This window comes from Arachnia sp. (genome assembly GCF_057238465.1).
The window spans coordinates 1-114,309 of the sequence record NZ_DBHHFZ010000002.1; the positions used below are offsets into that span (position 1 = coordinate 1).

General features: G+C 66.3%; 99 protein-coding genes, 6 tRNA genes, 1 other RNA gene and 2 pseudogenes (1 of these 108 only partly in view). 62 read left to right on the forward strand and 46 right to left on the reverse strand.

What is annotated here, in order from left to right; all coding sequences use genetic code 11:
* Positions 1-135: 135 nt before the first annotated feature.
* Both ACO6D6_RS02220 and dnaG read left to right on the forward strand, forming a co-directional pair.
* Entirely contained in the window at positions 136-744 is a 609-nt protein-coding gene (locus ACO6D6_RS02220) for a response regulator (RefSeq protein ID WP_484782911.1), read from the forward strand.
* 21 nt (positions 745-765) lie between these two features.
* Positions 766-2,601, forward strand: coding sequence for a DNA primase (dnaG, locus tag ACO6D6_RS02225; RefSeq protein WP_484782912.1), 1,836 nt, complete (start codon positions 766-768; stop codon positions 2,599-2,601).
* Here the strand turns inward: dnaG and ACO6D6_RS02230 are convergent.
* Positions 2,510-3,313, reverse strand: a complete 804-nt coding sequence (locus ACO6D6_RS02230; RefSeq protein ID WP_484782913.1) for a sigma factor — start codon at positions 3,311-3,313, stop codon at positions 2,510-2,512. The two genes, dnaG and ACO6D6_RS02230, sit on opposite strands and share 92 nt — an antisense overlap.
* Positions 3,314-3,444: 131 nt before the next feature.
* Between ACO6D6_RS02230 and ACO6D6_RS02235 the strand changes: the two genes are divergently transcribed.
* From ACO6D6_RS02235 to ACO6D6_RS02270, 8 genes are all read left to right on the forward strand, one after another.
* Positions 3,445-3,930 carry a hypothetical protein gene (locus tag ACO6D6_RS02235; protein ID WP_484782914.1) on the forward strand — a complete coding sequence of 162 codons (486 nt, stop codon included), beginning with the start codon at positions 3,445-3,447 and terminating at the stop codon, positions 3,928-3,930.
* 18 nt (positions 3,931-3,948) lie between these two features.
* The gene (locus ACO6D6_RS02240; RefSeq protein ID WP_484782915.1) at positions 3,949-4,674 is read left to right on the forward strand and encodes a histidine phosphatase family protein; all 726 of its coding nucleotides are present in this window, start codon (positions 3,949-3,951) and stop codon (positions 4,672-4,674) included.
* 59 nt (positions 4,675-4,733) lie between these two features.
* Positions 4,734-4,806, forward strand: a tRNA-Asn gene (locus ACO6D6_RS02245).
* A gap of 205 nt (positions 4,807-5,011) precedes the next feature.
* Positions 5,012-6,313: an extracellular solute-binding protein gene (locus ACO6D6_RS02250; RefSeq protein ID WP_484782916.1), complete on the forward strand. Its 1,302-nt coding sequence runs from the start codon at positions 5,012-5,014 to the stop codon at positions 6,311-6,313.
* A complete protein-coding gene (locus ACO6D6_RS02255) occupies positions 6,310-7,236 on the forward strand; it encodes a carbohydrate ABC transporter permease (protein ID WP_484782918.1) in 927 nt (308 codons plus the stop codon). Before ACO6D6_RS02250 ends, ACO6D6_RS02255 begins: the two co-directional genes overlap by 4 nt.
* 6 nt (positions 7,237-7,242) lie before the next feature.
* A complete protein-coding gene (locus tag ACO6D6_RS02260) occupies positions 7,243-8,085 on the forward strand; it encodes a carbohydrate ABC transporter permease (RefSeq protein ID WP_484782921.1) in 843 nt (280 codons plus the stop codon).
* Between the two features lie 22 nt (positions 8,086-8,107).
* Entirely contained in the window at positions 8,108-9,382 is a 1,275-nt protein-coding gene (locus ACO6D6_RS02265) for an ABC transporter ATP-binding protein (protein WP_484782923.1), read from the forward strand.
* 514 nt (positions 9,383-9,896) lie between these two features.
* The gene (locus ACO6D6_RS02270) at positions 9,897-14,753 is read left to right on the forward strand and encodes an SdrD B-like domain-containing protein (RefSeq protein WP_484782925.1); all 4,857 of its coding nucleotides are present in this window, start codon (positions 9,897-9,899) and stop codon (positions 14,751-14,753) included.
* A 56-nt stretch (positions 14,754-14,809) separates the two neighbouring features.
* On the opposite strand, the gene ACO6D6_RS02275 is transcribed toward ACO6D6_RS02270, so the two are convergent.
* A tRNA-Ile gene (locus tag ACO6D6_RS02275) sits at positions 14,810-14,883 on the reverse strand.
* A 91-nt stretch (positions 14,884-14,974) separates the two neighbouring features.
* Here ACO6D6_RS02275 and ACO6D6_RS02280 point away from each other — a divergent pair.
* Genes ACO6D6_RS02280 through ACO6D6_RS02295 form a run of 4 tightly spaced genes read left to right on the forward strand, consistent with a single transcriptional unit; the run spans position 14,975 to position 21,710 of the window.
* Positions 14,975-15,946, forward strand: coding sequence for a phosphodiester glycosidase family protein (locus ACO6D6_RS02280; RefSeq protein WP_484782927.1), 972 nt, complete (start codon positions 14,975-14,977; stop codon positions 15,944-15,946).
* 4 nt (positions 15,947-15,950) lie between these two features.
* A complete protein-coding gene (locus ACO6D6_RS02285; RefSeq protein WP_484782929.1) occupies positions 15,951-16,991 on the forward strand; it encodes a GtrA family protein in 1,041 nt (346 codons plus the stop codon).
* A gap of 9 nt (positions 16,992-17,000) precedes the next feature.
* On the forward strand, positions 17,001-18,653 hold the full coding sequence (locus ACO6D6_RS02290; RefSeq protein ID WP_484782931.1) for a DUF885 domain-containing protein: 1,653 nt from the start codon (positions 17,001-17,003) through the stop codon (positions 18,651-18,653).
* 18 nt (positions 18,654-18,671) lie between these two features.
* The gene (locus tag ACO6D6_RS02295; RefSeq protein WP_484783399.1) at positions 18,672-21,710 is read left to right on the forward strand and encodes a glycine--tRNA ligase; all 3,039 of its coding nucleotides are present in this window, start codon (positions 18,672-18,674) and stop codon (positions 21,708-21,710) included.
* A 78-nt stretch (positions 21,711-21,788) separates the two neighbouring features.
* Here the strand turns inward: ACO6D6_RS02295 and ACO6D6_RS02300 are convergent, their stop codons facing one another.
* The 6 genes and pseudogenes from ACO6D6_RS02300 to ACO6D6_RS02325 all read right to left on the reverse strand — a co-directional run bounded on the left by ACO6D6_RS02300 (position 21,789) and on the right by ACO6D6_RS02325 (position 25,665).
* A complete protein-coding gene (locus ACO6D6_RS02300) occupies positions 21,789-22,583 on the reverse strand; it encodes an HAD family hydrolase (RefSeq protein WP_484782932.1) in 795 nt (264 codons plus the stop codon).
* Positions 22,580-22,978 carry a hypothetical protein gene (locus ACO6D6_RS02305; RefSeq protein ID WP_484782933.1) on the reverse strand — a complete coding sequence of 133 codons (399 nt, stop codon included), beginning with the start codon at positions 22,976-22,978 and terminating at the stop codon, positions 22,580-22,582. The genes ACO6D6_RS02300 and ACO6D6_RS02305 overlap by 4 nt, the downstream gene beginning before the upstream one ends.
* Before the next feature lie 100 nt (positions 22,979-23,078).
* Positions 23,079-23,414, reverse strand: a pseudogene (locus ACO6D6_RS02310) (carbohydrate-binding domain-containing protein); the annotation flags it as partial.
* Positions 23,407-24,144 carry a polyphosphate polymerase domain-containing protein gene (locus ACO6D6_RS02315; protein ID WP_484782935.1) on the reverse strand — a complete coding sequence of 246 codons (738 nt, stop codon included), beginning with the start codon at positions 24,142-24,144 and terminating at the stop codon, positions 23,407-23,409. The pseudogene ACO6D6_RS02310 and the gene ACO6D6_RS02315, both read right to left, overlap by 8 nt.
* Positions 24,141-24,713 carry a DUF4956 domain-containing protein gene (locus ACO6D6_RS02320; protein WP_484782936.1) on the reverse strand — a complete coding sequence of 191 codons (573 nt, stop codon included), beginning with the start codon at positions 24,711-24,713 and terminating at the stop codon, positions 24,141-24,143. The genes ACO6D6_RS02315 and ACO6D6_RS02320 overlap by 4 nt, the downstream gene beginning before the upstream one ends.
* A 115-nt stretch (positions 24,714-24,828) precedes the next feature.
* Entirely contained in the window at positions 24,829-25,665 is an 837-nt protein-coding gene (locus ACO6D6_RS02325; RefSeq protein WP_484782937.1) for a hypothetical protein, read from the reverse strand.
* Between the two features lie 111 nt (positions 25,666-25,776).
* Between ACO6D6_RS02325 and ACO6D6_RS02330 the strand changes: the two genes are divergently transcribed.
* The 4 genes from ACO6D6_RS02330 to ACO6D6_RS02345 are packed head-to-tail and all read left to right on the forward strand — an operon-like array spanning position 25,777 to position 29,819.
* Positions 25,777-26,838, forward strand: coding sequence for an AAA family ATPase (locus tag ACO6D6_RS02330; RefSeq protein WP_484782938.1), 1,062 nt, complete (start codon positions 25,777-25,779; stop codon positions 26,836-26,838).
* Positions 26,831-27,901, forward strand: a complete 1,071-nt coding sequence (locus ACO6D6_RS02335; RefSeq protein ID WP_484782940.1) for a DUF58 domain-containing protein — start codon at positions 26,831-26,833, stop codon at positions 27,899-27,901. Before ACO6D6_RS02330 ends, ACO6D6_RS02335 begins: the two co-directional genes overlap by 8 nt.
* Entirely contained in the window at positions 27,898-28,863 is a 966-nt protein-coding gene (locus ACO6D6_RS02340) for a VWA domain-containing protein (protein WP_484782942.1), read from the forward strand. The genes ACO6D6_RS02335 and ACO6D6_RS02340 overlap by 4 nt, the downstream gene beginning before the upstream one ends.
* Positions 28,851-29,819 (forward strand): VWA domain-containing protein, encoded by a 969-nt coding sequence (locus tag ACO6D6_RS02345; protein ID WP_484782943.1) that lies wholly within the window; start codon positions 28,851-28,853, stop codon positions 29,817-29,819. The genes ACO6D6_RS02340 and ACO6D6_RS02345 overlap by 13 nt, the downstream gene beginning before the upstream one ends.
* Positions 29,820-29,829: 10 nt before the next feature.
* Here ACO6D6_RS02345 and ACO6D6_RS02350 read toward each other — a convergent pair whose 3' ends face one another.
* Positions 29,830-31,674: an alpha/beta hydrolase family protein gene (locus ACO6D6_RS02350; RefSeq protein WP_484782945.1), complete on the reverse strand. Its 1,845-nt coding sequence runs from the start codon at positions 31,672-31,674 to the stop codon at positions 29,830-29,832.
* A 131-nt stretch (positions 31,675-31,805) separates the two neighbouring features.
* Here ACO6D6_RS02350 and ACO6D6_RS02355 point away from each other — a divergent pair, with 131 nt between their 5' ends.
* Positions 31,806-32,330, forward strand: coding sequence for a DUF3145 domain-containing protein (locus ACO6D6_RS02355; protein WP_484782947.1), 525 nt, complete (start codon positions 31,806-31,808; stop codon positions 32,328-32,330).
* A gap of 44 nt (positions 32,331-32,374) precedes the next feature.
* Here ACO6D6_RS02355 and ACO6D6_RS02360 read toward each other — a convergent pair whose 3' ends face one another.
* The 6 genes from ACO6D6_RS02360 to ACO6D6_RS02385 all read right to left on the reverse strand — a co-directional run bounded on the left by ACO6D6_RS02360 (position 32,375) and on the right by ACO6D6_RS02385 (position 38,687).
* Positions 32,375-33,631 (reverse strand): beta-ketoacyl-[acyl-carrier-protein] synthase family protein, encoded by a 1,257-nt coding sequence (locus tag ACO6D6_RS02360; protein WP_484782949.1) that lies wholly within the window; start codon positions 33,629-33,631, stop codon positions 32,375-32,377.
* Between the two features lie 82 nt (positions 33,632-33,713).
* Positions 33,714-33,959 (reverse strand): acyl carrier protein, encoded by a 246-nt coding sequence (locus ACO6D6_RS02365; RefSeq protein WP_484782951.1) that lies wholly within the window; start codon positions 33,957-33,959, stop codon positions 33,714-33,716.
* 33 nt (positions 33,960-33,992) lie between these two features.
* Positions 33,993-34,988 carry a beta-ketoacyl-ACP synthase III gene (locus ACO6D6_RS02370; protein ID WP_484782953.1) on the reverse strand — a complete coding sequence of 332 codons (996 nt, stop codon included), beginning with the start codon at positions 34,986-34,988 and terminating at the stop codon, positions 33,993-33,995.
* A gap of 44 nt (positions 34,989-35,032) precedes the next feature.
* Entirely contained in the window at positions 35,033-35,959 is a 927-nt protein-coding gene (locus ACO6D6_RS02375) for an ACP S-malonyltransferase (RefSeq protein ID WP_484782955.1), read from the reverse strand.
* 117 nt (positions 35,960-36,076) lie between these two features.
* Positions 36,077-37,165, reverse strand: coding sequence for a PucR family transcriptional regulator (locus ACO6D6_RS02380; RefSeq protein ID WP_484783401.1), 1,089 nt, complete (start codon positions 37,163-37,165; stop codon positions 36,077-36,079).
* 151 nt (positions 37,166-37,316) lie between these two features.
* On the reverse strand, positions 37,317-38,687 hold the full coding sequence (locus tag ACO6D6_RS02385; protein ID WP_484782957.1) for an ABC transporter substrate-binding protein: 1,371 nt from the start codon (positions 38,685-38,687) through the stop codon (positions 37,317-37,319).
* Positions 38,688-38,856: 169 nt separating this feature from the next.
* On the opposite strand from ACO6D6_RS02385, the gene aceE reads away from it, so the two are divergent.
* The 3 genes from aceE (at position 38,857) to ACO6D6_RS02400 (ending at position 44,364) form a co-directional block, all read left to right on the forward strand.
* A complete protein-coding gene (gene aceE / locus ACO6D6_RS02390; protein WP_484782959.1) occupies positions 38,857-41,619 on the forward strand; it encodes a pyruvate dehydrogenase (acetyl-transferring), homodimeric type in 2,763 nt (920 codons plus the stop codon).
* Positions 41,620-41,717: 98 nt separating this feature from the next.
* On the forward strand, positions 41,718-42,125 hold the full coding sequence (locus ACO6D6_RS02395) for a DUF3052 domain-containing protein (RefSeq protein WP_484782960.1): 408 nt from the start codon (positions 41,718-41,720) through the stop codon (positions 42,123-42,125).
* Positions 42,126-42,150: 25 nt separating this feature from the next.
* Complete coding sequence (locus tag ACO6D6_RS02400) at positions 42,151-44,364, forward strand: 6-phosphofructokinase (RefSeq protein WP_484782961.1); 2,214 nt, start codon at positions 42,151-42,153, stop codon at positions 44,362-44,364.
* Between the two features lie 18 nt (positions 44,365-44,382).
* Here the strand turns inward: ACO6D6_RS02400 and ACO6D6_RS02405 are convergent, their stop codons facing one another.
* From ACO6D6_RS02405 to ACO6D6_RS02415, 3 genes are all read right to left on the reverse strand, one after another.
* Positions 44,383-45,600 (reverse strand): hypothetical protein, encoded by a 1,218-nt coding sequence (locus tag ACO6D6_RS02405; protein WP_484782962.1) that lies wholly within the window; start codon positions 45,598-45,600, stop codon positions 44,383-44,385.
* Positions 45,601-45,859: 259 nt separating this feature from the next.
* Positions 45,860-45,933: transfer RNA gene (locus ACO6D6_RS02410), tRNA-Val, on the reverse strand.
* A 42-nt stretch (positions 45,934-45,975) separates the two neighbouring features.
* Positions 45,976-46,443: a GatB/YqeY domain-containing protein gene (locus ACO6D6_RS02415; RefSeq protein ID WP_484782963.1), complete on the reverse strand. Its 468-nt coding sequence runs from the start codon at positions 46,441-46,443 to the stop codon at positions 45,976-45,978.
* A gap of 72 nt (positions 46,444-46,515) precedes the next feature.
* Between ACO6D6_RS02415 and prfB the strand changes: the two genes are divergently transcribed.
* The 8 genes from prfB (at position 46,516) to ACO6D6_RS02455 (ending at position 52,903) form a co-directional block, all read left to right on the forward strand.
* Positions 46,516-47,631: a peptide chain release factor 2 gene (gene prfB / locus ACO6D6_RS02420; protein ID WP_484782964.1), complete on the forward strand. Its 1,116-nt coding sequence runs from the start codon at positions 46,516-46,518 to the stop codon at positions 47,629-47,631.
* Positions 47,632-47,883: 252 nt separating this feature from the next.
* On the forward strand, positions 47,884-48,570 hold the full coding sequence (gene ftsE / locus ACO6D6_RS02425; protein WP_484782966.1) for a cell division ATP-binding protein FtsE: 687 nt from the start codon (positions 47,884-47,886) through the stop codon (positions 48,568-48,570).
* A gap of 17 nt (positions 48,571-48,587) precedes the next feature.
* On the forward strand, positions 48,588-49,490 hold the full coding sequence (ftsX, locus tag ACO6D6_RS02430; RefSeq protein ID WP_484782967.1) for a permease-like cell division protein FtsX: 903 nt from the start codon (positions 48,588-48,590) through the stop codon (positions 49,488-49,490).
* A 17-nt stretch (positions 49,491-49,507) separates the two neighbouring features.
* Entirely contained in the window at positions 49,508-50,851 is a 1,344-nt protein-coding gene (locus ACO6D6_RS02435) for a peptidoglycan DD-metalloendopeptidase family protein (RefSeq protein ID WP_484782969.1), read from the forward strand.
* 24 nt (positions 50,852-50,875) lie between these two features.
* Positions 50,876-51,361, forward strand: coding sequence for an SsrA-binding protein SmpB (gene smpB, locus ACO6D6_RS02440; RefSeq protein ID WP_484782971.1), 486 nt, complete (start codon positions 50,876-50,878; stop codon positions 51,359-51,361).
* 76 nt (positions 51,362-51,437) lie between these two features.
* Entirely contained in the window at positions 51,438-52,007 is a 570-nt protein-coding gene (locus ACO6D6_RS02445; protein ID WP_484782973.1) for a DUF1707 domain-containing protein, read from the forward strand.
* Between the two features lie 38 nt (positions 52,008-52,045).
* Positions 52,046-52,414, forward strand: a transfer-messenger RNA (tmRNA) gene (gene ssrA / locus ACO6D6_RS02450).
* 96 nt (positions 52,415-52,510) lie between these two features.
* Positions 52,511-52,903, forward strand: coding sequence for a hypothetical protein (locus ACO6D6_RS02455; RefSeq protein WP_484782975.1), 393 nt, complete (start codon positions 52,511-52,513; stop codon positions 52,901-52,903).
* Positions 52,904-53,020: 117 nt separating this feature from the next.
* Here ACO6D6_RS02455 and ACO6D6_RS02460 read toward each other — a convergent pair whose 3' ends face one another.
* Positions 53,021-53,968: a recombinase family protein gene (locus tag ACO6D6_RS02460; RefSeq protein ID WP_484783403.1), complete on the reverse strand. Its 948-nt coding sequence runs from the start codon at positions 53,966-53,968 to the stop codon at positions 53,021-53,023.
* Between the two features lie 192 nt (positions 53,969-54,160).
* On the opposite strand from ACO6D6_RS02460, the gene ACO6D6_RS02465 reads away from it, so the two are divergent.
* Positions 54,161-54,370, forward strand: coding sequence for a hypothetical protein (locus ACO6D6_RS02465; protein WP_484783422.1), 210 nt, complete (start codon positions 54,161-54,163; stop codon positions 54,368-54,370).
* 24 nt (positions 54,371-54,394) lie between these two features.
* Here the strand turns inward: ACO6D6_RS02465 and ACO6D6_RS02470 are convergent.
* Positions 54,395-54,571: pseudogene (locus ACO6D6_RS02470) on the reverse strand (helix-turn-helix domain-containing protein); the annotation flags it as partial.
* 429 nt (positions 54,572-55,000) lie between these two features.
* Between ACO6D6_RS02470 and ACO6D6_RS02475 the strand changes: the two are divergent.
* Entirely contained in the window at positions 55,001-55,285 is a 285-nt protein-coding gene (locus tag ACO6D6_RS02475; RefSeq protein ID WP_484782976.1) for a hypothetical protein, read from the forward strand.
* Between the two features lie 228 nt (positions 55,286-55,513).
* Here the strand turns inward: ACO6D6_RS02475 and ACO6D6_RS02480 are convergent, their stop codons facing one another.
* The 5 genes from ACO6D6_RS02480 to ACO6D6_RS02500 form a co-directional block, all read right to left on the reverse strand.
* Positions 55,514-56,011 (reverse strand): toll/interleukin-1 receptor domain-containing protein, encoded by a 498-nt coding sequence (locus ACO6D6_RS02480; RefSeq protein WP_484782978.1) that lies wholly within the window; start codon positions 56,009-56,011, stop codon positions 55,514-55,516.
* 409 nt (positions 56,012-56,420) lie between these two features.
* Positions 56,421-56,654, reverse strand: a complete 234-nt coding sequence (locus tag ACO6D6_RS02485; RefSeq protein ID WP_484782979.1) for a hypothetical protein — start codon at positions 56,652-56,654, stop codon at positions 56,421-56,423.
* A 460-nt stretch (positions 56,655-57,114) separates the two neighbouring features.
* Positions 57,115-57,399: a hypothetical protein gene (locus ACO6D6_RS02490; protein ID WP_484782981.1), complete on the reverse strand. Its 285-nt coding sequence runs from the start codon at positions 57,397-57,399 to the stop codon at positions 57,115-57,117.
* Positions 57,400-57,412: 13 nt separating this feature from the next.
* A complete protein-coding gene (locus ACO6D6_RS02495) occupies positions 57,413-57,901 on the reverse strand; it encodes a primase-like DNA-binding domain-containing protein (RefSeq protein ID WP_484782983.1) in 489 nt (162 codons plus the stop codon).
* A gap of 948 nt (positions 57,902-58,849) precedes the next feature.
* A complete protein-coding gene (locus tag ACO6D6_RS02500) occupies positions 58,850-60,094 on the reverse strand; it encodes an alpha-amylase family protein (RefSeq protein ID WP_484782984.1) in 1,245 nt (414 codons plus the stop codon).
* Positions 60,095-60,128: 34 nt separating this feature from the next.
* Here ACO6D6_RS02500 and ACO6D6_RS02505 point away from each other — a divergent pair, with 34 nt between their 5' ends.
* The 7 genes from ACO6D6_RS02505 to secA all read left to right on the forward strand — a co-directional run bounded on the left by ACO6D6_RS02505 (position 60,129) and on the right by secA (position 69,331).
* A complete protein-coding gene (locus ACO6D6_RS02505) occupies positions 60,129-60,689 on the forward strand; it encodes a YqgE/AlgH family protein (RefSeq protein ID WP_484782986.1) in 561 nt (186 codons plus the stop codon).
* A gap of 205 nt (positions 60,690-60,894) precedes the next feature.
* Positions 60,895-61,629, forward strand: coding sequence for an MtrAB system response regulator MtrA (mtrA, locus tag ACO6D6_RS02510; RefSeq protein ID WP_484782988.1), 735 nt, complete (start codon positions 60,895-60,897; stop codon positions 61,627-61,629).
* Positions 61,610-63,172 (forward strand): MtrAB system histidine kinase MtrB, encoded by a 1,563-nt coding sequence (gene mtrB, locus ACO6D6_RS02515; RefSeq protein WP_484782989.1) that lies wholly within the window; start codon positions 61,610-61,612, stop codon positions 63,170-63,172. The genes mtrA and mtrB overlap by 20 nt, the downstream gene beginning before the upstream one ends.
* Positions 63,169-64,869 carry an LpqB family beta-propeller domain-containing protein gene (locus ACO6D6_RS02520; RefSeq protein ID WP_484782990.1) on the forward strand — a complete coding sequence of 567 codons (1,701 nt, stop codon included), beginning with the start codon at positions 63,169-63,171 and terminating at the stop codon, positions 64,867-64,869. Before mtrB ends, ACO6D6_RS02520 begins: the two co-directional genes overlap by 4 nt.
* A 47-nt stretch (positions 64,870-64,916) precedes the next feature.
* Positions 64,917-65,561 carry a ComF family protein gene (locus tag ACO6D6_RS02525; RefSeq protein WP_484782992.1) on the forward strand — a complete coding sequence of 215 codons (645 nt, stop codon included), beginning with the start codon at positions 64,917-64,919 and terminating at the stop codon, positions 65,559-65,561.
* Between the two features lie 115 nt (positions 65,562-65,676).
* Positions 65,677-66,288 (forward strand): ribosome hibernation-promoting factor, HPF/YfiA family, encoded by a 612-nt coding sequence (gene hpf, locus ACO6D6_RS02530; RefSeq protein ID WP_484782993.1) that lies wholly within the window; start codon positions 65,677-65,679, stop codon positions 66,286-66,288.
* A gap of 280 nt (positions 66,289-66,568) precedes the next feature.
* The gene (gene secA, locus ACO6D6_RS02535; protein WP_484782995.1) at positions 66,569-69,331 is read left to right on the forward strand and encodes a preprotein translocase subunit SecA; all 2,763 of its coding nucleotides are present in this window, start codon (positions 66,569-66,571) and stop codon (positions 69,329-69,331) included.
* 143 nt (positions 69,332-69,474) lie between these two features.
* On the opposite strand, the gene ACO6D6_RS02540 is transcribed toward secA, so the two are convergent.
* Positions 69,475-69,783: an Rv3235 family protein gene (locus ACO6D6_RS02540; protein WP_484782996.1), complete on the reverse strand. Its 309-nt coding sequence runs from the start codon at positions 69,781-69,783 to the stop codon at positions 69,475-69,477.
* Positions 69,784-69,957: 174 nt separating this feature from the next.
* On the opposite strand from ACO6D6_RS02540, the gene ACO6D6_RS02545 reads away from it, so the two are divergent.
* Positions 69,958-70,434 carry a DUF6912 family protein gene (locus ACO6D6_RS02545; protein ID WP_484782998.1) on the forward strand — a complete coding sequence of 159 codons (477 nt, stop codon included), beginning with the start codon at positions 69,958-69,960 and terminating at the stop codon, positions 70,432-70,434.
* 7 nt (positions 70,435-70,441) lie between these two features.
* Here the strand turns inward: ACO6D6_RS02545 and ACO6D6_RS02550 are convergent, their stop codons facing one another.
* Positions 70,442-70,918, reverse strand: a complete 477-nt coding sequence (locus ACO6D6_RS02550; RefSeq protein WP_484783000.1) for a DUF2505 domain-containing protein — start codon at positions 70,916-70,918, stop codon at positions 70,442-70,444.
* A gap of 72 nt (positions 70,919-70,990) precedes the next feature.
* Here ACO6D6_RS02550 and ACO6D6_RS02555 point away from each other — a divergent pair, with 72 nt between their 5' ends.
* Together ACO6D6_RS02555 and trpS are read left to right on the forward strand one after the other, a co-directional pair.
* On the forward strand, positions 70,991-71,842 hold the full coding sequence (locus tag ACO6D6_RS02555; RefSeq protein WP_484783001.1) for a PHP domain-containing protein: 852 nt from the start codon (positions 70,991-70,993) through the stop codon (positions 71,840-71,842).
* A gap of 33 nt (positions 71,843-71,875) precedes the next feature.
* Positions 71,876-72,961 (forward strand): tryptophan--tRNA ligase, encoded by a 1,086-nt coding sequence (trpS, locus tag ACO6D6_RS02560; protein ID WP_484783002.1) that lies wholly within the window; start codon positions 71,876-71,878, stop codon positions 72,959-72,961.
* Between the two features lie 214 nt (positions 72,962-73,175).
* Here trpS and ACO6D6_RS02565 read toward each other — a convergent pair whose 3' ends face one another.
* The 4 genes from ACO6D6_RS02565 to ACO6D6_RS02580 form a co-directional block, all read right to left on the reverse strand.
* A complete protein-coding gene (locus tag ACO6D6_RS02565) occupies positions 73,176-74,675 on the reverse strand; it encodes a DEAD/DEAH box helicase (protein ID WP_484783405.1) in 1,500 nt (499 codons plus the stop codon).
* Positions 74,672-74,896 (reverse strand): DUF3107 domain-containing protein, encoded by a 225-nt coding sequence (locus tag ACO6D6_RS02570; RefSeq protein WP_484783004.1) that lies wholly within the window; start codon positions 74,894-74,896, stop codon positions 74,672-74,674. The genes ACO6D6_RS02565 and ACO6D6_RS02570 overlap by 4 nt, the downstream gene beginning before the upstream one ends.
* 20 nt (positions 74,897-74,916) lie before the next feature.
* A complete protein-coding gene (locus tag ACO6D6_RS02575) occupies positions 74,917-75,720 on the reverse strand; it encodes a PP2C family protein-serine/threonine phosphatase (protein ID WP_484783406.1) in 804 nt (267 codons plus the stop codon).
* Between the two features lie 68 nt (positions 75,721-75,788).
* Entirely contained in the window at positions 75,789-75,995 is a 207-nt protein-coding gene (locus ACO6D6_RS02580) for a cold-shock protein (protein ID WP_484783005.1), read from the reverse strand.
* A gap of 98 nt (positions 75,996-76,093) precedes the next feature.
* On the opposite strand from ACO6D6_RS02580, the gene ACO6D6_RS02585 reads away from it, so the two are divergent.
* Entirely contained in the window at positions 76,094-79,153 is a 3,060-nt protein-coding gene (locus tag ACO6D6_RS02585) for a PD-(D/E)XK nuclease family protein (protein ID WP_484783007.1), read from the forward strand.
* Positions 79,150-82,281, forward strand: a complete 3,132-nt coding sequence (locus ACO6D6_RS02590; protein WP_484783009.1) for an ATP-dependent DNA helicase — start codon at positions 79,150-79,152, stop codon at positions 82,279-82,281. The genes ACO6D6_RS02585 and ACO6D6_RS02590 overlap by 4 nt, the downstream gene beginning before the upstream one ends.
* Here the strand turns inward: ACO6D6_RS02590 and ACO6D6_RS02595 are convergent.
* Positions 82,271-82,477 carry a DUF7455 domain-containing protein gene (locus ACO6D6_RS02595; RefSeq protein WP_484783011.1) on the reverse strand — a complete coding sequence of 69 codons (207 nt, stop codon included), beginning with the start codon at positions 82,475-82,477 and terminating at the stop codon, positions 82,271-82,273. The genes ACO6D6_RS02590 and ACO6D6_RS02595 overlap by 11 nt on opposite strands.
* A gap of 133 nt (positions 82,478-82,610) precedes the next feature.
* Between ACO6D6_RS02595 and ACO6D6_RS02600 the strand changes: the two genes are divergently transcribed.
* Positions 82,611-84,686 (forward strand): DNA gyrase/topoisomerase IV subunit B, encoded by a 2,076-nt coding sequence (locus ACO6D6_RS02600; protein WP_484783012.1) that lies wholly within the window; start codon positions 82,611-82,613, stop codon positions 84,684-84,686.
* A 106-nt stretch (positions 84,687-84,792) separates the two neighbouring features.
* Here the strand turns inward: ACO6D6_RS02600 and ACO6D6_RS02605 are convergent, their stop codons facing one another.
* From ACO6D6_RS02605 to ACO6D6_RS02620, 4 genes are read right to left on the reverse strand one after another with little or no spacing between them, the layout of a single operon-like run.
* The gene (locus tag ACO6D6_RS02605; protein ID WP_484783013.1) at positions 84,793-85,344 is read right to left on the reverse strand and encodes a ClbS/DfsB family four-helix bundle protein; all 552 of its coding nucleotides are present in this window, start codon (positions 85,342-85,344) and stop codon (positions 84,793-84,795) included.
* Between the two features lie 55 nt (positions 85,345-85,399).
* Positions 85,400-85,888 carry a beta-class carbonic anhydrase gene (locus tag ACO6D6_RS02610; protein WP_484783015.1) on the reverse strand — a complete coding sequence of 163 codons (489 nt, stop codon included), beginning with the start codon at positions 85,886-85,888 and terminating at the stop codon, positions 85,400-85,402.
* Entirely contained in the window at positions 85,885-88,320 is a 2,436-nt protein-coding gene (locus tag ACO6D6_RS02615) for a DNA gyrase/topoisomerase IV subunit A (RefSeq protein WP_484783017.1), read from the reverse strand. The genes ACO6D6_RS02610 and ACO6D6_RS02615 overlap by 4 nt, the downstream gene beginning before the upstream one ends.
* Positions 88,321-88,328: 8 nt before the next feature.
* Positions 88,329-89,369, reverse strand: a complete 1,041-nt coding sequence (locus ACO6D6_RS02620; RefSeq protein ID WP_484783020.1) for an App1 family protein phosphatidate phosphatase — start codon at positions 89,367-89,369, stop codon at positions 88,329-88,331.
* A gap of 30 nt (positions 89,370-89,399) precedes the next feature.
* On the opposite strand from ACO6D6_RS02620, the gene ACO6D6_RS02625 reads away from it, so the two are divergent.
* The 4 genes from ACO6D6_RS02625 to ACO6D6_RS02640 are packed head-to-tail and all read left to right on the forward strand — an operon-like array spanning position 89,400 to position 92,947.
* The gene (locus ACO6D6_RS02625; RefSeq protein WP_484783022.1) at positions 89,400-89,978 is read left to right on the forward strand and encodes a DUF5998 family protein; all 579 of its coding nucleotides are present in this window, start codon (positions 89,400-89,402) and stop codon (positions 89,976-89,978) included.
* Entirely contained in the window at positions 89,975-91,087 is a 1,113-nt protein-coding gene (locus tag ACO6D6_RS02630; protein ID WP_484783024.1) for an alkaline phosphatase family protein, read from the forward strand. Before ACO6D6_RS02625 ends, ACO6D6_RS02630 begins: the two co-directional genes overlap by 4 nt.
* The gene (locus ACO6D6_RS02635) at positions 91,084-92,316 is read left to right on the forward strand and encodes a glycosyltransferase family 4 protein (protein ID WP_484783026.1); all 1,233 of its coding nucleotides are present in this window, start codon (positions 91,084-91,086) and stop codon (positions 92,314-92,316) included. Before ACO6D6_RS02630 ends, ACO6D6_RS02635 begins: the two co-directional genes overlap by 4 nt.
* Positions 92,309-92,947, forward strand: coding sequence for a thymidine kinase (locus tag ACO6D6_RS02640; protein WP_484783027.1), 639 nt, complete (start codon positions 92,309-92,311; stop codon positions 92,945-92,947). Before ACO6D6_RS02635 ends, ACO6D6_RS02640 begins: the two co-directional genes overlap by 8 nt.
* 6 nt (positions 92,948-92,953) lie before the next feature.
* On the opposite strand, the gene sepH is transcribed toward ACO6D6_RS02640, so the two are convergent.
* Complete coding sequence (gene sepH / locus ACO6D6_RS02645) at positions 92,954-93,850, reverse strand: septation protein SepH (RefSeq protein ID WP_484783029.1); 897 nt, start codon at positions 93,848-93,850, stop codon at positions 92,954-92,956.
* A gap of 143 nt (positions 93,851-93,993) precedes the next feature.
* Here sepH and ACO6D6_RS02650 point away from each other — a divergent pair, with 143 nt between their 5' ends.
* The gene (locus ACO6D6_RS02650) at positions 93,994-94,290 is read left to right on the forward strand and encodes a DUF4193 domain-containing protein (protein ID WP_014846564.1); all 297 of its coding nucleotides are present in this window, start codon (positions 93,994-93,996) and stop codon (positions 94,288-94,290) included.
* Positions 94,291-94,296: 6 nt separating this feature from the next.
* Here the strand turns inward: ACO6D6_RS02650 and ACO6D6_RS02655 are convergent, their stop codons facing one another.
* The gene (locus ACO6D6_RS02655; protein ID WP_484783030.1) at positions 94,297-94,590 is read right to left on the reverse strand and encodes a DUF4235 domain-containing protein; all 294 of its coding nucleotides are present in this window, start codon (positions 94,588-94,590) and stop codon (positions 94,297-94,299) included.
* 81 nt (positions 94,591-94,671) lie between these two features.
* Here ACO6D6_RS02655 and dut point away from each other — a divergent pair, with 81 nt between their 5' ends.
* Genes dut through ACO6D6_RS02670 form a run of 3 tightly spaced genes read left to right on the forward strand, consistent with a single transcriptional unit; the run spans position 94,672 to position 96,175 of the window.
* Positions 94,672-95,106: a dUTP diphosphatase gene (gene dut, locus ACO6D6_RS02660; protein WP_484783031.1), complete on the forward strand. Its 435-nt coding sequence runs from the start codon at positions 94,672-94,674 to the stop codon at positions 95,104-95,106.
* A 17-nt stretch (positions 95,107-95,123) separates the two neighbouring features.
* Entirely contained in the window at positions 95,124-95,816 is a 693-nt protein-coding gene (locus ACO6D6_RS02665) for a DUF3710 domain-containing protein (RefSeq protein WP_484783033.1), read from the forward strand.
* On the forward strand, positions 95,813-96,175 hold the full coding sequence (locus tag ACO6D6_RS02670; RefSeq protein WP_484783035.1) for an OB-fold nucleic acid binding domain-containing protein: 363 nt from the start codon (positions 95,813-95,815) through the stop codon (positions 96,173-96,175). The genes ACO6D6_RS02665 and ACO6D6_RS02670 overlap by 4 nt, the downstream gene beginning before the upstream one ends.
* Before the next feature lie 7 nt (positions 96,176-96,182).
* Here ACO6D6_RS02670 and ACO6D6_RS02675 read toward each other — a convergent pair whose 3' ends face one another.
* Together ACO6D6_RS02675 and ACO6D6_RS02680 are read right to left on the reverse strand one after the other, a co-directional pair.
* The gene (locus tag ACO6D6_RS02675; protein ID WP_484783037.1) at positions 96,183-96,845 is read right to left on the reverse strand and encodes a potassium channel family protein; all 663 of its coding nucleotides are present in this window, start codon (positions 96,843-96,845) and stop codon (positions 96,183-96,185) included.
* Between the two features lie 9 nt (positions 96,846-96,854).
* Positions 96,855-97,526 (reverse strand): potassium channel family protein, encoded by a 672-nt coding sequence (locus tag ACO6D6_RS02680; protein WP_484783038.1) that lies wholly within the window; start codon positions 97,524-97,526, stop codon positions 96,855-96,857.
* An 86-nt stretch (positions 97,527-97,612) separates the two neighbouring features.
* Between ACO6D6_RS02680 and ACO6D6_RS02685 the strand changes: the two genes are divergently transcribed.
* The 5 genes from ACO6D6_RS02685 to ACO6D6_RS02705 all read left to right on the forward strand — a co-directional run bounded on the left by ACO6D6_RS02685 (position 97,613) and on the right by ACO6D6_RS02705 (position 106,217).
* Positions 97,613-99,586, forward strand: a complete 1,974-nt coding sequence (locus ACO6D6_RS02685; RefSeq protein WP_484783040.1) for an APC family permease — start codon at positions 97,613-97,615, stop codon at positions 99,584-99,586.
* Positions 99,583-100,713: a class I SAM-dependent RNA methyltransferase gene (locus ACO6D6_RS02690; protein WP_484783041.1), complete on the forward strand. Its 1,131-nt coding sequence runs from the start codon at positions 99,583-99,585 to the stop codon at positions 100,711-100,713. The genes ACO6D6_RS02685 and ACO6D6_RS02690 overlap by 4 nt, the downstream gene beginning before the upstream one ends.
* 85 nt (positions 100,714-100,798) lie before the next feature.
* On the forward strand, positions 100,799-103,474 hold the full coding sequence (gene acnA, locus ACO6D6_RS02695; protein WP_484783043.1) for an aconitate hydratase AcnA: 2,676 nt from the start codon (positions 100,799-100,801) through the stop codon (positions 103,472-103,474).
* Positions 103,475-103,681: 207 nt separating this feature from the next.
* Positions 103,682-104,806 (forward strand): alanine dehydrogenase, encoded by a 1,125-nt coding sequence (gene ald, locus ACO6D6_RS02700; RefSeq protein WP_484783045.1) that lies wholly within the window; start codon positions 103,682-103,684, stop codon positions 104,804-104,806.
* Positions 104,796-106,217, forward strand: a complete 1,422-nt coding sequence (locus tag ACO6D6_RS02705; RefSeq protein WP_484783046.1) for an amino acid permease — start codon at positions 104,796-104,798, stop codon at positions 106,215-106,217. The genes ald and ACO6D6_RS02705 overlap by 11 nt, the downstream gene beginning before the upstream one ends.
* Positions 106,218-106,434: 217 nt before the next feature.
* On the opposite strand, the gene ACO6D6_RS02710 is transcribed toward ACO6D6_RS02705, so the two are convergent.
* Positions 106,435-106,794, reverse strand: a complete 360-nt coding sequence (locus ACO6D6_RS02710) for a hypothetical protein (protein ID WP_484783047.1) — start codon at positions 106,792-106,794, stop codon at positions 106,435-106,437.
* Positions 106,795-107,233: 439 nt separating this feature from the next.
* Here ACO6D6_RS02710 and dxs point away from each other — a divergent pair, with 439 nt between their 5' ends.
* Positions 107,234-109,141, forward strand: coding sequence for a 1-deoxy-D-xylulose-5-phosphate synthase (gene dxs, locus ACO6D6_RS02715; RefSeq protein ID WP_484783049.1), 1,908 nt, complete (start codon positions 107,234-107,236; stop codon positions 109,139-109,141).
* A 46-nt stretch (positions 109,142-109,187) separates the two neighbouring features.
* On the opposite strand, the gene ACO6D6_RS02720 is transcribed toward dxs, so the two are convergent.
* The 5 genes from ACO6D6_RS02720 to ACO6D6_RS02740 form a co-directional block, all read right to left on the reverse strand.
* Positions 109,188-110,399 (reverse strand): HRDC domain-containing protein, encoded by a 1,212-nt coding sequence (locus tag ACO6D6_RS02720; RefSeq protein ID WP_484783051.1) that lies wholly within the window; start codon positions 110,397-110,399, stop codon positions 109,188-109,190.
* Entirely contained in the window at positions 110,396-110,968 is a 573-nt protein-coding gene (locus ACO6D6_RS02725; RefSeq protein ID WP_484783053.1) for a DUF3000 domain-containing protein, read from the reverse strand. The genes ACO6D6_RS02720 and ACO6D6_RS02725 overlap by 4 nt, the downstream gene beginning before the upstream one ends.
* Before the next feature lie 10 nt (positions 110,969-110,978).
* Positions 110,979-111,419: a peptide-methionine (R)-S-oxide reductase MsrB gene (gene msrB / locus ACO6D6_RS02730; RefSeq protein ID WP_484783054.1), complete on the reverse strand. Its 441-nt coding sequence runs from the start codon at positions 111,417-111,419 to the stop codon at positions 110,979-110,981.
* Positions 111,416-112,180: a sirohydrochlorin chelatase gene (locus ACO6D6_RS02735; protein WP_484783055.1), complete on the reverse strand. Its 765-nt coding sequence runs from the start codon at positions 112,178-112,180 to the stop codon at positions 111,416-111,418. Before ACO6D6_RS02735 ends, msrB begins: the two co-directional genes overlap by 4 nt.
* A 44-nt stretch (positions 112,181-112,224) precedes the next feature.
* Positions 112,225-112,296: transfer RNA gene (locus ACO6D6_RS02740), tRNA-Val, on the reverse strand.
* 249 nt (positions 112,297-112,545) lie between these two features.
* Here ACO6D6_RS02740 and ACO6D6_RS02745 point away from each other — a divergent pair.
* From ACO6D6_RS02745 to ACO6D6_RS02755, 3 genes are all read left to right on the forward strand, one after another.
* The gene (locus tag ACO6D6_RS02745) at positions 112,546-114,024 is read left to right on the forward strand and encodes an NAD-dependent succinate-semialdehyde dehydrogenase (protein WP_484783057.1); all 1,479 of its coding nucleotides are present in this window, start codon (positions 112,546-112,548) and stop codon (positions 114,022-114,024) included.
* 140 nt (positions 114,025-114,164) lie between these two features.
* Positions 114,165-114,237 (forward strand) — tRNA-Gly (locus ACO6D6_RS02750).
* A gap of 18 nt (positions 114,238-114,255) precedes the next feature.
* Positions 114,256-114,309: transfer RNA gene (locus ACO6D6_RS02755), tRNA-Cys, on the forward strand (it continues 17 nt past the right edge of the window).

A 114,309-nucleotide genomic window follows, 5' to 3' on the forward strand; every position in this document is an offset into this window, starting at 1 on the left:
GGTGGTCGACGACGGTGACGGATACGCGGGGGGAGAGGGCAACGGTCTTACCGGGATGCGGGAACGGGTGGCCGCGGCCGGCGGTGAGTTCCGCTGCGGCACATCCCCGCTCGGGGGTTTCGAGGTGGTGGCGATGTGGTGATCAGGGTGCTGCTCGCCGACGACCAGGCTCTCGTCCGCGGGGCCATGGGGGCGCTGCTCGACCTCGAACCCGACATCGAGGTGGTTGCCCAGACCGGGCGGGGCGACGAGGTGGTGGCCGCGGCCCGGGAATCCGGGGCCGATGTGTGTCTGTTGGACATCCAGATGCCCGGTATCGACGGCGTGGAAGCGGCCCGGCAGGTCCGGGACCAGCTTCCCGGGGTGCGGGTGGTGATGGTGACCACCTTCGACCGCCCCGGCTACCTGAGACGCGCACTGGATGCGGGGGCCGTCGGTTTCGTGGTGAAAACCACCCCGGCGGCGCGGCTCGCCGAGGCGGTGCGGCGCGCCCACGCGGGTCTTCGTACCGTGGATCCGCAGCTCGCCAACGATCTGCTGTTCAGTGGCCCCAACCCCCTGACCGCCAGGGAACAGGAGGTGTTGCGTCTGGCCCGGGACGGGGAACCCGTCGCGAGGCTGGCCCGGAAACTGTTCCTGTCCCCGGGCACGGTGCGCAATCACCTGTCCAGCGCGATCGGCAAGACGGGCGCGGCCAACCGGGTTGAGGCGGCGCGGATCGCCACCGAACGCGGCTGGTTGTGAACCCGCACTACACTTCCCGCCATGGCAGGGCGGATCAACGACGAGGACATCGCACTGGTTCGGGAGCGCTGCCGGATAGATGACGTGGTCCGCGACTACGTCGCCCTGCGCTCCGCGGGCGGTGGGTCATGGAAGGGGCTGTGCCCGTTCCACGACGAGAAGACCCCGAGTTTCACCGTCACCCCGTCGCGTGGTTTCTTCTACTGCTTCGGGTGCGGTGAGGGCGGTGACGTCATCACCTTCCTGCAACGCCAGCAGAACCTCAGCTTCACCGAGGCCGTGCAGACCCTGGCGGACCGCGCCGGGATCACCCTGAGGATCACCGACGACGGTCAGGGACCCGGCCAGCCGCCGGGACAGCGCAAACGCATCCTCGAGGCGAACGCCGCCGCCCAGGAGTTCTTCGCCACCCAGCTGGCCTCCCCGGAGGCCGTGACGGCGCGCCAGTTCCTCGACCAGCGGGGTTTCGACCGGGCCGTCGCGGAACAGTTCGTGCTCGGCTACGCCCCCCGTGGCGGGCACGCGCTGAGGCAGGCGCTCACCTCGAGGGGTTTCGACGAGGCCACGCTGAGGGCGGCGGGACTCGTGCGCGACGGTGGCCGTGACTTCTTCTCCGGAAGGCTGCTGTGGCCGATCCGCGACTCGGCCAGCTCGGTGCTGGGTTTCGGCGGTCGCCGGATCTTTGACGACGACCGGTTGCCGGCCAAGTACATCAACACCCCCGAAACCCCCGTCTACAAGAAATCCCACGTGCTCTACGGCCTGGACCTGGCCCGTAGGGCCATCGGGAAACGCGCGCAGGCGGTGGTGGTCGAGGGCTACACCGATGTGATGGCCGCCCACCTGTCCGGGGTCGACACCGCCGTGGCCAGCTGCGGAACCGCCTTCGGTGACGATCACGCCCGTATGCTCCAGCGTCTCCTCGGCACCCATGACGGGCTGCACGGTGAGGTGGTCTTCACCTTCGACGGCGACGCGGCGGGACAGAAGGCAGCGTTGAAGGTTTTCCAGGGGGACCACCACTTCATGGTCCAGACCTATGTCGCGGTCGAACCGTCGGGGCTCGATCCCTGCGACCTCTGGCAGCGCGACGGGGAGGCCGCGGTCCGGGAGCTCGTCGGCAGGCGGATCCCGCTGTACCGGTTCGTGATGTCCAACGTCCTGAAGGGCTACGACCTGGAACGCGCCGACGGGCGCCTGGGTGCGCTCCGCGAGGCCGCCGGATTGCTGGGTGCGATCCGTGACCGATCCCTGGTGAACCAGTACCTGAGGGAACTGGCCGACATGCTCGGCATGGACCTGGAGGACGTGCGCCGGGAGGCCGCGAACCGGTCCCGCCGCGCCCCGGGCGGCAGCGCCGAGCGGTACTCGAACCCGAGGCCCGGCAGGACCGACGCGGACTGGCCCGATCCGAACGACCCTGCGCTGCGGTTGGAACGCGACACCCTGAAGCTGATGCTCCAGTACCCGTTCACCTTCGACCAGGCCTGGAACTCGGTTCGGCCCGAGCAGTTCACCCACCCCGGCTATGCCGCGGTGTTCCGGGTGATCTCCGCAACCGAACCGGGGGACGGCTGGACGGAGGAGCTGCGACGACGCTGCCCCAACGAGCTGGTGCTCCAACTGCTCGTGATGCTGCTCGTCGAACCCCTCCTGCGACAGGCGGACGAGAACTATTCCCTGGCCCACACGAACCGGCTCCAGCTGGCCGATCTGTCCCGGCGGATAACCGGACTGAAATCCAGGCTCCAGCGAACCGATCCCGTCAAGGAACCGGAACCGCACAAGGCGATGTTCGAGGAGCTGACCGGGCTCGAGCTGCGCCGCAAGCGGCTCCTGGAACAGAACCTTTCCTGAGGACCTCGATCCGGCAGCGTTCCGCGTCCAACAGTTGACGCGCCTCCCCAAGGGCGCGTTCCTCGATGCGTTTGACGCTCGTCGCCGACATCCCGAGCGCGACCCCCACCTGGTCGCGGGTGTGGCAGGCGGTCCCGATCCCGAAACGCAGCCTCAGAACCAACCCGCCAACCCCCAACAGGTCGAGGAAATCCATGGAGGAGGACTCGACCACCTCGAAACCGCCGTCGCAGGTCAGGAGACGGGACGGCGCCTGGTCCAGGTCCGTGAACTGCACCGGGCGGCGGCTGCCGTCGGCGGGTCTCACCAGGTCCAGACTCCCGCACCGGGTGCGCACGGCACGCCCCAGGGCCCGTGAGACGTATTCGTGGGCGAGGGTGCTGAAACGCATGCCGCGCCCGTGATCGAAGTGCCGGATGGCCTCACCCAGTGCCAGGCACCCCTCCTGGAACAGGTCGTCGAGGGGCAGGCCCGTGCGATTCGCGGCCCGGCCCGCCAGTTTCATGACGAGCCGGAGGTTCCTCCGGAAGAGGGTCTCGCAGGCCCGGGAACCATCCTCGACCACCCGTCTCAGCGCGCTGTGGGGGTGGCGGTGGTCGCCGGTGGCGATCAGGTGCTCGGCGTAGAGCCCCGCCTCGATCCTCCTGGCCAGGTTCTTCTCCTCCTCGGCGCACGGCAGCGGGGCCGGGAAAACGAGTTTCGTGGTGTCCATGACCGGAACGCTGCCACCGCGTGAGGACCGGGACCAGAGCACCGGGAAGGATCGCCAACACATCGGGGAGAAGTGACAACACCCGACCGCCCCGGGGAAACACCCAACCGTTTCGCGGGCACAATTGGTCCATGCCGAACAGAACACGCCACATGCCCCATCGCCCGGATGTGGAGGCGGTCACCGGAGCCCGGGGCCGCACGCTCGGGTGGGCCGAGGGGCCCGGGGGAGTGGTGGTGGCCACCACGGGCATGCTCGTTGCGCGACTCGACGGTCGGTGGCGGGGCTGGGGATGGGACGAGGTGCTTCGCGGGGGATGGCGGGAAGAGGGATCCGCGCTGTTCTGGGAAGCCGGTGGGGAACGCTTCGAATGTGTGCTCGACTCCCCGGGGGAGCTGTTGTCGATCTTCCGGGAACGGGTGCTCGCGTCGACGGTGATGACCTTCAACCACGACCTGCCACGCGGGGCCGTGCAGATCATCGCCCGCCGCAACCTCCTGGACGGGGACGTGACCTGGCTGGCCAGCGCCAGCGGTGGGGCCAGTCTGGAGGATCCCGGGACGGCGGCCTTCGTGGTGGCAGAGACCGATCGGCTGAGATCCGAGTACGGGTTCTGAACGGTAGGTTCTTCCCTCGTGGACATCATCTTCATCAGGCACGCCGAATCCATCAACAACAAGACCTGGGCGGAGAAACGCGACGAGACACTCAGGGTGCCCGACCCCGGGCTGACCGACCTCGGAGTGAGCCAGGCCGGGGCGCTGGCCGACTGGTTCCCGGGGTTCGTCCCGCACCCGACCCACTTGTTCTCCTCGCCGTTCATGCGGGCCCTGAAAACGGCGGCCCCCCTGGCCGAGGTCCTCGACATGGAGGTGACGGTCAGGAGTGATCTGATGGAACGCAGCGGACCGTTCGTCGGCCCGATCACGGATCACCGCCACCATCCGGGATCGCCCCGCTCGGTGCTCCAGGAGGTCTCGCCCCGGATCGTGCTACCGGAGGAGGTCACGGAGGAGGGTTGGTGGAAGGGACCGTTCGAGACCCTCGAGCAGGCCATCGAGCGCGCCAACGACCTGGTGACGTGGCTGCGCCGGGACTTCGACCCCGACGACTGCGTGGTGCTCGTCAGCCACGGGGCCATCGGTTCCCTGTTCGCAACCGCCCTGTTCTGCCCCTCCGAGCTGACCCGGCGTTCCGGCCAGATCGTGGGGGAGACCTCGAGCTGGTTCGCCCTCGACAACACCTCGGTCTCGTGGTTCCGGTTGTTCCCCGGGAATGACACGGAGCTGCGCTGCTTCAACCGCGTCGATCACCTCGTGCTGACGGGTGTGGAGAGCGCCACCATGCTCCAGCCGAGCTGATTGGCGTTCCCGGGGAGACCCTGCTAGAGTCTCTCCGCGTGGCCAGCAGGCCGTGATGATCCCTGGTAGCTCAATTGGCAGAGCATTCGACTGTTAATCGAAGGGTTACTGGTTCGAGTCCAGTCCGGGGAGCTGCATCTTCTGCGCCCCGACCGGGTGAAACCTCACCGGGCGGGGCGTTCGTCGTTTCCGGTGCCGCGCGCGGTCCTCCCGCCCGGGCACGCGAACACATGCCAAGATTTGGATTTTTTTCTCCCACACGGCCCGGATTTCCTCTAGGGTGACGAGAACACGCAGTTTCAACGCAGAGAGAACTTTGCAGTTCGTGAGGAGAACGATGAGGTTCAAAACCAGGGCAGTCGCGTTTCTGGCGACCGCCGCTCTGATTGCTCCGGGTTTGGCGGCGTGCTCGTCAGGATCGGGGGGAGGTACGACGCTGACATGGTTCATAAACCCTGACGGCGGTGGGGCCTCCGCGACCGGGGGCGGGCAGGCGCAGCTGGCGGCCGAGTGCAGTGCGGCTTCCGGCGGCGAATACACCATCAGGGTGGAGCAACTACCAAACGATGCCTCGGACCAGCGGCAACAGCTCATCCGGCGCCTGGCGGCCCACGACTCCGGGGTCGACATCATGAGCCTGGATCCTGTGGTCGTACCGGAATTCGCCGAGGCCAACTACTTGGTGGATGTCCCCGAACAGTACAAACAGGACTTCACCGCGGACCGGGTGAAGGGCTCGTTGGACGCATCCAACTGGAAGGGCAAGCTGGTGGCGGCACCATTCTGGGCCAACACCCAGCTGCTGTGGTACCGAAAGTCAGTGGCCCAACAGGCCGGACTCGACATGACCCGGCCCGTCACCTTCGACCAGCTGATGGAGGCCGCCAAGGCAACCGGCAAGGACATCGCGGTGCAGGGCAAGCGCTACGAGGGATACACCGTCCTCATCAACGCGCTGGTTTCGGGAGCCGGTGGGAAGATCGTCGAGAACGAGGGCGCCACCGCCGAGGACACCGAACTGGGACTCGACACCCCGGCCGGCCAGCGGGCCGCGGCCCTGATCTCGAAACTCTCCCACTCCGGGGTCGTCGGACCTGCGATGTCGTCGATGGACGAGACCATGTCGCTCAACATGTTCCAGGCCGAGGACAGCTCGGGATTCATGCTGAACTGGCCCTACGTATACGCTGCCATGAAGGCCAACGGGGTTTCCTTCATCGACGACGTCGCCTGGACCACCTATCCCCGGGTGGACGCGGACAAGGAATCCGCACCGCCGTTCGGTGGGATCGAGCTCGGGGTGAACTCGGCCTCCCAGAAGCAGGATCTCGCCTGGAAGGCGATCAAGTGCATCACCAGCGAGCAGCACCAGAAGGACTACATGCTGGGCACCGGTAACCCGGCCTCCAGGGCGGCGGTCTTCGATGATGCCGAGATCCGTGAGAAGTTCCCGATGGCCGACGCCATCAGGGAGTCGCTCGACGCCGCGGTCCAGCGGCCCCGAACCGCCTACTACGGGGATCTGTCGACGGCGATCCAGCGCACCTGGTCGCCGCCCGACTCGGTGGATCCGGCGACCACACCGAAACAGTCCACCGAACTGATCTTGAAGGTTCTCAAGGGGGAGGCGTTACTGTGAGCAAGTCCAGTTCCGGCAAGTCACGCATATCGGATCGCGCCAGGGAGGAACGCAGGCTCGGTTGGAAACTCGCCGGCCCGGCCTTCGTGATCATGGTCCTGGTGACCTTCTACCCGATCCTCCAGGCCGTCTACAGCTCCCTGTTCAAGTACCGGCTCACCGATCCCGGGGCGCAGAAATTCGTGTTCCTGGGGAACTATCTGATCATCCTGCGCGACCCGCTCTGGTGGCAGGCCTTCGGGACCACGGTGTTCATCACCGTCGTCACGGTGGTGGTCGAACTCGTCCTCGGGTTCCTGATCGCCCTGGCGATGGCCAAGATCATCCTCGGCCGCGGATTGCTGCGCACCATCGTGCTGATCCCGTACTCGATCATCACCGTGGTCTCGGCGTTCTCCTGGTTCTACGCTCTCGCCACCGACACCGGATTCGTCGATCCCCTGCTGCACAGCCTGAGCTTCGGGGTCTTCCCCAAGGACTTCAACTGGTTCGGCGGGTTCTGGACCTCCATGGTCCCGATCTGCGTTTCCGAGATCTGGAAGACCACACCCTTCATGTCGCTGCTGCTGCTGGCGGGCCTGACCCAGATCGACTCGGCCATGGAGGAGGCCGCGATCGTCGACGGCGCCACGTGGGGCGAACGGATGCGGCGCGTCGTGCTGCCCAACATGAAGTCGGCGATCATGGTTGCGCTGCTGTTCCGCACCCTCGATGCCTTCCGCATTTTCGACAACATCTTCATCATGACCGCGGGCAGCCACGACACGGCCTCACTGTCCCTGGTCGCCTACAACCAGACCATCTCGCGCACGGAGGTGGGCCTCGGCTCAGCTGTCTCGGTGTTGCTGTTCCTGTGCGTGGTCATCATCGCAGTGATCTTCGTCAAGGGCTTCCGCGTGGACCTCGCCAAGGGAAGGAGGTGAGCGGAGATGACTCGTGAACTCACCGCTGGCCAGAAGTTCTGGCAGCTCATCGCAACCATCGCGATCATCGTCTACACGATCATCCCGCTGATCTGGATCGTCAACCTGTCGCTCAAACCGAGCGCGGACCGCGCCGACGGCAATTTCTGGGCTGTGCACCCCACCTTCGAGAACTACGAGCTGATCTTCACCGGGGGTGCGAAGGACCTGTTCCTTCCCGCCCTGCTCAACTCGATTCTGGTGACTCTCGTGGCGACGCTCATCGCCGTGATCCTGGCCACCTTCTGCGCCTACGCCATCGCCAGGCTCGATTTCCCGGGCAAGCGGCTCATCCTCGGCACCGCGCTCACGGTTTCGTTCTTCCCCGTGATCTCGCTGGTCACCCCGCTGTTCGACCTGTGGCGTCAGATCCACCTGTTCGACACCATCCCGGGATTGATCCTGCCCTACCTGGTGTTGACGCTGCCGCTGTCGATCTGGACCCTTTCCGCTTTCTTCCAGCAGATTCCCTGGGAGATGGAACAGGCCGCCCAGGTTGACGGTGCGAGCAGCTGGGAGGCGTTCCGCAAGGTGATCGTGCCCCTGGCGGCACCCGGGGTGTTCACCACCGCGATCATCGTGTTCTTCACGGCCTGGAATGACTTCGTCTTCGCGATCTCGCTCACCAGCGACAAGGCACGCACCGTTCCGGCGGCGCTGGCCTTCTTCACCGGCGCCAGCCAGTTCGAGTCACCCACCGGCGCCATCTGCGCCGCGGGCGTCGTCGTGACGGTGCCCGTGGTCGTGCTCGTTCTCATCTTCCAGCGCCGGATCGTCTCCGGCCTCACCTCTGGCGCAGTCAAGGGCTGACCTCGACAAGGAGCAGAAAGTTATGGCCCAAATCACCCTCAAGAACATCGTCAAGGAGTACGGAGACGGTTTCAAGGCCGTCAACGACGTCAACCTGGACATTGCAGACGGCGAGTTCATGATCTTCGTCGGCCCGTCCGGCTGCGGCAAGTCGACGACCCTGCGCATGGTCGTCGGACTGGAGGACATCACCTCCGGGGAGCTTTTGATCGACGGGAAACCCGTGAACGATCTGGCCCCCAAGGACCGCAACCTGGCCATGGTCTTCCAGAACTACGCCCTGTACCCGCACCTGACGGTCCGGGAGAACATCGCCTTCCCGCTGCGCCTCAACCGCAACAAACTCCCGGAACAGGAGATCCGGAACCGGGTGGATCAAGCGGCCGAGATGCTGGAACTGACAGAACACCTGGAACGCAAACCCGCCAACCTGTCCGGTGGCCAGCGGCAGCGCGTCGCGATGGGACGTGCGATCGTCCGGGAGGCCGATGCGTTCCTCTTCGACGAGCCGTTGAGCAACCTCGACGCCAAGCTGCGTGGCCAGATGCGCACGGAGATCTCCCGCCTGCAGCGCCGGCTGGGCATCACCACCATCTACGTCACCCACGACCAGACCGAGGCCATGACCCTGGGGGACAGGGTCGCGGTGCTGAAACGCGGGGTGCTGCAGCAGTGCGCCTCCCCGAGGGAACTGTACGAGGAACCGGTGAACCTGTTCGTCGCGGGTTTCATCGGGTCGCCGCCGATGAACTTCCTGCCCGCCACGGTTCGGGAGGGTCACCTGGAACTTCCCATGGCCACCGTCCCCATCCCGGAGAGCGCCCGCGAGGACCTGGCCGGCAAGAAGGTCGTCATCGTCGGGTTGCGTCCCGAACACATCAAGGACGCCGACGTGGCAACTCCCCCCGCAGGGGCGGTGGTCTTCAGCTCGGTGGCCGACGTCACCGAATGGCTCGGCAATGAGCAGTACGCCTACATCCCGTTCCAGTCCGATCCCTCGGTGCAGAGCACACTGGAGGAACTGGACCGGGACCTCGACGGCGAGGGCATGCGCACCCAGTTCATCGTCAACCTCGACCCCAGGTCCCAGATCCTGGAGGGTGAGGAGGCCAGGCTCTACTTCATGCCGGAGAACATGATGGTCTTCGACCCCGAATCCGGCCGCAACCTGACCCGGAACGAGCAGAACGCCCAGCGCATCGCCGAGCGTTCCGAAACGGCCAGGAAACGCGCCTTGGAGCGGGCCAAGCTCCAGGAGAGCGAATCGGCCAAACCCCGGAGGGGCGAATCGCGGTAGAGCAGCAATCACCCGTCCGCAGGAACCTGCGGACGGGTGATTTTCATGCCCACGCCCGGGCCGAGGCGGCGGCGGATAGGCATCTGTGCTCCTCCGAACTGTGCTGGACAATCCTCGGTTCCACCACCTTGATCCTCGATAAACCGACCGGAACCATCGAACTCGCCCCGCCCCACGATTCGGCGGAGAAGACGTCCCCGGGGGAAACGCCGCGCCGAGCATTCAGGCCGCCCTCAAGATGGATGAGACCATCGACAGGACTCTTGAATAGGTCGACGGCGCCACCGAGATCCGGGAGGTCTTCCGGCTTTGGGGCTGACCTCGCAGGGAAGCGGTTCGTATTCCCCGGACGGATGGGATCGGGGAACGTCCCTGAACGCGATTCACCGCATGGAATCTGGTTTCCCCAACCTTTTGGTTAGTGTCGAACGATGTTTGCGGTTATGATGCAGCTGCCTGATTTTCGCCGGTTCCCGGCGACAGGTGTCTAGTCGATGCGCCCAAGGGGGAAGAAATGGCTCTGAAGACGGCTGGCAGGTGGAGAACACGTGCCCTCACCATTCTGGGGATTGGTGCCCTGCTCGGGGCGATGTCCCCCGTGACCGCACACGCCGCCCCACAACTGAGCATCGATGTCACGGTCAAGAGCGACGGCACCTCGTCATTCGATGCCGACGACTCGGCGGGAAACGACTCCAGCGCAACCAACGGAATTGTCCGGGTCAACGACAGCATCACCTACAGGGTCCAATACGGGGTGAACCTGGATGCCGGGGACAACACCACCGTCAAGATCGGTTTCCCCAAGGGAATCTACATGGAGGAGCTACCCGGATTCTGCACGGGTCCGGGATCGGCCCTGACCCCGGAGAAACTGCCCACGCCCCAGCTCCCGTTGTCGGCGAACTCCTTGGATTCCATGCCTGAGCAGAGCCTCGTCTGCAATCTCGGGAGCAAGCCTGCTGCCAGCTCTGATTTCTTCGATTTCACGGCCAAGGTGAGCAATCTCGTGCCCAACGGAACCGCCCTACCGCTGGCCTCGGCCGAGCTCGCCGCGGATGGCGCGACCACGGTCTCCAGTCCCACGGTGGCCACCGTTACCGCCTCCTCCCGGTTGAAGTGGGACATCTCCAAGAACAGCATTTCGCCCACGCGGAACCAGGGTTACGTGTATGGCCCCACCAACACCGCCTGTCCATGGGACAAGTCCGTGACCTGCAAGATGACCGCCTACACCGCGCTCATCGGCGCTCCTGCCGGTGGGAAGGGAGCCATGCCCGCGACAGGGGACATCACGTGGACCGACGACGTGACTCCCGAGGCGATGTATCCCGGGTTGGACGCAGGAAAGATCGCAGCCATCAAGGCGGACCTGGCGAAGTACGGCAGCCGCGTCTACCCGTACGACTACTTCTACAGCGCGCCCGGCCCGAAGATCGGTGTGAGCGGTGGAACCCCGTTGAATTCGGTGAGGGACTCGGGAAAGGTTGAAATCACCCAGGACGGCCCGGGACAACCCGCCAAGTTCACGGTCAAGAATGCCGACATGACCCTGTGGACCTACCCGAGACAGACACTCAGGCCAGCCGGGAACGCCATCCCATCGGACACGGCCTACGCGGTCTCCACATCGTTCATCGTCTACACGCCCGTGGCAACCATCAAGGATTTCGGTGTGGAGGCGGACAACACCTGGACCCTTGCCACCAAGAACTCCTACACCAACCTGAACATAACCGGCCTGACCCCCGCGGATGTTCAGACCAGCGCTGCGCCCGGTGACGACTCGCAGGACGAGAAGGACTGGAACAATCACCGCAGCACCACTCCCCAGGTCAGCCTTGGGACGGGTTTCTCCAAGTCCTTCGAAGGTGTTCCGGGAAGCCCGGGGAACATGAGCGCACAAAAATTCAGTCCATCGGATTCATCCCAGGGTGAAGGACCAGCGGGAGGCGCCACCCGGATGTCCGGGGGCATCACCGTTGCTCCCACCCAGGACATCCAGTCCCAGCTCGAGATAGTCGGGAGCAATCCCGGATTCCCCGGAAAGATCAGCGCCCTGATGTGCGATTCCTGGGACAGCTCACGTCTGCGACTCGAGGCCAGGAACGTCCCGGCCAGCACCGACCCCAACGCTCATTTCCAAAAGGTTGCCTCCGCAGGCGCACCTGTGTGGGTTTCCGGCTACAACAATGCCTTGGTGAACGGCAGCGCCACCTACGCGACGGAATCCTCCCAGGTACCCAGCATCCAGGTTCAGTACTCCGCGACGCCCGGGGGCAATGGTGAGGCCTCGGAATGTGGCGAGGCCCAAGGTCCTTGGTACGACGATCCGGCCGCTGTCCCGGGCAATGATCCGGATCTGCTGGCCCGGGGGGTTTATTCCGCGGTTTCCCGGGTGCGCATCTACACGGTGCTGCCCGAACCCGTCGCCAACAACGAGACGGTCGGCGTCGGGGTCCGGATGGTCGTGGCCATCAGCCACGAGGTGGTCGACTCCGGCCGCCCCACCGGCGACATCCTGCCGAACTGGGGTGGTGTGAAGCGGGTCAACATGGCGGAACTGACCAAGCAGGAACTCTTGGACCACAGTGCCGCGTGGGGGCGTTCCAGCTACGATCCGGCGAACCACTCCGGCCAGTACGGGGATCGTCTCATCCTGGCAGCCGCCCAGGTCCGGGTTGACAAACAGGTCCGCAAGGGAACCTCCGGCGATTTCAGCTCGGTTCCCCCGCAGGTGACCGGCGGCGACATCGCCCAGTTCCAGCTCGCTGCTTCCCTGACCTCGCCGGCCCAGGTTCCCGGCATCCTGAAGGACGTGTGGGTGGAGGACTGTCTCCCCACCGCCGCTTCTTTCACCTCCGCCTCGATCAGTCCGGCCGTGGTCTCCGAGGGTTCCACCCCTGCCGATGCCAAACGCCCGGCCTGTGACGCGGGGGAGACCTACCTGCGATGGGTGTTCCCCGGTCACGAGGTGAACAAGGCCATGGAACCCATCATCGTCACCACCGAGATCTCCCCGGCCGCGGTCAACGGAACGTACATCAACGATGTCGTGGTCTGGGCCGAGGACGACGCCTCCACCTTGGAACAGCGCACCGATCATGCGGAGATCGTCACCGCGAATCTGGCCGGGATCAAGCTGCAGAAAAAGGCCCTGACCCCCGTGACCCAGGTGAACCTCCCGGGCCAGACCACCAATGAGCCGAACAAGTGGCGGGTGCGCCTGACCAACACGCTGCCCAGCCCCGAGGCCGACAGCGTGAAGAACCCGGACGTCATCGATGTCCTGCCCCGCAACGGCGTCACCACCGGTTTGACGGGTGTGACCGAGACGAAGTACTCCGGAACCTTCGAGTTCCAGTCGGCTGCCATCACCAAGGGCACAGCGGCTGCGAAGGTTCTCTACACCTCGGCCGGTGATGTGAACCAGGACCCGGATGACGCCAGCAATTCCGCGACGGGAAGCACCACGTGGTGCGATTCCCCGGCGGGCGGGAATGCGGTCTACGGAACGGGCACCTGCCCGGCCGCGGCCTCCGAGGTCACTGCCCTGCGGGTGATCCAACCCGGTTCATTCGGTTCCGGTGAGGTTCTCGAGTTCGACATCACCATGGTCGGGATCGGGAACGCCGAGGGAGACATCTACACCAACAAGGCGTTCGCCCGGGCAACTGGTTTCCAGTTCCCCGTCGGTCCGATCGCCCGCACGGAGCAGGTCATCAGCAGCAGCATCGGCGACCGCACCTGGCTGGACATCAACCGCAACGGAATCCAGGATCAGTTCGACGGATCGGACGAACCGCCCGTGGCCGGGGTGGAGGTCAGCCTGAAGGGAACCGACGACCTGGGCAACGCGGTCCTGCTCAGCACGAGAACCGACGCCCAGGGCGCCTACGGCTTCCCGAACCTGCGGGCCTCCGACGCGGCCGGATACACCGTCACCTTCGGCAAGGCGGGAGACGGTTTCACCCAGCAGACAGCCGGATCCGACACCGCTCTCGACTCGAATGCCGATACCACCACCGGCCAGAGCGCTCCTGTGGTGCTGCCGGAAAACACCGATGATCCGACCATCGATGCGGGCTACGTTGCCAGTGGTGCTCTCACCGTGACCAAGCAACTCGAAGGACAGGGCGTGGCTCCCTTCGCGGGCGGGGACGAGTTCACCTTCTCCGTGGTCTGCACCCTGGACGGCAAGGAGGTGCTGAACAAAGCCGACGTCAAGGTGAAAGTCGGGGACGGCGCCACCTCGGCCGACAGCGACCCGATCACCGGGATCCCGGTCGGCAGCGTCTGCGTGGTCACGGAGACGGACGCCGCAGATGCCGATCCGCAAGCACAGCCCCCGTCCAGCACCGTGACCATCGGTTGGGATGCTGACGGATTGGTGGGCCAGAGCGTCAAGGCGTCACTCACCAACTACTACTCGGCCGGAAAGGTCAAGGTCACCAAGGAACTGGCCGGGGATGCGGCAGCGGTGGAGGCCGCCAAGGAAAAGGAATTCACCGTCACCGTCACCTGCCAGTTGCCTGATGCCAACGGTGCGGCCGGGACGACCGTGTTCAGTGGTCCCGTCAAGCTCAAGGGCGGGCAGAGCGTCACCGTCACCGACGCCACCGGGGCGGAGGCCAGGCTGCCGCTGGGTGCGCGCTGCTTCGGTGAGGAGACGGACACCGGAGGAGCCACTAGTCACGAGGTGACCCCGGGTGACTGGGCCAACGCCATCCCGGTTGAAACCGACGATCCGAACACGATCTCCGAGATCGGCATCAAGGTCGTCAACACCTTCCTCAACCCCCCGGAGGTGAAGGTGACCAAGGAGATCCAGGACACCCGGCAGGAAGGCCAGGACGCAACCACCACGTACAGGATCACGGTGACCAACACCGGAATCCGGGCGGGCTCCTACGACCTCAGCGACACCCCCGCGCCCGGGGAGGGGGTTTCCATCGAGAAGGTCTCGCTGGTTTCGGTCGAGGGTGGTCCGGTGGCCAATGCCGGTTTCGACGGCGTCACGGACAAGGTCCTTGCAACCAACCAGGCCATTGAGGCAGGTGCCTCTCACACCTTCGTCATCGAGGTTCGTGCAAAGGTGTCCGCGGCAATCACCAAGACGGCCGCTGACTGCACACTGGATGCGGGGGAGAACGGGACGGGAATGTTGAACCGGGCCACCCTCACCCACGGTGGGGAGCAGTCCTCGGCGCAGGCCTGCACCCCGGTGTCTCCTCCACCTCCCGTGGTGTCGCCGAGCCCCTCTCCGTCTCCTTCGGGACCGCCGTCTCCGAGCCCATCGGTGTCTCCGAGTCAGCCGGTCTCCCCGAGGCCGGTGCCCGTCAGGCCCGGATTGCCGAAGACCGGTGAGTGAAAAACACTGAAGACGGGGCCCGCAGGAATCCAGTTCCTGCGGGCCCCGTCTTTTCGTGGGGCGTGCGGGGCTCGAACCCGCGACCCAGGGATTATGAGTCCCTTGCTCTGACCGGCTGAGCTAACGCCCCGGCTCGATGGCACAGTCTAGCGTCGATGCTCATGCCGTGCGCGAAGCGTCACCACAGGTCCCGCACAGTGCGGTTCACGAAGGTGTTCGGCATGACGAACTCACGACCCACCTCGCGCATCTCCCGCCGAGCCGTCATCACCGGCGCCGCCGGGGCCATCGGGCTCGCAGCGGTGGGTGGCACGGCCTGGGCCCTCGACCGGTACCTGATAGAGCACACCGATGTCACCTCGGCGTCCGATTACCAGGGGCTGCCCGGCACCCAGACCAGCGCTACCGCCACCGCAACCGCCACCTCGGCGGGGGACGGGGTGCTCGAGGGCACGACCTACACCTCCAGCGACCGGCAGATCACCATCACCCCGCACTCCTCCGGTTCCGGGAACTCCGCCAAGGCCTGGTACGTGGCCGACGTGAAACTGAACGACGCCGCAGCCCTGCGCAACGCCTTCGCGAAGAACAGTTTCGGAACCAACATCATCGAGTACCCGACGGCGATCGCGGAGAACGTCGGGGCCCTGTTCGCCATCAACGGCGACTACTACGGTTTCCGCGACACCGGAATCATCATCCGCGACGGTGTCGCGTTCCGTGACGAACCGGCCCGCCAGGGTCTGGCGATCATGCGGGACGGCACCATGGTCAGCTATGACGAAACCAGCACCAACGCCGCGAAACTGATCTCCGACGGCGCCTGGCAGACCCTCTCCTTCGGTCCCACGCTCGTCGACGCCGGAACCGCCATTGAAGGCATCGACAAACTCGAGATCGACACCAACTTCGGCAACCACTCCATCCAGGGCACCCAGCCCAGGACGGGACTGGGAATGATCGCCGCAAATCATTTCGTCTTCGTCGTGGTGGATGGCCGTTCCGCCGGGTACAGCAACGGCATCACCATGACCGATTTCGCGCAGCTCTTCGTGGATCTGGGGGCGCGGGTCGCCTACAACCTGGACGGCGGCGGCTCCACCCAGATGGTTTTCAACGGTTCCCTCGTCAACAACCCCCTCGGCAAGAACAAGGAACGCGGCACCAGCGACATCCTGTGGATCGGAAGGTGAAACCATGCTCGTTCTCATTCCCGCCTACGAACCCGGCGACTCGCTCATCGCGCTGGTGCGTGAGCTACGGGCCCATCCCGCTTCTCCCAGCGTCCTGGTGGTGGACGACGGTTCCGGCCCCGACCACGACGAGATCTTCGCCCTGGCACGCATCCACGGCGCCACCGTGCACCGCTACCCGGAGAATCGTGGGAAGGGCCACGCACTCAAGACCGGGTTCGCCATCGCCGGGCGGCACCACCCCGGTGAAGTGGTCGTCTGCGCCGACTCCGACGGCCAGCACAGGGTGCCCGACATCATGCGGGTGGCCCGCGAGGTCGATGTCGGCTCCCGCGAGATGGTGCTCGGGGGGAGACGGTTCACCGGCCGGGTGCCGTTGCGCAGCGCCTTCGGGAACAAGGTGACCAGCTGGCTGTTCAAGACCCTGACCGCGATCCGGGTGGGTGACACCCAGACCGGGCTGCGTGCCTACCCGCCGAGCCTGCTCGAATGGCTCGGAACCATCCCGGGGGAGCGTTTCGAGTACGAGCTGTCCCTGCTGCTCCAGGCCAGGAAAGCAGGCATCAGCATCCGGGAGGCCGAGATCGAAACCGTCTACCTGCACGGCAACAAGAGCTCCCACTTCCGTCCCATCCGGGATTCGTGGCGGGTCTACCGGCCGTTGCTGGCCTTCGCAGGCTCGTCGCTGGTCGGGTTCGCCGTCGATTTCGTGGCCCTGCTGCTCCTGGTTGCCGCGACCCACAACCTGCTGTTCAGCGTGATCGCCGCCCGGGTGCTGTCCGCCACCGTCAACTACCTGCTCAACCGGCACGCGGTGTTCCGTGACGGCGACCGCAGCACCCCGCTGAGGTACGTGCTCCTCGCCTGCGGAATTCTCGCGGCCAACTACGTGCTGCTGCGGGCCCTGTCGATCGTCATGCCACTGGCGGTGGCGAAGCTGCTGACCGAGGTCGCGTTGTTCGCGATCAGTTTCGCCGCCCAACGCGCCCTGGTGTTCACCCACAAGGAGATGAGCACTCGGAAAGGGCAGCTCATCACCCGATAGGTTGGGTGCATGCGCAAATCCACTCCACTCGACGCCGTCGCCGAGGCCCATGTCGAAGCCTTGGCGGCCCACGACCCCCTCGAGGCAACGGGAATCGGTCTGCCGGGACATGACCACGAACTGCCCGACTACTCCCCGGAGGGCACCGGCCGCTGGGCAGATGAGCTGCGGCGCACGCTCCGGTTGGTCGAGGAGACCCCGAGAACGGATGCGGTCGACGAGGTCACCGCCGCGGCCATGACGGAACGGCTCGGCCTCGAACTGGAGAGCATTGAGGCAGGTGACCAGTTCGCCGCGGTCAACAACATCGACTCGCCCGTCCAGTGGCTGCGGGACATCTTCGACCTGATGCCCACCGGGACCGACGAGGACTGGAGCAACATCGCATCCCGGATGGCGGGCATGTCCCGCGCCGTCGGCGGCTACGTCGAGACCCTGCGCGAGGGCATCGCACGAGGAATCATCCCGGCCCGCCGCGCAGTGACCGACGTGGCGGCCCAGGCCACCGAACTGGCCGGGGAGAAGTCGAGATTCCGCCAGCTGGTGGCCGAATCCGGGCGGGAGGGAACACTCGGCGCCGAGCTGCAACGGGCCGCGGAGCTCGCCCGCGGCGCCTTCGGGGACCTGGCCCGGTTCCTCACCCAGGACCTGGCCCCCGTCGCCCGGGAAGCTGATGCGGTGGGGCGGGAACGCTACCAGCGGGCCTCCCGGGAGTTCCTGGGCGCCCGGATCGACCTCGATGAAACCTACGAGTGGGGAGTTGAATCGCTGGCCAGGATCACCGCCGAGCAGGAGGCCATCGCCCGCGAGGTCGCGGGGCCCGGGGCCACCACCGCCGACGCGATCGCCGTGCTGAACGCCGACCCCGCGAACCAGCTGCACGGCACCGGGGCACTGCGGGAGTGGATGCAACGCACCGCCGACGAGGCCATCGCGGCCCTGGACGGGAAGTACTTCACCCTGGACCCGAGGGTGCGCACCATCGAGGGCATGATCGCCCCCTCGGCGACCGGCGGCATCTATTACACCGGACCCTCCGCCGACTTCTCCCGCCCCGGCCGGATGTGGTGGTCCGTTCCCGAGGGGGTCACCGAGTTCACCACCTGGCAGGAGAAAACCACCGTCCATCACGAGGGTGTGCCCGGGCATCACCTGCAGATCGGGCAGGCCGTCGCCCAGGGGGAGAGCCTGAACCGTTGGCGGTCGCTGATCTGCTGGGTCTCCGGGCACGGCGAGGGCTGGGCGCTGTACGCGGAACGTCTCATGGACGAGTTCGGTTTCCTGAACCCGGGGGAGCGCCTCGGGATGCTCGACGGCCAACGGTTGCGCGCCACCCGGGTCGTTCTCGACCTGGGCCTCCATCTCGGGAAACCCGCCTTCGACCGCTACGGCGGCGGTATCTGGGACTACGACAAGTGCTGGCAGCTGCTGCGCGACAACGTCGCCATGGAGGAAAACCAGCTGCGTTTCGAGCTGCACCGCTACCTGGGCTGGGCGGGGCAGGCCCCCAGCTACCTCATCGGCCAGCGGATCTGGGAGCAGATCCGCGACGACGTGACCCGCCGGGCCGGGCAGGATTTCGACCTGCGCGACTTCCACGACCGTGCCCTGGCGGTCGGGTCGCTGCCGCTTGACGTGCTGCGCGAGGTGCTTGCCGGGTAGTCTGGCCCGGTGCTGACGATGCAAGACGCTCTCCGGATCCTGTCCGACTACTGGACCTCGCGCGGCTGCCTGACCTGGCAGCCCTACAACTCGGAGGTGGGGGCCGGCACCATGAACCCCGCCACCGTGCTGCGGGTCCTCGGACCGGAACCGTGGGACGTCGCATACGTCGAACCTTCCGTGCGTCCCGACGACTCCCGTTACGGCGAGAACCCGAACCGGCTGCAGACCCACACCCAGTTCCAGGTGATCCTGAAACCCGAACCCGGCGACCCGCAGGAGCTCTACCTCGGGTCGCTGGAGGCCCTCGGGATCGACCTCGACGCCCACGACGTGCGTTTCGTCGAGGACAACTGGGCGCAGCCCGCCATCGGTGCGTGGGGGCTCGGCTGGGAGGTGTGGCTCGACGGGATGGAGATCACGCAGTTCACCTACTTCCAGCAGGTCGGTGGGCAGGATCTCGACCCGATTCCCGTGGAACTGACCTACGGGATCGAACGCATCCTGATGGCACAGCAGCGCGTCACCCACTTCAAGGACATCGCCTACGCCCGCAAGGCCGACGGCGGTGTCGTGACCTACGGTGAGGCGTTCGGCCAGCAGGAGTACGAGATGAGTCGCTACTACCTGGACGACGCCGACATCGAGACGAACCGGCGGCTCTACGAGGCCTACGCATCGGAGGCCACCCGCATGGTCGAGGCACGGCTGCCGGTGCCCGCCCACTCCTACATCCTCAAATCCAGCCACGCTTTCAACGTGCTCGACGCCCGCGGCGCGATCTCCACCACGGAACGCGCCCAGGCGTTCAGAACCATGCGCCGTCTGATGCGCGACACCGCAGCGCTGTGGGTGGAACGGCGAGGCGAGCTGGGTTTCCCGCTGCTCAAGGAAACCGAGAAGAAAACCGGGACACCAGAGGAGGCCATTGAGGAACCCGCCACGGACCGGCCCCGGACCTTCGCCCTGGAGATCGGCCTGGAGGAGCTTCCCCCGCACGTCGTCGGCCCCACCGTCGAGGCGGTGAACAAGACCCTCACGAACGGGCTTGCGGCCTCACGCCTGGCGCACGGCGAGATCCGCGTCGACGGCACCCCCAGGCGCATCGTGGCAATCGTCGACGGGGTTGCGGCCCGGGAACCGGACGCCACGAACCTGCGGAAAGGCCCGAAATGGGCGGTTTCCTTCGATGCCGACGGCAACCCCACCAAACCGCTGCAAGGTTTCATGCGCGGCCAGGGGGTCACCCTGGAGCAGGTCGTCAAGGCCGAGGTGAACGGCGCCGAACACGCCTGCGTTGCCGTCGAATCGCCGGGCCGCAACGCCCTGGACGTGTTGAAGGGCATCGTCGAGGACTGCGTGTCCGGGCTGCGCGCCGAGAAGAACATGCGCTGGTGTGATCCGAAGCTGTCCTTCTCCCGGGCCGTGCGCTGGCTGGTGGCGCTCTGGGGGGAACAGGTCGTCCCCGCCCGCATCTCCGAGGTGGTTGCGGGACGCAGCACCTATCTGCAACGCACCACCGCGGCATCCGCCGAGAGCGGGAGACGCTTCGACGGTGTTCCTGTCGGATTCCACGAGGTCGCCTCCGCCGATGACCTGCCGGGCCTGCTCGCCGAGGGGCGGATCGCGCTCGGTTTCGCGGAGCGCCGGAAGGCGGTCGTGGATCAGGCGGAGAAACTGGCGGCCGGTGTGGGCGGCTTCATCGATTTCAAGGACAATGCCGCGCTGGTTGACGAGATCACCAACCTGGTGGAGGAACCCTTCGGGGTGCTGGGCGGTTTCGACGAGCGCTACCTGGAGCTCCCGGACCGGATCCTGGTCTCCGTCATGGCCAAGCATCAGCGCTACCTGCCGGTTCGCGACGCCGAGGGGCGTCTGTTGCCGTATTTCGTGACCATGGCAAACGGTGCCTGCGACAAGACCGTGGTGGCGGCGGGCAACGAGTCGGTGCTGCGGGCCCGCTACGAGGATGCGCTGTTCTTCTGGAACCAGGACCTCGAGGTTGAATCGGTCGACGTCTTCGTGCCGGGTCTCGAGAAACTGACCTTCGAGAACCGGCTCGGTTCGGTGGGGCAGCGCGCCCGCCGCATCGCCGCGGTGGCCGCCAGGCTGGGGGAGGGGCTGGGGCTCGCCCCGGAGCAGGCCGCGACCCTGGAACGCGCCGGGCAACTGGCGAAGTACGACCTGGCGACGAACCTCGTCACGGACATGACCGGCCTCGCCGGTTTCGTCGCCCGCGAGTACGCGCTCCGCAAGGGCGAGACCCCCGCGGTCGCGGAGGCCCTCCACGAGATGGAACAGCCCCACACCTCCGCCGACGCGGTCCCGGCCTCGCTCCCGGGCGCCCTGCTGGCCCTGGGGGACCGGTTCGACCTGCTGATGGCGATGTTCGCCCTCGGGGCGAAACCCTCCGGTTCCTCCGATCCCTATGGGCTGCGGCGGGCCGCACTGGGTGTGGTGCGCGTGCTGCGTGAGGTTCCCGGGCTGGCCGGCACTGGTGTGCGAGACGGCCTGGTGGCCGCGGCGGAGGCGTTGAGGGCCCAGGGCGTCGAGGTTTCCCGGGAAGCGATCGCGGCGGCCGAAGAGTTCGTCGTCGGCCGCTATGCCCAGCTGATGCGCGACGAGGGCCGCTCCGCCGACATGGTTGCCGCGGTCCTGCCGTCGGCCGCCCACCCGGCGGACGCGGAGACGAAGGCCAACGACCTGGAGGCCCTTCTCGGGGAACCCGGCTGGCGGGCCATCGTGGAGGCCATCGTGCGGATCCACCGCATCCTCCCCGCGGGCACCACCCCGGGGTTCGATCCGGCGGCCCTGGTCGACGACGCGGAGAAGGCCCTCGCCGAGGCCATTGCGGACAGGAAACCCTGCGAATCCGTCTCCGGTTTCGCAACCTCGGCGAAGGACCTGGTCGACCCCATCGCCCGGTTCTTCAACGACACCCTGGTGATGGCGAAGGAACCCGGGCTGAGGGCGGCACGCCTGGGTCTGCTGGCCGGCGTCGCGGCCCTCGCCCCGGCGGGCCTGGACTGGGCCGCCATCGACGCGGCGACGAAGTGAGAACACCGGGGACGGCTCCGGGAGCGGGCAGTCCCCGGTGTCATGACCACCCACCCCGGGGACGCTGGGTGATGCGGGTCACGCATCCAGCAGGCGCAGGATCTGTTCGCCGACGGCCCCCTCGTGGTTGGGGCCGATCTGGGTGAACCCCCGGCCGAGCAGGCACGGATCGGCGTTCGCCATGACGTAGCCCCGGCCCACCAGCTCCAGCATTCCCAGGTCGTTGTGCATGTCCCCGAACGCGACCGCGTCGGCCGCATCGATACCGACCTCCTCCAGCAGCCTCGCCAGGGCGGTGCCCTTGGTGACGCCCGGCGCCGACAGTTCGACGGTGCCGTACGCGTCCTGCCAGGAGAAGGTGGCCTGGAGAATCTCACCCGCGGCGGCGACGGCCACGGGGGAGAAGGTGTGGGTGTCGGCTCGGCGGGTGTGGGCGAGCACCTTGATGATCGGGGCGGCCACCAGCAGGTCCGTGAGGTCGGCCACATGGTCGGCCCCGGAGAAAAGCCCCGCCGGGTAGCCGGGTTCGCGACCCCATCCTTGTTCGTACTCCACCGCGAACGAAACCTCGAGTTCCGGCGGCAGCGCGGCCGCGAAGGTCAGGGCCCGCTCCGGTTCGATCGGGTGGATCAAGTCGGGACGGGGCCTCGCCAGCCGGCCGACGGCCGCCCCGTTGCTGGAGATCACCACGGGATCCAGGTCACGCAGCTCCGTCAGGACGTCGAGCCAGCGCCTGGGTCTGCCCGTGGCGATCACGAATACGACACCCTCCTCGATGGATCGTCGCGCCGCCGCCAGGTTTGACTGGAGGAGGACGGCGTTCGCACCCAGGAAGGTGCCGTCCAGGTCCGTGGCGATCAGGGCCGGTTTCATGCCATCAGGCTACCGGTGTTCACCGGGGTCAACTGCCGGGCCGGCTTCTTCGCTGATCCGCGCCGGGCTGCCCGCCGCCCGGGCCGGAACCCATGCCGGTCGCGTACTGGTTGGCGGGGACCGTGCCCGCCGATTTGCCGCCCAGCAGGATCTCGTAGGTGCCGTCCGCCGAGATGGCAGGGGCCGGAGTACAGCACCGAGGAGTACTGCTTGGAGGAGGCCTGGGTGGCTATCGCATTCCCGCTGGAATCCGCGATGGAGACCTCACCGGTGGAGCTGCCGTTCAGGTTCGTGAACACGAATGCCTGGGTGGAGCTCTCGGAGGGGGACTCGGCCATGCCGGAGGCCCCGATCGCCCAGAGCTCGCCGCCGGTGATGGTCAACCCCGACTGCACGTCGACCGAGCCGTTTCCCCCATGGTGGGTCCGAGAACCACGACGCTGCCCCCGAGATCACGAGGGTCTGGGTCTTGATGGCCTTCAGGGAGTCGGAGACGGTGACGGCACCTCCCGATATCGCGACATCGTTGAACCCCTTGATGCCGTCATCCCCGGATGTGATGTTGACGGTTCCGTTCTCGATCAGAACGTAGCCACGGTCGGCGTCGGTCTCGTTGTCGGATTTGATGCCGTCCCCGGTGGCCTCCACATTGACGGTTCCACCCGAGACGATGACGGGGCATCGCCGGAGGTGTCCGCGTAGGTGTTCGCGTCGGAAATCGTGTTCTCGGTGCAGCCGGCGAGGACGGCGACTGCCGCGAGCGAGGCGAGTCCGAGTTTGAGCTTTCGCATTTTCGTGTTCGTTCCTTCGGTGGTCTCGTTGGTCAGAAATGTCGGTTCAGTACCCGGTGCCAGCGGTTCGCGGGTAGTTCGGGATGCAGGGCGGCAAGACCGGTGGCGTACTTGGAGATCCGTTGCGGGCGGTATCCGTGGTGCCAGAGGGTCCGGTCCGCAGAACTGGGGGCCGACCCCGACTTGGTCTCGATGATCGCCAGCCGGGGAACCCGCAGGCTGTGGCCGTTGTCCACCCAGACGATCTCCCGGTCCAGGGTGAGCCGGGCCCGGCCGTCGGAGGTGAGCAGCGTGGCACGCAGGTAGCTGGTTTCCAGGCTCGGTCTCAGCCACTGCGGGCGGATCCCGTGAATCCCACCGGCGGTGAGGCGGTCGTTGATGAAGCCGTACTGTGTTGGCGCGATCTCGAACAGCGCCGCCGGATCGTGGGGGATGCGTTCCTTGACGGTGCTGCCGCCGCGCCGGGTCTTGACCTCCAGGAAGGCCTCGTCGGAGTCCCGGTAGTGGCGGACCCTCACCTTGAACCGGTGCGGGCGGCCCCGCGCGGCCATCAGATAGGAGTCGCGGGCCGTGGTGTCGAAATAGACGGAGGTGTATCCGAACTCCGTCCTTCCCCCGATGTCCAGGACCCTGGTGCCGGTCGGCAGGGAATCGAGTATCGCCTCGGCGGCGCGCTGGTGCAGCGGATACTTGCGGTCCACCCGGCTCATGAACTCCGCGACCGCGTTGAGTTCGTCGAGGTGAACCGAGGCGAGATCGCTCAGGCTCATCGCAGCACCTCCGTCCTCTCGGTGACCGGGAGACCGGCCCCCGGGGCGTAGCGAACTTCGACGAGGGTGGTGTCGGCGACGAAGTCGATTTGCTGGACGTTCACCCCGAGCATCCGGCCCCCGAGACGGGTCGCCAGCTCGTAGCGGAGTTCCTCGGGATCGGTGATCGCCCGGTCGAGGTTCACGACCTCGCGTTTGACCCCTGTCCGGAACCGGGAGGAGTCGGCAAAGGCCAGGACGATCACGATGAGGGCCATCGTCGCATAGGTGGTGGTGGAGCCCCCGATCCCACCCAGCAGGCCGAGCGCGAGCGAACTGAAGTAGTAGGCCACCTCGTGCTGGGCCAGTTCATCGGACCGAAGCCGGATGATTGACAGCACCCCGAACAGGCCCAAGCCGAGCCCTGCTGCCACGGCGCTGTTCAGCAGCCCGATGGAAACCGCCATGACGCCGATGTTGACACCCAGATAGGCAACCGCCAGATCACGACGGTGATGCCGTGGCAGGTAGATGGCGAAGACGAGAACGCAGATCGCGACGATATTGGCTAGGTAGGGCAGGAATTGCATGTGCTGGCCTTGTCGATCGGTGGAGAGGAGTTTTCCTCAGGGCGATCACCATTCAGCCGGGCCAACTTGTACGTTGCCTGTGTTCCGCGGATGCGACGGGTGTGAAGACGGCCGGTTACAACTTGCGTTCGGGACTCGGGCTGCCCGGGCCCGAGGAATCACCCGAGGGCTGCTCCATCGACGGGGTGTCGCTGCGGCTCTCCAATTCCGAGGGTTCCCCCGAGGAGGGCTCCCCGGAGGACGGGCTGGGGGACCCGCCCTCGGAAGTGGAAGTGGAACTCGGTACGGGGGCGGGCGGAGGTACCTTCTGCTGGTTCTGGAACACCAGGATCGCCAACAGCACCGCGACCGAGGCGATCAGCAACATCAGCAGGAAGGACGTGAACAGGCTGAGCCAGCCGGCCCGGTCCTTGCGGCCCGGCCAGGGAAGCGGCCACATCCGCCACGTTCCCGGGCGAATGTTCTGCCACCAGTGCATTTGGAAATCCGGTCCCGCGGGGGAACCGAGCTGGGGGGTGTGCACGAGATCGACTGCGGCGAGCACCCGTTGCGCCTCGGCCACGGCCCCGGGGGAACCGGAGAAGGCCAGGGCCACCCATGGGGCGAGGGGACGGTGGGAGGCGACGATCGGGTCGTCGTCCTCATCCCGGAAACGCACCGCCATGCGCCCTTCATCCTGGTCCTGACCGCCACGGGCCACGACGGTGTCGATGTGCATGGCGTTGATCTCACCGGAAAAACGTGCCCGCGCCGCGGGATCCGAGGCGGCCCCGTCGCGCAGGTGAATCAGCATCACCGGATCCGAGCCGTCCGCGTGCGCGCAGTAGACGACACCCGCCGGGCTCTCCGTGAGGCGTGAGTCGATCCAGAAATCACCAACACGCACCGGGTCCTCCGGGAGAAGAGGATGGTGCTCCGCGTATTCGGGTATGGGATCTGGTGGCTGAGTCATCAAGGACTATGACATCACATTGCAAGGTCCTCCCGCCCGCGGACATCACATCTCGGTCCTGCTCGACGGGCGCGGTATCGTGGTGCGCGATCGTTTCAAGGAGACTCCAAGTTGACTACCCCCAGCGCGCAGCCATCCCTGCCCACCACCGTTGCCGACGCCGCCCGCCTGCTGGGCGTGGCCATCAGCCAGGTGCAGCGGGTGATCGTCGGTCAGGAACACATGGTCCAGCAGTTGATGGTGGCTCTTCTGGCGAAGGGACACTGCCTTCTCGAAGGTGTGCCGGGCGTGGCGAAAACCTTGGCGGTACGTTCCTTCTCGACAGTCGTCGGAGGGGATTTCGCCCGGGTGCAGTTCACCCCGGATCTGGTTCCCTCCGACATCGTCGGAACCCGCATCTATTCCGCCAGTTCTGAATCCTTCGAGATCGAGCTCGGACCGGTTTTCGTGAACTTCGTGTTGGCCGACGAGATCAACCGGGCACCCGCGAAGGTGCAGTCCGCGATGCTTGAGTTGATGGCCGAGAAACAGGTCTCCATCGGCGGCAGGACCTACCCGGCGCCCGAACCGTTCATCGTGATCGCAACCCAGAACCCCATCGAGTCCGAGGGTGTCTATCCGCTTCCCGAGGCTCAGCGGGACCGTTTCCTCGTGAAGGTGGACGTGCCCTACCCGAAGGGCAACGAGGAATTCGAGATCCTCAGGCGGATGAGCATCAAACCTCCGCAGGCGGAGCAGGTGCTGAACCCCGAGTTGGTGCGCCACCTGCAGGACATGGCTTCCAAGGTTTTCGTCCACAACCTGGTCAGCGAGTACATCGTGCGCCTCGTACTGGCCACCCGGAACCCCGCAGATTTCGGGATGCCGGACCTGGAGCCGGTGATCCAGATCGGCTGTTCCCCCCGCGCCACGCTCGGCCTGGTGGCCGCGTCGCGTTCCCTGGCTCTTATCAACGGCCGTGACTACGTGCTCCCCACCGACGTGCAGGCGGTGGCCCGCGACGTCATGTCCCATCGCATCGTGCTCGGTTTCGACGCGGTGGCCGACAACGTCATGACCACCGACGTGGTGGACCGCATACTGGCCATGGTTCCGGCACCCACCCCGGTGTGGAACGACCAGTCACGCCAGCAGCGCCACCAGCAGCACGGCTACCAGCCCGGTCATGCCTGAGGGCATCTTGTCCTCCCCATCCTTCGCGCCGGCGGATCAGGCGCCCCACGATCCCGGGGCCGCCGTCTCCGTGCTGCACACACCGAGCGGCCCCACCATCCCGCTGGCCAAACTGGCCCCGGAAGCCGCCTTGCGGCGCCTGGAACTCGCGGTCGTGCGTCGCCTGGAGGGTTTCCTGCACGGAGACCATCTGGGTCTGCTCCCCGGACCGGGTTCCGACACCAATGACGCCCGCCCCTACCAGCCGGGCCAGGATGATGTCCGGATGATGGACTGGGCAGTCACCGCGCGCACCACGGTTCCCCACGTCCGCGACACCATTGCCGACCGTGAACTCGAGGTCTGGGGGCTGCTGGACGTGACCCCGTCGATGAACTGGGGGACCGATGGCATCACCAAACGGGACCTGGGCATCGCGGCCATCGCGACGATCGGTTTCCTCAGCCAGCGGATGGGGGACCGGTTCGGCGGGCTGATGATGCTTCCCGACCGCATCAAGAGACTGCCCGCCCGTTCGGGCCGGACAGCGCTGTACGGGATGCTGCGGCAGATGCTCACCGAACCCATCGTCCCCGACAACGCCCCCGGTGACCTGGAACTGGTGGACGGGATCGAACAGATGGCACGTTCCCAGCGCCGCCGCGGCATGCGGGTGGTGGTCTCGGATTTCCTGACCGCGGGCGAGGCCGAACTGGACCCGGACCGGCCACCGGCCTGGGAACGGGCGATCAGGAGGTTGGCGGTTCGCAACCAGGTGCTGTGCGTCGAGGTGGTTGACCGACACGAACTGGAGTTCCCCGATGTCGGGGAGATGCTGATCCGCGACCCGGAAACCCCCTTCCTGCGCTACATCAACACCTCCGATCCGGTCGCGCGCCAGCGGATGGACGACGCGTCCCGTGCGCAGCGTGAACGAATCAAGGTGGCGCTCAGGCGCGCGGGGGCGGGACACATCCAGCTGCGCACGGACCGTGACTGGGTAGCCGACATCGCGCGTTTCGTCCTCGGATACCGGCGGGTCGCCAGCGTCCTTCACGCACCGCCGCAGGGGGTGAGCCGATGATGGACTGGTTGGCGTTCAAGACCCCCGAACGATTGTGGGCGCTGCTGGTTCTGCCCGCGCTGATCATCGCCTACCTGGTGTTGATGCGTCTCAAGGGGCGGACCTCGCTGCGTTTCACCAACACCGGGGTGCTGGGCCGGGTGATCGGTTCCCAGCGCCGCTGGACACGGCACCTGGCGGTTTTCATGTCGCTGTGTTCCCTGGTGGCGCTGACCCTGGCGTGGGCCCAGCCGCTCGGAACGGAGAAGGTCCCGCGGGAACGGGCCACCGTGATCATGGTGATAGACACATCGCTTTCCATGCAGGCAACCGACGTCGACCCGAACCGGCTGGACGCGGCAAAGGCCGCGGCGAAACAGTTCGTTGACGCGCTACCCGACTCCTACAACGTCGCCCTGGTCTCGCTCAACGGTTCCCCTTCAATGATCATGCCCCCGTCAACGGACCGGGGCGCGCTGATCAGGGCCGTCGACACCCTGGAGCTCAAGGAGGGCACCGCAATCGGGGACGCGCTGGACCAGGCACTCAAGGCCATCAGCGAAGCCCCCGCCCCCGAGGACGGTTCCGACCCCGCCCCGGCCATGATCGTGATGCTGAGTGATGGCGGGAACACCTCGGGTACGGAACCCGCTGGAAGCGCGAGCCGTGCGCAGGAGGCCGGGGTGCCGGTGTTCACCATCGCCTATGGAACCGAGAACGGATACGTGGATCTGGAAGGGAAACGATACAACGTCGCCCCGGACAACGAGATTCTCCGGTCGATCTCCGCGACCACGGGCGGGGAATCGGTTTCCGCGGACAGCGCGGACAGCCTGAAGGACGCCTACAAGAAGATCGGTTCATCGGTGGGCACGGAAGAGGTGAAGAAACCGGTGACCGCGCAGTACGCGTTCGGGGCGCTCGGTTTTGCGGTGGTGGCCGCGCTGGGGGCAGTGATGATGGCTGCGAGGTGGCCCCGATGACGACACTGGTGCTCGAGTTCATGCAGCCCACCCGGTTGTGGGCGCTGTTGCTGATCCCCGCCATCGCGGGGGTCTACTGGTACCTGGCCAATCGGATTCCCCAGTCGCGGACCCCGAATTCGCGGCTGAGATTCGTCATCCCCAAGGACGCGGCCTGGAAACGTCACGGCGCCGTGCTGCTGGCGTTGCTCAGCCTCGCCTCGCTGGTGGTCGCTTGGGCGATGCCGAAGGACTACGGACGTCAGGCGAGGGACCGGGCCACCATCGTGGTCACGATAGACGTGTCCTGGTCCATGGAGGCCGAGGACGTGGCCCCCAACCGGCTCGAGGCCGCCAAGGAATCGGCCAAGAAGTTCATCGCAAGCCTCCCGGAGCGTTTCAACGTCGCACTGGTCACCTTCGCTGGAACCGCCAGCGTCAACGTTCCCCCGACCGTGGACCGGGGGGTGCTGAACCGCGCCATAGACGGCATCCAGATGGCTCCCTCCACCGCGATCGGAGAGGCGATCTACACCAGCCTCGACGCACTGAAACTGGTGCCACCGGATCCCGATCATCCCGACGAAACGGCCCCGGCAGCAATAGTGCTGCTCTCGGACGGTGCATCAAACCTGGGGCGGAATTCGGCCACGGCGGCCCAGCAGGCGAAGCAGCTGGGGGTCCCCATCCACACCATCGCCTACGGAACCCAGGACGGCTACGTCGAGGCCAACGGCAGGCGGGAACGGGTGGCCGTGGACCATCACGAGCTCTACGTGGTCGCGGAGAACTCCGGGGGCAAGAAATTCTCGGCCGAGTCGGCGGGTGAACTCAGCGAGATCTACCGGGCGATCTCCTCCGACCTGGGCTACGAACTGGTTCCAATGGAGGTCACGGACCAGTACGCGGGGTTGGCGATAATCTTCGCGGTCCTCGCCGCCATGGGCGTGATCTCCCTCGGGGCCCGCTGGCCCTGATCGGGTTCCCTCAGGGTTTGAGGTTCTCGATCGGCAGGACGGGAATGTCTTCGCTGAGCGGCAGGCCGAAAACCTGTTCCAGGAAGGACAGCTGGGACTTCAGCGATTGCTCGCGGGCCGCGAGCGAACGGAAACCGTGGCCTTCGTGCTCGAAAGTGACCAGCGCCAGGGGAAGACCCTTGGCTCGCACCGCCTCCGCCATGTCGAAGGCCTGCCCGGGTGGCACGACGCGATCCTCCAGGCCCTGCAGGATCAGCATGGGGGCGTTCAGCCGGTCAAGCTGGGTTATCGGGGAACGTTCCCGGTAGACCCGCTCTTCTTCCGGCCACGGAGCGACCAGGGCGAAGGTGTAGTGGGATTCCGCCTTGTGGGTTTCCTCGACGAGAGTCCGAAGATCCCCGATGCCGTAGGAACTGATACCGGCGGCGAAGAAATCGCTGGTCACCAGGGCCTGCAGGGTGGTGTAGCCGCCCGCGCTGCCACCGGCGATGGCCACACGCCCAGGATCCGCCAGCCCGGCCCGGCACACCTCGCGGGCCGCGGCCACCACGTCGGCGACATCCAGGACGCCCCACTGTCCCTTCAACCGGTCCCGGTAGGCGCGGCCGAAACCGGTGGAACCCGAGTAGTTCACATCCAGCACGGCGAATCCACGGGACACCCAGAACTGGATCATCTTGTCGAAGCTCGGATGGTGAACGGACGTGGGGCCACCATGGGTGAGCACGAGCATGGGCGCTGCCGCATCGACTCCGGGAACCGGGTAGAACCAGGACTGCACCGGCCCCGCGGGCCCCTCGGCCCAGCGACAAGCGGGCCGGCTCAGGTCCGCCAGCGGTTCGGGGGCCACGATTTCGGTTCGTTTCCCGGTGGGGGAGATGCGCACCAGGGAGGCCGGGCGGTCATCCCATTCCGCTATCGCGAACAGATCCTGCCCGAAGGAGGCCAAGGACTCGATCATGGCCGTCCCGGGAAGCGGGTGGGTGACCTCGCCGCCGCGCGGATGCCACATCGCGAGCGCACCGCGCCCGTCGGCGATCTGAACCGTCGCCAGCATGTCATCCCCCACGGCGCAGGCGGGTGGGGTGTCCAGCACCCACACGGGAATCGAGCAGTCGTGAGGGGTGCGCCAGGTCGACATCCCATCGAAGTGGTGCACCACCCAGTTCCAGTAGCCGGATTTGTCCGTGACACAGGCCAGGGAGCCGTCCCCGAGCCAGACCGGGTGTTGCGCGCTGGTCCCGGAGCTCCCGTGGATCCTGTCGAGGCACCCGGGATCGTCGAGGTTCGTGACCCACACCGATGCCTCGTCCCAGCTCATGTTCGGGTGCATCCACTGGAACCAGGCGAGCCGCCCGTCGCGGACCACCGGGCCCGCGTAGAAATCGGCGCCGGTCACCAGAACGCGACCCCCTTCGGCATTGCCGGAATCCAGGTCCAGGGCGACGATCTCGCTGCGTTCCTCGGGGGTCGCGTCGTGATCCTCACGGACCGCGAGAAGCAGCCGGCGTTGCGGATCCAGGGTCAGCCCGCCGTATCGGAACCTGGTGCTCCCGGGGGTCAGGGGACGGGTGGTGTCCCCGTCCCGGAGCCACACCCGCTTGGTGAAATCGTCGCACCACGCCACCAGGGCGTCGGCCACCGCGTAGGCGCCCCCGCCGTACTCCATGACCCGGGAACGCACGTTGAAACCGGGGGTGATCTCGGTGATCTCGCCTTCCCGCCAACGCCGGACGGTCACCCGGCCATCCTCGGCGGCGATCCCCGCCAGCCAGAACACCCCGTCCCCGCTGGCCCGGACCTGACGGATGGACTCCGTGCCCACGAGGGCCTGTTCAATTGACATGCGCTGCATGGCCCCAGTTTATGGCCGGCCCCATCGTCCATTGTTTGTGCCTTTTCCGTAGCTGTAGCACAATTGACCTCGCCTGGAGTTTGAAGCGGATCGCAGGGGAAGGCAATCCAGCCGAGACCCAGGAGAACAACATGAACGTTTGCACGGCCACCGAGAGCCTGCCCGGGGCGCGGGGGATGATCTTCATCCACTCCACCCCGGTTGCGTTGTGCCCGCATCTGGAATGGGCAGCCGCCTCGGTTCTCGGCGCGGGACTCAGCTGGCAGTGGAGCGAGCAGAACGCCGAACCCGGTTCTCACCGGGCCGAACTCTCGTGGGCCGGGCCCACCGGTTCAGGAGCGAGGCTCGCATCCCGTTTCGCCGAATTCGGTCGCATCCGCTTCGAGGTGACCGAGGAAGCCATGCTCGGGGCCGAGGGAACCCGCTACTGCTACACCCCTTCACTGGGTCCGTTCGCCGCCACGGTCGGGGTGCACGGCGACATCCTGGTTCCCGAGGACCGCATCCGTCATGCCCTCGACACCGCCTCCGCCAAGGGCATGAGCGTCCACCAAGCCATGGAAAGACTCCTCGGGACCGCCTGGGATGAGGAACTCGAACAATTCCGGTACGGCTCGGAGGACGCCCCGATCCGGTGGCTCCACCAGGTCGTGTGACGACCGCTGGTCGGTGATGCCCGGCGCACCCCCGACCCGGTGCGTCAGTCGGTGATGTTGGCGTTGGTCACGGTCACGGCGACGTTGGAGCCCCCGAAACCGAAGGAATTGTTCAGGGCCGCGAGATCGCCGTCGGGAAGCCTGCGTGGTTCGTTCACCGCGATGTCGATCGGGAGTCCGGGTTCCAGGTTCTCGATGTTGATGGTCGGGGGCACGATCCGGTGCCTGAGGGCCATCACGGTCGCGAAGGTTTCCAGGGCACCCGCGCTGCCGAGCAGGTGACCGCTCATCGACTTGGTGGAGGTCACGATGCACCCGTCCACGGCGGAACCGAGGGCGGTCGCGATGGAACTGGCCTCGGTGAGATCACCCTGCGGGGTGGAGGTGCCGTGGGCGTTGATGTGCTTGACGTCACCGGGCTGGAGCCCCGACGCCTGGAGGGCCTTGAGCATCGCGGTGGACTGGCCCCTACCGGTCGGTTCGGGCTGAACCATGTCGTGGTTGTCGTTGCTGATCCCGGCCCCGGCGAGGGTGCCGTAGATGCGTGCCCCCCGTGCGCGGGCGTGTTCGAGGGTTTCGATGACCATGATCACGGAACCCTCGCCGAGGACGAATCCGTCGCGGCCGGTGTCCCAGGGACGTGAGGCGTGCTCCGGGTCGTCGTTGCGGCGGCTCAGGGCCTGCATCTGGGCGAAGGCGTTGATGGGCAGCGGATGGACGACACCCTCCGACCCCCCGACGACCGCGATGTCGCAGCGGCCCAGCCGGATCTGGTCGAGCCCCAGGGAGATGGCCTCGTTCGACGAGGCGCAGGCGCTGACGGGCGCGTGAACACCGGCGGCGGCACCGAAGCTCAGGCCCAGGTTGGCGGCGGGTGCGTTCGCCATGAGCATGGGAATGGTGAAGGGAGAGACCCTGCGCAGCCCCTTCTCCTTCTGGACGTCCCAGTTGTCGAGGAGGGAGTGCAGACCGCCGATACCGGTTCCCACGCACACTGCGAGCCGATCCGGATCCAAGGAATTGTCCTCGCCGAGCCCGAACCCGGCGTCCTGCCACGCCTCCTGGCCGGCGACCATGGCGAGCTGTGAACTCCGGTCGAGACGACGGGCCGCGACGCGGTCGAGTTTCTCGGTCGGGTCACCGGCCGCCTCGGCGGCGAAGGTGACGGGCAGCGGTTTCGCCCACTCGTAGGGAAGGGTGTGAACACCGGAGCGGCCGGCGAGCATGGCCTCCCAGGTGCTGGGGGCGTCTACGCCGAGCGGGGTGAACGCACCAAAACCGGTGATGACTACCTCGGTCATGTTGAACTCCTGGGGGCTGAAGGTTTTCTCGTGAATGGAAGATGGTGGGGGACGGCAGTCGCCGCCCCCCACCGGTTCGGCCTCAGGCTTGGGCGCGCTCGATGTAGGCGACCGCATCACCCACGGTCTTCAGGTTCTTGGAATCCTCGTCGGGGATCGAGATGCCGAACTTGTCTTCGCACGCGTAGATGATCTCCACCATGGAGAGGGAGTCGACACCCAGGTCGTCGACGAAGGACTTGTCCAGCTGGACGTCCTCCGAGGCCACGCCGGCCACGTCGTTGACGATCTCGGCGAGGTCGGAGCGGATCTCTTCAGTGCTTGCCATTGTTTTCTCCTAGTTGGTTGATTGCTGGTTGGTTCATGGAAGAGTGACGACCTGGCCCGCGAAAACGAGCCCGGCGCCGAAACCGATGATCAGGGCGGTTTGCCCGGACTTGGCCTCACCCGATTCGAGCAGGGCCTCCATCGCCAGCGGAATGGATGCCGCCGACGAGTTGCCCATGTGTCTGATGTCGCGGGACACCACCACCTTCTCGGGCAGTTTGAGGTGGCGCAGCATCGAATCTGTGATTCGGTTGTTGGCCTGGTGGGGAATGAATACATCCAGTTCCTCGGGGGTGATCCCGGCGGCCCTCACGGCTTCGAGAGCCTTGTCCGTTATGTAGGTGGTGGCCCAGCGGAACACTGTACGCCCGTCCATGCTGATCAGGGGCATCCGTTGCTCGGGGTCGGTCACGTCGACCCAGTCCTGGATCTGGATGGTGAGGGCCTGGGAACCGTCGGAACCCCAGACCACGGGGCCGAGGGCGGGTTCGTCGCTGGGACCGACGATGGCGGCCCCGGCGCCGTCGGAGAACAGGAACGCGGTGCTGCGGTCCTCCAGGTTGACCATGCGGCTCAGGGTCTCGACGCCGATGACCAGAACGTTGGTGGCGGTCCCGGAGCGGACAAGTGATTCAGCGATGCTGATTCCGTGGCAGAAACCGGCGCACGCCGCCGAGATGTCGAAGGCGACCGGACCGGCGCTCAGGCCGAGTTCGTGGGCGACGTAGACGGCCAGTGAGGGGGACTGCTGGAAATGGGAAACGGTGGCACAGATGATCCCGTTGATCTGGGAAGGTTCCAGTCCGGCGCGGTCAATGGCCTTGCGTGCCGCGGCCACCGCCATGAACAGGGGGGTCTCCTCATCGGTCGCCCAGCGACGTTCCTGGATGCCGGTGCGCTGCTCGATCCACTCGGGGGTGGAATCGATGATGGTGCACATCTCGTCGTTGTTGACGACTCGCGAACCGCGGTAGCCGCCGACGCTCAGCATGCGGGCGTGGCGGCTGCCGGTGGAGGAGGTCAGTGTCATGTCGCGGCCTTTCGGGCGGTTCGGTGAAGCAGGGGGTAAGGGTTTCAGGCCTTGGTCGAGTGGGCCTCGCAGAAGGCGCGGGCCTCTCCCAGCTGGTCCGGTGTGTTGAGATTGAACAACTCGACGCCCTTGAGGTTGCGTTTTGCGATACCCGTCAGGGTACCCGCGGGGGTGAGTTCGAGGATTCCGGTGACGCCGAGCTCCGACATGGTCTCCATGCACAGGTCCCAACGAACCGGGTTGGCCACCTGCCGGACCAGCCGCTCCAGGTACTCGCGTCCCGAGGTCACGACCGTTCCATCGGCATTGCTGAGGAGGCCGGTGCGGGGATCCTCGGTGGGCACGGCGGCCGCCAGCGCTTCCAGGCGGGCCACGGCGGGGGCCATGTGATGGGTGTGGAAGGCCCCGGCGACGCTGAGTGGGATCAGGCGGGCGCGGCGGGGGGCGTTGTCGGCCAGGGTGGCCAGCTGCTCCTTGGTGCCGGCAGCGACGATCTGACCGGAACCGTTGTTGTTGGCGGGGGTCAGGCCCGCGGCCTGGATGGCTGCCAGCACCTCTTCCCGGTCCCCACCGATCACGGCGGTCATCGAGGTGGGTGTGACGGCAGAAGCTGCTGCCATGCTGCGGCCGCGTTCCCGGACCAGCACCATCGCGGATTCGACGGAGATCACCCCCGCCATGGCCGCGGCGGCGAGTTCGCCCACGGAATGCCCGGCGACCACACCGGCGATCCCGGGGATGGCGGGGCACAGCTGTTCGGCGGTGGCGAGTGCGGATGCGACCAGCAGGGGCTGCGCCACCGCGGTGTCCCGGATGGTCTCCGCATCCGAGGTGGTTCCATGGGCCACGAGGTCAATGTCGGCGACGGCGCTCAGCCACTCGAGGCGGGTCCTGAAGCTGGACTCCTCCAACCAGGCGGCGAGAAATCCGGGATTCTGGGCGCCCTGACCTGGCGCGACGATAGCTAGCACGTCCCCAACTCTGCCCTTTCACCGATGAAGCGTGCGGCTGCGAAGGTGACGAAAATGACTCGGGAGGGCTTGTTGGGTTCCTACAAAACCGGATCCGGCAGGTGGCGGTGTCCGGGTTCACTCCTGGAGACGTCCCAGAGTGATCGCCAGCCTCAACACATAGGCCTCCCGCGCATCCGTCGGGTTGTATCCCGTCACGTCCTGGATCCGCCGCAGACGGTAGCGGACGGTGTTGGGATGGATGAACATGGCCCGGGCGGTGGCCTCCATCGACGATCCTGCATCCAGGAACCCGACACAGGTTTCGAGCAGTTCCTTGGAACCCTTCAGGAGGCCGAAGATGTCTCGGGCCAGGGTCCTGCGGGCGTGCCCGTCGCCCGCGAGGGCCCGTTCGGGGAGCAGATCATTCGACAGCAGGGTTCTGGGGCCCTCGGACCACGCCCGGGCGACCCGGTACCCGGAAGCGGCCGACCTGGCGGAGGCGGGGGCCCCGCGGAGTCCCTCGGCGAGCGGGCCGATCACCACCGGGCCGGGAGCGAAATACGGTTCGAGTTTGGTCACCAGGGCAGATGCCTTGGCCGGGTCGGTCAGGGTCTCGCCCGCGAAGATGCACACGAGACGCTCCCCCTGGGGGGCTGCCAGCATGTCCAGGGAGAGCCGTGCGGATGCCCGGCGCAGCTCGTCGATCCGCAGGTTCTTGGGGGCGCCCGCTATGACCACCATCGTGGGTGCCTCGGAGTCCCAGCCGAGGGTCGACGCCCTGGAGGTCACGGATTCGTCGGTCTCGGCCCGGACCACCGCGTCGACGATCATCGCCTCGATGCGTGAGTCCCAGGCCCCCCGCGCCTCCGCGGCGCGGGCGTAGACCGCGGCCGCCACGAACGCGATCTCCCGGGAGTAGTGCACTATCCCCAGTAGCAAGGGTTGCCGGTCCGCGCGCGGCAGGAGGAGCTGGATCTGCTCCTCGACGACATCGGTGGTGGTGCGCACCAGGTCGACGGTCTGTCGCAGGGAGATGCGTCCCGCGAGTGCGCTGGGAGCGGAATCGAAGATCGACTCGAAGGAGAAGGTGGAGCCGCTGACCCAGTTCACGAAACCATCAATGCCGCTTCGGGCCAGCACGCTGATCCACGACCGGGATTCGGCGTCGAGTTCCCCGAACCATGCGTGACGGGCCTCCAGGGCCCTCAGGGTTGCGGTGTTCATGGTCGCGGTGGCGGCGCGCAGTCGTTTCAGGATGGCGGCCCGGGTGCGAGCCGACGATACGGTGGCGGGAAGGGCCCCCGGGCGTGCGGGATGAGCGGTCATGGTGATGATCAGCCTACCGGCCGGGGCATGGTTGCACTGGTGCGGCCGGTCAGTTCTTCGGCCAGGAGTTCTCGATCTCGGTCAGCACTTCCTGCGAGGACTTCTCCGAGGAGACCCAGTCAGTCATTCCCACCCAGAAGCTCCCGGTTCCAACGGCGCCCGGCATCTGATCCGAGGCGTCGAAGCGGAGAACGCTGCTGTCGCTGGTGACCAACTCGTAGGAAAGCCTGTCCACGGGGGAGGACAGATTGGATGGATCCAGTTTTTTGTTGGCCGAGATCCAACCCGGTCCCGTGACCTTCGCCTTCGCGTTGCTGAACTCGGGGGAGGTCAAATAGGCCTGGAAGGCCCTCACCTCCTCGCGATCGCTGAACGCGGCGGCGAACTCCCCTCCCACGATGGCGGGCGGATCCGTTTCAGCGGTGCCGGGCAGGCGGAAGGCGAACACGTCACCGTCCTCCGTGATTTCCTTGTCGGCGGGCCAGTTGACCTGGTAGAAGGACGCCTGGCGGTGCAGGAAACAGGAGCCCTCCAGTATCGGCAGGCCGGCGGTGGTGAACGAGGTGGTGGCTATGGATTTCGCGCCTCCCAGCCCACCGTTTACGTAGGCGTCGTTCTTCAGGATGTCTCCCACCCGGTCCAGGGCCACGACCACCCGGGGATCGTTGAACGGAATCTGATGGGAAACCCATTGGTCGTAGACGTCCGGGCCCGCGGTGCGCAGCAGCATGTCCTCGAGCCAGTCGGTGGCCGGCCAGCCGGTTCCGTTGTGGGCCTGGATCCCGGCGCACCAGGGTTTGGCATCCGGGTGATCCTCGGAGATCCTCTTGGTCAGGGCGGTCAGTTCGTCCAGGGTCCGGGGAATCTGGTAGCCGTTCTCGGCGAAGGCGCGCGGGGAGTACCAGACGAAGGATTTCACGCTGGCCCCCACGGGAACCGCGTAGGCCTTGCCGTCAACGGAGCCGTATTCCTTCCAGATGTCCCGGTAGTTTGCTTCGAGGTTGGCCAGGGCCTGCCCCTGCACCTCCTTGATCCTGCCCGGGAAACGGGCGATGAGGCTCCTCAGCAGGCCGGGTTGCGGGAAATAGGCGATGTCCGGTGGAGCGTCGGCGTCGATCTTGACGGGAAGAAAGGTTTCGAATTCCCGGGATCCCTCGTAGTTGATCGTGACGCCCGTGCATTCCTCGAAAAGTTTGAAGGAATCGATGTGGGTCTGGTCCTCGGGGGAGACGATGGGGGTGTAGACGTTGACCGACCTGCCCCTGAGGGTTCCGTACTGCGCGAAGGCGACGCATTCGCTCGGGAGGCTGCTGGGCGCATCCGTGGGATTCTCAACCGGTGTGCTGCTGCAGGCGGCCAGGGCGAACAGGGACACGAGGCTCAGCGTGGCGACGACAGTCCGTTTCTTCACTCGGAACATCCCCGTCCTTTCCGTTGGGGCGGAACACGACTCCACCCGGTCACCTTGACACCGTGCGAACGGGTTTGCAAACCGGGCGGGGCGCTCGCGGCCCGGTGACAATTCGCAGAAAGGCGGTTGCACGGTATCTTTACAACAGCTGTGCACACATCGCGACGAGAGGACTCACGTGAGCATCCAGGACCAGGTTGGGCCGATCCTCAACGGCCTGCCGACGAACCTCCCGGACTCGGATCCGGGAGAGACCGCCGAGTGGCTGGAGTCGCTCGACGGAGTGATCGAGCACGGTGGCCGCAACCGTGCCCGCTATGTCATGTTGAAGCTGCTGGAACGGGCGCGCGAACGCCACGTCGGGGTTCCCTCGCTGACCGGCACCGACTACGTCAACACCATCCCTGCGGACAAGGAACCGGCCTACCCGGGAGACGAGGACCTGGAACGCCAGATCCGTCGCCTGCTCCGCTGGAACGCCGCCATCACCGTTCACCGGGCCCAGCGCCCGGGCATCGGTGTCGGCGGGCACATCTCCACCTACGCCTCCGCCGCGACCCTCTACGAGGTGGGGATGAACCATTTCTTCCGGGGCAAGGATCACCCCGGGGGTGGCGACCAGGTGTTCTTCCAGGGACACGCCTCTCCCGGCATGTACGCCCGGGCCTTCCTTGAGGGCCGTCTCGAGGAGGCGGACCTGGACGGGTTCCGTCAGGAACACAGCCACGTCGTGGACGGGAAGGTGCGGGCCCTGCCCAGTTACCCGCATCCCCACCAGATGCAGAACTTCTGGGAGTTCCCGACGGTCTCCATGGGCATCGGCCCCATGAACGCCATCTATCAGGCGCAGTTCAACCGGTATCTGCACAACCGCGGCATCAAGGACACCTCCCAGCAGCGCGTCTGGGCTTTCCTGGGTGACGGTGAGATGGACGAACCCGAGTCCCGCGGCCTGCTGCAGCTGGCGGCCAACGATGGACTCGACAACCTGACCTTCGTGATCAACTGCAACCTGCAGCGTCTCGACGGGCCGGTGCGCGGCAACGGCAAGATCGTCCAGGAACTCGAGGCCTTCTTCCGGGGCGCGGGTTGGAACGTCATCAAACTGATCTGGGGCCGGGGGTGGGATCCGCTGCTCGCCGCGGACAGCGAAGGCGCCCTGGTCTCCGTGATGAACTCCATCGCGGACGGCGACTACCAGACTTTCAAGGCCAATGACGGCGCCTATGTGCGCGAACACCTCTTCGGGCGCGACGCCCGCACCGCTGCCATGGTGAAGGACTGGACCGACGACCAGATCTGGGCGTTGACCCGCGGCGGCCACGACTTCCACAAGGTCTATGCCGCGTACAAGGCGGCAACCGAGTTCACGGGGGCGCCCACGGTCGTCCTCGCCCACACGATCAAGGGCTACTTCCTGGGCCAGCACTTCGCGGGCCGCAACGCCACGCACCAGATGAAGAAGATGGCACTCGACGATCTCAAGGCGTTCCGCGACCGGGTGCACATGCCGGTCTCCGACGCCGTGCTCGAGGCCGATCCCTACCGCCCGCCTTACGTGAGGCCCGGGGCGGAGGACCCGAGGATCCAGTACCTGCAGGAACGTCGCCGCGCGCTCGGCGGCTACGTGCCGGAACGCCGCGGGGACCGCAAGTTCATCTCGTTGCCGGGGGAGAAGGCCTACGAATCCGTCCGCAAGGGCTCCGGCAAGCAGGAAGTGGCCACCACCATGGCTTTCGTGCGCCTGCTCAAGGATCTGATGCGCGACAAGGCATTCGCGCCGCGCGTGGTCCCCATCATCCCCGACGAGGCACGCACCTTCGGTATCGACGCCTTCTTCCCGACCATCAAGATCTACAATCCCGGCGGTCAGAAATACACGCCCGTCGACGCGGACCTGTTCCTCAGCTACCGGGAGGCGACCAACGGCCAGATCATCCACACCGGCATCAACGAGGCCGGCTCGATGGCGGCCTTCACCGCCGCCGGGACCTCCTACGCCACCCACGGCGAACCCATGGTCCCGATCTACGTGTTCTACTCGATGTTCGGGTTCCAGCGCACCGGTGACTCCATGTGGGCGGCCGGTGACCAGCTCGCCCGGGGGTTCGTGATCGGCGCCACCGCCGGCCGCACCACCCTGACGGGCGAGGGTACCCAGCACATGGACGGTCACTCGCCGATCCTGGCCTCCACCAACAGCGCCTTCGCCGCCTACGATCCCGCCTACGGCTACGAGCTGGCGCACATCGTCCGTGACGGCCTGCGCCGGATGTACGGGGAGAACCCCGAGAACATCATGTACTACCTCACCGTCTACAACGAGCCCTACGCGCAGCCCGCCGAACCGGAGGACGTGGACGTCGAGGGAATCCTGAAGGGCATGTACCTGCTGCGTCCCGGTTCCTTCGACGGGGTCGGGCAGGACGCCCGCCGCGCGCAGATCCTCGCCTCCGGTGTGGGTGTGCCCTGGGCGCTCGAGGCCCAGCAGCTGCTCAAGAACGACTACGGGGTGGTCGCGGATGTCTGGTCCGTCACGTCCTGGGGTGAACTGCGCCGCGAGGGCCTCGCCCACGACAAGGCCAGGTTCAGCGATCCGTTCGGGGAACACACCCCCACCTGGGTCGAGTCGAAACTGGCCGACACGCAGGGGCCCATCGTCGCCGTCAGCGACTACATGCACGCCGTGCCGGACCTGATCCGGCCCTGGGTGCCGCGCGGGTACACGACCCTCGGTGCGGACGGGTTCGGTTTCTCCGACACCCGGGCGGCCGCTCGTCGCTACTACAACATCGACGGTCCCTCCATCGCCGTCGCGGTGTTGCAGCAGCTGGCCCTGAACGGTGAGGTGCCTCGCGAATGGCCCCTGGAAGCCGCCCAGCGGTACCGTCTCGACGATGTCACCGCCGGGGCCTCCGGCAAGACCGGGGACTCCGAGTGAGGGCCGTGTCCTGAGCCGATCGGATCCCCCGGGTGCACAGCGCCCGGGGGATCTGGCAGGCTAGGTCTCGTGGGACACATAATTCAAGGGGAAGTGTCGTGACCGCCGCGCGGGGAGCCGAATTGCTCGGGCTGGACGCGGGCATGGTCGTCCAGGAACTGGGGTGGGACGAGGACACCGACCCCGACCTGCGCGACGAGATCATGGATGCCATCGACGCCGACATGATCGAGGATGCCATAGAGGCGGTGGACGTGGTCGTTCTCTGGTGGCGGGAGGACGACGGCGATGTGGTTGACGGCCTGGTGGATGCGATGAAGGATCTGGCTGACACCGGTTTCATCTGGCTGCTGACCCCGAAGGTCGGCAGACCCGGATACGTTGCTCCGAGCGACCTGGCCGAGGGAACCGCCACCGCGGGCCTGTCCCTGACCAGTTCCGCGAACGTGTCGCCGGAGTGGCAGGCACACAAGGTGGTTCGTCCCAGGGGAACCGCTCGACGTTGACACCCACCTCGGAGGGAGTGTGGAAATGACCGTCCGGACGAGAATCGGCGTGCTCACCTCGGGTGGGGACGCCCAAGGAATGAATGCAGCTGTGCGCGCGATCGTGCGGGGAGCGATCCAGGCGGGCGCGGAGGTTTTCGCCATCCAGGAGGGCTGGCAGGGAGCCGTCACGGGTGGCGATCACATCAAACAGATGGGGTGGAACGACGTCTCCGGGATCCTGAACAAGGGCGGCACCGTCATCGGGACGGCGCGCTGTCTTGAGTTCCGGGACCGCGAGGGACGCAGGACCGCGGTGAGGAATCTCGTGACCTCCGGCATCGACCGGTTGATAGTGATAGGTGGCGACGGTTCCCTCACCGGCACCCGTCAGCTGCGCCTGGAATGGGGTGAGCTGCTGGCGGAACTGGTGGCCAGCGGGGAGCTGGGGCCGGAACTGGCCGAGCGCCACCCCGTCCTCCGGATCGCGGGGCTCGCCGGTTCGATCGACAACGACATGGTCGGCACCGACATGACCATCGGGACCGACTCCGCGCTGCACCGCATAACGGAGGCGATAGACGCCATCTCCGCCACCGCGGAGTCACACCAGAGAACCTTCATCATCGAGGTGATGGGACGCAACTGCGGTTACCTGGCGTTGATGAGCGCCATATCGGGTGGCGCGGACTACACCTTCCTGCCGGAATCCCCGCCCCGGGACGGTTGGGAGGACCGCATGGTCGAGGTTCTCGACCGGGGCAGGCGGGCCGGGAGACGCGACTCGATTCTGGTGGTTGCCGAGGGCGCCGCGGACCGGCAGGGCGAGCCGATCACGGCAAACCGCATCCGCGACATCCTGAAGGAGAAAAGCAGGGAGGACGCCCGGATCACGATCCTGGGGCACGTCCAGCGTGGCGGGAAACCATCGGCGTACGACCGTTGGATGGCGACCGCCTGCGGCGTCGAGGCGGTTTCCGAGGTGCTCGAAGCCAGTGCCGAGACCGAACCGGTTCTCGTCGGCGTGCACAGCGACCGGATCGGGACACGACCTCTGCTGGCCTCCGTGGTGGCGACCCGCAGGATCGCCGATTACATAGCAGAGGGTGACTACGAGGCCGCCATCTCGTCGCGTGGCCCCGGGTTCCAGATGATGATCGACATCTACCGGGCCATCACCGAGGCGCGGCCGTCGGTGGCGGATCCCGCGGGCAAAAGGATCGCGATCATGCACGCCGGGGCGTTGGCCCCGGGCATGAACCAGCTGGCGAGGGTCGCGGTGCGTTCCGGCATCGACCTCGGCTACCAGATGCTGGCGGTGCGCGGTGGGATGCCGGGCCTGATCGAGGGCAACTTCGACGATGTCAGCTGGGCTGATGTGGAGGGCATGGCGCACACCGGGGGAGCAGATTTCGGGACTCGCCGCTACGTCCCCTCGGAGTCCGAGCTCTACTCGATGGCGCGTCAGCTGGAGGACCACCGGGTGGACGCCCTCCTGGTGATGGGGGGATACCACGCCTACGCGTCGGTCGACCTGATGGAACGGGAACGTCGACGCTACCCCGCTTTCAACATCCCGGTGGCGGTGGTGCCGGCGAGCATCGACAACAACCTCCCGGGCTGGATGATGGCGGTCGGGGCGGACACGGCCCTCAACACGGTGGTGAACGCGATCGACATGCTGCGGATGAGCGCCTCGGCCAGCAGACGGGCGTTCATCGTGGAGACGATGGGTCGCGGCTGCGGTTTCCTGCCGCTGCTCGGAGGCCTGGCCGGGGGAGCCGAGAAGGCGTACCTGCCGGAGACCGGAATCACCCTTGCCGAACTCGAGGCCGACATCAAGGCCCTCGTCGACGCCTTCGACTCCGGGCGGAACTTCTACCTGGCCGTGGTGGGGGAGGAAACCAGCGAGCACTACACCACAGATGTGCTGGGCAAACTCTACGAGGCGGAAGGGGGCGGACGGTTCTCCGTGCGGGAATCGGTGGTCGGGCACCTGCAACAGGGAGGCACGCCCTCACCGTTCGACCGCATCAACGCCACCCGGCTGGCCTGGAACGCCATCGGATACCTGGACCGTCAGCTGCGTGCCGACCGCTCGGAGTACGCGGCCGCGCACGCCGGGACCGAGGGCCTGTTCGCCCCGCTTCGTGACGTGACGGAAGACATGGACTGGGAGAAGATGCGCCCCCACACCCAGTGGTGGCGTTCCCTGCGCGAACCCTTTGACATCCTGAGTCGCCGCCCCGGCCAGGAATGACCGGGCAGGTTCCGTTTGTCAGCAGAGGGGAAGGGTGACCCCGAAGTTGAGGCTGGCGGTGCAGTTCATGCCGGCCAGCTCCTGACGGGCGGTGGCCCCTCCACCCACGGAATCCGGGATTATGCTGCGCAGAACCAGCACATGGCCGTCGTTGGTTCGTAGCAGGAGGGTGAACATGACCGTGTTCGGCACGTTGTCCTCGGTCCGCACGCCCGTGAAACCGCAGGTGGTGTAGCTCCCTCCCTGAGCTTGGCTGACCTTGTCCTGGGAGGCCGGTGTGGGTACGGGGTTGCTGAAACGTTCCTGCTGGCTCCCTGAGAGCTCCTTGCAGCCCTCCAGGAGATCCTTCCCCTCGGGAATCTCGACCAATGAAGTGACTTGGAGGCGGACATCGGTTTCGGAGTGCTGAAGACGCACGACCCTGCGGTTGGGCTCGGCCGACGGCTGATCCTCGCCGTACTCCCTCCAGCCCTCGGGAACCGTGAAGCTGGTGTCGTCGAGGACCTGTTCGCTGTTGGCCGGCCTCGCTCCCGCTGTGCTCTCGGGATCCGAGGATGCGGCCGGAGCCGACGCCGGAGGAGTCTGCGACTCCGGGGACGCGCTGGTCCCGAAAGGCCAGAGGGATGTGAACTCCCAGGTGCCGCGGGTGACCCAGGACCAGGCCGTGAAACCGAGCGCGAAGATCAGGATTCCGGTCAGGATCACCAGGCCGATCCGTTTCAGCCTGCCCAATAGATCGGGCCTGGCCGCCCGGGTCGGGACGGCTTCCTCCTCGTCCTCCGCGTTTCCCCTGACGGGTTCCGGTGAAGAGGGCGGCGAGGGTGTCGGACCGGGTTCGGGGGTGGTGTGTTTCGGGATCCCGGGTTTCACGTCAACCGTTGCTGCCCGGCTCCTCGCCTCGGCCACCGACCAGAAATCGGAGACCGGTTCGGGCCCGGGTCTTGCCCTGGTGGCCTCGTGCCGTGACGGGTGGGAGGGTTCCTGGTGCCTCCGGCTCTCGATGTGTGGTGATCCCGGGGCATCGAGCGGGCTGTGAACCGGTTCGTACCACTGCGTGGGTTCCGGATCCGCGAACCTGCGGGCGCCCCGGCGGGCAGGGGGCGGGTCGAAATCGGTTTCTGGAAGCGAATGACGTCCCCGGGCAGGGGGCGGGTCGACCGTCCTGGCGTGCCTGGCGGAGGTCCCGTAATCAGCTGACCTGCGGGGACCGGCGGACAGCGACGAATCATCCGTCATCCGTTTCCCCTTCCCGCCACGGCTGCTTCAAGGACCCAGTCTAGGTCCCCCTGAAAGTTTTCGTCATGTGCCGCATGTCCGGATCGACCACTTCCGGGCCGCTGGCTGCTCGTGACGGCAGCGCGGAAGAAACCGATCCGTTGCTCGTCGGTGCTGATTCCCGGGGACCAGCCGGACCGGCCAGGACACATGGGAGCCCGAACCCGGGTTTCGCTTTCCCTTGACGGGGCACCGACGTGGCGGCGCATGCCGCATCCGGTGGGCGCAGAGGGACTTGAACCCCCGACCCCCTGCTTGTAAGGCAGGTGCTCTGACCAACTGAGCTATGCGCCCTCGGGCCTGCTCATTGTGGCAAAGGGACGGGCTCGGGCCAAGTCAGCCGAGCAGCGCCGCCTTGACGCGGGCCGCCACCTCTGCCCCCGGGGCGCGGCCCGCCGCGACCGCGTTCACGGCTTTCACGACGGCACCCATGTGTTTCATGGTGGGTGTCTCCCCGGCCGCTCTCACCTTCGCGATCTCCGCATCGACGAGGGCTCCCAGTTCCTCGTCGGTCAGCGGGGCGGGCAGGTAACCAGCCATGAACTCGGCCTCGGCGTTCTCCTTCTCGGCGAGCTCCGGGCGCCCGGCCTCGGCATACGTCGCGGCTGAGTCGAGGCGCTTGCGGCGTTCCTTCGTGATCACCGCCAACTCCTCGGCATCGCTCAGCTCGCGCGCCACCTTGCCGGCGACCTCCTCGACGGTGATGGCGGCCAGCATCATGCGGATCGTGGACTTGGTGAACTCGTCCTTGGCGCGCAGCGCCTTCGCCAGTTCGGCCTTGAGACGGGTCTTCGTCGCAGCCATCTGTTTCCTTTCTTTCGAGGACACCATTCAACCAGTCACCGGAACAGGACCGAGGCGGTAGACTGTTCACTTGTGGCTGATGCAGACCTCATTACCCGGATTGACCAGCTCGGCAGGTCCTTGGAATCAATCGAGGCGGTGGCCGACCTGCCGGCGCTGCGCGCCGAGATAGCGCAACTGGCGGAGGAGGTTGCCGCCCCCGATCTGTGGAACGATCAGGACAATGCCCAGCGCGTCACCTCGACCCTCTCCGCACGGCAGGCCGAGGTGGAACGCCTCGAGGGCCTGCGCGGCCGTCTCGACGACGCCGCCGTGATGCTCGAACTGGCCGTCGAGGAGAACGACGCGGAGGCGAAAACCGACGTGGAGTGCGAGCTCAACCGGCTCGCCAAGGAAATCGAGGCGCTTGAGGTCCGCACCCTGCTCTCCGGCGAGTACGACTCCCGGGAAGCCCTGGTCACCATCCGGGCCGAGGCCGGGGGGGTCGATGCCGCGGATTTCGCGGAGAAACTGATGCGCATGTACCTGCGCTGGGCTGAACGCCACGGGTATGCCGTCGAGGTGTACGACACCTCCTACGCCGAGGAGGCGGGACTGAAATCGGCCACCTTCGCGGTCAAGGCGCCGTTCGCCTACGGCACCCTGTCCGTGGAGCAGGGCACCCACCGCCTCGTGCGGATCTCCCCATTCGACAACCAGGGCCGCCGCCAGACCTCCTTCGCGGGCGTCGAGGTGCTGCCCGTGACGGAGGAAACCGACCACATCGACATCCCGGAATCAGACATCAGGGTCGACGTCTTCCGTTCCTCGGGACCCGGCGGGCAGTCCGTCAACACCACGGACTCGGCCGTGCGCATCACGCATCTTCCAACCGGTGTCGTGGTCAGCTGCCAGAACGAGAAATCGCAGCTGCAGAACAAGGCGGCCGCCCTCAGGGTGCTGCAATCGCGGCTCCTGGAACTGGCCCGGCAGGAACGCGAGAAGGAGATGAACGCGCTCAAGGGGGACGGCGGGAACTCCTGGGGAGCCCAGATGCGCTCCTACGTGATGAACCCGTATCAGATGGTCAAGGACCTGCGAACCGAATACGAGGTTGGGAACCCGGATGCGGTTTTCGACGGCGATCTCGACGGTTTCATCGATGCCGGCATCCGGTGGCGCAAGAAGAACGGGGCCGGCGCGAGGTAAGGAATTCGCGGGTGGGACGGCCCGGATCGGGCCTTCCCCCGATCTGGACGAGGCCGTGGGATGCCCGGGCGGGACGGTCGGTGCGTCGCCGGGTGACGACGAGGGACGAATCCCCTTGATGCCCGGCCCATAACCCGGATCAACCGCCCGCGGCGTGTTGGTTGAGCAGGTTCGGCGGGGCGTGGTTAACTGCTACAGGCCGTGTCCTGAGATACTCTCAGGAAACTTCCCCTAGTCGGTCGGAGCAGCACAGTGATCACTTTCGAGGACGTCACGAAGTTCTATCCCGGGCAGGACCGCCCGGCACTTCGCAACATCAACCTTGAGATAGCCAAGGGCGAATTCGTCTTCCTCGTGGGTCAGTCGGGGTCCGGCAAATCGACTTTCCTGCGTCTCATCCTGCGGGAGTACCGGCCGACGAAGGGCACGCTGTACGTCGCGGGCAAGAACCTGAGCACCCTCAACCAGTGGAAGGTGCCGGCGCTGCGGCGCCAGATCGGAACCGTGTTCCAGGATTTCCGCCTGCTCCCGGGCAAAACCGTCTACGAGAACGTTGCCTTCGCCCTTCAGGTGATCGGCAAACCGTCACGGGTCATCCGGGAAGTGGTTCCGGAGACCCTCAGACTCGTCGGCCTGGAAGGCAAGGAGAGCCGGTTGAACGAGGAACTCTCGGGTGGTGAACAGCAGAGGGTCGCCATCGCACGGGCGTTCGTGAACCGTCCGAAGATCCTCATCGCCGACGAGCCGACGGGAAACCTCGACCCGGAGACCAGCGTGGGCATCATGAAGCTGCTGGACCGGATCAACCGGACCGAAACCACCGTGATCATGGCCACCCACGATTCCTCGATCGTGGACCAGATGCGACGCCGCGTCCTGGAGCTGCGCAAGGGTGAACTCGTGCGTGACCAGGCCAAGGGCGTCTACGGCGTCAACTGAGAACCGGGAGAAATCATATGCGGCACACGTTTCGAGAGACCTGGTCCGGGTTGAAGCGCAACATGGCCATGACCATCGCGGTCATAGTCACCATGTCGGTTTCCCTTTCTCTTTTCGGGGTCGGGCTGCTCACGTCCATGGAAGTGGACCTGGTCAAGGACCGCTGGTACGGCAAGGTCGAGATCTCCGTGTTCCTGTGCGTCGAACGCAGCACGGGGGGCACCTGCGAACCGGGCAAGGCCACCACGGACGCCCAGCGCAAGGCGATCGAGGAGGCCCTGAAGGCAAACCCCGAGGTCAAGGAGGTTTTCTACGAATCCAAGGAGGAGGCCTTCAAGGAGTTCCAGAGGGTGTTCAAGGACTCCCCGGTCCTCGCCTCCCGCACCGTTGAGCAGATGCAGGACTCGTTCCGCGTCAAACTGTCGAACCCCGAGAACTACAAGGGAGTGGTGAGCGAGGCCCAGGGGCTCCAGGGGGTCCAGAACGTCAGGGACCTGAGGAGCGTCTTGGATCCCGTGTTCAACACCCTCGGCGGGCTTCAGTGGGCGACGATCGGCATGAGCATCCTGCTGCTGCTCGCAGCGGCCCTGCAGATCTCGACCACCATCCGGATGGCGGCCTTCACGCGTCGGCGTGAAATCGGCATCATGCGACTGGTCGGTGCCTCCAACTTCTACATCCTGCTGCCGTTCCTGCTGGAAAGCCTCATCGCCGGCCTGATCGGTGTGTTCATTTCATCTGGCTCGATTGCAATTACCTATTTGCTATTGATTGAGCAAACCGCGAGACCCTCAATCCCAGCTATAGCTTGGATTGGTGCGGATCACGTTTTCAATGCCATCATTTGCATAGCAGTGGTTGGTGTTGCCCTGTCGGTAATCCCGACGCTGCTGGCGACCAGAAAGTACCTGAGAATCTGACGTGTAAGGAGATCAAGGTGAATCGGGCCCTTCCCCAGCTACCCGAAAACCCCATCCTCAACCGAATCACCCGTGGTCTGGTTGCCTCGTTGCTGAGCGTAACTATGCTCGGCGCGCTCGCGACCCGGGCCGGCGCGGACGACCTGGACGACAGACGAGATCAACTGGACTCACAGATAGAGGCCCAGAAGTCGGTGGTGGAGGGCGCATCCAAGGAACTCACCGATGCGGTGAGCGCCCTCGAGGCCGCGAAGACGGAACTGGCCTCCGCCGAGACCGCGCTGTCCGAGGCGGAGAACAACCTCAAGGCCGCCAAGGAACTGGACACCCAGCGCGCATCGGAGCTGGCGGCCGCGGAGACCAAGGCAAAGAAGGCGAAGGCCGACGTGGCCGCGGCCCAGGCGGCCTACGACTCCGTGGACGCCCGCACCTCCGAGGAGATCACGGTGATCACCCAGCAGAACGGCGGGCTGGCGGAGCTGTCGGTTCTCTTCAACGATGTCGGTGTCGGCAACATGAACCAACGGGCGCAACTGGCCGACACGTTGTTCAGTTCCAGCGCACTCGAACTGGACGAGCTGACCTCACGCAGGTTCCAGCTGGACGCGGCGAAGAAGGAGGCCGACGAGGCCGAGGCCGCCGCCGCTGAGGCGCGCAGAGTGGCTGCTGAGCAGCTTGAATCCTCCAAGAAAGCGGAGGAGGCCGCGAAAGCCAAACGCACAGAGGTCGCCGAGAAGGTCACCCAGCGTGACGCGGCCAAGGCGAAGGCCGACTCGCAGCTGACGGCCGAGAAGGGACGTCAGAGCGAGCTGGAGAGCGAATCCAAAGATGTCGACCGCCGCATTCAGGAACGCATCGCCAAGCAGAAACGCGAGGAGGAGGAACGGCAGGCCCGCGAACGCTCCTCCCGGCAGAGCGGATCCTCGTCCAGTTCCGGTTCTGGTTCCAGTTCCTCCTCCAGCGGCAGCTTCATCCGCCCGGTGGACGGCGCCATAAGCTCTCCCTACGGCATGCGGGTCCATCCCGTCCTGGGCTACAGCAAACTGCACGACGGCACCGACTTCGCGGCCGGCTGCGGAGCACCCATCCGTGCTGCGGGGGACGGCGTGGTTTCGGAGCGCTACTTCAACGCCGGGTACGGGAACCGTCTCATGATCGACCACGGCAGCAAGGGCGGCACCTACGTGACCACCGGGTACAACCACGCCACCAGCTACGTGGTCTCGGTCGGGGACCGCGTGAGCCAGGGACAGATCATCGGGTACGTGGGAACCACCGGATACTCGACCGGGTGCCACCTGCACCTCATGGTCTGGGAGAACGGCTCCGTGACCAATCCGATGGCCCGCTGGTTCAGCTGAATCCCGGCGTGGCATCATTGCGGGATGCCCAGGGAAACCGGACGCACGCTCGTCGCCCAGAACAAGAAGGCCCGTCACGACTACCAGATCGGTGAGACCTACGAGGCCGGACTCGTGCTCACCGGAACCGAGGTGAAGACCCTGCGAATGGGACGGGTCTCCCTCGCCGAGGCGTTCGCCACGGTGGATGACGGCGAGGTCTGGCTGCGCAACGTCAACATTCCCGAGTACGAGTTCGGGACCTGGCGCAACCACGCCGCCAAACGGTCCCGCAAACTGCTGCTCAACCGCAAGGAGATCACCCGGCTCGCCAAGGAGACCGAGGCCACGGGCAGGACGATCGTGCCCCTGTCGATCTACTTCAAGGACGGCTACGCCAAGGTTGAGATAGCCGTCGCCACGGGCAAGAAGGACTGGGACAAGAGGCAGAGCATCGCGGAACGCGACGCGAACCGCGAGGCGCAGCGGGCGCTGCGGGCACGCAACCGGCTGGGTTCCGGGCGGCGCTGACTGCCCGGAAGGTACCGGGGAGAGTTCAGGGCTAACCCCGGTGGAACTTGGCAGCCCATGGTGCAACATGGATGACATGACCGATCCGAGCCTTTTCACCGCGGTCACGGACGTGCAACGCGACCGCGCCGTGGAATACCTGCAGCGGGTGTACGCGTCAGGGGGCCTGAGCGACGAGCTGTTCGAACAGAGGTTGGGGATGGCCCTGGCCGCCCAGACCCGGGCCGACCTGAATGCCTCACTGCAGGGGCTGGCCCGAGTGGCCGGCGTGATCCCGAGCGCCCCGGTGGTTCAGCATCCCGTTCACGATGGCGTGCAGAACCTGGTTGCCGGTTTCCTGCATCTCGCGACCCTGCCGACGATGTTCCTGGCCCCCGCGATCGCACGGGCCCTGGCCTCGCCAAGGAGCCGCATCGCCACCGAGGCGTCGCGCGCCATGTGTTTCCAGTTCAGCGCCCTGATCTACGGTGTGATCGCGGTCATCCTGGTCGCCTCGAACTGGGCGCCTCCCGTGCTGCTGTTCCTGGGCTTCGTCTCCTGGGGCCTGATGACGCTCTGGCTGGCCATCCGGTCGGTGACGGGGGAGAAATCAACGGCCGTCATCGAGCGGCTCATGTTGATGCGCCCCCCGGAGGATCGCCGGTGAGGCCGGATGGGCTACACTGGATGTTGCACAACTCAAGAGGGGATGACTGGTTTCGACTTGGACGGTAGTTCGAGGAGAAGCGGGCCGAGGATCCATGCTTGTCTCGTTAACGCTGCATGGGAACCAATAAGTGCCGACAACAGCCGCACTGACTTCGCTCTCGCTGCCTGATCAGCGATCGAAGGGTCACGCCCGGGGGCGCCTTCCTCCCGGTGCCTGGCCTCATTCTTGAAGGCTTGCTGAACCGCCTGTGTTCCAGGGGTGGTTCGGGACTCAACTGGAACTGGGCCCGGCTGCGACTTGCTGACGTGAGCGCAGGGGCCGAGCAGACCGCCTAGTCAGCTGCGCCCGGAGAATCCCTGGTTCGCCTTTCAAGGACGCGGGTTCAAATCCCGCCATCTCCACTCCAGGGGGAAGTGTCGAACTCTCGCTTTCGAGCGTAGGTTCGTACTTCCCCCGCTCTATCTCTGCTGAGGAGTACCTCTTCGAAGTCTTCGAACTCGATGAGTCGTGCGCTGTCGTGGCAGTACGAGGTGATGACAACCTGGTCGCGCCCGATGAAGACCTTGTCCACGAAGTACTCGAAGAACTGGTCGCGGGTCTCGACCGTGTCGATGGTGGCCTGCGCGAACTTCTTGTGGAACGCGCCGATGGAGGCCTCGTCCTCGAACAGGGTCGCCTTGACATGTTCGGCCCTCGGCCTGGATGGCGGCGTCGAGTTCCTGTTTCTGGGCCTCCAGGGTGTTCATGGCCCGGGCGGTGCTCGCGTTGAATATGCCCTGGGAGACCGCCTTGACGAAGTTGGCAAGCTTGGCCTCTACGTCCGAGCGGCGTGTCTCCAGAGCCTTGAGGACCTCGTCCCCGCGCCCGTGGGTCTGCTTGTAGTGGTCGGTTAGGTCCACTGCGAGCGAGGCCAGCATGTCAGGCTCAGCGAGGAAGGACTCGATGATCTCCTCGATGCGAGCCTCGATCTCATCCTTGTGGATGGTCTTGGCTGTGCACTTCTTCTTGCGCTAGTTGAGGCAGTAGTAGTACCGGTAGGTCCTGCCCGTCTTCGACGTGCCCGAGGTCCCTTCCATCGGCCCGCTGCACGTCAGCCAGTAGTCCGACGCGTCGTTTCCCTGGGCCTCGAGCTTGGCCTTGGTCTTGGCCCCGCGACGCTTGTTGCTAGCGAACCTGCGCTGGACCTGTTCGAAGACCTCGTCCTCGACGAGGCGGAGCATACTGTTCTCGATGAAGTGCTTGCTAAAGGAGTAGTCGCCGATGTATGCGCGGTTCTTGAGGAGCTTGTTGAGGTTCTTGGGCGTGAACCTGTACCCGAGCGTCGTGCGGACCCCGGAAGCATTGAGCCGGTCGGCGATCTTCTGCATGGAGATTCCGTTGGCGTAGGCGTCGAAGATCTGGGTGACGATCGCGGCTGTCTTGGGGTCCGGGATGTAGCGCTTGTTGCTGTCCACGGTGAAGCCGAAGATCTTGTGGCCGTTGCTCAGGGCTCGCTCGGCGTTGTAGTGCTGGCCTCGTCGGATGTTGGCTGAGAGCTGCAACGAGTAGTACTCGGCGAAGGCGTCGGCCACGCCCTCCATGAGGACCGAGCAGGGGGAGTCGGTGGGAGAGACGCCCTCGATGTAGTGGGTGCGGGTTCCGGCCTTGCGGATCGTCTGCTTGACCAGGATCAGCTCGGCGCGGTCGCGCGCCAGCCGGTCGTTCTTCCACACCGCGACGTAGGCGGGCTTGATCTTCGCGAACTCACACAGCATGAACTGGTAACCGGGCCGGTTGGCGTTGGTGCCGTTCCTGGCCGCGTCCTCGTACTCGCCGACGACGACGAGGCCCTGCGACCTTGCCCAGCGGTGGACCATCTCGCGCTGCTGCTCGATAGAGGCCTCGTTCTGCGAGGAGGACGAGTAGCGGTAGTAGGCGACGACCACCTGGTTTTCGTTGTACGTGGGTGTAGACCTCACGCTTCTCCTCCACCTCCAAGCGAACTCATCTCCCGATCCTACGGCGTGGTCGCGACTCTGAGCGTCGGATCGTGAGTGGGGCAGGGGCCGTCGCCGACGGCCCGAGCGGTGTGCTGGAGGTCGGGACTTCCGTGTGTGCCCTTGCCGAGAATGGGCTGCTAGCCCCGGCCTCCCCTTACTCGAGAGGTCACCATGTCCGTCAACACACCCACCATCCAGCCCGCTGCCTGGCTGGGCTGCCTTCACTGCTACGCCAGCGGCTCTCTCGCGGGCCGCTGGTTCCCGTGCGACGGCATCGAGGACGTCACCCTCGCCGACGTCCACGGAGGCCCTGAGAACGTCCGTGAGAGCTACGTGCAGCTCCTCGCCCTGGACACGGAACATTCTCCCTCGCAGCGTTAGCGAGATCATCCAGGCCGAGGCCGCCGCCTCGATGGAGTCGAGCGTGAGGTTGCGCTCGCCACGCTCGATCCCAGCGAGGTAACGGGCCGTGACCTCCAGCCTCTCGGCGAGAGCTTCTTGCGTCAGGCCACGACGAAGACGCTCGGCACGCACGCTCGCGCCGAGCGTCGACCTGAGAGTCCTTGTCGATACGCCACTCACTCAGTCCATCGTCAGTGCCAGTACTCACCAGTTCCAGGTACCGATAACTTCTACAGGAACCGATCGCTACCGGTGCGCTGGTGTGAGCAAGCGGTTCTCTCGTTACTGTCCAGTCCGAAAGGAAATACCTATGAATTCACGCCTGCGTGCACTCTCCCTTCCATCCCTCCTCGGCGTCGGTGCTCTGGCTCTGGCTGCACGAGCCTGTGCGCCGTCGAAGGCAGCGTTGAATTCAACGAAGGCGGTGAGACGGTTGTGACCAAGCCGGCCCCGCCTGCTACGACCATCGACGAAAAGACCGGTGAGGTTGTTCCCGAGAACGGGGATCGAGCGAGCATGACCCCGGCGAACTGGGCCGCGCGCTTCTAAGGGGTGATGATGCTTCCCGAGGGTGCGATGACCACGCCCTACGGGAGCTAGATCCTTCCCATGTCCCAGTTCGACTCTGACAACCCCGAGAAGGGTGTCTACATGGACTCACCGGACTCCTTCGTAAAGGTCTTGCCCTGCGCGACGTCGGCGGATGAGCTCGCCGCCACGAGGATTGGGGGCTTCGAATTCCAGCGGGTCGACAGCAAGAATGACTCAGGATCTAGTCGCTTCGCCTACATGACGTTCGGTGTGATGAAGGATGGCACGGTAACTATCCCCGATGCGAATGTCTACGGGTACACCCGGGACAGCGTTGGCAGTTGGGTCCAGAAGCGCAACTGACACCCAGAGCCGACATGAGTGCTCCGGTCGCCATCACGGTGACCGGGGCACCCTTTTGCATAACGGGCACGCCTCTCCATCCCCATGCCCATCAGGGCATACCGAGTCCTAAGCCGCTTGGGATCTCAGCATCTCCCACCAGACTGTCTACACCGTGCTGACAGGCAAGAGGCGGTATGCCGCTGTGAAGCCCTCTTCGGTTCCGGGAAGTTCTCGAAGAGCCGTGCTTCAGTCAGAGAACGCGTCTGTGGAGACCAACTCGCTGATCTTCGTGGCGATCTCAGCCATCGTGTCATCGGCTGTGTCGAGCCCACTTCGCGACGCGAGGAGGGGACTCTCTTCGCGTAGGTCTTCATAGGTCACCCCGTGGACGATCGGGACGAGCAGATCGCGCGCCAGAAGAGCAGAGAGCTCCTTGTCTGCGATGCCTTCAGCTTTGACCCTGTTAATGAAGGACTCTGTGACGAGGACCAGTCCTGCGCGGGACTTGGACAGTCCCTTGTCGATCTCGCGCATCAGGTTTGAGCCCAGAAGGACTTCCTTCTCGCTGAACCACACCGATACCCCAGCGTTCTTAAGGGCGTCGTTCAAGTCTTTTGCTGCGGTGCGCCGGTCATCCCACGCGTGGCACAGGAAAACGTCGTACTTGTCCGGCCGAGCGCCCTGCTTCTCGATTGATTCGCGGACCGGGGAAAGTGCTCGTACCTCAGCCGCCGTATAACCCACGGTCGAAGATGAAGGTGACCAGCGTGGACGGCTGCTTCGAGAAGAGCCTCCCGTCTGGGTTGCAGGAGCTCGATAGGCTGAAGGGGTGTAACTAGTTGGGCTATAATTCGGGTAGTACGAACTGCCTCCACATACAGGGCAGTTCGCTCTTCCACTTGCAGTGCGGTGACCTTGGACAGGCGCTGTGCATTGTGCCATGCCCAGATTGTACGTTGAAGGGGCGGCCCCAGGCGAGGACCTGGGGCCGCCCCACATTCCTTCCCACGCCCGTCATCATGAGCCATACTCCTCGCCGATCCGCCGCGCGCACCACCACACGAGGGAGGCGAACGCTGCGACCCAGCCGAGGGTGCCCAGCGCGATGAGGGCCTTTGCCCACCAGGCGCTCGCTGCCGTACGTTGACGGTACTCATAGTGCGACCTCGTCCCCGAGAAGGGAGCGCACCTCACCCACGACATCGAGAACATGCCGGAGGATGCTTTCGTCAACCGCCGTGCCCAAGCGCACGACCTGGTTGAGATTCACTCCGCCCCTGCGCACCTGTTCGATCGTATGACCGAGCTCGGGCGCGGGCCTCGGCACTGCTGCTTGTGCAGCGAGTGCCTCGACCTCATGGCGACGCTCGTCCAGCGCGTCGCGCATGACGGCCCTCGCCCAACTGCTTGGCTTGAACGCCGAGCACCGTCGCGCGCCGCGCGATGGCGGCATGCTCCTCCCGCGTCACCCTCACATCGAGATGTGCGCTTAGGGTGACGCGCGCCTGCCCCTTGTGCCTTCTTCGTCGGTGGGGCAGGCTCGATCAACCTTCTACCCCCCGGTGCTGACGTCCTTGGTGGAGTAGAAGGTTGTGGTGTCAGCAGGCACGTTGTCGGACGGTCGGAGCAAGCTCCTCTGTCCTCCAACGCGCCGCTGGCCCTCGTCCTCAGTCGCTTCGCTCCCTGCGGGCGAGGGGGAGAGCCCCACCCGCTACCTCGCAGCAGGGGGTGAGGGCGAGGGCAACGTCTCCCGTGCTGCGCTCGGACTCACGCCCTGTCCCTGCCTCGGGACAGGAGCGGAGACCCAGTGCGCAGTGCTCGCGCTCACGAGTCGAGTTGGACGGATCTCACTCGTAGCGATCACCGTCCTCACCGGACGCCTCGCGCGCCGTGTTACGAGCACGGGCAGCTGCAGCGCGCTGAGACCGCGCCTCTCGCTTCGCCTCGCGCTCATGCTCGACATGCTCGGCGTACTGAGCGAACCGCTCGGGCTCGTGCTTGCGCAGCAGGACGGCGATGTCGTGCAGGAGTGCTGCCTCCTCCTTCTCTGCCTTGGCCCGCAGCCTCTTCGTCTTCTCGGCGTGCTTGCGCTGCTCGTCAGCGATGAGCCGCTCAAGGTTAGTGGTGCTCATGGTCATGTTCCTTTCAGTTGTCGGAGTTGTTGGTCAGGTCGTCGTCCTTGCTCACAGCGACGGCAGTGGTCCGCAACAGACCTCGGGTCGAGACCGACATGTTGTGGGGGATTCCGATCTTGCGCACCGAGCCGCCGACTGGCTTGAGATCGATCCAGTTGGATAGGTCGTACTCGACCGCCAAGGGTTCGTTGCCGACAAGGCGACCAGCCAAGCGCACGGCCACCGCCGCCACTGCCCACCCGCACGAGGGCGTGCCCCCGACGTAGGCAGTCACTCGCTTGACAAACTCGCGCTTGTAGAGCGCGAAACCAGACGGGACCTCCTTCCTCATCCACGCGGCGTAGATCCCATACAAGAAGCCCCAAGGGACGAGATCCCAGGCCAGTTCGCTGAGGAATTCCTCTGCGAACTGGAGCACAGGATCGTTCTCCACGCGGATCTCTCCGAGGAGCTTCTTGGAGACGGCGGGAGCGACGAACCGATCGAACGACGGCATCATCAGCGCCTTATATGCGACGTACTCAAGGACCTCAGTGTGCTTGATGTAGTCGTCCTTGATCGCTGTTATCTCGTCCTCGCAGACGTACTTTTTCGTGAACGGGATCGCTACGAAGCGACGCTAGAACGACTCCGACTTGTCCTTGGATCGGGGTAATTCGTTGACGCAGAAAACGCACAGGTCTCGGCCCTTGACGTCGCTCGCACGCCCATACTTCTCATTGAGCCGGATCCAGCCATGAGTGCCCCAGGACTTGAAAGCGCCTGTCCGGCGCAGATATTCGCCCATGTCGGTCTCGTCCGAGAGGACGCAGAAGGCGCTCCTATATGAGCGGAACCGGGCCTGGTTGTCCACGTGCGCCCGTGCTCAGGGAAGGAGTGGAGGAGGGGCGTCCCGTCCGCGTCCCGTGGGGCCTGCGCTCCAGCCGGTGTTCAGCCTCAGCTTGTAGCGCCTGTAGCGCGCCCACTTTGGAATCTGCTACGGGATTTCCCTTGCTTACCCACCGAAGCCCCTCCTGTAGCGCATGTAGCGCCAGAAATCGAAAAACCTCTCTATATAGACGTGAGAGAGACCTGGCCTACCTGCGCCTGCGCACTTATCGAAAGTATGGCCTACACACGCTACAGCGCATGGTTTTCCCTGATTTTCCAGCCGAAACCTTGCAGCAGTTTGCTTCGAGGTCGCGCTACATCGGGCCCAAACTGCTACAAGATCGGCCTTACCCCACTACCTGAGCGCGGGCGCGAGCATGGAAGTGAGCCAGGAACCTCCCTCCGCACTTCCACCCCCTTGAACATGGAGCCACCCCACCGTGAGCACGGAACCTTCTACGCTGCAAGTGCCACCAGCAGCAGGTGATCGCGAGCCGGAACGAGATCGACACATGCGCCCTGGGCTCCACTGAATCTTGCGGATGCCCCCGACCTCGGTCGGGGGCATTCTTTGTTTTCAGCTCCGCTGGCGCCACAGCTCCTGGCCCGCCGCGTCGCGAATGATCGCGTTCGGGGAGTGGGTCAGGTCGATTTCCACATCCAGGTGGGTGGAGCCGTCCGGGGCGGAACTGCGATATACGATTCGCCGGTTCTCCAGCTGCAGGGCCGTGGTGCGGGCGTCGACCAGCCAGGGATGGCGCCTGCGCAGCCCGATCAGGTCCTGGTGGGCCCGCAGCACCGGCTGACCCCAGGGGGCGAGTTCGGCGGGGGAGTCCGGCAGGGCGGGACGGATCGCATCGTCCCCACCGACACGTTCCTCCTTGATGCCGGTGAACGCCTGCTCGTCGCCGTAGTAGATCGACGGTGTACCCGCGACGGTCATGAGAATGGCCAATGCGGTGACGGCCCCATCGGCTCCCACCCTGCTGGCGATGCGGGTGACGTCATGGTTGCCGATGAAAGTGTTCGGTGTGAAGGAGTCGAGGAACTGGTTGTGACGGTTCAGGGCGTGGTCCAGCTCGAACAGGTTGCGGTCGTTGATGCTGGACCAGATGGCCTTCCAGAGCTCGTACTGGGTCACTGAGTCGATGCCGGATTCGGCGACGAAAGCGCAGTAGTCGCCGTGCAGCACCTCCCCGAGCAGCCATGCCCCGGGGTGCCGGGGTCGCACCCTCTCCACCACCTTGGACCAGAACCCGGGGGGAACGGAGTAGGCGGCGTCGAGACGCCACCCGTCGATTCCGCGGTCCAGCCAGTGGGTCATCACCCGGACCACGAGGTCCACGGTTTCCTGGCTGGAGTGGTTCAGACGCACGAGGGAGGAATGCCCCTCGAACACCCTGGGCCTCGGACCTCCGGGATGCTGCCAGTCGATGTCGAACAGTTTTCCTGCCGGGGAATCCGGTCCCTCCGCCAGGGCGCGCTTCACACCGGGGTGTTCCTCGCCCACGTGACTGAACACCCCGTCCAGGAGGATGCGGAGTCCCCGGGCCCGGCAGCGGGAGACGAGTTCGGTGAAATCGGTTTCATCCCCGAGGCGGGGGTCTATGCGGAACAGGTCGAGTGAGTCGTAGCCGTGGGACTGAGACTCGAAAATGGGACCGAGCAGCAGACCGGAGCAACCCAGCTCGATCGCGTAGTCGATCCAATCGAACAGACGTCTCAGTCGTGGACCGGGAGCGGTGTCGGGTTCCCGTATCGGAGCTCCGCACAGTCCAAGAGGATAGATGTGCCACCAGATCGCGTGTTCAACCCAGCTCATGTGAAGATCGTAACGATCCTGCGAGAATGAGGGTATGGAACTGGGCGAACCGGCGGCGGGACAGCTCCTGATCGCAACCGAACCGGGTCGGGGAGGATACTTCGATCGCAGCGTCGTGTTGCTGCTGGAACACAACGAGGAGGGCAGCCTCGGGGTTTGTCTGCACAAGATTGGCGAGGTCGCCATGGTTGATTCCCTGGAGCATTTCAGTGATCTGCTGACCCCACCCGCGAAACTTTTCGAGGGCGGGCCCGTCTCCCGGCAGACGGCGCTCGCCCTGGCCCAGGTTCGCAGCCCATGGGAGGAACCGCCCGGATGGCGCCGCCTGATCGGGGATGTCGGGGTGCTGGACCTGGAAACCCCGGTGGAACTGGTGCACGGAACCTACGTCCACATCCGCATCTACGTCGGGCTGGCCGGTTGGAGCTCCGGGCAGCTCGTGGGCGAGCTCCTGCGGGGATCCTGGTTCAGGACCCACGCCAGGGCGGAGGAGATCTTCGGGACCCCGAAGGAGCTGTGGCGCCGGGTGCTGCGCCGGATCGGTGGCGGCCCGGGCACCTGGTCGACATGGACCGGGCATCCCGAGTGGAACTGAAATCTCCGTACCAGCGGGCCGGCGCGATCCTCGCGGCATCACCACGGCAGGGCCGGTGAACGGGCCGGAATCCGTGACCCGCGCCGATGCCCACCCCTCTCCGAGCACGGAGTGGAGCGGTGTTGCGGTCCGGGAGGGCCGCGGTGTCCGGGCTCCGGCGACGCGACCCCGAGGGGTTCCTGGAATCGTTGTCCGCTCCACTAGCATGGAAGTCACTTCGGGAAGGAGGTCGGTGGTGGCCGAGAACCGGAAACGTGCCCTGATCCTGATCGTGGACGACGATCCCGCCCTGTCCGAGATGCTTCAGATCGTGTTGCGGCAGGAAGGGTTCGACACCACCCACTGCGCCACGGGAACCGGGGCGCTGGCAGCGATGCGCGAATCCCGGCCGGACCTGGTGCTGCTCGACCTGATGCTGCCGGGGCGTGACGGGGTCAGCGTCTGCCGGGACATGAGGGCCGAGTCGGGAGTGCCCATAGTGATGCTCACCGCCAAATCAGAGACCGACGACGTGGTGGCGGGGCTGCAGGCCGGGGCGGACGACTACGTGGCAAAACCCTTCAAGGCGAAGGAACTCCTGGCGCGGATCCGCACCCGGCTGCGCCGCGTCAGCGCGGATCCGGGGGCCGACCAGCTGACCATCGGGGATCTCGTGATCTCCACCACCGCCCACACCGTCAAGCGTGGACCCGTGACGCTCTCGTTGACGCCACTCGAGTTCGACCTGTTGCTCGCCTTGGCGAAACGCCCTTCTCAGGTGTTCAGCCGGGAGGCGCTGCTCGACGAGGTGTGGGGGTATCGCAACGCCGCGGACACGCGACTGGTGAACGTACACGTGCAACGGCTGCGTTCCAAGGTGGAGAAGGATCCCGAACACCCGGAGATCATCGTGACCGTTCGGGGGATCGGATATCGGGCCGGTGAGCCGCAGCCCTGGTGAACGAAGCCGCCGGAAGCTGGCGAGGATCTGGTGGAGTTCCCTGCCCCTGCGGGTGCTGCTGACCACCTTCACCGCCTCCTGCGTGGTGCTGGCCCTTGCCGGGGTGCTGCTGGTGCAGCAGACGAGCGCGGGAATCATCGCGACGAAACGAGCGGCTTCCATCCGGGAGGCGGTCGGGATGCATCGTTTCATGCAGGGGCAGCTGCAGTCCCCGGAGAGGCTGGGAAGGGCAACCTACGAGCAGCTCAGCCGGCTGGTGGAGCTGGCCGGGGCGCAGGCCGCCCAGTACCTGGTGATCATCGAGGGACCGGCCTCCGTGCTTTCATCCTCGTCGGGCATCGGACTGGATTCAGTGCCCGTCGAACTGCGTCAACGGGTGATGGCGGGGGAGGGAATGTACATCGCGGCGGCGGGAGTGACCATAGCGGGCGAGGGGGAGGGGAAGCCCGGGCTCGTCGTGGGCACCACCCTGGTCACATCCGCCGGTGAACGGTTCCCCGTCTACTACGTCTTCCCCATGACGAGCGAGGTCGCAACACTCCGCGACATCCAACGCGCGGTATACACCACGGGGGCGGCGCTCCTGCTCGGGCTGACGGCCATCGCCTATCTCGTGACCCTGCAGGTGGTCAGGCCCGTCCGCAAGGCCGGGCGGACGGCGTTGCGCCTGGCCTCCGGCCAGCTCGATGAACGAATGCCCGTCAGGGGAACCGATGATCTCGCTTCGCTGGCGATCTCGATGAACGAGATGGCCTCGGATCTGCAGCAACGGATCCGGGAACTGGAAACGCTGTCCACGGTGCAGCGGCGGTTCGTCAGCGACGTCAGTCACGAACTGCGAACCCCGATGACCACCATCAAGATGGCCTCCGATCTGCTCTACGAGGAACGCGATGAGCTCTCCCCGGAGGTGGGCAGGACCGTGGAGCTGATGAACGCGGAGATAGACCGGTTCAATTGCATGCTCGCGGACCTGCTGGAGATCTCGCGTTTCGATGCCGGGGCGGCGATCCTGGAACTGGAAGAGGTCGACATGGACGTGCTGGTCGCATCCGAGGTTCAGGCCCAGGAAACCTTCGCCCGCTCCCAGGGGAGCGAGCTGCGGCTGCACCTGGGCGGCGGGGCCTCCGCGCAACTGGACGCCCGCCGCATCCGCCGCATCGTCCGCAATCTGCTGACCAACGCCATTGACCACGGGGAGGGCAAACCCATCGATGTCACGGTCGCATCCGATGAGGAAGCCGTTGCCGTCACGGTCCGGGACCACGGGATCGGGTTCGATGCCGAACTGTCCAGTCGTGTGTTCGACCGGTTCTGGCGCGCGGACCCGTCCCGGACACGTGCGGCGGGCGGGACCGGGCTGGGGCTCGCGATCTCCCGGGAGGATGCCAGACTGCACCGTGGCTGGCTATCCGCCTGGGGACGGCCCGGCAAGGGAGCCCAGTTCCGGCTCACCCTGCCCCGCGGTCCCGAGGTGACCCTCAACAGTTCGCCACTGCCCATCATCCCGGTGGACCTGGACTCCCGGAAGGATCTGCGATGAACCTCCGAAGCGCCCTGACCAGGCTGGTCGCAGTGACCTTGGCGTTGTTGCTCGGGGCCTGCACCGACATCCCGACCTCCGGGCCGGTGACCGAGGTGACCGTCTCGGCGGAGGGGAGGGGCGTGCAGATCGCCCCGGGACCTCCCCAGAAGGGCATGAGTGCATCCAGGATCGTCGAGGGTTTCCTGCAGGCCATGGCGGATCCCACCGGTGACTACGAGGTGGCGCGCCAGTACCTGTCATCGTCCGCGCGCGGGCAATGGGCCCCGAGACGGGCAACGGTCGTCTACGACGGCTGGGTGGAGGCCATCGGGGAGGGGCTGGAACTGCGCGGAACCACCCGGGGAACCGTGGATGCGGTCGGGCGTTTCACCGTTTCCAGGGAGTCGCTCACCCACGACTTCGGGTTGCTCCAGGAAGAGGGGGAATGGAGGGTTTCCGCCCCACCCGACGGGGTGCTGGTCTCCAGCTACATCTTCGCCCGGTCCTACAACTCGGCGCGATCGTATTTCATCTCCGGCTCCGGTCAGGCCGTGGTTCCCGAACCGCTGCACCTGCCGACCTCCGAGATCACCCCGGGCCGCATCGTTGAAGCGCAACTGGCCGGGCCGGGCACCCTCCTCTCAGCCGGTGTGCGCAACGCGATCCCGGCGGGCACCAGGCTCGGGGCGGCGGGTGCGAGCGTGGATTCCTCGGGCGTCGTGACGGTTGTGCTCGAAGGGGTTCCCCAGGGCCTCGGTGAGGTGGAGCGGCGGGAACTCGGCGCGCAGCTTCTGTGGTCGCTCTCGTCGATCCGGAAGATCTCGGGACTGCACCTGACCGTTGACGGCAGGCCCTACCCGCTTCCCGGGCAGAACGACAAACAGGTCCTGGAGCTGTCCTCCCAGCAGGACTACCAACCACTTTCAAAGGCCGAATCGGCGGATCTGTACGGCGTGCACGAGGGCCGGGCGGGAAAACTGAGCGCCGATACCAGTTTCATTCCCATCAGCGGCGAAGGAGCGCCGGCGGAGATGACCACCATCTCCTTGGACGGGGCCTTCACCGCGGCCGTAACCGGGTCCCCGGCAACGGTCCGGATCGGCCCGAGCGGTGGAGTCCCGATCCAGGTGGACACGGGACTGACCCAGACCGGGTCGGTGCATTTCGCGCAGGGGAGGCTGTGGCTGCTCGGGCGCGACTCCTCCGGGGGACAACAGCTGCTGAGCGTGTCCCCGCAGGGTGAGGTCGCCGCCGTCGACCTTTCGGCGCTGCCCGGTGAAGTGGTGGACTTCTCCCTCGACGCCTCCGCGACGCGGGCGGCCGTTCTTCTCGGGATCGGGGAGACCACCCGTTTCGGGGTCGCGTCGCTGATCGAGGGCAACCGGATGGCAGGCTGGCGGGAGGTTCCCCTGAACGCCTCCCAGGAGAAGGAACTCTTGGACGCGGTTGCACTCGACTGGACCGGGGAGGTGAACGTCGCAGTGGTCGCGAGCGCGGGTTCCGTCAGGTCCGTGTTCGTGGCCGCGGTGGACGGTTCGGAGGTCACCGACCTCGGGCCGGTGAGCGTGTCGCCGGTCCAGGTGACTGCGCTGCCCAGGCCGGGTGGGGATGCCGTCGCCCTGCGCGCGGCCGACGGGACCGTTCTGCTTTACGAACAGCACGGCACATGGCTGCAGGCGAAAACGACGATGACCTGGATCAGTTATCCGGGTTGAGCTGTGGAAAAAACCCTCCGGGGTTCCGGGGGACTCCAAAGTGATGGGTGTGTGCCTCCCCTCTCCACGATTTCGCTTCCCTGCTGCTCGGGTCCCGCTGCCTGGTCTGTGGTTCCCCCGCCGTGGCCTGCTGCACGGCCTGCCGGGAGAGGATCGCCGGCAAGAACCCGCACCGGGTGCGGCGCCGTGGGTTTCAGGTGCCGGTCTGGGCCGCCAATCCGTACCGTCCCGAGCTGGCGCGGCTCATCCCGGCCTTCAAGGACGACGGTGCCTGGGTCCTGGCCCGGCTGCTTTCTCGCCGGCTGGCCGTGGCGGTGGCCGCCTGCTGCCCCCCGGCGGGAACGATCCTGGTTCCGGTGCCCTCCCGGCCGGCTGCCGTACGTCGCAGGGGCATTGACCACACCTGGGTGCTCGCCCGCCGGGCGGCCCGGGAACTGGGGCTCGGGGCGGCCAGGTTGCTGAGCAGGCAGGACGGTGGGGACGCCCAACGCAACCAGGGCCGCGCCGGAAGGCAGCGGCTCTCGGAGGCCCGGTTCCTGGTCCGTGGCTGCCGGTCGGCCGTGATCCTCGTTGATGATGTCGTGACGACCGGAACCTCGTTGGCGGTTTCTGGCGAGGCGCTGACCCGCAACGGGACAACGGTCGTCGCCGCCGCCGTCATCGGCGATGCAAATCTGATCGGGAAATGGTGAAATCCCCTTGCCAGTCGCCTGATGGGAGTACCGTTGAGGGATGGAAGACGCTAGCAGGGCCCGGGCTGAGAAGCAGGGGACTGCTGGCGTCGTAGCTTTCTAGCCAGGAGGAGACATGGACGTCGTCGTCACCGGTCGACACTGCACCATCAGCCCCGAGCTCAAGGAACTGGTCCGCGACAGGATCGTGACTGTCGAGCGGCTGAGGGACCGGGTGATCCGTGTGGAGGTGGAGTTCTCCGCCACGGATGGCACCAAGAACCCCTCTGATGCCGTTGAGGTCCAGATCACGCTTCGCAGCAGGGGGCCGGTCGTGCGTGCCGAGGCGAAGGCACACGACAAGACGTTCGCGTTCGAACAGGCCTTCGATCGTTTGAAGGTGCAGCTCCGGAAGGCCGCTGACCGGCGCAAGACCCACCGGGGCCTGCGCACGGCCATCTTCGCCGAGGAGACCGCATCCGCGCCGGTGCAGGAGGAACCCGAGAACAGTCAGGAGGATTCCACCTACGAGGTCGCGGGTCTGGTGGTCAACGGCGACGGCCCCCTCGTGGTTCGCGAGAAGGAATTCGATGCCGTCCCACTCAGCCTGGCACAGGCGCTGGACGAGATGGAACTGGTCGGGCACGACTTCTTCCTCTACCAGGACTCCGCCACGGGAAAGCCCTCCGTGGTCTATCGCCGCAAGGCCTACAACTACGGCGTCATCCACCTGAATGTGACCAACTGAACCCGGGCCGCCCCGCGACCGGTCCCGGGGTCATTGAACCGTTGGTGGTGCGGACCGCATTGCTTCTCCGAATGCGGAGGATCCGGTGCGATCCCCGGTTTCCACCACAATGGTCCTTGACACCCCCTTGTTCGCGGGGTTCCTGAAAAGCGCAATTGCCGGTCACGGCGGGCCGGGGACGATGCCCCGGCCCGCCACAGTTTTGTACGGCCCCGGGGCTGGCTAGGATGGCAGGCGGTGTGCTAAAGCCACCGGAGTCAAACTGTTAAGGATCGTCGACGTGGGATTCATGGATTTCCTGAGCAACCTCGGCTCGGGTTCTCAGCTGAGGAGGCTGCGGAAGGTTGCCGATCAGGTCAACCTGATCGAGGAGGACTTCCAGGAGATGTCCGACGCCGAGCTGAAGGAACAGACCGACATCTTCAAGAAGCGCCTTGAGGACGGGGAGGATCTGGACCAGCTGATGCCGGAGGCCTTCGCCACTGTACGCGAGGCCTCCGTTCGCGTGTTGAACAAGCGGCATTTCGACGTTCAGATCATGGGCGGCGCCGCACTCCACTGGGGCAACATCGCGGAGATGAAAACCGGTGAGGGGAAAACCCTCGTCGGCACCCTTCCCTCCTACCTGAATGCCCTTTCCGGTGAGGGCGTGCACATCGTCACCACCAACGACTACCTGGCCAAGTACCAGTCCGAGCAGATGGGGCGGATCCATCACTTCCTCGGACTGGAGGTCGGCGTCATCCTGGCCTCGATGTCGCCTGATGAGCGTCGCATCGCCTACCGGGCGGACATCACCTACGGCACCAACAACGAATTCGGTTTCGACTACCTGCGCGACAACATGGCGCTCAGCAGCGAGGATCTCGTGCAGCGCGGCCACCACTTCGCCATCGTCGACGAGGTGGACTCGATCCTGATCGACGAGGCCCGTACCCCGCTGATCATCTCCGGGCCGGCCCAGGACACCCACGAGTGGTATCCGGTGTTCGCCCGGATGGTGCGTTCCATGAAACGTGACCAGCACTACGAGGTGGACGAGAAGAAACGGACGGTCGCGATCTCGGGTGCCGGCATCGAGGTCGTCGAGGACCGGCTCGGCATCGACAACCTCTACGAGTCCGCGAACACCCCGCTCATCAGCTACCTGAACAACGCCATCAAGGCCAAGGAACTGTTCAAACGGGACAAGGACTACGTGGTTTTGGGCGACGAGATCCTCATCGTCGACGAACACACCGGCCGCACCCTGGCCGGACGCCGCTACAACGAGGGTCTGCACCAGGCCCTTGAGGCGAAGGAAGGGGTGAAGATCAAGGACGAGTACCAGACCCTCGCCACCGTCACCCTGCAGAACTACTTCCGCATGTACGACAAACTCGCCGGCATGACGGGTACCGCGAAGACCGAGGAATCCGAGTTCCAGAAGATCTACGGCCTCGGGGTCATTCCCATTCCGACGAACATGCCGATGATCCGCATCGATCAGCGCGACCGGATCTACCGCACGGAGGAGGCCAAGTACAAGGCGATCATCGAGGACGTCGTGCTCCGCCACGAGGACGGGCAGCCCGTGCTCATCGGAACCGCCTCGGTCGCGAAATCCGAGTTGTTGTCCGGGATGCTGAAGAAGGAAGGCATCCCGCACGAGGTCCTCAACGCGAAACAACACGAGCGGGAGGCCGCCGTGGTCGCGCAGGCGGGCCGCAAGGGGGCTGTGACCGTGTCCACCAACATGGCGGGACGCGGCACCGACATCATGCTCGGGGGCAACCCCGAGTTCCTGGCCGACCTGCAGCTGCGCAAGCAGGGACTCGATCCCGTGGAAACCCCCGAGGAGTACGAGGCCCAGTGGCCCGACACCTTGAAGGCCCTCGAGGAGCAGGTGGAGGCCGAACACGACGAGGTGGTGGAGGCCGGCGGACTGTACGTGATCGGTTCCGAACGCCACGAATCCCGCCGCATCGACAACCAGCTGCGCGGCCGTTCCGGACGTCAGGGGGACCCGGGCGAATCCCGTTTCTACCTCTCCCTCTCCGATGACCTGATGCGCCTGTTCCGTCCCGAGGTGCTGGAGCGCGCCCTGATCATGCTCAAGGTGCCGGACGACGTGCCGATCGACTCCAAGTCGGTCAGCAACGCCATCGAGTCGGCGCAGAAGCAGGTCGAGAGCCAGAACTTCGAGATGCGCAAGAACGTTCTGAAGTACGACGACGTGATGAACCGTCAGCGGCACGTCATCTACCGCGACCGGCGTCGCGTTCTCGACGGGGCCGATCTGTCCGAGCAGCTGCGCGACCGGGCGGCCGAGGTGGTTGCAGCGGTCGTCAGGCAGCACACCGTCGGCATCCCGGAGGACTGGGACCTCGAGATGCTCTTCAACGAACTGAAAACGCTTTATCCCGTCGGTCTCGACCTGGAGGAGATCGAAGAGGAGATCCCCACGCAGGAAAAGCTCGTCGAGATGTTCAGCGACGACGTGTCCAGGGCCTACGACGACCGGGAGGAGGCCCTCGGTTCCGAGACCATGCGGGAACTGGAACGCCAGGTGCTGCTCTCCGTGGTGGACCGCAACTGGCGGGAACATCTCTACGAGATGGACTACCTGCGGGAGGGCATCGGGCTTCGCGCAATGGCGCAGCGCGACCCGTTGGTCGAGTACCAGCGGGAGGGCGGTGACATGTTCATCGCGATGCGTGAGGCCTCATTCGAGCAGATCATCGGGATGCTGTTCAACCTGCAGGTCAGCCAGCCGGAACCGGTGAGCGTCGGTGTCGTCACCGATGCCGATGGGAACCCGGAGGACGTGCTGGCCAAGGTCGCATCGGTCTCGGACGGTGAGGCGAAACCCAGGCGCGCGGAACCCTTGGCCAAGGGTCTGGGTGGAAAACGCGAGGAGAACCTCACCTACTCCGCCCCCGACGAGTCCGGGGAGGCCACCACGAGCCGCGAGGGCACCAAGAAACCCGTGAAGAAGACAACGACGAGCAGTGGTGGCGGGAACCGCGCCGCACGGCGCAAGAAGGCCAAGCGCAAGCGCTGAACCCTGGGGAACTGTTGCGGATGTGGCGCGCCGGATCGGGTGATCCGGCGTCCCGTCGTCGTCACCGGTAAGAACACGACGGTTGGTCACCGGCTCATCCGCCCGGCGTCTCCTCGCTCGGACAGCACTTTTCGCAACAGGCCCTAGGCGGGGAATCCCACCACCCGCAGGTCGGAGCACAACCAGTCGTCCCGACGGTCCAGACGGATGACGCAGGCCAGCCACCTGTCCCGGATCCGGACGGTGCCGGAGGCCTCCAGGCTGTCCGGATCGGGATGTTGCACGCGAAGCGGCCCCACCCGGCCGATGCGGAAACCCACGGCATCGGAGTAGGACACGAGCTGCTGGAAGGCGCGGGAGGACAGGTGGGGGCGGATCTGGTGCAGGGCCCGCATCCCCTGGAGGGCGTCCAGCACCGCTTGGGCCAAGGCGGGAGCAGGTACTTTGTTCACGCCGACAAGCTACGCATCCGCTTCTCAGCCGGGTAAGGGCCTGGCGGGGGATTCACAACACCACCGGGAACATTGACAACACACCCGGGGATTCCGGCAACACCTTCCGGGGCATTGACAACACCCCGGGCGTGGCCGGGCCGTGAACCCCCGGGCGGCCTCTAGGGTTGTCATGTGACCAAGCAACTGGTGTTCATACCCATCGCCCGTGACGAACTGGCGGCGATCGACGGCTCCGTTCAGCTGACCGGCCGGGCGGCGCACCGCGTGACACCGGAGCTTCTGGCCGCCCTGGGCTACACGGCCGGGCAGGAGGAGGACGCCGAATACGCCGCCCTGGTGCTGGCCTCCGTGGCCGCCCTGACGAGGTTCGGGGAGAGACTGGTGCTGGTGGCCGAGGTCGATGATTCGCTGCTCGCCGGTGGCGAGGATCCCGAGAACGGCGCCTGCGTCCTCACCCGGGTCTCCCCGGAGGCCATGACCTGCTGGTTCAGCGAAGCCCCCGGCGTGGACCCCTCCGCCGCCGCAGTTGCCGTGCGCGGCCTGGACATCGACACCGCCTGGGGTTTCGACGAGGTCCAGGATCTGTTGCGCGAATCCGACCTGCTGTGGAATGACGTGGAGGAGTACCGCCGGGGGCTTCGCTGCTGACCGTTCGTCAGACGCGGCTCAGCCAGTCCTGGGCGCGGCGCTCGATGCCCGCGAAGGCGCGGGCGATCATGGGCTCGATCTGGGTTTCGACCTTCTTGCCGACCAAGGGGATCTTCACGCTCAGCTCACCCACGTAGACCGCCTCCGAGGAGCTGGGACCGGTGGGGGAGAGGGTGGCATCGGCCTCGACGCTGACGGGAGCGCCCGCGATGTCGACCGTGAAGATTCCTTTCCGCACACCCGCGTCGTCGGGCTCCCCCCAGGCGAACGACTGCTTGATGCGAATGCCCTTGCCGAAGAACTTAGAGATCGACTCGGGAGCGGGAAGGGTCAGGTCCAGGTGGGTGACGTCATCCGCGATGTTGACCGTGTGCTCGATCGCGTTGGCGTGCTTGGCGACATCATCGATGAACGCCTCGTTGCGGAACAGCGCCGCCACCTGGTCCGGGCTGCCGTTGAATTCATGCTTGTAATTGAGCTGCATGGGGACCAATGTAGCGGTGGTTTCAGGCCCATAACCAAGGGGTTCTATGGATGAGCCGATAGCATGAGGGCCATGAGGATCGACCTGCACACCCACTCGCGAGTCAGTGATGGCACGGACACCCCCACGATGCTCGTGATGAAGGCTTTCCAGGCCGGCCTGGACGTGATCGCGCTGACCGACCACGACACCTTCGACGGGGTTGCCGAAGCGGCGGAGGCCGGGAAACGGATCGGGGTCAAGGTGCTGCCCGGCATCGAGATCTCCTGCCAGCACGAAGGCCGTGCGGTCCATCTGCTCGGTTACGGCTGTGACGTGTGGAACCGCCTGCTCAACGAGGAGCTCGCCCGGGTCAGGGTCGGTAGGACCCAGCGGCTTCCCGAGATGTGCAGGCGGTTGACGGAGCTCGGTTACCCCGTGACCATCGAGGAGGTGATGGCCACGGCAAAGGGGGCGCCCTCGGTGGGACGTCCCCACGTCGCCGACACCCTGGTTGCCAAGGGCATGGTGGCCAACCGGCAGGCGGCCTTCGACTCGTTCCTGGCACCCGGCCAGCCGGCATACGTTCCCAGGTACTCCATCGAGGTGGGTCGCGCCATCGACCTGGTGCACCTGGCCAGGGGAGTGGCCGTGCTGGCCCACCCTTGGGCCCCCATGACCCGTGACGCCCTCAGCGCGCCGTTCATCGAGCAGCTCGTCAGGGAACACGAACTCGACGGGATCGAGACCGATCACAAGGACCACGACCGGGAGACCCGGCTGCTGCTGTTCGAGATGGGGGCGCGTCTGGGCCTGCTCCGCACCGGCTCCAGCGATTATCACGGAACCGCGCGGCCCGAGCGGCAACTGGGGTGTTACACCACCCGCAAGTCGGCCTACCTCGAGATACTCTCCCGGATCCGGGCGCGGGGTGGTTCCGCGTGACCGTCCCGGTGCCCGGGCGATAAGGTTGCCCGCATGGAATCCGAGGCCACACCAGAAGCAGAGAAATCCCTACAGCGTTCGGAGGAACGCAGCCGCGAGATCGAGTTGGAGATCGCCTCGGATCCGGCAGGGTTCAGGCTGCTGACGGGGGACCGCCCCACCGGTCGGCTGCACATCGGCCACTACTTCGGCTCGCTCCAGAACCGGGTGCGGCTGCAGAACGCCGGGATCGAGACCTTCCTGATCGTGGCCGACTACCAGGTGATCTACGACCGCGACGGCGTCGGTGAGTTGAAGGACAACGTCTACAACATGGTGGCCGACTACCTGGCCGCCGGGATCGATCCCGAACGGACGGTCATCTTCACCCACTCGTCGGTGACCGCCCTGAACCAGCTGCTGCTGCCCTTCCTCGCGCTGGTCACCGACGCGGAGCTGCGCCGCAACCCGACCGTCAAGGACGAACTGGCCGCATCCAACCGCCCCATGTCCGGGCTGATGCTGACCTTCCCGGTGCACCAGGCCGCCGACATCCTGTTCTGCAAGGCCAATCTGGTTCCCGTCGGCAAGGACCAGCTGCCGCACATCGAACAGAGCCGGGTGATCGCCAGGCGTTTCGACGAGCGCTACGGGCGCGTCGATCCCGCCCATCCCGTCTTCCCGGAACCCGAGTCACTGCTCAGCCGCAGCGGCACCATCCTCGGCCTGGACGGAAACAAGATGAGCAAGTCACGCGGCAACACCATCGAGCTGGGCATGACCGCCGATGAAACCGCGAAACTGCTCAAACGTGCCGTCACCGACTCGGACCGTCACATCACCTACGATCCCGTGAACCGGCCCGAGGTGTCGAACCTGGTCAACATCGCCGCGATGTGCCTGGACCGCACCCCCGAGGACGTGGCCGAGGAGATCGGAGACGGCGGCGGCGGCGGGTTGAAGAAACTCGCCACGGCGGCCGTGAACGACCACTTCGCCGCCCACCGGGCGCGCCGGGCCGAGCTCATGGCCGATCCCGGGGCGTTGCGCGAAGTGCTCAGGGCGGGCAATGAGCGGGCAAACGCCGTCGCCGAGGCCACCTTGGCGGAGGTTCGACAGGCCATGAGCATGGATTACTGAGCGACGAGAATCCCCGGTCAGCCGCGTTCGTTCGGGCTGGCCGGGGCAGGGACGCGAAACGCGGGTCCGGTTCGTTTCGGCCCCGTGGCCCCGGGCTGAGATGCCGGGATGACAGGACCTGTCCGGTCTGTGGGGTCCCTTCCCGGGGAAGCCACCCGTTGACGGGGCCGGCGAGCAGCCATCCCCGGAGAAGGAGCTGGAAACGCCCGGGTAATTACTCGGTGTTCTTGCGGGACTCGGTCACGTCCACCCCGGCGCGGCGGCGACGCCGCCTGCGGCGGGGAGCGGTGCTCTCCTCCGCGCCGCCGGTCGAGGTCGATGGCGGGCGATCCCCCTGCGACTCGGTGGAGGAGCGTCGCCGCCTGCGACGCCGTGTGCCACCCTCGGATGTGGTTTCCCTGCGGGAACGGGCCTCGCGCGGCGGACGCGCGGAGCGGGGGAGACGACCCTTGGTGCCCTCGGGGATGTCCAGATCCGTGTACAGGTGCGGGGACGAGGAGTAGGTCTCCACAGGGGTTTCACAATCCAGGCCGAGGGTCTTGCTGATGACCTTCCAGCGGGTCACGTCCGGCCAGTCGACCAGGGTGACGGCGACGCCGGTGTGTCCCGCACGGCCGGTCCGGCCGATGCGGTGCACGTAGGTGGCGTCGGTGTCGGGGCATTCGTAGTTGATCACGTGACTGACACCGGTGATGTCGATTCCCCGGGCGGCGACATCGGTCGCCACCAGGATGGTCACGGTCCCGGCCCGGAACTTCTTCAAGGAGCGTTCCCGGGCGATCTGGTTCAGGTCGCCGTGGATGGCCGTGGCCGGGAAACCGCGCTCCTGCAGCTCATCCGCCAGGCGCTGCGCCGCCCGTTTCGTGCGGCAGAAAACCATCACCTTGCCGACGTCGCGGGCCTGCGCGATACGGGCTACCACCTCGGGTTTGTCCAGGTCGTGGGCCTGGTACACGAACTGGGTGATGTCGGGCACCGTCGCCTGGGCATCCGCGCCCTCGGCGCGAATGTTCACGGGCCGGTTCAGGGTGGCCCGGGCGAGGGCGAGGATGGGGGCCGGCATCGTCGCCGAGAACAGGAGGCTCTGGCGCGACGGCGGCGTTTTCGCCAGCAGTTTCTCGATGTCGGGCAGGAAACCGAGATCCAGCATCTCGTCGGCCTCGTCCAGCACCAGCACCTCGATGTGGCTCAGGTCCAGCGCCCCGCGGTTGGCGAGGTCGAGAAGCCGCCCGGGAGTCCCGACCGCCACGTCGATGCCCTTCTCGAGGGCGGCAAGCTGCTCGTCGTATCCGGTGCCGCCGTAGATGGTCAACACCCGGGTGTGAAGCCGGGAACCGGCCAGTTCGAGATCCCGCGCCACCTGGAGGGCGAGCTCCCGGGTGGGAGTGATGACCAGGGCCCGGGGACGGCCGTGGGTGATGGGCTCCTCCGATTCATCGGCACCGGTGTGGAGCCTATGCAGCAGGGAGCTCCCGAATGCCAGCGTTTTCCCGGTGCCGGTACGCGCCTGGCCGATCAGGTCGGTGCCGCTGAGGGCCAGGGGAATGGCGAGCGCCTGGATCGGGAACGGATTGACTATCCCCGCGTCGGCGAGCGAGGCGGTGATCTCTTCGCGGATACCGAGATCTGAGAACGTCTCGGAGGTGGTTGTTTCGTTCAGGGTGAAACCTAACTGTCGGGCGGCTCCTGTACGGATCAGGGCCGGAGGGGTCAGAGGGCGCCGAAACCAACGGGACGTCCCTCGGCGGGCCCCAGGTCGAGGTAGGCGAGCTTCGCAACGGGAACGATGACCCGGCGACCCTTGTCGTCTGCCAGTTCGAAGGTCGAATCGTTGGTGAGCGCCTCATCCAGGGCCGCGGCAACCTCGTCGGCGCTGCTCGTGGTGCGCACCTGGAGCTCGCGGGAGATGTCGCTGATTCCAATCCTGACGTCCATGGTGCCTACCATAGCCGCGTTCAACCCCCGCAGTACGCCAACGCGACCGTTATGTTGTCCCGGCCACCGCAGGAATTTGCCCACGCCACCAGCGATTCCGCCAGTTCCACCGGGTTTCCGCTGACCTTCTTCGCCCCCTCGAACACCACCGCCAGGTCCTCCGGGGAACTGGCGTAGTTCCACAGGCCGTCGCTGCAAACCACCAGCCATCCGGGGCAGCCGGGACGCAACTCAACCAGGGCGGGATTGACATCCGTCGCGTTTCGGCCCAACCAGCGTGTTATGGAGTGCGCCTGGAGGGAACGTTCGGCCTCCTCGCGGGGCACGCCCAGCATCATGCGTGCCTGGGCCATGGAGTCGTCCTTGGTCAGCTGCCAGCTAACCCCGTCGTCACCGAACCAGTAGGCCCGGGAATCCCCGATGCTGCCCACCCGGATCAGGCCGTCGGCGACGGTGGCGGCCACCAGGGTGCAGGCCGCCGGTTCATCGTCGGCACCCGCGGCCAGGACCGCTTCATGGGCCCGGGCGAAGGCGGAATTGAAGGATTCCGCCTCGGCCGCGCCGCCGGTCGTCAACGCCTGGACCAGGACCGAACAGGCCTCCTCGACCGCCACCAGGGAAGCGTGCTCGGCCCCGAAAGCCGTGCTCACGCCGTCGGAGACAACCAGCACGGCCCGTTTGGTGGGACGCGAACTGGCGGCCACGCACAACGCATCCTGGTTGGTGCGGTGCCGGGTCCCGATGTCGCTGCAACCAGCCACCCACGGCGCCGGGACCACGGTGTAGTGGTCACGGTCCTGGGGCCGGACTTCCGCCGGGTGCATGGTCACTGGGCCTCGCCTTCGCTGGTCGTGTGGCTCATCCTAACCCGGAGCCGCCCTGACAGGCAGCTTCAGAGAGGATGAACGCGGTCCGCCTGCATGCCCTTCGGGCCCTGCACGATCTCGAACTCCACGCGCTGATTCTCGCTCAGCGTCCTGAAACCCGGGATGTCGATGGACTTGTAGTGGACGAAGACATCCTCGCCCTTGCTGTCGTCAACAGCGATGAAACCGAAACCCTTGTCGGGATTGAACCATTTGACGGTCCCCAGAGCCATGTTGTTCTCCTGCGAAAACTGCGGCCCACCGCACCTTGCGGTGGACTCCGGGGATCACTCTTCCACAGATTGGGGGTCAGCCGTGGTTCCATTGACCCGTGAACGACACCGGAGCCTGGCGGTTGCTGCCCGCCGTCCTGCCCGGCACACCCGTGCCGGATGCCGGACAGGAGGCGGCCGCCGTGCCGCATCGAGGGGTCCGGGTGGTGCTCGGGGGACCGGGAACCGGCAAGACCACCACCCTGGCGGCCGCGGCGGTCAGACGCCTGGAGGAGGGCTCCACGCTGGAGCGGCTCGTGATCCTGACCGCTTCCCGGCAGGCGGCCCAGGAACTGAGAAGGGACATCATCCGGCGACGCGGGGGAGCCGAGGTCGGGGCCCGTGTGACGACCGTGCACGGGTTCTCCCTGGGGCTGTTGCGGGAACTGGGAGATCCGGAACAGGACCTCAGGCTGCTCCGGGCCCCGGAACAGGAACAACGGCTCAGGGACCTGCTCGAGGGCGAGGGGGAAAATTCCTGGCCAAAGGAGGTCCGCGCCGCCGCCCGGACGCGCGCCTTCGCCCGGCAACTGCGAGAGGTGCTGTCCCGGGCCCGTCAACTCGGCCTCGACCCGGAACACGTCATCGAACTCGCCTCGGGGGACCCGGTCTTCGAGGCGGTCGGGCGTTTCTTCGAGACCTACCTGACCATCGCCGATTTCGACGGGGCCCTCGACTACACCGAACTGCTTCATCGCGCGCGCCTGCTCCTGGCCGACACCACCGTCGCAGAGGCCTGCCGTTCTCGATTCGACGCGGTGCTGGTCGACGACGCCCAGGAACTTGACCAGGTGGCGGCGAACCTGCTGGCGGACCTGGCCCGGATCGGTCTTCCGCTGCTGGTGTTCGGCGATCCCCAGCAGCGGCTCGGTTCCTTCCGCGGCGCCTCGGCCGCCAGCATCACCCTGCTGCGCGGACTACCCGGAGCCGAGACCCTTGGACTCGTCACGGGCCACCGGAACCGCCCGGCCGTGGCGAAGGCCCTCGCCGGGATCCGGGAACGGCTGGACGCGAGTGACGCCCCACCCGCCGCCACCCCCGCACGGGGCGAGGGGTCGTTCGTCACGGTCAGCATCTACGACGACTCGGCGGCGGAAACCGCCCACCTCGCCGCCGCGCTGCGTGAGGCGGTGCTGGTGGACGGCTGCGCCTGGCACGAGCTCGCGGTGATCGCCCGATCCGGCCGCAGCCAGCTGACCCCCCTGGCCCGGGAACTGACGGCGCGCGGAATCCCCGTGGAAGTGGCCGGCGACGAACTGGCCCTCGGTTCCCAGCGCGCCGTAGAAACCCTCCTGGCCGGGCTGACCGGGGCGGCGAACCTCGGGCATCTCGGGAACGAGGACGTCACCCGGCTGCTGGCCGGTCCCCTCTGCGAACTGGACGCGGTGGGACAGCGTGCGCTGATCCGGTCCCTGCTCGCCGTCGGGATCGGTGACCCGGATTCCCACGACCTGCTGGGGAAGTGCCTTGACCGCCCGGAACTGCTGGAAGCCTTCCCCGGCCCGGAGGCCGAACGCGTCCGGGCACTCGGGCTCCTGCTCGGCAGGGCCGCCGGGCAACTCACCCGGGGAGCCCCGGTGGCCGAGGTGCTGTGGACGCTCTGGAACGGAACCGGATGGCCCCAACGACTGCGGGGGGCCGCCTTGGCGGGGTCACGCGGCGCCAATCAGGACCTGGACGCCGTCGTCGAGCTGTTCGAGCTCGCGGGACGCCGCCAGGAACTCGCCGGACGCCACGGCGCGGATGCCTTCCGCTCCGCCGTGATGCGTGAGGAGATTCCCGCCGACACCGGGCGCGAACTCTCCATCCAGGGACGCGGTGTCCGGCTCCTCACCGCCCACCGTTCCCGCAGCGGCTCCTGGCGGAGGGTGTACGTGATCGGGGTCAGCGAGGGAACATGGCCCCAGACCGGTTGGCGGGGCCTGCTGCTGGACCCGGACCGTCTCGCCCCCGACCACCTGGACGCGGCCAGCACCGCCGGCCAGCTCGCCTCCGAGAGGCGATCCTTCTACGTCGCCTGTTCCCGGGCGCTGGAACAGCTGCACGTCAGCGCGCCAGCGGCCAGCGAGGCCGAACCGGCGGAACCGTCACGATTCTGCAGAGAACTGGGAGTGCCCCCCGTGCGTGTCGCGGGACTGCCCGAACAGCGGCAGACAGCGGCTTCTCTGATCGCCGAACTGAGGCAGGTCGCGGGAGACCCCGCAGAGTCCCCGGCCATGCGGCGGGCCGCCGCGCTGCGCCTGGCCCATCTCGGTGACATCACCGACCAGCGGTTCCGCCCGGTGTTTCGTGAGGCCCGCCCCGAGAACTGGTGGGGGGTGAGGGAACCTTCCTCCCCGGCCTGGAGGACGTCACGGCCCTTGAGCATCACCGGATCGACCCTGCAGGCGCTTCTGACCTGCCCGCGGCAGTGGTTCCTCTCACGCAGGGGCGGAGCCGATCGGCCCCGAGGCCCCCAGGCCGGTGTGGGCGACGTGATCCACCGGCTGGCCCAGCGGGCCGCCTGGGGAACCATGGGGCTCGCGGAAATGCTCCAGGGCCTGGACGAGGTCTGGCCCCGGGTCCGGTTCGAGGCCCGCTGGATGGGGGCGGCCGAGAAGGAACAGATGCGCCGGGCGCTGACCCGGTTCCACGCCTGGAACGAGACGAACCCGGATGAACTCCTCGGGGTCGAGGTGAACTTCGAGGTCCCGATCGTCGTCAAGGACGTGCCGGTCCTGCTGCGCGGCACCGTGGACCGGCTCGAGCTGCGGGACGGGAAACTTTCCGTGGTCGACCTCAAAACCGGTCGCCGTCCCCCGACCAGGGCAGAGGTGGCCGAACACACCCAGCTCGGGGTGTATCAACTGGCCGCCAGGCTCGGGGCGTTCGATTCCCTGGCGCCGGGGATCAGGGAGGTCGCGGAACCGTCGCTGCTCCAGCTCAGGCATGGCGGAGCGCTACCGGAACGGCAGTTCCAACCGGTCCTGCCGGAGGGTCCCTCCTGGCTCACCGAGAAACTGGAACAGGCGGTCGGGATTCTCCAGGGGGGGAGCTTCGAGGCCCGGGAGGGACCGCAGTGCGCATGGTGTGCATTCGGGTCCTCCTGCCCAGCGATCAACCCCGGAGACATGGAATGAAACGACTGAACGACCCCGGCGACCTGTGCGATGCACTCGGAATCCCGTTCAGCCCGGAACAGTTGAGCGCCATCTGCGCCCCGCTCGAACCGCAGGTGATCGTCGCCGGCGCGGGCACGGGGAAAACCACGGTCATGGCCGCCCGGGTCGTGTGGCTGGTCGGCACCGGACAGGTGCGGGCCGAGCAGGTCCTCGGGTTGACCTTCACCCGGAAGGCCGCCGCGGAGCTGGGAGGGCGCATCTGTCACGCCCTGGAACGCTCCGACCTGGCCTCCCGGGACGAGACGGAGGGCGGCGAGATGGTGTTCACCTACGACGCCTTCGCCGCGCGACTCGTCCGGGAACACGGCCTGCGACTGGGCATTGAGGCCGACGCCAGGTTGCTTTCCGGGGCTTCCAGGTTCAGGGTCGCCGCCCGGGCGGTGGCCGAGCACCCCCTGCCCCTCGAACACCTCTCCCGGCTGTCCCCGCGCCAGCTCCCGGAACGGGTGCTGGCCCTGGACTCGGCCCTGGGATCGCACCTGGCCACGCCCGCGCAGGTCAGGGAGTTCTCCCTGCGCGCCAGGGCCCGGTTCGAGAAAGCACCGCTGTGGCGGGGATCACCGACGAAGGCGGTTCTCGAGGCCCAGGCGGCCATCGACGAGCGCCTGGAGCTGTTGGAACTCGTCGAGACCTACCGGGAGCTCAAGAGGAAACTCGGCCTGGTGGAATTCGCCGACCAGCAGGCCCAGGCCGTGGAACTGGCGCGGTCCTTCCCCGCGGTCGGCGCCATGCTCAGGCAACGGTTCCGGGTGGTTCTGCTCGACGAGTACCAGGACACCTCGTCAGCGCAGGCGATCCTGCTGCGCGCACTGTTCAGTGGCGCCGATCCCGCGTCGGGCCGCGGGTTCCCGGTGACCTCGGTCGGCGACCCGAACCAGGCGATCTACGGGTGGCGTGGGGCGGCCGCCTCGAACATCCTCGGGTTTCCCACCCACTTCCCAGCCGCAACGGGGGAACCCGCAAAGGAGTTCACGCTCACCATCAACCGCCGCAGCGGCAGCCGGATCCTGGAGGTGGGCAATGCCCTGGCGGAGCCGCTCACGCGAACCAGGGGCGGGGGGGTGGAACTGCGACCCGGGGATGGCAAGCCGGGCGGCGAGGTCAGTGTGCTGTGCTTCGACACCCTCACGGAGGAACTCGACTGGCTGGCAACCGACGTCACGGCCCGACACGCCGAGGGCACTGCATGGCGGGACATCGCCGTACTGACCCGCCGCAACGACATCCTGACCTCGGTGTGGGAACGACTCCGGGAACACGACGTCCCCGTGGAGATCGTCGGGATCGGGGGTCTGCTGCGGCTGCCGGAGATCGCCCCCGTGGTGGACACCCTGAAGGTGCTCGCCGACCCGTTGGCAAACGCCGAGGTGGCCGGGTTGCTCACGGGGGAACGCTGGCGGCTCGGCCTGGCCGATCTGGCCGCGCTGGCGCGGCGCGCCCGGGAACTGGTGCCGGGGGAGACCGCGGGGGAACCACTTCCGCTGCCCGAGGAATTGACCGAACTCGTCTCGCGTGTCGATCCGGCACGCGCGCCCTCGCTGTTGGACGCCGTGAACGATCCGGGGGAGGCCGCCATCAGCGACGAGGGGAGGGTGCGGCTGGAACGGTTCGCCTCGGAACTCGCCGAGCTGCGTGGGCACCTGGACGAGCCCGTCCCAGAGCTGGTGCGCCGCGTGATCTCCCGGCTCGGTCTGGAGGCCGAGCAGCTGGTGCGTGGGGACACCTCCCAGCTTGCGCGGTTCATCGCGGTCTGCTCCACCTACCCCGACATCGACGGCGACGGCAGCCTGGCCGGGTTGCTGGCCTGGCTGGATGCCGAGGAGGAACACGGGGACGCGCTGGAACGGGCCACCCCGACCGCAGCCGATTCGGTGAAGCTGCTCACCATCCACCGGGCCAAGGGACTGGAATGGCACACGGTCTACCTGCCGGCACTGTCGGAGGGGGTGTTCCCCGGGACCGATCGGACGGGGAACTGGAGCACGAACTCCCGTCTGCTGCCCGCACCGCTCAGAGGAGACGCGGATGCGATCCCCCAGCTCGCCGACTACTCCAAACGGGGCATCGACGCCTACCGGGAGGAATTGAAACAGGAACACCGGCTCTCCGAGGACCGACTGGCCTATGTCGCCGCCACCAGGGCGAAACGGCTGCTCGTCGTCTCGGCCCACGCCTGGGCACCCGGGCTCAAACGGGCACGCGGCCGATCCCGCTACTTCGATGACGCGGCGGCGCTGCACGGGACCGTCCCCACGCAGCCTCCCCCGAAGGAGAATCCCCGGCCCACGGCCACCCGGAGCGCGGACTGGCCCGTTCCCGTCACGGATCGGGCAGTCGCCACCGCCCGCGCGGCGGCCCTCGTCCGTCAGGCAGGGGACGTGATCGCCTCAGGTGGGGACGAGACCGGCTGGGTATGGGGGTCGGGCGTCGCCTCGGCGGCGGAACGGGAGAGGATCGAGGCGTGGGACCGGGACGCCGCTTTCCTGACCGAGCAACTGACCCGAAGGACGAACCGGGACCTGACCCTGCCCGCCGGTTTGTCGGCCACCGCGCTCATGGAGCTGCGGAAGAACCCGGCGGGTTTCGCCGAGCGCCTGGCACGCCGGATGCCGCGGGAACCGAAACGCAGCGCGCGGCTGGGGGAGCGGTTCCACGAATGGGTGATGGCGCGGTTTTCCGTCAACCCCGGTTTCGAAGAACTCGAGTTCCGGGCCAGCGTGGAGGAACCCGGACTGGAACGTCTCAAACGGGCCTTCGAGGCCAGCAGGTTCGCGAACCTGACGCCGCTGGGAATCGAGGTTCCGTTCCTGCTCCGCTGGGAATCGCTGGTGCTGCGCGGGCGGATCGATGCGGTCTTTCCCAGCGACGACCCGGCCTTCGACGCGCTCGTGGTCGACTGGAAAATCGGTGATTCGGATGCGGATCCGCTGCAGCTGGCCGTCTACCGGCAGGCCTGGGCCGAGGCCCGCGGCCTGGCGCCGGAACGGGTGGCGACGGCCTTCCATCACGTCCTGGCCAACCGCCTCGAACCGGTGGTGGCCGGCCCGGAACTGATCCGGGCCGCCACGGCGGCAATCATTCCTTGAGGCGCGCCGTCTCGTCGTGGATCCGCGCAGCCACCTGGGCGAGCTTCTCGCGGTGCTTGCTCGCGTGATGGGCGCAGAACAGCAACTCACCGCCGCTGCTCAACTCAACGCGGAGGTAGGCCTGGGCGCCGCAACGGTCGCACCGGTCCATGGCAGTGAGGCTGCCGGTGGTCCGATCAGTGGCGGTGTTGGTCATGCTCGCCCTTCCTTTCCGAATTACCTCTGTGCCATCTCCAACGTAGCGCGCCCCTCCAATTATTCCCGGTTCCCGGGGGCGCGGCATCCAGACATCACTGACGCGCCCCTCCGGTACCCGGTAACCTGTCCCGGTGCGCTCGAACCCCAACACCCACATCCCCCGCGACTACGGGGCCAAGAACCTGCTGGTCCTGGAGGGCCTCGAGGCGGTGCGCAAACGCCCGGCCATGTACATCGGTTCCACGGACACCCGTGGCCTGATGCACTGCCTGTGGGAGATCATAGACAACGCCGTCGACGAGGCCCTCTCCGGTTTCGGCGACCGCATCACGGTCACCCTCCACGAGGACGGCTCCGTCGAGGTCGTGGATCACGCCCGCGGCATCCCCGTCGACAAGGAACCGCGCACGGGCCTCAGCGGCGTCGAGGTGGTCTACACCCGGCTCCACGCGGGCGGTAAGTTCGGGAACTCCTCCTACAACGCGACCGGCGGGCTCCACGGGGTTGGTGCCTCCGTGGTGAATGCGCTCAGCTCCCGCCTGGATGTCGAGGTGGACCGGGAGGGAGCCACCTGGGCCATGAGTTTCCGGCGCGGGGTGCCCGGGATCTTCGACGGTGAGGGACCGGATGCTCCCTTCACCCCGGCCTCGGGTCTGCGGAAACTCGGGCGGGTGCCGAAGAACCGCACCGGAACCCGGGTGCGGTACTGGAGCGACAAACAGATCTTCCTCGCCGACGCCGGTCTCTCCCTGCCCCAGTTGCACGACCGGGCACGCCAGACCTCCTTCCTCGTCCCGGGTCTGCGTCTGGAGGTGACCGACGCGCGCGATGGGCAACCCGACACCGAGGCCTTCCTCCACGAGGGAGGCATAACGGAGTTCGCGGATTTCCTGGCGAAGGACGCCCCGTTGACGGATGTGCTGCGCATCTCCGGTCGCGACTCGTTCACCGAGACCGTGCCGATGCTCGACGAGGCCGGGGCGATGACCGCCACCGACGTGGAACGTAGCCTCGAGGTCGACATCGCCGCCCGCTGGGGCACCGGATACGACACCCAGGTGCGTTCCTTCGTCAACATCATCGCCACCCCCAAGGGCGGCACCCACGTCTCCGGTTTCGAACGTGGCGTGGTCAGGGCCTTCACCAAGGCCCTCGAAGGGACCCGGCTGCTGAAGAACGGCGATGAGATAGTCAAGGACGACTGCCTGGAGGGACTGACCGCGGTGGTCACCGTCCGGCTCGCGGAGCCGCAGTTCGAGGGCCAGACCAAGGAGGTGCTGGGCACCCCTCCCGTGCAGCGCCTGGTGGCGCGCATCGTCGAGAACGAGCTCACGGACTTCCTGACCAGCTCCAAGGCGGCTACCAAGCAGGTGGCGCGAACCCTCATGGAGAAGGTGGTGAACGCCTCCCGGACCCGCATCCAGGCCCGGGCGCACCGCGAGAACCAGCGCCGGAAGAACGCCCTCGAGTCGTCGTCGCTGCCACCGAAACTGAAGGACTGCCGCAGCGCCGACGGCGAACTGAGCGAGCTGTTCATCGTCGAGGGCGACTCCGCGCTGGGCACCGCGAACACGGCACGCAACTCCGAGTTCCAGGCGCTGCTGCCGATTCGCGGAAAGATCCTGAACGTGCAGAAGGCATCCGTCGGCGACATGCTCAAGAATGCCGAGTGCGCGGCCATCATCCAGGTGGTCGGTGCCGGCTCGGGACGTACCTTCGAGGTGGATGCGGCGCGCTACGGCAAGGTCATCTTCATGGCGGACGCCGACTCCGACGGGGCCCACATCCGCTGCCTGCTCGCCACACTGTTCTTCCGCTACATGCGTCCCCTCGTGGAAGCGGGCCGGGTCTACTCAGCGGTTCCTCCGCTGCACCGTTTCGAACTGATCAACCCGAAGCGGGGAATGGAGAAATACATCTACACCTACACCGACGGTGAGTACCAGCGGAAAGCCGCGGAGTTGACGAAGAAAGGGGTGCGGTTCAAGGAACCGCAGCGCTACAAGGGGCTGGGTGAGATGGACGCCCACCAGCTGGCGGAGACCACCATGGACCCCAGGCGTCGCACCCTGAGGCGTCTGACCGTGGATGACGCGGAACGGGCGGAGGCCGTCTTCGAGATGCTGATGGGAAACGACGTGGCGCCGCGCAAGGAGTTCATCGTCGCGGGCGCCTACGCGCTGGAATCCGACCGCATAGATGTCTGAGGAGGGCTTTGTTCACGAGCCGCCCCTCAATCGCCGAGGCCCTTGGCCGGGGCGGACCTGAGAATGGCCGTGAACGAGCCTTGGGGCACCTGGAACGACACCGCACCTAGGGCCGGGGAGCGGAGCGCAATTTCTTGAGATGAGCGCGGATCTTCTTCATCGCCCAGTCGTAATGGCTCGATGTCGCGGATGCGCAGTAGGAACCCAGCGTCGTCGTTCCCGTCCAGCCGAACCGGCCCTTCTCGAACAACTCGGCGTCACTGAAGGAATTGATCAAGGCCATCACCTGTTCGTGGGAGGAACGCACGAGCCGTTCGGACTCCTCGGTCGTGGTCGCCTGATGCCGGCGCCAGAACTCTTCGTTCAACTGGCCGTAGGTCCTCCAGTTGTATGGCTCCGGCAGGAACGGTCTCGGCCGTCCGCTCCTGTTGTCCCTCACCCAGGTCAGCAGGAGCTGATGCCATTCGTGCAGGTGCGTCAGGACGTCCCGAATGTTCTTGTCGCGCCGCCAATGAGCCTCTTTCCTGCTGGTTTCGCCGCTGAAGTCGAACGAAGCAGCTCGTTCATGCTCGGTCATCGAATCGCACAGCGCGCACAGTTCGTCGAACTTCGTCGCCGCGAGTTGAACCAGCTCATTCCTGGATGTTGGTCTGGGCAAGGCCCTCACATCCCTTCCGAGGTTCTCGCGACACCATGGGACGGTGACAGGTCTCTCAGAGGATCTGCTCCAGCAGACCAGTGTCCACGTCGTACATGAAACCCCCGACCTTGGCCTGGTTCTTTATCAGGGGATGGGCCAGCACGGCGGAGACGTCCTGTTTCAAACGGTTCATCTGGTCCGGGCTGGCACCGAAACTCAACCAGGTGGCGTCCATGCCGTTGCGTTCCGCGATCGACTGGTGCAGCGCCTCGTCGGTTCCCGCCATGGCGCAGCGGGTGTGGGGGATGAGCATGATCCGGTCGACGTGGAGCAGCTGGACGGCCAGCACCAGGCCCGTCATGGTCCAGGGAGCCACCCAACCGCCGGGGGAGCGAAGGATTTTGGCGTCACCGGGACCGAGACCGACCATCGGCAACGGGTCGATGCGTGAATCCATGCATGTGACGATCGCGACCCCCGCGTGGGCGATGCCGTCGACTCCCTTCCGGGAGAAGTTTTCCGCGTAGCTTCGGTTGGCGGAGAGCAGGTCGTCGAAACTCATGGGATCAACTCAATCACTTCAGGGGTGCGCCGGGCCCCGAGCGCCTCGGCCGCACCCTTCAGGGAGACACCGGAACCGTCACGTTTCGGCGTGGGTTCCGGCAGGGGAACCGGTGTGCCATCCGAGGCCGCGGCGGTCACGAACCCGCCGATTGCGGCGGCTATGAGAGCCGTTTCTCCCTTCAGGAAACGCTGGCACCTGACCCCGCCGGTGGCTCTGCCCTTGGTCGGGTACTCGGCCAGCGGGGTGACCTTGGCGCCACCCGTGGTGTGTCCGAACAACGAATCCGGCGCCCCCGCGATCGTGACCACGAGATCCGTTGCGGGATCGACCCCGCCGAAGAACAACACCTGCGCGTCCGCTGAAAGCTTCACCCCGGCGACGCCGCCGCCCAGACGCCCCTGGGGACGCACCAGGTCGGCGGAGAAGTGCAGCAGCTGCGCATCCGAGGTGATGAACGCCAGGTTCGGGGAGGTCAGCTCCACCGCGCCCACGACCTCGTCGCCCTCCTCGAGGCGGATCACGTCCCACGAATCCTTCCCGATCACCTCGGGGTTGACCCGTTTGACCACACCCCGCAGCGTCCCCAGGGCCAGGCCCGGCCCCTCGGGGTCGAGGGAGGTCAGACCGACCACCCGTTCTCCCTGCTCCAGGGGCCACAGTTCCCGCGACTCGGAACCGCCCTGCAGGTTCGGTGCCGTGGCGGTCAGCGGCACGGTGGGAAGTTCGATGGCCCTGGCCCGCAGCAGGCGTCCCGTGTTGGTGATCACCCCGAACTCGGCGTGGGAGGTGACCTTGATCGCGGCAGCGATCACGTCGTGGGCGGCCCTGGGACCCGTCACCGGCAGGGGAGCGGCGGAATCGGTGCGGGCCGCGCGTCCCGTGGTGGACAACAGCACCCAGCACGGCTCGTCGGGAACCTCCAGGGGAGCCGCCGACCTGACCACGCCGTCGGAGGCCAGCAGCACCGTCCTGCGGGGGGTTCCGAACCGCTCGGCCACCTCGTCGAGTTCCGAAGCCACCAAGGTGTTCAGGACCGTGTCGTCGTCCAGGATGCGCTGCAACTCCTCGATGCGGGCGGCCAGTTCGTCGGCCTCCGCGTTCAACTCCAGCGTGGAGTACTTCGTCAGGCGACGCAGCTGCATGTCCAGGATGTGGTTCGCCTGCACCTCGTCCAGGTCGAAGGCACCCATCAACCGGGTGCGGGCCTCGGCCGCGTCCTCGCTGGAACGAACGATGGCTATGACCTCGTCGATGTCGACGATGGCCAGCAGCAGCCCTTTGACCAGGTGCAGCCGTTCCCGGGCCTTGCCGAGGCGGTGCTGGGTGCGGCGGATCGTCACCTGGAGCCGGTGATCCAGATAGACCTCCAGCAGCTGCTTCAGGGTGAGGGTCCGCGGCTGCCCCTCCACGAGCGCCACCGCGTTGATGGCGAAGGTGTCCTCCAGTTTCGTCACCCGGTAGAGCTGCTCCAGCAGGGCCTCGGGGTTGATGCCGTTCTTGACCTCCACCACCAGCCTGGTGCCGTTGGCCAGATCGGTCAGGTCCTTCACCCCGGCGACGCCGACCAGCTTGCGCGAGTCGATGCCCTTCTTGATCTGTTCGATGATCCTTTCCGGACCGACCAGGTAGGGCAGTTCGGTGATGACGATGCCGCGGCGGCGCGCCGAGACCCGTTCGATGCTGGCCCTGGCCCTCACCTTGAAGGAGCCACGTCCGGTGGCATAGGCGTCGCGGATGCCGTCGAGACCGATTATCCGTCCCCCGCTGGGGAAGTCGGGGCCGGGCAGGTGCCGCATCAGCTCCTCCAAGGGGATCTCCCGGTTGCTCAGGAGCGCCTTCAGCGCGGAGACCACCTCCCGGAGGTTGTGCGGGGCGATGTTGGTGGCCATTCCCACCGCGATCCCCGAGGCCCCGTTGACCAGGAGGTTCGGCAGGGCCGCGGGCAACACCTCGGGTTCGGTGTCCTTGCCGTCGTAGTTCGGCCTGAAATCGACGACGTCCTCGTCCAGGCCAGCGGTCATCGCCACCGCGGGATGTGCCATCCGGCACTCGGTGTAACGCATCGCGGCCGGTCCCGCATCGAGCGATCCGAAGTTGCCGTGACCGTCGATCAGGGGCAGCCGCATCGCCCACGGCTGTGCCATGCGCACCAGGGCGTCGTAGATGGCGCTGTCGCCGTGCGGGTGCAGCACACCCATCACCTGACCGACCACGCGGGCGCACTTCACGTGTCCCTTCTCTGGTCTGATGCCCATGTCGTCCATCGAGAACAGGATGCGCCGCTGGACGGGTTTCAGGCCGTCGCGCGCATCCGGCAGGGCACGGGCGTAGATGACGGAGTAGGCGTACTCGAGGAAGCTGGTCTCCATTTCCTCGGTGACGTCGACATCCAGGATGTGTTCCTCGAACTCCTCGGTGGTATTGGCCATGGGCTGGTTCAGATCTCCTCTAGCCGGATCAACGGGCGTAGCTTATCGGCAAGTCCATCCCCGTCGGATGCACGGACCTCCGGGGCCAGGTCCGGGGTCCACTCCCAGATGTCCGGGGTCTCTGTCAGGGTGCCGTGGGCCAGGGCGTGTTCGCCGGGGGTGAGCTGGCGGATCGCACGGGCGGCCACGTGGTCGGGTTGGAGGCTGGCGAACTCGGCGTACAGGTCCGGGTCGTGCTGGCCGTCGTCGCCGACCAGCAGCCAGCGGATGTTGGGCAGGTCCCGGGCGAGTTCCCGCAGGCAGGTGCGTTTGTGGTGGGCTCCGCTTCGGAACCAGCCGGTGTTGGTCGGTCCCCAGTCGGTCAGCAGCAGCGCGCCTCGGGGGAAACCGTGGCGTTTCAGGAAGCGTGTGACCATGGGGTAGGTGTTCCAGGCCCCCGTCGAGACGAAGATGAGAGGCGCGCCCGGATGGGCGGCGATCAGCTCCTGGAACAGACGCGACATGCCCGGGACGGCCTGCCTGGCCTGTTCGGTCAGCACCAGGGAGTTCCAGGCCGCGACCATGGGGCGGGGAAGCCAGGTGGACAGGATGGTGTCGTCGATGTCCGAGACGATCCCGAAGGTCTGGTTCTCGTCGATCACCTGGACCGGAGCCCAGTTCGAGGCCCCACCGGCGCCCTCGATGAGCACCTGGTGCCATCCGACCGGCAGGCCGTGGTCGCGGATCCTGACATCTATGTAGCCGCCCCGGTCCGCCTGCACCGGGACCCTGAGATCCCCGATCACGATCTCGGCCCTGGAGGTCACCTTCGCGGCGGCGATGAAATTGCGCCATCCGCGACGATGCAGCAGGTCGGTTGCCGCTTGCACGATTCCCGCGTCCTTCGGGGGTCGCAACACGATCCGCGCGAGGACACGAACCTGTCTGGTGGTACCGAAACCGGTGTACGAGGTGATGCATTCCTGCCAGCCGCGGCGCAACAGGAAACGGTTCAACACCCGGTTCAGGCGATCCTCGAGGCGGGCGGCGAAGAAGGGCCTGGACTTCATGGTGTCTCAATTTAGTGGAAGAATGGCCGGGTGATTCAGCTGTCCCCCGAGGCCTCCAAGGTCGCCGCACTCAAGAAAGAGGTGGAGGACTGCCGGTTCTTCCCCGAACTCGTCTGGGCGAGCATCTCCGGGGCGTTGGGGCGGCAGAGGATGCTCGGCTACCTCGTGCACCACGAGGCCAGTTTCGCAACGGGCGATCTGCAGCGGCACCTCACTGCGCTCGTGCTCACCGACAAGCAGCTGATAATCAGCCACACCGACGAGCAGGACGCCGGCTACCCGGATCGCGCCATAACCAGCGCGGAGGTGGTCGCCCTCAGGGCCGTTCACTCCGTCGTGGTGACCCGTTCGGTGCACCACCCCGAGAAGTACCCCTCCAACGGATCGCAGCTCGTCGAGGCCTGGCTGACCCTGGCGTGGGGGGCCGCCTCCCGGCTGGACATCGGCCCCGCGACCTGCGAGGACCCGCAGTGCGAGGCGGAACACGGATGGACCGGAATGTCGGTCCCGAACGACCTGACCGTCCGGATGAGCCCCGCGGGTGACGGATGGCAGAGCGTCGAAAAGCTCATGACATTCGGTTCCCTGCTGCAGGAGCACGTCGGATGAGCGGTCTCGTGCTGCCCGACTACGAGGGTGCCTGCCTGAACAATCTGCTGCCCAGCGTCGCGGCCCGGTTGCTGGGGGAGACCCCGCTGATCGACGTGCCGCGGGCGGCGCGGTACGTCATCCTGCTGATCGACGGTCTCGGCTGGTTTCCCGTCGCCGAACACAGCCACGACAGCGATCTGTTCGCCCCGGGACTGGAAAAGGCCATTCGCCTGACCTGCGCGGTGCCCTCGACCACCGCGACATCCCTCACCAGCATCGGTTGCGGTTCCGCTCCCGGAAGCCACGGGGTGGTCGGCTACTCCTTTCTGGACCCGGATCGCAGCTGCGTGGTGAACGCCCTGACGTGGGCGGGCGGCCCCGCCGATGTCGAGAGCTTCGCCTGCGAACCGACGTTCTACCAGCGGATGCGTTCCCGGGGGATCACCAGCGGCTGCGTCAGTCTCGCCCGGTTCAAGGACAGCGGACTCCAGAGGCTGGCCTTTGGCGGGTCCGAACACCTCGGGGTGAAAACCGAGGGCGACCACCGGGCATTCATCGATCTGGTAACCGGGGCCCTGCGCGACCACGAGGTGGTCTACGCCTACGAACGCGGCCTCGACCACAGCGGGCACGCCCACGGGGTTGGGAGCTGGCAGTGGCTGGACTCGCTGGTCCGGGCGGAGGAACTCGTCACGGGCCTGCTGGCGGCGCTTCCGGACGACACGTGTCTGCTGGTCACCGGCGACCACGGCATGGTCAACGTCCCCAAACAGCACCAGATCACGATCGAGGACCACCCGGGAATGACGGGGGCCTGGCGGGTGGGGGGAGAACCAAGACTCAGGCAACTCTACGACCCGCGACCCGACCGGCTCGCCAAGGCCTGGGCCGCGGAGCTGGGGGAACGGGCAGAAGTGTGGCTGCGCGACGACGCGATCGAGGCGGGGTGGTTCGGTGCCGTGACCGACCGGGTCCGTTCCCGCATCGGCGATGTGCTCGTCGTCATGCAAGGCGACTGGGCCATCCACACCCGGAGCCTCCCGAAGGAGTTCGGGCTCCATGGCCAGCACGGCTCCCTGACCGCAGCCGAGATGTACGTACCGCTTTTCACCTTCGGGCCGCAATGATGCACATCGCGCTGCTGATAGACGATTTCTTCCCCTCCTCCGGTGGAATCGGCCGCTCCGTCGAGACCCAGATCCAGGAACTGACGGAGCTGGGACACCGGGTGAGCCTGATAGCCCCAGACCGGCACCTGGAGAAACCCAGGAGCTGTCGCGTCATCGAGTGCCCGACCATCTACGTCGAGGGCCTTCCCGCGCACCTGAGCATCCTGCACAACTCGGAACGCCGCGCCCGGTTGATCACGAAATGCGCGCGCTTCGACGTGGTGCACACGCAAACCGAACGGGGGGCCCTGATACTCGGCGCCAGGATCGCGAGACTCCAGGGCATCCCACACCTCCACACCTTTCACGCCAATGTCGCGGGCACCCACCAGACCGTCAAGGCCGCCATCTTCGGCACCTGGCTCTACCAGTTCCTGATCAATCCGTTGCTGACCAGAGCGGCGGGGCGGGCCTCCAGTCGCTCCCGGCTGGTGTCCAGGGCCCAGGAACCCGGCGGGCTGGCGGCCCGGATGGACTGGGCCTCCTTCGCCGACATCGCTGGCAAGGTCGACGCCTGGACCGTTCCCAGTCCCTTCATGAAGGACCTGGTGGAGACGGCGGCCACCCACCGGGTACCCGGGTATGTGGTTCCCACCGGTGTCGGTCGGGGCATGCTGGAGGCCATCTCCCACGCCCGCCGGGAAAGGGCCGACAAGACGGTACGGTTCACGACGGTCGGGCGGCTGGCGAAGGAGAAACGCCTGGACGTGCTGGTGCGGGCATTCCGGCGTGCCGACATACCGGGTTCGGAACTGGTGATCGTCGGGGACGGCGATCAACGTCCCCTGCTCAGGATGCTGGCCGCAGGCGCCAACAACATCGACTTCCGGGGGCATCTGCGTTCCTTGGACGCGATCGCCTACGAACTGGTCAACTCCGATGTGTTCGTGTTGACGAGCCACCGGTTCGACTCCCAGGCGCTGGTGCTCTCCGAGGCCGTGGCGGCGGGGCTCCCGATCCTCTACTGCGACGACCGCCTGACCGTGGCCACCTCACCGGAGTCCGCGCTGCTGACCGAACCGGATATAAACTCCCTGGCGGCCGGGATGCGGAGACTCGCCGATCCCGGGCGGCGTGCCGCGATGCGTTCCGCGTCCCGGGGCCTGCTCGAAGAACTGACCCCTCGGCACACCGCTGAGGCCTACGTTTCCATCTACGAGGAACTGATCGGAGCCATGAGTGCCTGAACTCGTCTTTCACACCGGTCCCATGGACTGCGGAAAGTCGACCCTCGCCCTGCAGTTCGACCACACCCAGTCCACGCACGGCAGACAGGGCCGGATCTTCACTTCCCGGGATCGCTCGGGCGAGGCGCGGATCTCCTCCCGGCTGGGGCTCGAGGCGCCGGCCACCGAGGTGGACGAGGGGTTCGACTTCTGGGCCCACGTCATAGCCCAGCTGGTGGCGGGCAGACGGGTCGACTATCTCGTCTGCGACGAGGCGCAGTTCTACACAGGGGAACAGGTGGAGCAGCTCGCCCGGATCGTGGACGAACTGCAGATCGACGTCTACACCTTCGGGATCCTCGCGGACTTCAGGACCAGGCTGTTTCCCGGGTCGCAGCGGCTGGTGGAGCTGGCCGACCGGGTGGAGACCCTCCCCATCGGCCCATTGTGCTGGTGCGGGGCGAAGGGCACCCACAACGCCCGTACCGTCGACGGCCTGATGGTCACGGAGGGTTCCCAGGTTGTGGTGGGGGACACCGAGACGGGGGATGTCCGCTACGAGGTGCTCTGCCGGGCCCATCACCGGCGCCGCATGACCGCGACCCGGGCCCGCGCCACCCTGGGTGAGGATCCCCTGCCCTTCGGGGAATGACGAGGTTCAGTGGGACGGGCCGCCGAACAGGATCTCGTCCCAGCTCGGGACGCGGGCCCTGCGGCGGTGCCGTGGTCTGGGTTGCGGCGCGGTGTCCTCGGTGTCGGCCTCGACCAAGGGGTCCTGGGCCGATCCGATCAGGGACGTCTCGACGGTATCGGCGGCATCGGCTTCCGGTATCCCCGTGAACTCGTCGATCACCTCGGTCTCCTCGGAGTCCCCCTGCCCGCTCTGTTCCTGCGGGGTGTCCTCCTCAGCGGACTCGTCGTCCATGGCCACGTAGATCCGCACCGAGTCCTCACTCACGCCGCTCAGCATGTCGTAGAGATCGTCGAGCTCGGAGGTCGCCGGGCCCTCGTCGAAGTTGCCGCTGGGGACGTCGTCGCCCGGGAGAGGAGGGGGAGTGGTTGGTTGCGCGGTTGCGCGCACCAGCGCGAACTCGTCATCGAAATCCACGGTGTTCTCGTTGTCGGGGTCCTTGCCGCCGGGCAGTTCCTCGCCGATCATCCACCGCGCGTCCGGGTTGTCTGCGATGGTGAAGCGGCCGCGGGGATCGAAGATGAACTCGGCCCGCCGTTCGTGGCTCTCCAACACCCCCACCAGGCGCCACTTGCGGTCGGGTTCCCGCCAGGAATCCCAGGCGATGTCCTCCGAATCGATCCCCCGGGCCTGGAGACGGGTGGAGATGAGTTCCTGCAGGCGGCGATGCCCCGAACCATCACCGCGGCGCCTGACCGCGCATTCCAAGGCGGTGCTGGTCATGTGCTCGCGCTCCGCGAACACAGGAAGGGCGAAACCCTCGATCCGTGCCGGATCCACACCGGCTTCCGTGGCCACCTCGGTGAGCGTGGCCCCTCCACGGATGCGGGATTGGATCTCCCGCGGGCTCAATGCGCTGTCCATGCAAACTCCCCTTGTGTCTGGTTGAACAACCTACCAGCCGACACCACCGGAACCCGGGACTTGCGCCAGGCTCAGGATGTGGTACACATAGCCCCGATTAATTTCGGGACGAACCGATGGCGAGACCAGGAGGGACCACGGACATGGCCACCGACTACGACGCACCACGCAAGAGCGACGAGGAGATGAGCGAGGATTCGCTCGAGGAACTCAAGACACGCCGAAACGACAAGAACTCCGGAAAGGTCGACGAGGACGAGGTCGAGGCGGCCGAGTCGTTCGAACTGCCGGGAGCCGACCTGTCCCACGAGGAACTCACGGTGCGGGTACTGCCCCGGCAGTCGAACGAGTTCACCTGCGCATCCTGCTTCCTCGTCAAATCCCAGAGCCAGTTGGCCGAGACCAAGGGCGATCTCAAGTACTGCGTCGACTGCGTGTGACCCGAATCACATATCCATCTTGTTGCGCAGCCGACCCGGACTCCTGCGGCCGGTGTTCGAGAACCAGCGGCGCTGCATGTAACGGTTCATGGTGAGTTGGGCCATGCCCACGCCGAGCCCACTGCACAGGGCCCAGATGAGCGCCTGGATCATCGGGGTGTCGGGATCGTTCGGATCCGGGGGGACGTCTCCCGTGGCCGCTTCCCACGCCTTCGTCACGACTTTCTGGGCCAGAAGAGTGGTGGCCGCGCCGAGCACGCCCGCGTAGATCTTCCACAGAATCTTTTCCTCAACGGCCATGGCAAGGTCCTTTCGATGTTTCTCGGGCTTCCCATTATGTCCCGGGTCACGGATGGGCCGCAGCCGCGCTAGATTGACCGGGTGTCTGAGATACCAGTGGTCGTGGATGCCCCAGAACACCTGCCGGCCTATGCCAGGGCGGGGGATGCAGGCGCCGACCTGCGCATCACCGAGGCCGTCACCCTCCAACCGGGGGAGCGAAGGCTGGTCGGCACCGGGGTGCGCATCGCTCTTCCTGCGGGCACCGTCGGGATGGTGACGCCCAGATCCGGGTTGGCCGCGAGGTGTGGCCTCGGGATCGTCAACAGCCCCGGCATCATCGATTCCGGTTACCGCGGCGAGATCCGCATCTGCCTGATCAACCTCGATACGAGGACCGCCGTGGAGCTGCAGGAGGGCGAACGGGTGGCCCAACTGGTGGTCGTCCCCTTCATTTCCGCCCAGTTCACTCCGGTCTCCGAAATCGATGAGACGGAGCGCGGCCGGGGCGGTTATGGTTCAACCGGACAACAGTGAATCCACAAGGGAGCAGCATGAAACCCACCGATGAGGAAACGGTCGAGGAGACCACCGATGAGGAAACGGTCGAGGAGACCGATGACGACGAGGAGATCGTCGAAGAGATGACCGACGAGGAGAAGTGGGCCGAGATCGACGAGATGTTCGACCGCGACGAGGGCCCCTTCGACATCGACGAGGTGGACCTGGACGAGGACGACGTCCAGCGGATAGACCTCGGGGCGCTCGTGGTCACCCCGTTCGAGGCGATGCAGTTGCAGCTCCAGGTGGACGAACCCCGGCAGCAGGTCCAGTCCTTCCTGGTGGGGGATGGTGCCTCGGCCATGGAGGTCGCGCTGTTCGCAGGTCCGAGGCGCACCTCGATGCTCGCCGAGATCCGCGAGGAGATCGCGGCGGCCACCGAGAAGGAGGGCGGAGAGGTCACCCTCCTGGAGGGCCCCTTCGGGGTGGAGTTGCGCCGCCAGCAGCCCGTCACCGACGCCCAGGGCAGGCGCGGAACCCATATTTCCCGTACCTGGCTGGTAGGGGGGCCCGGATGGGTGTTGCGCGGAATCGTCTTCGGGCGCGCCGCCCTCGAACCGGACAACGAGGACGCGAGCATCGCGCTTCTCGAGTGCTTCGGCAATCTCGTGGTCCGCAGAGGAACCGCCCCGGCCGCGCCGGGCAGCCTCATTCCCCTGACGATTCCGGACCTGGAGCAGAAATGACCGGCGAACAGCAGCACGGCTTCATGCGGAGGCTGCGGCGATTCCTTTCCCCGGCAGAGGAACTGGAGGCCGAGGACCTGAAGGAGCGGTCACGCGACTGCGGTGCCAGCCCCCTGGCCGAGTGCTGTGACCGCTCCAGGGTGAAGGTGCGGGGCACCGTCCGCTGGGTCACCAGCCTGGACATGGGCGGCGTGGAGGCGCTGCTGACCGACGGCACGGGCAGCATAGAACTGAACTGGACCGGGCGCCGCCGCCTGGACTGCATCACGCCCGGGTGTGACCTCGTCGTGCAGGGCCGGATCTCCTCCGGCGACAACGGGCGTGTCATGTACAACCCCGAATTCGAGGTCGTCAGTTGACACCGGGTCAGCCGGCGGAGGTGAACATCGAGCTGAGCTCGCCCTCCGCATCCTGACTGACCACGAAAAGCATCTCGTCCAAGGCCTCGAGGGCACCGTCGCGTTCGGGAACCAGCGGGATGCCGTCACGGATGATCGCCACCAGGACCACCTCGCGGGGCAGCTCCAGATCACGGATCCGGCGCCCGACGAAGGGGCTCTGCCGGGGCAACCGGATCTCGGAGAGGTTCGTCGAGGACTTGGTGAAGGTGAACAGCCTCACCAGGTCACCGGTCGCGACGGCCTCCTCCACCAGGGCCGACATGATGCGGGGAGTGGAGACCGCGACATCCACCCCCCAGGCCTCGTCGAAGAGCCATTCGTTGCCCGGATGGTTGATGCGCGCCACCGTGCGGGGCACCCCGAACTCCGTTTTCGCCAACAGCGAGTGCACCAGGTTCACCTTGTCATCCCCGCTGGCCGCGATCGCCACGTCGCAGTTCTCCAGCTCGGCCTCCTCCAAGGTCTGGAGCTCGCAGGCGTCCGCCTGGAACCATTCCGCCCCGGGCACGGAATCGGGATTGATCGCCATCGGGTCCTTCTCCATCAGGAGCACCTGGTGGCCGTTGCTGATCAGTTCACGGGCGATGGACCGGCCGACGTTGCCGGCTCCGGCGATGGCTACTCGCATGGCGATTCCTCACAGATTTCGAGAACGGGTCGGGGGAGCGGCGAACAGGGACTCGACGGCGTCGGTTCTCTCGGCCTCGCAGGCGACGAAAATCAGGTCACCGTCCTGGAAAACGGTCTGGGAGTCCGGAACGATGCCGCGTCCCGTGCGGGAGACGAACGGTATCGGGACCTGGGCCGCCGCGGACAGGTCCCTGATGCGTTTGCCCACCCAGGCCGAGTGGACGTAGATCTGGAGCAGCCGCACGGTCCCCGAGGGGTCCCGCCACACGGGTTCGCTGCCCTCGGGCAGCAGCCTGCGCATCACCTGGCCCACGGTCCAGCGGACGGTGGCCACGGTGGGAATGCCCAGCCTCTCGTAGACGGCTGCCCTGCCCTGGTCGTAGATGCGGGCCACCACGTTGTCCACCCCGTACTGCTCGCGAACCACCCGGGCCGCCAGGATGTTGGAATTGTCGCCGCTGGAAACGGCCGCGAAACCGTCGGCGTGCCGGATGTCGGCGGCCTCCAGCACCTCCCGGTCGAAACCCACCCCGCTGACCGTGGTCCCCTGGAAATCGGTCCCGAGCCGACGGAACGAATCCACGTTGACATCGATCACCGCCACCGAATGGCCTCGTTTCTCGAGGCCCCGGGCCAGCATGGAACCGACGCGACCACAACCCATGATCACGATGTGCATTTGCGTCTCCCTCCCGGTCCGGCGGCTCCCGGACGCAGATCCGACGGTATCGCAATCACCCTGCCATGGGTCTACCGTAGGGCTTCGTGAACATCTATCAGGCGCTGAAACGTGTGTTCGTCGGCCGCCGCCTGGCCAGCGCACAGCTGGGGGAAACGCTTCTCCCGAAACGGCTCGCGCTGCCAGTGTTCGCCTCGGATGCGCTGAGTTCGGTCGCCTATGCGCCCGACGAGATCCTGATCACCCTGTCCCTGGCCGGGATGACCGGATACCTGTTCTCGTGGCAGATCGGGCTCGCGGTCGGGGTCGTGATCGCGGTGGTGGTGATGTCCTACCGGCAGACCGTCCGTGCCTATCCGACCGGTGGCGGGGACTACGAGGTCGCCGCATCGAACCTGGGCAGGCACGCAGGGCTGACCGTGGCCTCGGCGCTGCTGGTCGACTACGTGTTGACGGTCGCCGTCTCGGTTTCCGCCGGTGTGCTCAACGCGAAGGCGATGTTCCCCGGGATAGACGGCCACGAGGTACCCATCGCGGTCGGGGTGATCGTCGTCCTGGCCCTGATGAACCTGCGGGGTGTCAGGGACTCCGGGGGAGTGCTGGCCTGGCCCACCTACGTCTTCATGTTCTCAATGCTTTTGATGCTCGCCATCGGATTCTTCCGGATCCTGGTCCTGGGGCATTCGCTGAGGAGCGAGACCTCCGACCTGACCGTGATCGGCACCCAGGGCGCCGATCACGCCTTCGGGTGGGTGCTGGTCGCGATCATCACCCGGGCCTTCTCATCGGGCTGCGCCGCGCTGACCGGGGTGGAGGCCGTGGCCAACGGTGTGCCGTCTTTCCGCCCTCCCAAGAGCCGCAACGCCGCCTCGGTGCTCGGGCTGCTCGGGTTGATCGCGGGGACCATGCTCGTCGGGATCGTCCTGCTGGCCAACCTGACCCGCGTGCACCTGATCGACGAACTGACCGGAACCCACTACCTGGCCCCGGACGGCTCGACCATCCACACCGCGGCGGTGACCGTGACGGGACAGCTCGCGCGTACGGTCTTCGGTGACTGGTTCATCCCGGGTTTCTACGTGGTCATCATCGCCACCCTGTCGATCCTGTTCCTGGCCGCGAACACCGCGTTCAACGGTTTCCCGAGCCTGGCCTCGATCCTCGCCAAGGACGGTTATCTGCCCCGGCAGCTCCACACCCGCGGCGACCGGTTGGCCTATTCCAACGGGATCGTGCTGCTGGCCGTGGCGGCCATCGCCCTCATCTGGGGTTTCAACGCCTCCGTGACGGCCCTGATCCAGCTCTACGTGGTCGGGGTTTTCATCTCCTTCACCGTTGGACAGACCGGGATGGTGCTGCACTGGAACCGCGCTCTCCGCGTCGAGAAGGACCGGGGCGAAAGGCGGCGCATGCAGCGATCCCGCGTGATCAACCTCCTCGGCGCGGGAATGACAGCCTTGGTGCTGTTGGTCGTGCTCATCTCCAAGTTCACCCACGGCGCCTACCTCGCCCTGGTCGCCATGGGATTGATGTACCTGCTGATGGTCCTGATCCGCAGGCACTACGACCAGGTCAAGGACGAGCTGGCCCTCCGCCCCGGATCCGACCGGGCCCTGCCGAGCCGGGTCCGGGCGGTGGTGCTGGTGCAGCAGGTGAACCTGCCCACCGCGAAGGCCATCGCCTACGCGAAAGCGGGCCGTGCCACCTCCCTGATGGGGGTGACGATCTCCGTCGACGACGAGGAGGCGCGCGAACTCATGGAGGCGTGGCGGAAGGAGGACTTCGGCATTCCGTTGCGCGTGATCGCATCCCCCTACCGGGAGATCACCCAGCCCTTCATCCGCTATGTGGCCGATATGCGCACCGAGAACCCCAGGGACGTGGTGGCCGTCTACATTCCTGACTACGTGGTGGGGAACTGGTGGGAGCGGCTGCTCCACAACCAGACCACCCTGCTGATCCGCACCAGGTTGCACTACATGAGTGGGGTGATGGTGATCTCGGTGCCCTACCAGCTCAGCAGTTCACGGCGGCGCGAGACCAGACAGGGCACCAGATGATCGAGGTCGAACTCGAACGGGTGGCCCACGGCGGTGTGGTCGTTGGGCGCTTCGACGGCAAGGTGATCTTCGTCACGGGAGGGCTGCCCGGGGAACGGGTGGTCGTCGAGATCACCGAGAAGGGCAACCGGTTCGACCGGGGGCGCGTGATCCGGGTGCTCAAGGCCTCCCCGGGACGGGTGGAGCCCCCGTGCCCGATCGCCGAGCAGTGCGGTGGCTGCGACTGGCAGCACGCCAGTCCCGAGCTCCAGCTCGACCTCAAGACGGCCGTCGTCGCGGAGCAGCTGTCCCGACTGGCGGGGATCACCTGGACCGGGCGGGTGGAGGCCGTCCAGCCTACGGTCAACTGGCGCACCCGGATGAGGTACGCGGTCAGCGATGGTCGCGTGGGGCTACGCGGGCGGCGGTCACACGAGGTGGTTCCACTGCCCGAGGCGGGATGTCTCGCCGCTGCGCCCGGCCCGTTCCCGGCTCAGTTGAACGAACTCACGGAAGGAGTGGAATCCCTCAGCGTGGTTCGCGCGGCGAACACGGTAAGCGTGCTCGCCGATGGAAAACTCCTGATCGGTCCACCCCGGGTCCGTGAGAAGGCGGGAAAGTTCTCCTTCCAGGTGGCGGCCTCCGGTTTCTGGCAGGTGCATCCCCGGGCGGCCGAAACCCTGCTCGACGCCGTCATGGAAGGGCTCAGACCCAGACCGGGGGATCTGGCGCTCGACCTCTACTGCGGTTCGGGGTTGTTCGCCGCGGGTCTGGACCACGCCGGGGCCGAGGTTTTCGGGGTGGAGCTGGACCGGGAGGCCGCTGCGAATGCCCGCGTCAACGTACCCCGGGGGCGTTTCCTGGCGCTGTCGTTGACGAAGGCGCTTCGCCGGCTCCCGCCCGGGGTCGATCTGGTCGTCCTCGATCCACCCCGCAGGGGAGCGGGGGCCGCCGTGGTGGCGCGCGTGGCGGATCTCGCACCCAGGGCCGTCGCCTACGTCGCCTGCGATCCGGCGAGCCTGGCCAGGGATCTGGCAGATTTCGCGGTGCGAGGGTACGTGACCGACCGGATCCGCGCCTTCGACCTGTTCCCGATGACCCACCATGTGGAGTGTGTGGCCATCCTGAAGCCCGCCACGAGAACCTGAGGTGTTTCCCGATTTTTTGGGAGCAGGGCGTCGCCGTGATATCTTGACATCAAGATATGTGACGTGAGGCGGACCAAGGAGAGCTATGAGCGTCAACAGCTTCGGGGCCAGGTCATCCCTCGAGGTGGGTGGCACCACCTACGAGATTTTCCGGATCGACGCGGTGGCAGGACACGACAGGCTGCCCTACAGCCTAAAGATCCTTCTCGAGAACCTGCTGCGAACGGAGGACGGGGCGAACATCACCGCCGACGACATCCGGGCGCTCGGGAACTGGGATGCGGGGGCCGAACCGAGTCACGAGATCCAGTTCACCCCCGCCCGCGTCATCATGCAGGACTTCACGGGTGTGCCCTGCGTGGTGGACCTCGCGACCATGAGGGAAGCGGTCACGGCCCTCGGGGGGGACCCCGCCAAGGTGAACCCGCTCTCCCCGGCGGAAATGGTCATCGACCACTCCGTCACGGCCGAGGTGTTCGGAACCCCGACCGCATTCGCCCAGAACACCGAGATCGAATACCGGCGCAACCGCGAGCGCTATCAGTTCCTGCGCTGGGGGCAAACCGCATTCGATGACTTCAAGGTGGTGCCCCCGGGCACCGGCATAGTCCATCAGGTCAACATCGAACACCTGGCCCGGGTCGTCTTCCCGCGCATCGTCGACGGCGTCCTCCAGGCCTACCCCGACACCTGCGTCGGCACCGATTCCCACACCACCATGGTCAACGGACTCGGCGTGGTCGGATGGGGAGTCGGCGGCATCGAGGCCGAGGCCGCCATGCTGGGGCAGCCGGTCTCCATGCTCATCCCACGGGTGGTCGGGTTCAAATTGACCGGCCGGCTCCCCGAGGGAACCACCTCCACCGACCTGGTCCTGACCATCACCGAGATGCTGCGCCAGCACAAGGTGGTCGGGAAATTCGTGGAGTTCTACGGCGAGGGGGTCTCCCAGGTGCCGCTCGCGAACCGCGCCACCATCGGGAACATGAGCCCCGAGTACGGTTCAACGATCGCGGTGTTCCCGATCGACGGGAAAACCATCGACTACCTGCGCCTGACCGGGCGCGACGAGGCCCAGATCGCCCTCGTGGAGGCCTACGCCAAGGCCCAGGGGTTGTGGCATCTGGACGATCGCGAACCCGACTACTCCGAGTACATCGAACTCGACCTCGGAACCGTGGTGCCCTCCATCGCCGGGCCGAAACGCCCCCAGGACCGCATCCTGCTCACCCGTTCCCGCGACAGTTTCCGCGAGGCGCTGCCCACCTACACCCACACCCCCGACGCCTCGGTGCCGGTGACTCTCGAGGACGGCACGTCCTTCGAGCTGAGGAACGGCGCCGTCACCGTCGCATCCATCACCTCCTGCACCAACACCTCCAATCCGTCCGTGATGCTGGGCGCGGCCCTGGTGGCGAAGAAGGCGGTCGAGCGGGGACTGACACGGAAACCCTGGGTCAAGACGTCACTGGCGCCCGGCTCCCAGGTGGTCACCGACTACTACACCAGGTCCGGGCTCGGAGGCTACCTCGACGCGATCGGGTTCAACCTCGTCGGCTACGGCTGCGTGACCTGCATCGGCAACACCGGCCCCCTGATTCCCGAGGTTTCCGCCGCCGTGAACGAACACGATCTGGCCGTGGCCGCGGTGCTCTCCGGAAACCGGAACTTCGAGGGCCGGATCAGCCCGGACGTGAAGATGAACTACCTCGCCAGCCCGATGCTGGTCATCATCTACGCCCTCGCGGGAACAATGGACATCGACCTGTTCAACGACCCCATCGGCCAGGACAGCGACGGAAATGACGTGTTCATGCGCGACCTGTGGCCCACCCAGGCCGAGATCGAGGAGGTCATCAGCTCATCCATCAGCTCCGAGATGTTCGCGTCCCGCTACGCCGACGTGTTCACCGGGGACGAGCGCTGGCGTTCGCTGCCCACCCCGGGCGGGGCGGTCTTCGAATGGGATGAGGAATCCACCTACGTGCGCAGGGCCCCCTACTTCGACGGGATGCCGGTCAGCCCGGTCCCCGTCGAGGACATCGGGGGAGCCCGGGTGTTGCTGATGCTGGGGGATTCCGTCACCACCGATCACATCTCCCCGGCGGGAAGCATCAAGGCCGACTCCCCGGCGGGTGTGTACCTCGCCTCCCAGGGGGTGGGCCCTCGGGACTTCAACTCCTATGGCTCCCGGCGTGGAAACCACGAAATCATGATCCGGGGCACCTTCGCCAACATCCGGCTGCGGAACCAGGTGGCGCCCGGCACCGAGGGTGGCTTCACCCGCGACTTCACCCTCCCCGGGGGCCCGGTGAGCACCGTGTACGACGCGGCCCAGAACTACGCGGCAGCGGGGACTCCGCTGGTGATCCTGGCGGGCAAGGAGTACGGGTCCGGATCCTCCAGGGACTGGGCGGCCAAGGGTACGGCGCTGCTCGGGGTGAAAGCAGTCGTCGCGGAGAGCTACGAGCGGATCCACCGCTCCAACCTGATCGGGATGGGGGTCCTCCCGCTCCAGTTCCCCGACGGGGTATCAGCCGACTCCCTCGGCCTGACGGGGGAGGAGGTCTTCGCTGTCTCCGGCATCACCGAGCTGAACTCCGGCATCACCCCACGCACGGTCAGGATCACCGCCACCCGGCCCGACGGCACGGTGACGGGATTCGACGCGATCGTGCGGATCGACACCCCCGGGGAGCGGGCCTACTACCTCAACGGCGGCATCATGCCCTACGTGCTGCGCAACCTGGCGAAGGCCTGAACGGCCCCTCGCAGTGCCCCCGTGAGGACCCTCCGGGGCCTCACGGGGGTGGTGTCAACCTCGGTTTCAGCAGCTCAAGGCCTTGTCGTAGCCGAAAACGAGGGGGGTGGTCGCGCGCTTTGATCTTTGCCGTACTAGTGTCGGTCTCACGCAAACGCATGGATGCCCAAGGTGGGGCAGCCAGAATCAATTACGAAGGAGTAACACATGCGTATCGCAGTCCCGACCGAGGTCAAGAACAACGAGTTCCGGGTCGCCATCACCCCCGTTGGTGTCCATGAGCTCGTCAGGAGGGGCCACGAGGTCTACATCCAGGCGGGTGCGGGCGTCGGTTCTTCGATCCCGGATGAGGAATTTGTCGCGCAGGGTGCGAAGATCGTCAGCAACGCCGCCGACACCTGGGCGGTTGGCGAGATGGTGCTCAAGGTGAAGGAGCCGATCTCCAGCGAGTACCAGTACCTGCGTGAGGACCTGACCCTGTTCACCTATCTCCACCTCGCGGCCGATCGTCCCCAGACCGATGCCCTGCTCAAGGCGGGCACCACGGCGATCGCCTACGAGACCGTTCAGCTGCCCTCCGGTGCGTTGCCGCTGCTCTACCCCATGTCCGAGATCGCCGGTTCCCTGGCCCCCCAGGTCGGTGCCCACGCCCTCATGAAGGCCCAGGGTGGACGCGGCGTCCTCATGGGCTGCATCGGTGGCGTTCCCAGTGCCAAGGTCGTAGTCCTCGGTGGCGGTGTCGCAGGCCAGAACGCGGCCAATATCGCCATGGGTCTCGGTGCGGATGTCACGGTTCTCGACACCGACCTCGACAAGCTGCGCAACACCTTCTGGAGGTTCCACAACCAGGTGCACGGCGTCGTGAGCTCCGCCCTCTCCGTGCGCGAGCACGTCCTCCAGGCCGATCTGGTGGTCGGCACGGTGCTCATCCCCGGCGCCAGGGCCCCGAAGCTCGTCACCGACGAAATGGTCGCCGAGATGAAGCCCGGATCGGTGCTGGTGGATGTCGCCATCGACCAGGGTGGTTGCTTCGAGGGATCCCGCCCGACCACCCACGACGACCCGACCTTCCCCGTCCACAACTCGCTGTTCTACTGCGTGGCGAACATGCCGGGCGCGGTGCCGAACACCTCCACCTGGGCGCTCACCAACGCCACCCTTCCCTACATGATCCAGCTCGCCGACAAGGGTGCGGCCAAGGCGCTGAAGGACAACCCCTCGCTGGCCAAGGGCCTCAACACGGTCAAGGGCAACCTGACCTTTGCGGGCGTTTCCGAGGCGTTCGACCTGCCACTGATGCCTCTGGAGGAAGCGCTGGATCATGTTGGATAAGCCTCCTGTAACAACGCAGGCCGCCGAGGGGCAGGAGCATCTGCAGCGGAACCTGAAGAACCGTCACATCCAGCTCATCGCCATCGGTGGCGCCATCGGAACGGGTCTTTTCATGGGCTCGGGCAAGACCGTTCACCTGGCGGGACCGTCGTTGCTGCTGATCTATCTGCTCATCGGGACGATGCTCTTCTTCGTGATGAGGGGTATGGGTGAACTCCTGCTTCACAATCTCGAGTACAAGTCCTTCCAGGATTTCGCCCGAGAAATGATCGGACCGTGGGCCGGGTACTTCGCGGGCTGGACGTACTGGATTCTGTGGGTCGTCACGGCCAGTGCAGAAGTTGTTGTCATCGCCGGGTATTTCGATTTCTGGCTCAAGGACATGACCTGGTCGATGATCTGTACGTTCATCCTCCTGATGGCCTTGCTCGGCTGCAACCTGCTGACGGTCAAGATGTTCGGTGAGATCGAGTTCTGGTTCGCCCTGATCAAGATCGTCGCCATCCTGCTTCTGATCGTCGTCGGCATAGGGATGATCCTGGTGAACTTCCCGTCCGCTGACGGGACGACAACCGCATCGGTCACCCACCTGTGGAGTGCCTATGGTCCGTTGGGAATCTTCCCGGCCGATGGTGACAACTTCTTGGCGGCCTTCCAGATCGCGGTGTTCGCGTTCATCGGTATCGAGTTGATCGGAACGGCTGCGGCCGAGACCTCCGATCCGCACACGACCCTGCCGAAGGCGATCAACGCCATACCGGTTCGGATCGTGATCTTCTACGTGCTGGCCCTGGCGGTCATCATGTCGGTCACTCCGTGGGACAAGATCGATCCAACGACCTCGCCGTTCGTGAACCTGTTCAGCCTGGTCGGGTTCGTCGCAGCTGCCGGGGCCATGAACTTCGTGGTCCTGACCTCTGCTTCCTCCAGCGCGAACTCGGGGATCTTCTCGACCTCCCGCATGCTGTACGGGTTGTCCCAGTCGAAGCAGGCACCCGAGTCCTTCGGGCATCTGTCGAAGCACCAGGTTCCGGCCAAGGCGTTGGTACTGTCAGTGGCACTGACATGTGTCGCCTTCCCGATCCTGATCATCGGCGGGTCGGTGATGGAGGCATTCACCATGGTCTCCTCGGTGTCGGTGGGATTGGTGCTGTTCATGTGGTCGCTGATCCTGGTTTGCTACATCCGCTATCGGAAGTTGCATCCCGAGGCTCACAAGAACGCGGCATTCCGAATGCCGGGCGCCTCCTTCATGCCATGGGTGGTGCTGGGCTTCTTCGGGTTCGTGGTCTATGTGTTGTTGCGCTATGACGACACCCGGATAGCCCTGGGGTTGACGCTCCTGTGGTTCGTGGGATTGACGATTTCGTGGTTCGTCCGAAAGAAGACCCACAAAGAAGTTTCCCAGTAACGAGTGCCCATTCCGGAGAAGGAATCAGTTGGTGGGGCGGGGTGATCCCCGCCCCACCAACTCTCGTTTGATGGCTTGACCTGCCGGTCTGCACTTCAGTTTCTCCGGTGGACCCCAATGATGAGTTGCATCTGGGGTGTCCACATGGACGGGCAGGCCGGGGAGCATCCGGGACCGGGCTTTCGAGAGCATTTGATTCCGGAGGATGGCGCATCGGTCATGGAGCTCTGGGAATGAAAACCTGTGCCGCGTCCTCGGAAGAGAGGGCCATTGCCATGCGCCGCAGCTTCCCCAGGCCTGCGAGCACCTTGGTCCGGTTCTTGGCCCGGATGATCCAGGCGGGCAACCGGTGGCAGAGCTCCCAGTACCTGGTGGACTCGTCGGTGAAGTCGAGGCGCAGGCGGTGCTTGGCGGCGACGAAACTCTCCACGTGGTTGAGATGTTCCAGATTAGCCACCCACAGGGTGTGTCCCGCGCAGGGAACCGCGAGATGGAACGGCAGGCCGTACAGGGCGTCGAAACCATCGCGGACCGCCGGAGAATCGATTCCCCGGTACCAATGCGCATCCAGGAGCATCGGTGAACCGCAGGAACAGGTGGGCACCGGAACCCCGTGTCTCTGCCGGGCCACATGAGAACGGATTTCCTCCTTCCGCGCTCCGCAGACGCCGCACCTAAACCACAGCACGGTCCGGGCGAGTTTCACGGCCACGGGCCGGTCCGCCTCCCATTCCCGGCAGCAGGCGCACCAATGACCCGGTCTGGCTCCCTCGCGTGTCCAGGTGCAAGCAGTGCACACGACACGGTTTCGCAGCACGTGTGCCGGCCCGGAGCACCTGGGACAGGTCACCCAGACGTTGACGCGGGGCACGGCCCGGAGCACTTCGTCCATGGTTGAAAAGCGTATCGCCTCGGATTTCCGAGAGTCTGTTCCGCAGGGAAGAGGCGAACACGCGGTCCGGAGCGGTAATGCTACAAGGTGTCCGTTCCTTGGGAGAGCCTCTAGACTGTCAGTCATGTCCCTGCTCGCCAAGATTGGTGGCCCGCGTGACCTGCGAACGCTCTCGCGCCGCCAGCTGACAAGCCTCGCATCCGAGATCCGTGGCTTCCTGATCAACCGGGTCAGTCGCACGGGTGGGCACCTCGGGCCGAATCTCGGTGTCGTCGAACTCACCTTGGGTATCCACCGGGTCTTCAACTCGCCCCACGACCCGATCATCTTCGACACGGGGCACCAGTCCTACGTCCACAAGATCCTGACCGGCCGGGCCGAGGGATTCGAGCATCTCAGGCAGCGGGGAGGCCTGTCCGGCTATCCGTCCCGTTCCGAGTCCGAACACGACTGGGTCGAGAACTCCCACGCCTCGACAGCCCTGTCCTGGGCCGAGGGGCTGGCCAAGGGATTCCGCCTGCGCGGGGAGGAACGCACCGTGGTCGTGGTGGTCGGTGACGGTGCGTTGACTGGCGGAATGGCTTGGGAGGCGCTGAACAACATAGCGGCCCAACCTGACCTGAAGATCGTGATCGTCGTCAACGACAACGGCCGTTCCTACACACCGACGGTCGGTGGGTTGGCCAAGCACCTGGCGGGATTGCGCACCGATCAGCGCTACGAACGGACCCTGAGTTTCATCAAGAACCGGCTCCACCGGACCCCGGTTCTGGGACGTCCCGTCTACGACCTGCTGCACGGGTTCAAGACCGGGGTCAAGGACGTTCTCGCGCCGCAGGGGATGTTCTCCGATCTCGGTCTGAAGTACACGGGGCCGATAGACGGCCACGACATCCGTGCGGTGGTCGGCCATCTCGAACGGGCACGACAGTTCGAGGGGCCCGTGCTGGTTCACGCCATCACCCGCAAGGGCAAGGGTTTCAAGGCTGCCGAGGAGCACGAGGAGGACCAGTTCCACGCAGTCGGGAGGATCGACGAGATCACCGGTCAGCCGCTCAGCGACGCCGTACAGGCCACCTGGACCGATGCCTTCGGTGAGGCCATGGTCCGGATCGGGGAACGCAGACCGGACGTCGTGGCCATCACGGCCGCCATGCTGCACCCGACGGGGCTCGGCAGGTTCGCGGCGGCCTTCCCGGACCGGGTCTTCGACGTGGGCATCGCCGAGCAGCACGCCGTTGTCTCCGCCGCCGGGCTGGCCCGGGCCGGAATGCATCCCGTCGTCGCCGTGTACGCCACTTTCCTGAACCGGGCCTTCGACCAGGTCCTGATGGACGCGGCCCTTCACGGGGAGGGAATCACCCTCGTGCTGGACCGGGCGGGGGTGACCGGAACCGACGGCCCGAGCCACAACGGCATGTGGGATCTGTCGATGCTGGGGATCGTGCCCGGCATCGAGGTCTCGGCGCCGAGGGACCAGACCCGGCTGGTCGCGGCGCTGGAGCGGGCGGTCACGGTCCGGGACGCCCCGACGGTGCTGCGCTACTCGAAGGAACGCCTCCCGGATGAGATGCCCGCGATCACCAGCCGGGGTGTGGGACGTGACCGGGTCGACCTGCTTCGCGTCGACGCCGGTGCCAGTGTTCTGATAATCGGATACGGCCAGTTCGCGGGAACCGGACTCGAAGTGGCGGAAAAACTCTCCGCGGCGGGACTGGCGTGCACGGTCGCGGATCCCGCTTGGTGCATCCCGCTCAGCCCCGAGCTGATCGGACTGGCCTGCGAACACGAAACCGTCGTGAGCATCGAGGACAACCTGGTCGTCGCCGGGCTGGGGGAGAGGCTGCGGGCGAGGCTCGCCGAAGAGGCACCCGAGACCCGGCTGTTCGCCTTCGGCATCGAACAGGAGTTCCTCGCCCAGGGAACCCGCGGTGAGGTTCTGGAGGAGCTCGGCCTGACGTCGCGCCACATAGCCCGCCGGGTGCTCGAGAAGATACTTCAGCGACGGCGAACGGCCGCCCAACCGGCCTGAGGGGTTTAGTCCGGCCGGGCATGAGCGACCGAACCGTGTGGTTGTCTCAGGGATGCCTGGTGAGCAACGGCAGCAGAAGATCGATCTGCCAGTTCCGGGAACCGGTCTCCAGCAGCACGCTCCGGGGGTCGCTGCCGGGCTTCCAGTTGTGGACGAAGGCCTGCAGGATCGCGGAGGGCGCTATGAGGCTGGGTTGGATTCCGAGTTCCCCGGCCAGCGTGTCGACGTCTGCGCGGATCTTTTTCCAGAGTTCCCAGCGTTCCGGGTCGTTGCGCTCCCAGGAGCGCGGCTGGGGTATGCCGTTCGGTTCCGGGCGGCGTGAGGGGTACTCGGCGGGGGACAGCCGGGATACCGAATCGACGGCCCGGACCCAGTTGGCCCGGTACCTTGCCGCCCCGCGGGTGTTGAACCCGGGAATCCTGGAGAACCCGGGGGCGTCCGGGAGCGGGCCAACTGGGTCCACTCCCGAAGCGAATTCAACGATTGCGGCGTCGGTCAGGATCCGGGAGGGCGGGCGGTCCCTTCGTCGGGCCACGAGGTCCCGTTCCTGCCAGAGCGCCCGCGCCACGGCCAGTTGCCTCGGGTGTTTCAAACCCTGGATGCCCGACAGGCGCCGCCACGGTTCCTTCCGGGGGGCGGGTGGGGTGGAGAAGACCTGCAGGGTGTGGGTGAACTCCTCCTCGGCCCAGGCGATGCGATTCCCGGCGACGAGCTCGGTGCGCAGGACATCGGCCAACTCGATCAGGTAGTCGACGTCAAGGGCCGCGTAGGTCAGCCAGGAGGTCGGCAACGGGCGAGTGGCCCAGTTGTCCGCCGAATGCGCCTTGCGCAACCGGATGCCGAGTTTCGTGTCGAGAAGGGCTGCCAAACCGACTGACGGGGCCCCGAGGAGACGTCCCGCCAATTCGGTGTCGAACAGGGCGGGAGGATGAATGCCCACATCCAGCATGCAGGGAAGATCCTGCGATGCCGCGTGAATGATCCACGGTGCGTCGGAGCAGGCGCCGACGAGCCCGCCGAGTTCCGTCTCGCCCCCGTGCTCGAAGGCGATGGGGTCTATCAGCCAGGTGCCGGCTCCTTCGCGTCGGATCTGGAAGAGATACGCCTTGGGCCAGTACCGGTGGCCGTGGGCGCGTTCCGCGTCGAATGCCACGGGCCCGATCCCGCGGGAGAGGGAGTCCATGCAGTTGTCGAGAGCTTCGGGGGTGTCCACCAGGGGGCGCAGGGCTTCCCGTGGCTGCTCGACGAACTGGTTCATGCACGCCCCGGGAACTGCACCACTCCACGGGGCAGCGGTGGACGCCCTGAAATGTGTCCGAGAAGATCCTGCCAGGCCTTGAGGTGAGCGGTCATCTTGTGGCGGTTGTCCAGAACCGGGGTCCAGGACGCCCGGACCTCCACCTCGGCCTGGTGCGTTCTCAGTTCCCCGAACCCCCGGCCGTAGGACGCGGTCACGGTCCCGGCCAGGGCCCGGTGGGCGGCTGCGTGCTTGGAGAGCGCATCCGTCAGCCAGGACCAGGCCGCCTCGGGCAGCAACGGGTCGGTGACCATTTCTTGATCCACCTCGGCCCGCACATAGGAGACCAGACGGAACCGTCCCTCCCAGTTCTCGTTGCCGGCGGGATCGTGCAGCAATATCAACCGCCCGGTTCCCAACTCCTCGTCATCCTCGATGAAGTCCAGCGCCATGGCTATGGAGAACGGCGCAATCCGCTGCGGGGAGCCTATCTCCTCGGCCTTGATCCCTGAGCGCCACTGCATGCTGGCGAATTCCTCCAGGGCATGCTGGAACTCGGGGTCGGCCATGTTGGGCGGAGCTAGCGTCACGGAAGTGAGCCTATGTGTCTTCTCCCGGGCTGGTTTGATGGCACGCCGGAACGAGACGCAAGCAAATTGAGTTTATGCAGTACCGCTCGTCCGTTGGGGTGCCGTATCCCTCGCCCCGGAAGACATGCCCCAGGTGGGAATTGCAGGCCGTGCACCGGACCTCGACGCGGGGACGCCCGGGGATGGAGTGGTCCTCCAGGTAGATGACCCGGTCCCCCGCGAAGGGCTCGAAGAAACTGGGCCAGCCGCAGTGGGAGGAAAATTTCGCCTCGCTGCGGAACAGCTCGGTTCCACAGGCCCTGCATTCGTACACCCCCTCGGTGGTGGTGTCCGTGTATTCGCCCGTGAAGGGGGCCTCTGTTCCTGCTTCCCTCAGCACGTGGTATTCGAGATCGTCCAGCCGGTTTCGCCATTCCTGGTCGGGGAGGTCGAGAGGGAAGTCGGTTGTCATGTTCCGTCCTCGTGGGGATCGATGTCGAGCAGCCGCATGGCCGCGAAGGCGTAGCGGGCCAGGATCAGTTCGGTGACTCGGGGATTCTCCGTTATCGGAGGGGTGACCGCCAGGGCCCCCGCCCTGATGGCAGCCTGCTGGTGGGCCCGGAAAACGGGCCCGGGGGTCAGGAACAGGGAACCGACGGCTATGTGCCGCCGTCCCTGGCCGCGCAGCGCGTTGATGGCGAGGGCGGTTGCGCGACCGGTGATGTCGTTCTGCGCGAGCTGCACCGGAAGTTTGTGATGTGCGCTCCACTGCCGGGCCCTCCGGGCGAGCAGGGCGCTTCCCCTGAGATCCCCCCCGTCCGGGCAGGCGAGAACCAGGGCGTCCACCTCGACGGCGTTCGCGCGGTGAAGCGCCTCGCGCAGCTTGGTGTCCAGGACGTTCAACAGATCGATGTCCGGTCCGATGGGGCGTGCGATGACGATGCTCAGCCCGGGATTGGCCGCGCCAACTTCCTCGCGGGCCTGGGTCAGCACGGGGGAGTGGTCGGTCGCTGAAACCAGGTCCATCGGAACCATCGCGATCTCCTCCACCCCGGTCTCGGCCAGGGCCGTGACGGCCTCGCGGACCGTTGGGGTGGTGCTGTTCAGGAGACCGAGACCAACCCTGAGGTCCGGGCGCAGCCGATGGAGGTGGTTGGTCACGACATCCAAGGAGGTTCGGACGGCAGGATCGTCGTCGCCTCGTGCGACAAGCACGATGGCTGGTGCCGACATGCCTCTCCTCCTTGCGGCTGGTTGGCTTTCGTGAGGAGCATCGGTGGGCGATGGCGGTTTCGAACCGCCGACCTCTTCGGTGTGAACGAAGCGCGCTACCACTGCGCCAATCGCCCGTGCGATCTGCCACTTTAGCGCACCTTCGGAGGAGTCGCCAATCAGGAGGATTCCCCGGCTTCATGTCAGCGGGGCGGCGCCGTGAGGTTGGGAACGGCGACGGGATGGCCGGGTACACGCCGCACCGGAGACGTGCGTTCGGGAGGGTGGGACGCTCCGGTACGCCATCGGGGTGGCCGGGATCAACAGCGGCCTCTTGGCCGGAGCCGTAAGGTGGGTCCGTTCACCGATTCCTGGAAGGTGTGGTCATGGAGGCCTTTTCCGTAGAAAACCCGTTGGTGACGAGGGCGCTCGCCGCCGCCCCGACCGAGGTCTTCATCAATGGCGCCTGGCGCGAGGCCCGGGGAGGTGGGCGGTTCGAGGTCATCAACCCGGCGACGGGAGATGTGATCACCCGGGTCGCCGACGCGGATGCCGGGGACGGCCTGGCCGCGCTGGAGGCCGCGGCCGCCGCCCAGGACGGCTGGGCCCGCACGGCACCACGGGCCCGCGCGGAGCTGCTCCGCAACCTGTACGAGATCGTCGTGGAGCGCACGGAGGAGTTCGCGGTCCTGATGACCATCGAGATGGGCAAGCCCCTGGCCGAGGCGCGCGGCGAAGTGGTTTACGGGGCCGAGTTCCTCCGCTGGTTCTCCGAGGAGGCGGTGCGTCTGAACGGCCGCTACTCCACGACTCCCGAGGGCAGCCTGAGGATGATCACCATGCCCCGTCCCGTCGGTCCTGTTCTGGCCATCACCCCGTGGAACTTCCCCCTGGCGATGGCCACCCGCAAGCTCGGCCCGGCGTTGGCGGCCGGTTGCACCGGTGTCCTGAAGCCGTCGAAGCTGACTCCTCTGACCGCTCTCGCCTTCGCCGAGGCGTGCCGGCTGGCCGACTTTCCCGACGGCGTGGTCAACGTGGTTCCCACCTCGTCCTCCGCCGCCCTGACCGGGCCCCTGCTCCGGGACCCGAGGCTGCGGAAACTCTCCTTCACGGGATCCACCGAGGTGGGCAGGGGGCTGCTGCGAGAAGCCGCTGACAACGTGCTTCGGACCTCAATGGAGCTCGGGGGCTGTGCCCCGTTCATCGTTTTCGGCGATGCTGACCTGGACCGCGCGGTGACGGCCGCGAAATCCGCGAAACTGCGGAACATGGGCGAGGCCTGCAACGCCGCGAACCGGTTCTACGTCTCCCGGGAACTGGCCGACGAGTTCGCCGCGCGTCTCGCCGCCGAGTTCGAGGGGTTGGTCGTGGGCAACGGGCTCGATCCCGCGACCGACATCGGCCCCATCATCACATCCGGGCAGCGGCAACGCATCCGGGAACTCGTCTCGGGAGCCCGTGAACGTGGCGCCCGGGTGCTCACGGGAGGCGAGGATGTCGCGGGGCCGGGATATTTCTATCGCCCGACCGTGCTGGCCGTGACCGACCCGGGGGAGTCCGTGGTCTGCGAGGAACTGTTCGGACCCGTGGCCCCGGTGGTTCCCTTCGACTCCGAGGAACAGGTCCTCACCTGGGCCAACTCCTCACCAGTGGGACTGGCCGCCTACGTCCACACGGGAGACATCGACCGCGCACTGCGGATGTCGGAGCGACTCGAGGTCGGCATGATCGGAATCAACTCCGCCGCGATCTCCAACCCGGCCGCCCCGTTCGGCGGGGTCAAACACTCGGGGCTGGGGCGCGAGGGCGGTTCCGAGGGCATCGCCGAGTACCTGGAAACCATCTACGTCGGAATCCCCGTCTGAGGTTCGCAGGTGTTTCAGCCCCGTTCTGTGGGGCTTGAACGCTGATTGGCAGGTGAAACTTGCATCCGCTCGAAGCCCTGCGCTAGTGTTCTCTACGCGCCGAACGAGGCAGCCCGAATGGGATGTCAAGGAAAGCGCATGCGGACGTGGCTCAGTTGGTAGAGCATCACCTTGCCAAGGTGAGGGTCGCGAGTTCGAATCTCGTCGTCCGCTCGGAGACATACTCCACCCGGTGGAGTGGCCGAGAGGCGAGGCAACGGACTGCAAATCCGTGTACACGGGTTC

What these genes read in the sequence shown, in the direction of transcription:
- dnaG (WP_484782912.1), top strand. Translation starts at nt 766, where the DNA reads ATGGCAGGGCGGATCAACGACGAGGACATCGCACTGGTTCGGGAGCGC.
- ACO6D6_RS02230 (WP_484782913.1), bottom strand. Translation starts at nt 3,313, where the DNA reads ATGGACACCACGAAACTCGTTTTCCCGGCCCCGCTGCCGTGCGCCGAG.
- ACO6D6_RS02235 (WP_484782914.1), top strand. Translation starts at nt 3,445, where the DNA reads ATGCCGAACAGAACACGCCACATGCCCCATCGCCCGGATGTGGAGGCG.
- ACO6D6_RS02250 (WP_484782916.1), top strand. Translation starts at nt 5,012, where the DNA reads ATGAGGTTCAAAACCAGGGCAGTCGCGTTTCTGGCGACCGCCGCTCTG.
- ACO6D6_RS02260 (WP_484782921.1), top strand. Translation starts at nt 7,243, where the DNA reads ATGACTCGTGAACTCACCGCTGGCCAGAAGTTCTGGCAGCTCATCGCA.
- ACO6D6_RS02265 (WP_484782923.1), top strand. Translation starts at nt 8,108, where the DNA reads ATGGCCCAAATCACCCTCAAGAACATCGTCAAGGAGTACGGAGACGGT.
- ACO6D6_RS02270 (WP_484782925.1), top strand. Translation starts at nt 9,897, where the DNA reads ATGGCTCTGAAGACGGCTGGCAGGTGGAGAACACGTGCCCTCACCATT.
- ACO6D6_RS02280 (WP_484782927.1), top strand. Translation starts at nt 14,975, where the DNA reads ATGACGAACTCACGACCCACCTCGCGCATCTCCCGCCGAGCCGTCATC.
- ACO6D6_RS02285 (WP_484782929.1), top strand. Translation starts at nt 15,951, where the DNA reads ATGCTCGTTCTCATTCCCGCCTACGAACCCGGCGACTCGCTCATCGCG.
- ACO6D6_RS02290 (WP_484782931.1), top strand. Translation starts at nt 17,001, where the DNA reads ATGCGCAAATCCACTCCACTCGACGCCGTCGCCGAGGCCCATGTCGAA.
- ACO6D6_RS02295 (WP_484783399.1), top strand. Translation starts at nt 18,672, where the DNA reads ATGCAAGACGCTCTCCGGATCCTGTCCGACTACTGGACCTCGCGCGGC.
- ACO6D6_RS02300 (WP_484782932.1), bottom strand. Translation starts at nt 22,583, where the DNA reads ATGAAACCGGCCCTGATCGCCACGGACCTGGACGGCACCTTCCTGGGT.
- ACO6D6_RS02315 (WP_484782935.1), bottom strand. Translation starts at nt 24,144, where the DNA reads ATGAGCCTGAGCGATCTCGCCTCGGTTCACCTCGACGAACTCAACGCG.
- ACO6D6_RS02320 (WP_484782936.1), bottom strand. Translation starts at nt 24,713, where the DNA reads ATGCAATTCCTGCCCTACCTAGCCAATATCGTCGCGATCTGCGTTCTC.
- ACO6D6_RS02325 (WP_484782937.1), bottom strand. Translation starts at nt 25,665, where the DNA reads ATGACTCAGCCACCAGATCCCATACCCGAATACGCGGAGCACCATCCT.
- ACO6D6_RS02335 (WP_484782940.1), top strand. Translation starts at nt 26,831, where the DNA reads ATGCCTGAGGGCATCTTGTCCTCCCCATCCTTCGCGCCGGCGGATCAG.
- ACO6D6_RS02340 (WP_484782942.1), top strand. Translation starts at nt 27,898, where the DNA reads ATGATGGACTGGTTGGCGTTCAAGACCCCCGAACGATTGTGGGCGCTG.
- ACO6D6_RS02350 (WP_484782945.1), bottom strand. Translation starts at nt 31,674, where the DNA reads ATGCAGCGCATGTCAATTGAACAGGCCCTCGTGGGCACGGAGTCCATC.
- ACO6D6_RS02355 (WP_484782947.1), top strand. Translation starts at nt 31,806, where the DNA reads ATGAACGTTTGCACGGCCACCGAGAGCCTGCCCGGGGCGCGGGGGATG.
- ACO6D6_RS02360 (WP_484782949.1), bottom strand. Translation starts at nt 33,631, where the DNA reads ATGACCGAGGTAGTCATCACCGGTTTTGGTGCGTTCACCCCGCTCGGC.
- ACO6D6_RS02365 (WP_484782951.1), bottom strand. Translation starts at nt 33,959, where the DNA reads ATGGCAAGCACTGAAGAGATCCGCTCCGACCTCGCCGAGATCGTCAAC.
- ACO6D6_RS02370 (WP_484782953.1), bottom strand. Translation starts at nt 34,988, where the DNA reads ATGACACTGACCTCCTCCACCGGCAGCCGCCACGCCCGCATGCTGAGC.
- ACO6D6_RS02380 (WP_484783401.1), bottom strand. Translation starts at nt 37,165, where the DNA reads ATGAACACCGCAACCCTGAGGGCCCTGGAGGCCCGTCACGCATGGTTC.
- ACO6D6_RS02385 (WP_484782957.1), bottom strand. Translation starts at nt 38,687, where the DNA reads ATGTTCCGAGTGAAGAAACGGACTGTCGTCGCCACGCTGAGCCTCGTG.
- ACO6D6_RS02400 (WP_484782961.1), top strand. Translation starts at nt 42,151, where the DNA reads ATGACCGTCCGGACGAGAATCGGCGTGCTCACCTCGGGTGGGGACGCC.
- ACO6D6_RS02405 (WP_484782962.1), bottom strand. Translation starts at nt 45,600, where the DNA reads ATGACGGATGATTCGTCGCTGTCCGCCGGTCCCCGCAGGTCAGCTGAT.
- ACO6D6_RS02415 (WP_484782963.1), bottom strand. Translation starts at nt 46,443, where the DNA reads ATGGCTGCGACGAAGACCCGTCTCAAGGCCGAACTGGCGAAGGCGCTG.
- ftsX (WP_484782967.1), top strand. Translation starts at nt 48,588, where the DNA reads ATGCGGCACACGTTTCGAGAGACCTGGTCCGGGTTGAAGCGCAACATG.
- smpB (WP_484782971.1), top strand. Translation starts at nt 50,876, where the DNA reads ATGCCCAGGGAAACCGGACGCACGCTCGTCGCCCAGAACAAGAAGGCC.
- ACO6D6_RS02445 (WP_484782973.1), top strand. Translation starts at nt 51,438, where the DNA reads ATGACCGATCCGAGCCTTTTCACCGCGGTCACGGACGTGCAACGCGAC.
- ACO6D6_RS02455 (WP_484782975.1), top strand. Translation starts at nt 52,511, where the DNA reads ATGAGTCGTGCGCTGTCGTGGCAGTACGAGGTGATGACAACCTGGTCG.
- ACO6D6_RS02465 (WP_484783422.1), top strand. Translation starts at nt 54,161, where the DNA reads ATGTCCGTCAACACACCCACCATCCAGCCCGCTGCCTGGCTGGGCTGC.
- ACO6D6_RS02475 (WP_484782976.1), top strand. Translation starts at nt 55,001, where the DNA reads ATGTCCCAGTTCGACTCTGACAACCCCGAGAAGGGTGTCTACATGGAC.
- ACO6D6_RS02485 (WP_484782979.1), bottom strand. Translation starts at nt 56,654, where the DNA reads ATGCGCGACGCGCTGGACGAGCGTCGCCATGAGGTCGAGGCACTCGCT.
- ACO6D6_RS02490 (WP_484782981.1), bottom strand. Translation starts at nt 57,399, where the DNA reads ATGAGCACCACTAACCTTGAGCGGCTCATCGCTGACGAGCAGCGCAAG.
- ACO6D6_RS02495 (WP_484782983.1), bottom strand. Translation starts at nt 57,901, where the DNA reads ATGATGCCGTCGTTCGATCGGTTCGTCGCTCCCGCCGTCTCCAAGAAG.
- ACO6D6_RS02500 (WP_484782984.1), bottom strand. Translation starts at nt 60,094, where the DNA reads ATGAGCTGGGTTGAACACGCGATCTGGTGGCACATCTATCCTCTTGGA.
- ACO6D6_RS02505 (WP_484782986.1), top strand. Translation starts at nt 60,129, where the DNA reads ATGGAACTGGGCGAACCGGCGGCGGGACAGCTCCTGATCGCAACCGAA.
- mtrA (WP_484782988.1), top strand. Translation starts at nt 60,895, where the DNA reads ATGGAAGTCACTTCGGGAAGGAGGTCGGTGGTGGCCGAGAACCGGAAA.
- ACO6D6_RS02520 (WP_484782990.1), top strand. Translation starts at nt 63,169, where the DNA reads ATGAACCTCCGAAGCGCCCTGACCAGGCTGGTCGCAGTGACCTTGGCG.
- hpf (WP_484782993.1), top strand. Translation starts at nt 65,677, where the DNA reads ATGGACGTCGTCGTCACCGGTCGACACTGCACCATCAGCCCCGAGCTC.
- ACO6D6_RS02550 (WP_484783000.1), bottom strand. Translation starts at nt 70,918, where the DNA reads ATGCAGCTCAATTACAAGCATGAATTCAACGGCAGCCCGGACCAGGTG.
- ACO6D6_RS02555 (WP_484783001.1), top strand. Translation starts at nt 70,991, where the DNA reads ATGAGGATCGACCTGCACACCCACTCGCGAGTCAGTGATGGCACGGAC.
- trpS (WP_484783002.1), top strand. Translation starts at nt 71,876, where the DNA reads ATGGAATCCGAGGCCACACCAGAAGCAGAGAAATCCCTACAGCGTTCG.
- ACO6D6_RS02570 (WP_484783004.1), bottom strand. Translation starts at nt 74,896, where the DNA reads ATGGACGTCAGGATTGGAATCAGCGACATCTCCCGCGAGCTCCAGGTG.
- ACO6D6_RS02575 (WP_484783406.1), bottom strand. Translation starts at nt 75,720, where the DNA reads ATGCACCCGGCGGAAGTCCGGCCCCAGGACCGTGACCACTACACCGTG.
- ACO6D6_RS02580 (WP_484783005.1), bottom strand. Translation starts at nt 75,995, where the DNA reads ATGGCTCTGGGGACCGTCAAATGGTTCAATCCCGACAAGGGTTTCGGT.
- ACO6D6_RS02590 (WP_484783009.1), top strand. Translation starts at nt 79,150, where the DNA reads ATGAAACGACTGAACGACCCCGGCGACCTGTGCGATGCACTCGGAATC.
- ACO6D6_RS02595 (WP_484783011.1), bottom strand. Translation starts at nt 82,477, where the DNA reads ATGACCAACACCGCCACTGATCGGACCACCGGCAGCCTCACTGCCATG.
- ACO6D6_RS02610 (WP_484783015.1), bottom strand. Translation starts at nt 85,888, where the DNA reads ATGAGTTTCGACGACCTGCTCTCCGCCAACCGAAGCTACGCGGAAAAC.
- ACO6D6_RS02615 (WP_484783017.1), bottom strand. Translation starts at nt 88,320, where the DNA reads ATGGCCAATACCACCGAGGAGTTCGAGGAACACATCCTGGATGTCGAC.
- ACO6D6_RS02620 (WP_484783020.1), bottom strand. Translation starts at nt 89,369, where the DNA reads ATGAAGTCCAGGCCCTTCTTCGCCGCCCGCCTCGAGGATCGCCTGAAC.
- ACO6D6_RS02630 (WP_484783024.1), top strand. Translation starts at nt 89,975, where the DNA reads ATGAGCGGTCTCGTGCTGCCCGACTACGAGGGTGCCTGCCTGAACAAT.
- ACO6D6_RS02635 (WP_484783026.1), top strand. Translation starts at nt 91,084, where the DNA reads ATGATGCACATCGCGCTGCTGATAGACGATTTCTTCCCCTCCTCCGGT.
- sepH (WP_484783029.1), bottom strand. Translation starts at nt 93,850, where the DNA reads ATGGACAGCGCATTGAGCCCGCGGGAGATCCAATCCCGCATCCGTGGA.
- ACO6D6_RS02650 (WP_014846564.1), top strand. Translation starts at nt 93,994, where the DNA reads ATGGCCACCGACTACGACGCACCACGCAAGAGCGACGAGGAGATGAGC.
- ACO6D6_RS02655 (WP_484783030.1), bottom strand. Translation starts at nt 94,590, where the DNA reads ATGGCCGTTGAGGAAAAGATTCTGTGGAAGATCTACGCGGGCGTGCTC.
- ACO6D6_RS02665 (WP_484783033.1), top strand. Translation starts at nt 95,124, where the DNA reads ATGAAACCCACCGATGAGGAAACGGTCGAGGAGACCACCGATGAGGAA.
- ACO6D6_RS02670 (WP_484783035.1), top strand. Translation starts at nt 95,813, where the DNA reads ATGACCGGCGAACAGCAGCACGGCTTCATGCGGAGGCTGCGGCGATTC.
- ACO6D6_RS02675 (WP_484783037.1), bottom strand. Translation starts at nt 96,845, where the DNA reads ATGCGAGTAGCCATCGCCGGAGCCGGCAACGTCGGCCGGTCCATCGCC.
- ACO6D6_RS02680 (WP_484783038.1), bottom strand. Translation starts at nt 97,526, where the DNA reads ATGCACATCGTGATCATGGGTTGTGGTCGCGTCGGTTCCATGCTGGCC.
- ACO6D6_RS02690 (WP_484783041.1), top strand. Translation starts at nt 99,583, where the DNA reads ATGATCGAGGTCGAACTCGAACGGGTGGCCCACGGCGGTGTGGTCGTT.
- acnA (WP_484783043.1), top strand. Translation starts at nt 100,799, where the DNA reads ATGAGCGTCAACAGCTTCGGGGCCAGGTCATCCCTCGAGGTGGGTGGC.
- ald (WP_484783045.1), top strand. Translation starts at nt 103,682, where the DNA reads ATGCGTATCGCAGTCCCGACCGAGGTCAAGAACAACGAGTTCCGGGTC.
- ACO6D6_RS02705 (WP_484783046.1), top strand. Translation starts at nt 104,796, where the DNA reads ATGTTGGATAAGCCTCCTGTAACAACGCAGGCCGCCGAGGGGCAGGAG.
- ACO6D6_RS02710 (WP_484783047.1), bottom strand. Translation starts at nt 106,794, where the DNA reads ATGCTCCTGGATGCGCATTGGTACCGGGGAATCGATTCTCCGGCGGTC.
- dxs (WP_484783049.1), top strand. Translation starts at nt 107,234, where the DNA reads ATGTCCCTGCTCGCCAAGATTGGTGGCCCGCGTGACCTGCGAACGCTC.
- ACO6D6_RS02720 (WP_484783051.1), bottom strand. Translation starts at nt 110,399, where the DNA reads ATGAACCAGTTCGTCGAGCAGCCACGGGAAGCCCTGCGCCCCCTGGTG.
- msrB (WP_484783054.1), bottom strand. Translation starts at nt 111,419, where the DNA reads ATGACAACCGACTTCCCTCTCGACCTCCCCGACCAGGAATGGCGAAAC.
- ACO6D6_RS02735 (WP_484783055.1), bottom strand. Translation starts at nt 112,180, where the DNA reads ATGTCGGCACCAGCCATCGTGCTTGTCGCACGAGGCGACGACGATCCT.
- ACO6D6_RS02745 (WP_484783057.1), top strand. Translation starts at nt 112,546, where the DNA reads ATGGAGGCCTTTTCCGTAGAAAACCCGTTGGTGACGAGGGCGCTCGCC.